Origin of the sequence: Limosilactobacillus pontis (assembly GCF_002940945.1) — a bacterium.
Taxonomy (GTDB): domain Bacteria; phylum Bacillota; class Bacilli; order Lactobacillales; family Lactobacillaceae; genus Limosilactobacillus; species Limosilactobacillus pontis_A.
This window is the reverse complement of the sequence record NZ_PNFV01000001.1, coordinates 115344-230686: the sequence shown is the minus strand read 5'-3', so window position 1 is coordinate 230686 and position 115343 is coordinate 115344. Positions and strand designations below refer to the sequence as shown.

Below are 115343 nucleotides of genomic sequence, written 5' to 3'. Positions count from 1 at the left end.
CCTGATGATTACTGCCGCTTATGGCCAATTCTTACCGACTAAGCTGCTGCAGGCGGCTAAGATTGCCGCCATCAACGTCCATGGTTCCCTCCTGCCTAAGTACCGGGGTGGGGCCCCAATCCAGTACGCAGTCATCAACGGTGACCGGGAAACCGGAATTTCGATCATGTACATGGTTAAAAAAATGGATGCCGGGGATGTGATCGCTCAAGAAGCCATCCCAATTGAAAAGGATGACGATGCCGGGACGATGTTTGACAAGCTCAGTATCCTTGGTCGCGATCTCCTGCTCAAGACCCTGCCCAAGCTGATTGCTGGTGATGTTCGCCCGGTTGCCCAGGATCCAGCCAAGGTGGTCTTTTCACCGAACATTTCCAGTGATCAGGAGCGGATTGACTACCGGATGACTGCTACCCAGATTGATAATAAGGTCCGGGGGTTGCGGCCGGCACCACTAGGCAACATGATTATCGACGGCCTACGGACCAAAATTTATGACGTGACCCCGTTGGATGAGAAGACCGACCGGCAAGCAGGCCAGGTCGTTCGGGCCACCAAGCACCAGTTGGTCCTGGCAGCTGGGCAGGGAACCACCTACCAGATTAACCGCCTCAAACCAGCTGGTAAGCAGGCTATGGACATCACGGCCTATCTAAACGGTCACCAGCAGCTCAAGGAAGGAGTTCAAGCAGTTACCGATGACTAATAAAATCCAATCGACAGCTCGGGCAGTTGCCCTGACGGCCCTGGAGCGGATCCGGCAGGGGGCCTACTCCAATATCGAACTTGACCAGCTCTTTCAGCGAGCAAGCTTGAAAGATAGTGACCGTCGCCTGGCTACTAACATTGTCTATGGGGTTCTTCAGCACCGATTGACCCTTGAGTACTGGTTGCACCCCTTTGTTCATCGTCAGTTGGATTCCTGGGTTGAGACCCTTCTGTGGATGTCAATCTATCAGTATCACTACCTCGACCGGATTCCAGACTGGGCAGTCACCAATGAAAGCATTGAACTGGCTAAGCAGTGGGGGAACCCCGGCACGCGCAAGTTTGTTACTGGGGTCCTTCACGCCATCCTCCGCCAGGGTTTGGCTGACCTGGATAAAATTGCTGACCCGAACCAGCGGCTAGCAACCCAGGCGAGTGTACCGGAATGGCTGGTCAAGATTTTCATCGCTCAATATGGAATGCAGGCAACTGAAGATCTCTTGACGGCGATTAACCAGCCGGCCCATGTGGCTATCCGGATCAACCAGGCTGTTACCACCTTGGAGAAGGTCAAGGCGGCCTTGGACGAGGAGGGGATCGAGTACCGGCCGAGTGTCATCGCCCCAGACGCCTTGGTGATCACCAGGGGAACGATTCTTTCCAGTAACCTCTTTGTCCAGGGGGCGATCACGATCCAGGATGAGAGTGCGATGCTGGCAGTAGACAGCATGCAGGTCCAACCCGGCGACCGGGTCCTGGACGCTTGTGCGGCCCCGGGTGGCAAGACGGTTCAAATCGCAGCCCAGCTTCGGGGTGGTCAAGTGGATGCCCTCGATATTCACCAACATAAGACCCGCCTGATTGAAAAGAATGCCCACCGGCTCCACGTCGCCGACCGGGTAGTGGCCCATACGCTGGATGCCCGCCAGGTCGACACAAAGTTTGCTGATGAGAGCTTCGACAAGATCCTGGTCGATGCCCCCTGCAGCGGGATCGGCCTTCTGCGTCGCAAACCGGAGATCCGTTATAGCAAGCGGCTAAAAGATAGCGAACAACTGCACCAAATTCAGCTGGCAATTTTGGCAGCCGTCGCGCCAAAAGTAAAAAAAGGCGGTATAATTACGTATAGCACGTGTACAATTTTGCGCCAGGAAAACGAGGGGACGATCCAAGCCTTCCTGGCTGACCACCCCGACTTTGAGCTGGTCAAGACGCTAACGACACGTCACGTTAAAGATGATCGAACTACCGCCACACTGACGATTTTGCCATCTGACTTTGGCTCCGACGGCTTCTTCATCAGTACGCTAAAGCGGATTAAGTAGAAGGGAATACAGATAATGCAAGTTGCCTATCAAACGGATATCGGTCGACAGCGGTCGCAGAACCAGGATCGGGTTGCCCAATACATTGACAAGCGTGGTAATCACCTCGTTGTGATTGCCGATGGTATTGGGGGTAATCAGAGTGGTGATGTGGCCGCTGAAATGACCATCAAACGGCTCGGTCATCGTTTTAAGGTGGACAGTCCCGCTGATCCTCTGGAGGCGATCCGGTGGTTTGCCCGGGAAGTCCAGATAATTAATGACCAGATTCTTAAAAAATCAAAAGAGAAGATTATGTACCATGGAATGGGAACGACGATGGTGGCTGCCATTATCTTCAAAAAGACGCTCGTGGTCGCTAACATCGGTGACAGCCGGGGTTATCTGCTGCACCGCAGTACAATGACCCAGGTCACGATCGACCATTCTCTGGTGAATGAGTTAGTAATTAGTGGTGATATTACCGAAGAGGAGGCTCGCAAGCTTCCGCAGAGCAACATTATTACCCGGGCAATCGGGATTTCCAAGGATGCCCAGATTGAGGTCAATCGTTTTGACTTCAACCCGGGTGACCAGCTTTTGATGTGCTCGGATGGTCTCTTTAAGACTGTCGAGAAGCGGGACATGGTGGCGGTTCTCCGTCAGCCGATTTCGCTGAAAGCCAAGTGCGTCCAGTTGGTGGATATGGCAAACGAAGCGGGTGGGCCCGATAACATCACCGTTCTAATTGGAATAAATGATGACCAGGAGGGTTGATTATGAATCCTGGAGACATAATTGGCCATCGGTATAAGATTATTCGCTCTCTAGGTGAGGGGGGCATGGCAAATGTTTATCTCGCCTACGATACAGTTTTGGACCGACAGGTATCGGTCAAGGTCCTGCGTCTTGACCTGCGTGACGATCCCAACACCAAACGGCGCTTCCGACGCGAGGCAATGTCGGCGACTAGGCTCAACGATCCCCATATTGTTGGGATCTTTGATACTGGAGAGGAGAATGGCCTCCAGTACATGGTAATGCAGTACGTTCAGGGGACTGATCTCAAGGCCTATATCAAGGACCATTACCCGATCGCTCTGCCCCAGGTGATTGACATCATGGAGCAGGTTTTATCGGCGGTTGAGGCCGCTCACGCTCATGGCATCATTCATCGGGACCTTAAGCCACAGAATATCTTAATCGATGCAAATAAAAACATTAAAATTACGGACTTTGGGATTGCTGTTGCGGTTTCCCAAAATTCTTTAACCCAGACCAATACCCTGATGGGTTCGGTCCACTACCTCTCACCTGAACAGGCGCGGGGTAGTATTGCGACGAAGAAGTCGGATATCTATTCATTGGGGATCATCCTCTATGAATTGCTGACTGGCAAGGTGCCATTCGAGGGGGAAAACGCTGTCTCGATCGCTATCAAGCACTTTCGTGAGGACATCCCCTCAGTCCGCTCAGTCAACCCTCACATTCCCCAGCCACTGGAGAATGTGGTGATCCGGGCAACCGCCAAGGACCCGATCGACCGTTATGAGAACGTTAAGCAGATGGCCGACGACTTGAAGACATCCTTGGACCCGAGTCGGGCTAACGAGCCGCGATTGGTGATTGATCATGATGATAATGACGAGACCAAGGTTTTGCCATTGGACAAACTGCCATATAATCAGAAGAATCATCAGACTAGTCAGCCAACCGGCCCCGAGCAGCCGGCAGCTAAGAAGCAGCCTGGCTTCTGGTCCCGCTACCGGCGCCACATTATGGGGGCAATTGCCCTAATTGTGGTGGCCGTAGCAGCCGGTTGCAGCTGGTGGTTCCTTCTCCGGCAGGTCATTATCCCGGACGTTGAAGGGCAGACGCCGCTTCAGGCCGAGCAGCGGTTGAAGAAGCAGTCGCTGCGGGTTGGCAATATCACCCGGGTTCACGACCAGGATGTTGCCAAAAATCATATTATTAGTATGCGGCCGGGACCGAGTGCCAAAACCCGGATTAACAGCAGTGTTGATTTAAAGGTTAGTACAGGGGTCAGCCAGATGAAGATGGGCCGGTACGTCGGTCATGATTATGCTGAGACGGCCAAGATGCTCCGACAGAAGGGGTTCCGGGTTCAAAAACGGATGGTGTATTCCGACACGGTTGATGCTGGAACAATCACCAAGCAAAACTACCGCCGGGGGACGATTATCAAGCCACGTAGCAACATCATCGATTTTGAGGTGAGTGCCGGCAAGCAGAATATCAAGATTCCGGATTTCACTAACCAAGATGTCAGCGTGGTTCAGCAGTTTGCCAACAAACACAACCTTCAGCTGACGACCCAGCAGAAGAAGTCTAAGACGGTTGCCACCAACCACGTAATCAGTCAGACGCCAAAGGCTGGGATGACGCTCAATCATGGGGACACCCTGACGGTCACGATTGCTAACTCCGGTAACCAGACTAAGACGACCAACATTCAGATCAACATTCCGTTTGACAGTAACGGTGGTCAGCGGGAGAACCGGGTCCAGGTCTATATTCGGGATGCCAACCATAATCTGACGATGGAGTATCAGGACATCACGATCAATCAGGAAACTACCATCAACGTGCCGTTTACCTTGAAAAATGGCCAGATGGGGGCCTACCGGGTGGTTCGCAACGGACGAACTATCATGAGTGCTACCAATATTACCGGATGAGAAAGCGAGGCATGTCGTGAAGACAGGAACAATTCAACAATCATTGAGCGGCTTTTATGACGTTATTGCCGATGATGGCGAAATCTATCGGACCCGGGGACGGGGAAATTTTCGCAAGCGGAAGATCAAGCCGATCGTCGGCGACCACGTGGAGTTTGAAGACGGCTACCTGCTGAAGGTCCTGCCACGCCGTAACGCGTTGGTCCGGCCGCCGGTGGCGAATATTGACGCCGCAGTGGTGGCCACTGCCGCTACCCAGCCGGATTTCTCAGCCAACCTCCTTGATCGTCAGTTAATCGCCTTGGAGCGGCAAGGGATTACGCCTTTGATCTACTTCTCCAAGACGGACCTGCTGACGAGTGATGAATATCAGAAAATTGATCAAGTGGCTACGGGATATCGGACGATCGGCTATCACGTTTTCTGCTGCCCCCAGCCGTTTGCCAAGGCACAATTGGTTCAATTGCAGGACCTGTTAACAGGTAAGATTGTGACCATGATGGGGCAGACCGGGGCCGGCAAGTCGACCCTGCTCAACCACCTGGCACCATCATTAAACCTGGCAACGGGGGAGATTTCCCAGGCCTTAAAGCGGGGCCGGCACACCACCCGGAAAGTGAGCCTGCTTGACGTTAATGGGGCCTTGATTGCTGATACACCAGGTTTCTCTTCCTATGAGGACTTTGCCGTGACGGTTACAGAATTGCCGGGCCTCTTCCCGGAGATGCGCCGTCTTTCTCCTCAGTGCAAGTTCCGTGGCTGCCTCCACATCAAAGAACCGCATTGTGCTGTGAAAGACGCCGTTGAGAATGGTATAATCATGAAGAGTCGGTATGACGATTATCTGCAGTTTCACGAGTTGATCGCCAACCAGAAACCAAACTATAAGAAATGAGGGAGTTTTAGAATGATTAAAGTAGCACCATCAATTTTGAGTGCCGACTACGTAAACTTACAGAAGGACATCGAGAAGGTTGACAAGGCCGGGGCCGAATACCTGCACATCGATGTCATGGACGGCACCTTCGTACCAAGCATTTCTTACGGACCAGGCTTCGTGAAGGCCATTCGGCCAATCACCAAGATGACCTTGGATGTTCACTTGATGGTTGAACACCCAGAACACATCCTGCCGATGTTCATTGATGCCGGGGCCGACATCATTGGGGTTCAAGCTGAAGCCACCCAGCACATTCATCGGGCCCTGCAGATCATTAAGAACGGCGGCGTTAAGGCCGAAGTAGTTATCAACCCGGGGACGCCAGTGGCAATGATTGAACCAGTCCTGCACATGGTTGACCAGGTTCTGGTCATGACGGTTAACCCTGGTTTCGGTGGCCAAAAGTTCCTGCCAGAAACGGTTGACAAGATTGCTCAACTGAATGCCATCAAGCAGGAAAAAGGCTACAACTTTGATATTGAGGTCGACGGTGGGGTCAACGACAAGACGGTTGTTGACTGCTACAAGGCTGGGGCCACGGTTGCCGTAGCCGGCTCCTACGTGTTCAATGCCGCTGATCCGGCTGAACGGGTCGAAGCGCTGCGGGACGCAACGAAGTAAATAATCAGTGACCGGTATTGGACTGGTCATAATAAATGGGGCACAACGCGGATTGCAAGTTGCGCCCCATTTGTGTACTTTCTTGAGGAAAGCGAGGAAATTGTGATGCGTGTAAATGTAATGGTTGGTGGACCACGGGAGCCGATCCCAGTCGAAACAGTTCAAGGATACCGGGATGAAACCTGGATCGGCGTTGACCACGGGGCCACTCTCCTGCTCGAATGGGGGATTACCCCGGTGGCCGCCATTGGGGACTTTGATTCCACCAATCCGACAGAGCTTGCCCGGCTTAAGACCAGTCTGGATAACATCACCGTTTATCCGCCGGCCAAGGACTTCACCGACACCCAGCTGGGGATCATGACCGCCATCAAGAATTATCAGCCAGACGAGATTGTCATCTGGGGAGCGACGGGCGGCCGGCTGGACCAGGAACTGGCCAACCTCTACCTGCCGATGCAAGATACCTTTCGTGACTACCTGCATTGCATCACGTTGGTCGACCGCTGTAACGTTGTGCGCTACTTTCGGCCTGGCACCTACGCGATCCATCGGCGGCCAGGATTTGACTACTTGGCCTTCGTCAACCTAACCCCGGTGACTGGGTTGACCCTGCCGGACGAGAAGTACCCGCTGGTCAACTGGGACAGCCCCATCCCCTTTGCCTGGTCGAGCAACCGCTTCACTAGTGCAGTCAACCACTTCTCCTTTGATACGGGCGTTGTGGCGGTGATCTGGTCCCGCGATTAGGCCGCCTTAAAGGGGATTGATCGTGACTGGGCTAGTGTCAAGGGAAAATACTTGAAAGAAAAACCTTGCACTGGCCGGGCGGCTATGGTAAATTAATTAGGTGAGTTACATCGCAACTTATTGCGTAAACGAAATAAAGATGAGAAGAGGAGGGTACCACCAATGGCTAAAGATTTTATCAACGGTAAACGGACACGCTTCGGTAACAAGCGTTCCCACGCCCTTAACTCAAGTCGTCGCAGCTGGAAGCCAAACTTGCAAAAGGTAACCATTCTGGTTAACGGCAAGCCAAAGAAGGTTTACGTTTCAGCACGTACACTGAAGTCCGGTAAAGTGACTCGGGTTTAATCAAGCAAAAATGATGTCGTCCATTATGGGCGGCTTATTTTTTATCTAATTGATCAACCCCATTAACTATTTCTCGATGGGGGTTACTTTTCTCACTTGACGTGCTATGGTAAGATGGTGTTAGCTTTATTTAGTGAGTAAGAGTAGCGCTAGACAGTGCTGACGATTTCAAAAGGAGGCCATAATAATGGCAGTAAAGATTAAAACCAAGGCGGGGACGATTGACATTGACAACGATGTAATCTCATCGGTTGTCGGTGGTGCCGCCACTGATAACTATGGGGTTGTTGGGATGGCAAGTCGAAAGCCATTACGCGATGGCGTTAACCAGATCTTGCGACGCGAGAACTTCAGCAAGGGCGTTGTCATCCGGCAACAGGATAATGGAATCACCGTCGAGGTCAACATTATCGTGAGCTACGGGACAAAGATCTCTGAAGTTTCTAAGAGTGTCCAGTCCAAGGTAAAGTATAATCTAGAATCAATGCTCGGCATCACGGCAGACGCCGTTAACGTCTGTGTCCAGGGTGTTCGTTCAATGGAAGACTAGTTGGATACGGGAGGAAAGTTAATTGGCTGTCACAGAAATTACAAATCTTGAATTTGGCAAGATGGTCCAAGCGGCCGCCGACAAGCTAAATAAGAATGCCGAATTCATTAATTCTTTGAATGTTTTTCCGGTGCCTGATGGTGATACCGGGACGAACATGGCCTCATCCATGGCCAGTGGTGCAAAGTACGAGCGGGCAGAGAACAGCACCGCGGTTGGGAAACTTAGTGCTGCCCTGGCCAAAGGGCTGCTGATGGGGGCCCGGGGTAACTCTGGGGTTATCCTGTCCCAGATTTTTCGCGGCTTTGCCAAGGCGACGACAGGCAAGGAAAAGCTGAGTGCCCAGGACTTTGTTGATGCCTACGCTAACGGGGCCAAGACGGCTTACAAGGCGGTTATGAAGCCAACGGAGGGAACTATTCTGACGGTGGTTCGTGAATCCGCTCAGGAGGGCCTCAACAAGATCAAAGAAACTAACGACCTGACCGAGATCATGCACGCCATTTATGAGTCCAGCGAGGCGGCACTGAAGACCACCCCAGACCTGCTCCCGGTTTTAAAGGAAGTTGGCGTGGTTGACTCCGGTGGTCAGGGACTTGTCTTTGTCCTTCAGGCCTTTGATGAGGCTTTGAGTGGCCGAGTTGATAAGAGTGAGGGCTACAAGCCGGATAACGCTGAGGTCGATGAAATGGTCAACGCCATGGATCACCAGAGTGTTCAAGGCAAATTGGACCCTAAGGATATTAAGTATACCTACTGCACCCAGATGCTGGTTCGCCTCGGCAAGGGGAAGGAAGTTACTCAGCAATTTGACTACGATACCTTCTACAACCACCTGGCAGAGATGGGGGACAGTCTCCTGGTCTTAAATGATGACCAGGTTGTTCGAGTCCACGTTCATACCGAGCATCCCGGTGAAGTACTATCCTGGGGACAGCAGTTTGGGGACCTTCAGACCATCGAGATCCATAACATGGTTTGGCAACAGGAAGAGATCATGGAACATGATGATGAAGAAGTGGAAACACCTGTTGAGAAGGCTAAGGAGACAGCTCCGGCCCCGGAAACGGCCGTCATTGTGGTGGCCTCTGGTGACGGAATTGCCAAACTATTGAAGAGCCTTGGTGTTACCCACATCATCAGCGGTGGCCAGACCATGAACCCAAGCACCCAGGATATCACGGATGCCATCAACAAGAGCGGTGCCAAGCAAGCCCTGGTACTGCCAGACAACGGTAACATTTTCATGACGGCCGATCAGGCAGCGGAAGTGGCTGATATTCCGACTAAGGTTGTTCATACCAAGACGATTGCCCAGGCCATGTCCGCAATGCTGGAATATAACGCGGAAGCTTCCCTGGATGACAACCAAGCCAACATGGAAGAGAACATGACCACGGTGGCTAGCGGTGAGGTTACTCACGCTATCCGGGACACGAAGATTGACGGCCAGGAGATCCAAAAAGATGATTTCCTCGGCATCGTCGACGGTAAGATTGTCGAGGCGACCCCAGACCTGCAGGAAACGGCTATCAAGATGGTCAAGCAGATGCTGGATGAGGATAGTGAGGTGGTCACGATCCTTGTCGGGGCCGACGGTGATTCGGAGACAGCTGAAGCCATTAAGGCGGCCATCCTGGATGTTGATGATGAACTGGACGTTCAGATCTATGATGGTGGTCAACCAGTCTATCCATACCTGATCTCAGTTGAATAGACTGACCTAATAACATGAAGCATACGGGGGGCTGTGACGAAGACCAATTTGTCATGGCCCCCTTGCTGAATACGGAAAAGGAGGGAATAGAATGCAGAGCTTGCAGGACCCGGTCACTAATCTCAAAGGGATCGGGGCAAAACGGGCTGCTGATCTGGCGACGTTGGGGATCGACACGGTAGCCGATCTCCTGACCTACTATCCGACCCGCTACAATGATCTGACACCGGCAAACCTCCAGACGGCTAAGGATAAGCAGAAAGTTACCCTGGTTGGTCGGGTGGTGTCCGAACCCCTCCTGACCAGGTATGGCTATCGCCGGAGCCGGCTTAGCTTCCGGCTTCAGGTCGGTAACGACGTGGTGATGGTGACCTTCTTCAACCAGCCTTACCTGGAGAAGAAACTGGCCATTGACAAGACAGTGACCGTGATGGGAAAGTGGGATGCCCGCCGCCAGCAGGTGACTGCTAACCGCCTCCTCGCCTCGGCGCCCCAGGAGAGTAATGACTTCGGTGCCGTCTATTCCGTGAATAAGCACGTCAAGCAGGCATTGCTGCGGAGCCTGATCCGCCAGGCATATGAGGAATATCAGCGGGTAATTCCAACTCTCCTGCCAGCAACACTACGCCAGCGTTACCGACTGCTGGACCGGCGTCAGATGATCAAGGAACTCCACTTCCCAACCGACGCTGCTCAGGCCAAGGCCGCCCGGCGAACGGCTACCTATGAGGAGTTCTTCCTCTTCCAGCTGCGCCTGCAGGCAATTCGTCAGGCCCAGCGTCAGCAGGACGGCTTGCGAATCCTTTACCATAACGATGAGGTCAAGGCATTTATCTCTCAGATCGGCTTTGAGCTGACCACCGCCCAGAAGCGGGTGGTCAACGAGATCTGCGCCGACCTGCGCCGACCCTACCAGATGAACCGTCTCCTCCAGGGGGACGTTGGTTCTGGGAAGACAATCGTGGCGGCGATTGCCATCTACGCTGCAATTACGGCGGGTTACCAGGCAGCTCTAATGGCCCCAACCGAAATCCTGGCGGCCCAGCATGCTGAGAAGCTGGCTAAGACATTTGCCGGGACCCACGTTCGCATTGGCCTTTTGACCGGATCATTGTCCGCCAAGCAGCACCGCCAGCTGCGGGATGCCATCAAGCGCGGCGACATCAACCTGATCATTGGGACCCATGCCTTGATCCAAGATGACGTTGAATACGCTAATCTTGGCCTGGCAATTACCGACGAACAGCACCGTTTCGGGGTCAACCAGCGCCAACGCCTGCGGGAGAAGGGGGACCACCCTGATATTCTGGCGATGACGGCCACACCGATTCCGCGGACTCTGGCCATCACGGCTTATGGTGAGATGGACGTCTCAATCATTGATGAACTGCCAGCCGGGCGGAAGCCAATTCAGACCAAATGGTTCAAGGTTGACCAACAAAACGCGGCCCTTCATTTCTTACGTGATCAGCTGGCCGTTGGCGCCCAGGCCTACGTGGTCAGTCCCCTGATTGAGGAATCCGAAGCCCTAGACGTCCAAAACGCCACCGACCTCTATCAGCAGCTGGCCGCCTATTTTGCCCCCGACTATCAGGTTGGTCTCCTTCATGGGCGGATGACGGCTGATGAGAAGGACCAGGTCATGCACGAATTTCAGGACGGTAAAACTCAGGTTCTGGTTTCAACCACCGTTATCGAGGTTGGAGTCGATAACCCGAACGCAACGGTGATGATCATCTATAACGCTGACCGCTTCGGCCTGGCCCAGCTTCATCAATTGCGGGGGCGGGTTGGTCGTGGCGATCGGCAGAGTTACTGCCTCCTGCTGGCCGATCCTAAGACCGATGACGGCAAGGCCCGGATGAAGACGATGGTGGCAACCAATGATGGTTTCAAGGTGGCCCAGCGTGACCTGGAGCTGCGCGGGTCTGGGGACGTCTTGGGCCGTAAGCAGTCCGGATTGCCGGACTTTAAGGTCGGCGATCCGGTGGGGGACCTGAAGATCCTTCAGATTGCTCGCAACGATGCCGAGCAGTTGCTGAAGACTCCCCACTGGGACGCAATTGACGATAATCAACCGCTGGTGCTGTACTTGAAACGTCACCAGCTAGAAACACATTTCGATTAAGGAGCGATTCTACTATGAAAATTGCAGTTGATGCGATGGGTGGCGACAACGCACCCAAGGTAATTGTGGAAGGGGTAGAACAGGCCCGTGACCTGTATCCCGACCTGGAGTTTAACCTCTATGGCAATCCTGATGCCATTAAGCCGCTGATCCAAAACAACACGCGACTGACCATTATCCCAACCAGTGACGATATCACAATGGGTGAGGAACCGGTCCGGGCGATCCGGCACAAGAAGGACTCCTCGATCGTAAAAGCCGCTACTGCTGTTAAGAAAGGGGAAGCAGACGCCTTCTTCTCCGCTGGCAACACCGGGGCAGTGTTGGCTGCCGGGATCTTCATCGTTGGTCGAATCAAGGGGATCGATCGGCCGGGACTGACTAGTGTCCTGCCGATCGCCAAACCTGGTGCTAGCCGGCACAGCTTTGTCTACCTTGATACAGGGGCCAACGCCGAGAGCAAGGAGAAGAACCTCCTCCAGTATGCCTACCTGGGTAAGTTCTATGCTGAGAGCGTCCTTGGGGTGGCGAACGCGCGGATTGCCCTGCTTAACAATGGAGCTGAGGAGGACAAGGGGGACTCCCTCCATAAGGCAGTTTGGCAGCAGCTCAACGCCCGCGACGATCTGAACTTCATTGGCAATATTGAGTCGGGCGATCTCCTCTACGGCAAGGCCGACGTAGTAGTTAGCGACGGTTGGACCGCCAATGCTGCCCTAAAGGCCACTGAGGGAACGGCCAAGATGATGCTGACCCTGATCAAGCATGGAATCTTAAATGGCGGTTTGCGGGCCAAACTGGGTTACCTCCTGCTCAAACCGGTCTTCCACCAGATCGGCCAGACAATGAACACCTCGACCTATGGTGGTGCGGTCTTGCTCGGTCTGAAGGCACCAGTGGTTAAAACGCATGGAGCCGCCGACGCCCTGGCCGTCAAAAACACCATCGGCCAGATTCACACCATGCTGAAGGCTCAGCTGATTGAAAAGACTGTCGATTTCTTCACTGCCAATCCTGAAGTGGACAAGTCAGGAAAAAACGAATAGAATAAGGAAGTATTTTATAAAGTGAGGTTATAAGAATGGCTGATAATAGAAGAAAGGAAATCTTTGACAAGGTTTCCGAGATTGTAGCCGACCATTTTGATGTTGATCGGGCCAAGATTACCGATGAATTAAACCTAAAGACCGACTTAGACGCGGACTCCATTGACTTCGTTGAATTCGTTCTGGAACTTGAGGATACCTTTGGCTCAGAAATCGACGATGAAGACGCCGAGAAGCTGAGTACGATCGGTGAAGTGGTTGACTACATCGAACAGCACACAAACTAAAGCAAAAAAGCTCCAAAAATGGAGCTTTTTTATTTTCATTAACTGCGCAATGACGAGAACTCTAGTATAATAGGGAAGAATTAGCTAAGACACATAATTCAGAAAGGAAATAATTTTATATGATCAATGAACTACAAGACTACCTGGCCAAGGAATTTGATATTCATTTTGATGATCCGGAACTGTTGGCCGAGGCCTTTACCCAGGCTTCGTACGTCAACGAACACCCTAATCAGAATCTGAAGTTCTATGAGCGGATCGAATTTCTTGGCGATGCCGTGTTGGAACTGATCGTTTCAGAGTACATCTACAAACGTTACCCTGAGCTACCACAGGGGAAACTAACCCGGCTGCGGGCGGCAATGGTGTGTGAGGATAGCTTCTCTAAATTTGCCAAGGAATGCCACTTTGACCAGTATATCCGTTTAGGCAAGGGGGAGGAGAAGGCCGGCGCTCGCCAGCGTCCCGGTCTGCTCTGCGACATCTTTGAATCCTTCGTCGGTGCTCTCTACCTCGACCAGGGGCGGCCGACCGTTGAGAAGTTTGTCCGCCGGGTGATCTTTCCAAAGCTGGACATGGGCTGGTTCGACCATGCTGTTGATGCTAAGACCAGTCTTCAGGAATATCTCCAGCGCGACGGTGACGTCAAAATTGAGTACCACCTGCTTGATGAGACCGGGACGGAAAACGACCCTGAGTTCCACGTCAACGTGAAGGTGGACGGGCAGGTCATTGCTGACGGCCACGGTTCATCAAAGAAGCACGCCGAAATGCAGGCGGCCCAAAACGCCCTGAATAAGTTCCGCAAGCAAAACAATTAATAGGTGAGTGAAAGCGACAAATGCAGTTATTGTCTTTAACGTTAGACGGCTTTAAGTCGTTTGCCCAGAAGACCACGATCAAGTTTGAACCGGGGATGACCGGGATCATTGGTCCTAACGGTAGCGGCAAAAGCAACATTATCGAGGCGATTCGCTGGGTGATGGGTGAGCAGTCGGCTCGGCACCTGCGTGGTGACAAGATGGCCGATGTCATCTTTAACGGAGCTGCGGACCGACAGCCGCTGAACCGGGCCCTGGTTTCGATCACCCTGGACAACAGCGACCATTATCTGGCCAGCGACTTCCGCGAGCTGACAATCACCCGGAAACTCTACCGCAACGGGGACAGTGAGTACCTGATCAACGGTCAGAAGGTACGCTTGAAGGACATTACCGACCTCTTTATCGACTCTGGACTGGGACGGGAATCGTTTTCGATTATCTCCCAGGGCCGGGTGGCTGCGGTTTTCAACGGCAAACCAGTGGACCGGCGCGGGATTATCGAGACGGTGGCCGGAGTGGCCAAGTACAAGAAGAACAAGGAGACCGCCGAGAAACGGCTGACGGCGACGATGGACAATCTTAACCGGGTTAATGACATCATCAGTGAGCTGTCTCGGCAGTTGGAACCGCTGGCTGACGAGAGTGCCCTGGCCAAAGACTACCTGGAGCAGAAGAAGCAGTTTGACTTGCTCGACCGGACCCAGACCGTCCGTCGGTATGACCGGGAGCGTGACCACTTCGCCACGGTTCAGGCCAAGTACCGGCAGACTGCTAAACTGGTGGCCGATTACCAGGCCCAACAGACGAAGGTTGATGCCATGCTGACCAAACTGAAGCAGCGGCGCGCGGCCCTGCTCAAGCAGAAAGACGCTGCCCAGCAGGAAATTTTGGCCCAGACGGAGAAAATTGCCCAATTAAAAAATGAGCAGTCAATGTTTTCCATGAAGCGGGACCAGCAGCTGGCCGATCAGCGCCGCCTTAACGACCAGGCTGATCAACTAACCGCCCAGCTGAAGGACGCCGAACAAGCCCAGCAGGCTGCCGAAGAACAATTAGCGGCCCATCAACAGGAAATTGACCAGCACCAAGCCGACTACGACGCTGCCCAACGGATGAGCAGTGCCGAACGGATCCAGGCGTTGAACAAACAGCTGGGTGACCTGCGCAACCAGCAGATCAACCTGATGCAGGAGCTGACGACTGTGCACAACCAGCAGGCCTTCCTGAAGCGGAGCCATGAGCAGCGGGTCAGCCAGCAGAACCAGAACAGTAGCGAGCTTCAAGATAAGCAAGCCCAACTGACGAAACTGAAGGATGCCCAGCAGGGCCAGCGTCAGGAGAACGACCGTTTGAACCAGCAGGTGACCCAATTTCAGGATCAGGTGACCAGCCTGAATCGCCAACTGACGACGATCAGCCAGCAGTACCAGCAGGCCCAGCGTGATTGGTACGCGGCCCTGGGGGATGTCCATTCTACCAAGGCTCGGATCAAGAACTACCGGGCGATGAGTGAGGAGTATGCTGGTTACTACCAAGGGGTCCGAACCGTTCTACAAAACCGGCAGAATTTTCCGGGATTAGCAGGACCGGTCAGTGAGCTCTTTGATGTGCCTGCCAAGTTGACAACGGCCATTGAAACCGTCCTCGGCGGCCAGCTTCAGCAGCTGGTAGTTGACCAGCAGTCAACTGGGAAGCGGATAATCAGCTACCTGGTCCAGCACCGGGGCGGTCGGGCGACGATCCTGCCGCTTGACACCTTAATTCAGCGTCGACCTGCTGGTTCCTGGAACCACGTGGCGACGCTACCAGGTGTCGTCGGTCGGGCCGTTGATCTGATCCAATTCGATCCTCAGTTCCAAGTGGTAGCCGACTACCTGCTTGGAAACACGGTCGTGGCCGATAATCTCGATCACGCTACGGCAATTTCTCGGGCTGGGCACCACCAGCTTCGGGTTGTTACCCTGGATGGCCAGCTGATCAACGCCAGCGGGGCGATGACTGGTGGGGCCAACCGGCATCGCCAGCACGGTCTGCTGACTCAAAAGCAGCTTGGCAAGCAGCTGGCTGACCTCCTTGACCAACAGGAGGATCAGGTTAGCCAGACCGAGCAGCGCGTAGCTGAGCTAAAGGCCCAGCACGATAAGCTCGATCAGCAGTTAGCCACCCTGCAGGAACAACTTCATACGGCCCAGCTTGACCAGCATACCGCCCAGTCTCAGCTGACGATATTGGCTGACCGGCTCCAGGACCTTGATCGTCAGATCCAGGCCCTCCAATCTCAGGCGGCTCAACAAGGGAGTCAAGTCAAGAGTGACCAAGATCAGGTTGCCCAGCTGAAGGCAAAGGAGAATAAGGTGATCCAGCAGCAGCAGGTCACCAAGCAGGGGATCGACAAGCTGACTGCCCAGATCCACGACCTTGAAACTAACGCTTCAGCCCAAAACGAAGAGCTTCACCAGATGGAGCAGTGGTTAGCAGTAGCGGCCGAGCGCAAGCAGCAATTCCAACACCAGCTGGCGGCGGCCCGTCAGACGGTCACCGACACTCAGGCAGCTTTGACCCGGGTCAAGGATCAGCTGACGGTATTGGCAGCGGCGATGAACGATGATCATTCCGCAACGGCGGCCCAGCAGACCGCCCTGCAGGATGCCCAGAAGCAGCTGAGCAAGAGTAAGCACCAGGTCGAAGAAGCTGACCAGCAACTGACCAGTTTGGACGATGACCTGGCCATTCAGGAGGACCAACACCAGCGGACCGCCGCCCTTCAACAGGCGGCCAGTGATGATGCTGGTGACCTCAAGGCCCAGCAGGCACGCAGTGAAAGCCGGCTGGATCAGCTGCTCAACCATTTGAATGAGCAATACCAGCTGACGATTGATGCGGCCCGGCAGAATATTAGCGACCTGGACGATGACCAGCTTGCCCGTCAGTTGAAACTACTGCGGCGCGGATTGGCCGAACTGGGCGATGTCAACGTTGGCTCGATCGCTGAGTATGACCGGGTCAAGAAGCATTATGACTTTCTCAAGGGCCAGCAGGACGACCTACTGGCGGCCCGCAAGCAGCTCAACCAGACGATGGGTGAGATGGATAGTCAGGTCGAACAGCGCTTTACCCGGACCTTTAAACAGGTTTCGGCAGCCTTTGATGCAACCTTCAAACAAATTTTTGGTGGTGGGCAGGCCAAGCTGATCCTGACTGACCCGGACCACTTGTTAACGACGGGGATCGACATCATGGCGCAGCCACCTGGCAAGAAAAACCAGCACCTCAGCCTCCTCTCCGGGGGTGAGCGGGCCCTGACCGCTATCACCCTTCTGTTTGCGATCTTGAAGGTGCGGCCGGTACCATTTGCAATCCTGGACGAACCCGAGGCAGCCTTAGACGAGGTCAACGTGCAGCGCTTTGCTCAGTACCTGAACCGTTTCGGTAAGACGGGCCCTCAATTCATTGTCATTACCCACCGAAAGGGGACAATGATGGGGGCTGACGTTCTGTACGGGGTCACTATGCAGGAATCCGGGGTTTCGCGGATGGTTTCGGTCGATGTGATTGATACGATGAATGAAAAAGAAAATCAGAAGAAGGTGTAGAAATGGGATTATTTGATATTTTTCGCCGTCACAAGAAGAAGGAGAAAGAGCAGGAAAGCAGTGCAGCCGCCAGTCAGCAACCGAGTGCCCCCGCAGAATCGGCCGCCAGCCAGGCTGACCAGCCGACTGCTGCCTCGCAGCCAACGGCAAGCGTTGACCAAGCAACGAGTGCGGCTTCAACGACGCCAGCTGCTATTGCTGACCAGCAGTCAAGCACGCCTGAAAAGAAGGCAACTGAACCCGCAAGTACCCAGCCAACCGGTGCTACGTCGGCAATAAGAAGCGGCCAGCCAACTGCGGTCGCTCAGCCGACGGTCAGTGCCGAATCAACGGCAACTAATGAGCCAACAGCCAGTGTCGAATCAGCCGAGGCCCCTGAATCGGCGACCAGCCTCCAGTCCTCAGCTACGGTTCAGCCTACCACGGTTTCTGCCGCGGCCAGTGAAACGGCGGCGCGGGAGAAGGCAGTATCCGCGGCATCCGATCGTGCCGAGTCCGCTGCCCCAGAAGACGACAACACGACGCCAAGCAGTGAGGATGTAGCCACGTCAGCCGCAACGGTAGCAAGCAGCACGGCTGCCGCTGAAGAAGCTGCTTCCGCCGCCGATGAGACCAGTGAGGCGCCATCCAGTGAGCCTGAAGATGAGACCGACCAGGCCGCCCAGAAGTATGACCGTGGTCTGGCCAAGTCCCGGACCGGTTTTGGAGCCCGGCTCAACCGCTTCCTGGCTAACTTCCGCCACGTCGATGAGGACTTTTTCGATGACCTCGAGGACATGCTGATTGAATCAGATGTCGGCTATGACATGGCGATGAAGCTCAGCGATGAGCTCCGTGAAGAGGTCAAACTGGAAAACGCCAAGAGTAAGCAGGATGTTTCCAACGTCATCATCGAGAAGATGGTTGACCTCTACGATGAGGCCGGCAAAGATGAGAATCCGGACCTCAATATGGCTAAGGAGGGCCCGACGGTGATCATGTTCGTTGGGGTCAACGGTGCCGGAAAGACGACCACGATCGGCAAGATGGCGGCTCGTTTCAAGAAGCAGGGTAAGAAGGTCCTGCTGGCGGCCGCCGATACCTTCCGGGCTGGAGCCACCGAGCAGCTGGATGTCTGGGCCAAGCGAGACGGGGTTGACATCGTTACCGGACCGGAAAATGGTGATCCAGCTGCGGTTGTCTTTGATGCGGTCCAGAAGGCCAAGCAGGAAGACTACGACATTCTCTTTGTCGACACGGCTGGCCGGTTGCAGAACAAGGTCAACCTGATGAAGGAATTAGCCAAGATGAAACGGATTTTAACCCGGGAGATCCCGGACGCTCCCCATGAGGTCTTGCTGGTTCTGGATGCTACGACTGGACAGAATGCCTTGAACCAGGCTAAGCTCTTCAAGCAGAGTACCGATGTCACGGGAATTGTCTTGACCAAGCTCGACGGGACTGCCCGTGGGGGAATCGTCCTGGCGATCCGGAGCGAGCTGCACCTGCCTGTTAAATATGTCGGTCTTGGCGAAAAGGTGGACGACCTGCAGAAGTTTGACGCCAGCGACTTTGTCTACGGCCTTTTCAAGGGCCTGGTGGACGTCGATTAGGCAAGGTGAGATAGTATGGAAATCGAGAAGAATTACCGGATCAACTCCCTGTTTGAGTTCTACCAGCCCCTTTTGACCAAGAAGCAGAACGAGTACATGGACCTCTATTACGGGAATGACTACTCGCTCGGTGAGATTGCCGAGAACTTCAACATCAGTCGGCAGGCGGTCTACGACAACATCAAGCGGACAGAAAATATTCTCGAGAGTTACGAGGCCAAGCTGCACCTGTATGCGGAGTTTCAGGCCCGTAACCAGCAGGCTGACGAGATTCAACAGTATGTACGCACACACTACCCGGATGACGCCCGGCTCAACGAACTGGTGGGCCATCTGGAAAGCTTGGAGGAAGAATAGCAAATGGCATTTGAAGGATTAACAGAACGCCTGCAGAAGGCGATGGAAAAACTACGGCGCAAGCCCAAAGTTACGGAGGCCGACCTCCGGGAAACCATGCGGGAGATCCGCCTGGCCCTCTTGGAAGCCGATGTTAACTTCGCGGTTGTCAAGGACTTTGTAAAGAAGGTCCGCGAACAGGCCGCCGGGGCTGAGGTGCTGAAGGGCTTGAACCCAGCCCAGCAGATTGTCAAGATTGTCAACGACCAACTGACCGAACTGATGGGTGAGGAGGCTGTGCCGCTCAACAAGGCCGCTCACATTCCAACCGTAATCATGATGGTTGGGCTCCAAGGGGCCGGGAAGACGACCACGGCCGGCAAGTTGGCACTGCGTTTAAAAAACGAAAACCACGCCCGGCCGCTGTTCATTGCGGCCGACGTTTACCGGCCTGCCGCCATTACCCAGCTGCAGCAGGTGGCTGCGCAGATTGACGTTCCGGTCTTTGAGAAGGGGACCGATGTGGACCCTGTTGAGATCGTGCGTCAGGGGATGGAAGTCGCCAAACAGAACCATAATGACTATGTGATCATTGATACGGCCGGACGGCTTCAGATCGATGAGCAGCTAATGGACGAGCTGGCCAATATTAAGCAGCTGGTTCACCCGGATGAAATTCTCCTGGTAATCGATGCGATGACTGGACAGAACGCGGTTAACACTGCCCAGGGCTTCGATGATAAGCTTGACATCACCGGGGTGGTTTTGACCAAGCTTGATGGTGACACCCGTGGTGGGGCCGCCATGTCAATCCGGGCCGTTACTGGCAAGCCGATCAAGTTCGTCGGTGAAGGGGAAAAGATGGAAGATCTGGATGTCTTCCACCCCGACCGGATGGCCTCGCGAATTCTGGGCATGGGGGATATGATGACCCTGATCGAAAAGGCCCAGAAAAACTTCGATGAGGAACAGGCTCAGGAGACCATGGATAAGATGCGGGAGAACACGTTTGACTACAACGACTTCCTCGCTCAGATGGACCAGGTCACCAAGATGGGGCCGCTGGAGAACATCCTCAAGATGATGCCGGGAATGGCCAATAATCCGGCGTTAAAGAACGTTAACCTGGACCCGAAGCAGTTTGCCCATATCCGGGCGATCGTTCTCTCGATGACGCCAGCGGAACGGGAGAACCCCGACCTGATGAATCCGAGTCGGCGCCGGCGTCTGGCAGCGGGTTCCGGCCGGCCAATCGTTGAGGTTAACCGAATGATCAAGCAGTTCAACCAGATGCGTAAGATGATGAAGCAGGTTACCAACGGTAACATGAGTGGAATGGAAAACCTGTTCGGTGGTCAGATGCCCGGCGGCAAGATGGGACAGATGGCAATGAACCGGATGGCACGGAAGATGAAGAAGGATAAGCAAAAGCGGATCAAGAAACTCCGCAAGTTGCGTAAGAAGCGTTAATTTGAGAAAAATTTACGCCTGTCAAGAAAAACTACTTTACATTCCATTTGAAGGCTGGTATATTATTATCTGTTAAAAGAATTCAGGGAGGTGCAAAAGAATGTCCGTTAAAATTCGTTTAAAGCGCATGGGTTCAAAGAAGCGTCCTTTCTACCGGATTGTTGTCGCTGACTCACGTTCCCCACGTGATGGTCGTTTCATCACTTCATTAGGTACTTACAACCCATTGACTACTCCAAAGGAAGTTAAGTTCGACGAAGACGCCGTTATGGATTGGTTACAAAAGGGTGCACAACCTTCTGACACTGTTCGTAACATGCTGCAAAAGGCTGGCGTTATGAAGAAGTACCACGAAGCTAAGTACGCTGCAAAGAAGTAGTGATGAGTAATCATGACCGAGACTGATATCGAAGCGTTGATTCGTAGTTTGGTAACCCCACTTTTGCGGCATCCAGAATCATTATCGATTACGGTGACCGACAGTGATCGTTTTCGGCGCTACACCGTTAATGTTGATCGTGCAGACGTGGGCCGGCTGATTGGCCGACAGGGCCACGTCGCTGCAGCACTACGGACAGTAGTTGAGGGCGCACGTCCTCGACGCAACAACGCCAAGAAGATCCGGTTACTGATTAATGATCATCGACACTAAATAAAACCTCCCACACCAACCTGTGGGAGGTTTTACCATTTTAGGAGGGAAACATGGATTTTTATAATGTTGGTAAGATTGTGAACACCCACGGCATCCGTGGTGAGGTCCGGGTAATGCCGACCACCGACTTTGTGGACGAACGTTTTGCCCCGGGTCAGAACCTCTACCTTAAACAGGCAGGGGAGCCGTTGCAGCTGACGGTGGGGACGGCCCGCCAGCACAAGGGCTTTATCTTGGTGAAATTTGTTGGCTACGACAATATCAATGATGTCCAGGCCTTCCGTGACCATGAGCTAATGGTCAGCGGGGCCGACCAGCAGCCGCTGGCAGATGGCCAGTATTACTACCACCAGATCATTGGCTTGGCAGTTAAGACGGTTGATGGTGAAGCCGTTGGAACCATCAAGGAGATCCTCTCACCAGGGGCTAACGATGTCTGGGTTGTCCAACGTGCTGGCAAGCAAGACCTTCTCCTGCCGGTGATCGATGATGTGGTCAAGGACGTCGACCTCGACAACGGTGAAGTCACAGTTGAATTAATGGAAGGACTAGAATAGTGCGAATTGATATTTTAAGCTTATTTCCAGATATGTTTCAGGCAACCCTGGGTGAATCGATTGTCGGTCGGGCCCAGGAGGGTGGCTTCCTCGACATCAATGTTACTGACTTTCGCCAGTACACGACCGATAAGCACAATCACGTCGACGATGCCCCGTTCGGCGGGGGCGCAGGGATGCTTCTCCAGCCTCAGCCGATTTTTGACGCGATGGCAGCAATTCAGGAGGAGACAAAGGACACCTATCCGAAGGGCCGGGTAATCCTGATGGACCCGGCTGGACGGCGTTTTGACCAGGACTACGCCCAGGAGCTAGCGATGGAGGATCACCTGACCTTTATCTGTGGTCACTATGAAGGCTATGACGAGCGGATTCGCCACCTGGTCACGGATGAGGCCTCACTAGGTGATTACGTGCTGACCGGAGGCGAGCTGGCGGCGATGGTGATGATCGATGCTACCGTTCGCTTCGTGCCAGGTGTATTGGGCAACCAGGCCTCACCGATGGGTGACTCCTTCAGCAACGGCCTGCTGGAATTCCCCCAGTATACCCGCCCGGCAGACTTTCGTGGGATGAAGGTACCAGAGGTGTTGACCAGCGGTAACCACCAAAAGATTCGCGAGTGGCGGATGCGCGAGTCCCTGCGGCGGACTCTCCACCGGCGGCCTGACCTTCTCAAGACGGCTAAACTGACTCGTGAGCAGCAGCTGATGCTGGAGGACATCAAGCTCGAAGAAGACCCGGATGTTCCGGATTAATGGTGGGCTGGATGAAAAAACTAATTCAACGTTTGCTCTTAAAACAAGATCCAGCAGTCTATGAGGCAAAGGATTCAAAACTAACTCCCAGTCTGCGGACAATTGACCTGATCGGCCTCGGAACGGGGATGGTAGTCGGCACGGCGATCTTCACTCTGCCCGGGATCGTGGCGGCGGAGCACACCGGGCCAGCTGTCCCATTGGCTTTCATTGTGGCAGCGATTGGGGCGGGGCTGTCAGCCTTGGCCTATGCGGAAACGTCCTCGGTCCTGCCCTTTGCTGGGTCGGCCTTCTCCTGGATCAACGTCCTTTTTGGTGAATTCTTCGGCTGGATTGCCGGCTGGGCCCTGCTGGCCGAGTACTTCATCTCAGTAGCCTTTGTTGCCTCTGGCTGCTCGGCCTACATGCAGGGGTTTCTGGCCAGTCTCGGTGTCCGCTTGCCCCGGGCGCTTACCGGCGGCTTTGACCCCGGCCACGGTTCCTATGTCGATGTTCTGGCGGCCTTGGCAATCCTGGTCGTCGGCATTTTGATCTCGCGAGGATTGCACCAGGTGAGTCGGATTGAAAATATCATCGTGGCGGTTAAGCTCCTAGTGATATTAATGTTCATCGTCGTTGGGGCGACGGCCATCCAGACCAAAAACTATGTTCCCTTTATTCCGCCGCACCGGCCGGGCACCAGCTTTGGCGGCTGGCAGGGGATCCTGGCTGGGACCGCGCAGATATTCATTGCCTACGTCGGCTTTGATGCAATCGCGGCCAATACCGCCGAAACCCGGAATCCGCAGAAGACAATGCCCCGGGGTCTGATCGGGACCCTAGTATTGGGGACCGGCTTCTTTATCGCTGTTTCCCTAGTTTTGGTGGGGATGTTCAAATACAACCGCTACGCCAATAATGCCGAGCCGGCCGCCTGGGCCCTCCGCCACGCCGGCCACTACTTCACGGCTAACCTGCTATCGGTGGTAGCGATTGTTGGGATCTTCTCCGCTTTAATTGCCATCTTGCTGGCCTCATCGCGGCTGATCTATGCCTTCGGACGTGATGGGCTTCTCCCTAAGACCCTTGGCGTGATTGACGATCGTCACGTACCTAATCACGCTCTCTGGCTGATCACGGTGCTGGCAATGATTCTGGGTTCTGTCTTTCCGTTTACCTTCCTGGCAACACTGGTCTCGGCGGGGACCTTGGTGGCCTTTATCTTTGTCTCCCTGGGAATTTATGCCCTGCGTCCGCGTGAGGGGCGAGACTTGCCAGAGGCTCAGTTCAAGATGCCTTGGTACCCAGTATTGCCGGCGGTCTCGGCCTTGTTTTCGGCTGTGATCTTCTGGGGGCTGAACATCGATGCTAAAATCTTGATGATTGGCTGGTTTGCGATTGGTCTGGTGATCTATTTTGTCTACGGATTGCGTCATTCGATTATCAATCAGGAACACCGAAAATAGGCCTTGCAAGTTAGACCAAAAACTTGTATAGTAGTTATTGGCTGTTTAGCCATGAATAACGGTATTCCGCTGCCCCAAGCTGGGACATGAATGTCGGCGAAAGGAAAGAAATTATAATGCGTCAAAACAAGTTGATCGAAAAGATTACTGCTAGTCAATTACGTGATGATATTCCTGACTTCCGTGCCGGGGATACTGTTCGGGTTCACGCCAAGATCGTTGAAGGTTCACGTGAACGTATCCAAATGTTCGAAGGTGTTGTTATCAAGCGCCATGGTGCTGGTATCAGCGCTACCTACACTGTTCGGAAGATCAGTAACGGTGTCGGTGTTGAACGTACTTTCCCACTTCACTCACCACGTGTTGAAAAGATCGATGTTCTCCGTCATGGTCGGGTACGTCGTGCTAAGCTGTACTACCTGCGGGCACGGACTGGTAAGGCTACTCGTATTGCTGAACGTCGTCGCGACAATGAAAAGTAATCATATCATAGGGACTCCTGCCTGGCAGGGGTTCTTTTTTTACTTTAAAAAATTTTACCAGTGCTTAGCAACCATCATGGGGCGGATTAGAACGATTTACTACGTCGCCGGTCGGTTTGCATTTCCAAAGTCCCCGTGCCATAATACGAGCAACGCAAAATAAATGATGTCAGCGAGCATCAATTTTGGAGGTCAATTGAATATGCAACAAACAAGTACGCAATTTAGGCACACCATGACGAAGAACCAGAAGTGGGTGATGGCATCCACCGCGGCGGGGTTCTCGTTGGAAAACATGGACATTATGTTTCTCTCCTTTGCCTTGGCACCGATCATCGCTGAGCTGCACATCTCAAGTACGGCAGCCGGTTGGATCGGTTCGATCACGAATCTCGGTATGTTAGCCGGCGGCGCCATCTTCGGACTTGTCGGCGATCGTATCGGCCGGGTCAAGACCTTCACCTATACGATCTTTATTTTTGCCTTCGCTACTGCGGCAATGTTCTTTGCCCACAGCCTGTCGATGATCTACACGATGCGGTTCCTAGCGGGAATCGGTGCCGGTGGCGAGTATGGGGTCGGTATTGCCTTGATCGCCGAGAACTTTCGGCCAAGTCAGCTTGGCCGGTTAACTTCGGTCGCGGCGATCGGCGGTCAAGTTGGGGCGATCTTTGCGGCTGTGATGGCGGCCTACATTATTCCGGCATTTGGCTGGAACGCGCTCTTCCTGCTGGGGATTATTCCGGTAGTCCTGACCTTCTTCATTCGGCGTCACGTTCATGAAAGCAGTGAGTTCATCACCGCTCACGCTCATGCGGTTGAGACCCATGAGAAGATCGCGGTTAGTCGGCTCTTTGCCACGCCAGCGCTGGCCCTGCAGACTTTGGGGCTGATGGTAATGACGATTGTCCAGATTGCTGGTTACTTCGGTTTGATGAACTGGTTACCGTCGATTGTTCAGAAGCAGCAGGGCCTGTCGGTGTCCGGATCCTCACTCTGGATGGTGGCCACGATCATCGGTATGAGTATTGGAATGATGGTTTTTGGTACGATCATGGATAATCTCGGTCCCCGCTGGGCATTCGGGATCTTCCTGCTGGGGTCCGCTTCGGTCATGTTTGCAATTCTGATGGTTAAGAGTGCCGTCGCCCTGATCCTAGCCGGAGCCTTGATCGGATTCTTCTCCAACGGGATGTTTGGTGGATATGGGGCGGTCATCAGCCGTCTCTACCCAACTGAGATCCGGTCGACGGCCAACAGTATCATCATGAACGTCGGTCGGGCGATCGGCGGCTTCTCCTCGGTGGTTATCGGTCTGCTGATGGATCACTACACCTTGGCGGTCACGATGGGGTGCCTATCCGCACTCTACATCATCTCCTTCCTGGTCATGGAGGCCCTGCCGGGGATGCGGAAACTAGCGCACTAGCTTGAACGATGGCGAAAACTCTGCTACGGGTTTTCGCCATTTGTCATTTGGTGGTAGGATAGGGGCACAGTAGACGAGGTGATAATTATGCAAATTATAAGAGAACAGACAGCCGCCGCGGCTAGTGCCAAGGCCTTTGAGATTGTTGCCGACATGGCCCGTCACAACCAGCTTCAGGTGATGGGACTCGCAACGGGGAGCACGCCGCTGGACCTGTATAAGCTGATCTGTGCGAGTGATCTGGACTTTAGCCGGACCAGCTCGGTCAATCTGGATGAGTATGTGGGCCTTAAGCCGACCGACCCGCAGAGCTACCATCATTTTATGCAGAAACATCTCTTTAGCGTTAAGCCCTTTAAGGAATCCTTCTTCCCGGACGGGACCAATCCCGATGCTGGGGCAGTGGCCAAGGCGTATGATCGGATCCTGGCCGACCACCCGATTGACTTGCAGGTGCTGGGTATCGGCCGTAACGGCCACATTGGTTTCAATGAACCGGGGACGGCCTTCGATAGTCATACTCACCGGGTAGCGCTGACGCCGTCGACGATTGCTGCCAACGCCCGTTTTTTCGCTAAACCCGAATTGGTACCGCACTACGCTTACACGATGGGAATTGCCTCGATTATGGCAGCCAAGCAGATTATTCTATTGGCCTTTGGTAAAGAGAAGGCCGCGGCGATTCGGGCTACCATCAAGGGCCCGGTTACCACGGCTGTACCGGCTTCAATCCTTCAGCGTCATCCGAACGTGACGGTGGTCCTGGATGCGGCTGCTGCCAGTCAGATATAAAGAAAACGTCATCGACCTGGATTTGGCCGATGGCGTTTTTCTTTACTTATCCCAGTTGATCTGCCGGTAGTTGTGGGCAGTACTGCGCCCGATCACTTGACCGTTCAGGTAGACGGTGGTCTTACAGCCCCTTTGGACGGCGGCTTGGTTGAAGTTAGCCAGGCCGTTGTCCATCAGGGTGCCGATCACGCCGTTTTGCATGGTATCGATCAAGAGACTGCGGCGCGCCTTGCTGAGCTGGAAGATGTCGTCATTGACGTCAACCTTGAGCGTGTGCTTGCCAGTAAAGGTGATCTGCTTGATGCTGGTGAACCCGCGGAATTGCTTATCGCTGGATTCATACTGCTGGCAGTTGGCGAGATAGCTGGCGATGTCGCGATTGGCTAGGGTGTGGTCCTCGTTGCTGGCCGCTTGGACGACTGGCTGGAGCGGGGCCTGGTTGATGACTACCGTGCTGGCGCTAGCTATACCGAAACCGGCAACCAGGGCCAGCGTTGATGTAGTGAATTTATTCATGATAATTTCCTCCCATCTGGATATCCACCGCTATATTATGACCGTTTCCGGTGGCAAGGGCAAGTGCTAATAGTCACAAGGGAAAAGACTGTTAATAATAGTCGATAAGGTATAAACTGTAACCGTATTCAATTTTAATTAGAAGGTGGATAACAATGTTCTTTATCGATACCAGCCGCAATGGCCAGCCCGTCCATGATGCCCTAGTCAATCAGTCCCTGGATAACTACCTGATCAACGACCTGCGCCTGCCGGGTCACGGTTTGATCTGCTACATCAACCAGCCATCTGTTATCATCGGTGTTAACCAGAATGCTTATGCCGAGATTGACCTCCCCTATCTCAAAAAGCACAACATTGAGCTGGTACGGCGGTCCAGTGGTGGCGGGGCCGTTTACCACGACTTTGGCAACCTGGTCTTTGAAAATATCGTAGTTGGCGATACCAGTAAGTTCGGCGATTTCCATGCTATCGGGGATCCGGTAGTCGACGCCCTTCACGATCTCGGCGTTAAGTCGGCTGAGGTTAGTGGGCGTAACGACATGACGATCGACGGCAAGAAGTTCTCCGGGATGGCAATCGTCAAGGGCGATAACGCCTATGCCGCCGGTGGTACGGTTATGTTCGACCTGAATATGACGGCGGCCAGCGAGGTCCTGACGCCGGAGAAGGATAAGCTGGCTTCCAAGGGGGTCAAGTCCGTCGATGCCCGGGTTACCAACATTAAGCCTTACTTGCCGGCTAAGTATCAGGAATGGACGACGGCGGACTTTAAGAACTACCTGCTCTGTCACATGTTCGGGGTTGACTCGATGGATCAGGTTGAAACCTACCACCTGACTGATCACGATTGGTCAATTATTGATCAGCGTCTTGATAAGCAGTACCGAACTGACGAGTGGAATTACGGGAAGAACCCAGGCTTTAAGCACTACGTTTCCAAACACTTCCCAATCGGTACTGTCTCCTTCAACTTTAACGAGAAAAACGGTCAGATCACTGAAGCCAAGGTTTACGGGGACTTCTTCACGGCCGGCAACCCGCACACTGTTGAGGATCACCTGGTCGGGACCAAGCTGGACAAGTACAGCCTAGTTGCCGCCTTAAACGCCAGTGACCTGAATGCCAATCTTGGCCGGGTTAGCGCCGACGACCTTGCTGATCTGATATTGGCCGACTAAGGGGGTGTGACCATGTGGCAGAAGATTGTTAATTGGATCAAACACCTATTCAAACATCAGGCTCCGGTGCATCGAGAGAAGAATGGCCTATGGTGGCGGGAGGACAACGGTTTGGTCAAAGTCGGTCTTGCCAGCCAGGTAATTGATGAGCTTGGCGACATTACCTTCCTGTCAACACCCCAGGTCGACGAGCTGGTAGATAAGAATGACCAGCTGATTGACATCGAGGGTGGCAAGGCGGTTGAAACCTTCAAGTCGCCGGCTAAGGGCAAGATCAGCCGGGTCTATGAAGACTACCAGAACGATCCGTCCAGCTTGAGCAAGGTCACAGACCCGCTCCTGGTGGAGATCAAACCGGCCTAACTAAAAAATCCGTCCAGCATGTGTTGGACGGATTTTTTGTCTATGTCTTAAAGATTATTTCTTCTCGTTGCGCAGGGCTGCGAGGAAGCTCTCGTGGCGCCGTTCCGCCTCCTCGTCCTTATCGATGAAGAAGTAGGCGACCGCGGCGAGTACCGCAACCACGGTGCCGACTAACAAGGTCTTAGCCGTGAAGTTGGTGACCATGTAGCAGGAGACCACCAGAGCCAGTGCCGGGATAATGTACTTACCCGGTAGCTTGAAGCCGTGGTTTGGGAACTCATTGGTATGCTTGAACTTGATCACCGCCAGGATTGATGGCACGTACTGAACGAAAGAGGCCAGCACGGTGCAGGAAACCAGGAAGAGGTAGCTCTGGGTGGCGAAGGCGGCTGTAAGGATAGCCGTCAGGATGATACCAACCCAGGGAGCGTCATGCTTATTCTTCTTGCCGATTACCTTCGGCAGCATCCCGTGTTCATTGGCTAAAGAAGCCACTAGGGACGGGGCGTTGAATGACGCCGAAAAGGCGACCCCGAAGATACTGATCAGCATCCCTACAATAATTACCGTGTAGCCCCACTTGCCGATGGCATCGCCAAACACGCTTGCCAACGGGGTGGAATAGCCGCCAAGCCGGGATCCAGCGACCCCAATGGCGACAATCATCATCAAGGCGTCGAGGATCGTGACACTGATCATGACCGCAATTAGGACCCGGGGGATGTTCTTCTCCGGGTTGTTCATCTGTTTAGCGGCAATCGGCAAAAACGAAAAGCCGGTGAACAGGTAGAAGATCGGTGTGAAGGCCGCCCCAAAATGTTTGAAAAACGGGCCAGCCCCAGTCAGTGCGGCCGCTGGGATTACCGGTGAGAAATTAGCCTTATGGATGAAGAAGATGCCGACAACAATGAAAACAATCAGGGTCAGAATCTTGGCCGCCGCGGAGATGTTATTGACCGCCTTGACCAGGTCCCGGCCAAAGAAGTTGATGATAGCAAATAGGATGATCAGCGCCATTGCCGTTCCGTAGTAGGCGACGTGGTTATCAAAGACCGGCATAAAGCTCTTTAACGTGGTCAGCAGGGCCACGATTTCAGCGGCCAGGGTGCAGCATCCCAAAAACCAGGTAAATATTCCAAGCTCATAGCCGGTAAAGCGGCCAAAGGCGTTGTAGGAATATAGCCAGGCCGCCCCTGACCCCTTGAAGCGACTTGACAGGTCAGCGTAGCAAAGCGCAATCATCGAAACCGTCAGCGCCGTGCAGAGCAGGACAAGGACGGCCGACAGGTTCATGTAACGATAAATAACGGACGGGAGCAGGAATGTTCCGGACCCGATCACACCATTGATTCCTAAAAAGTAGATCGATATGAACGAGAGCTTTTTAGGGACGGAATTGTTATGATTCATTATAATCACCCCTAAAGATTTACTTTTACAAGTTCTATTGTAGTAGCAATTATTAAAATGTTAATAGCGCATCGTAAGCACAAATCAAAAATGGTCTAATTAGTAAAAATCGCTTGACATTGGCTTACGGATAGCTAATGATAGGGATGTATAAAAAATGGTCTAGTTAAAAGGAGCGGTTAATTTGCAAGCAACATTTCAAGGCGGATTCTTCATCAGTAGTGCGGACCCGGCGATTCTCATGGCTGCTGCGGCGATTGACGATAGTTGCAGTCTGGTCCTCAGTCAAGCCAGTTTGCAGGTCGATGTCCGACAACTGGCGAACATTCTGGCCAGTCATCGGCTCCTTCTGCCGCTGACTATTACTACCCCTCAGCAGATGCGGATCCAGGCCGAGGAGATGAGCTTGCTCGGCGACAATGTCTACGTTCAGGTACCGGCCATGACGAAGGGGCAGCTCAACACAGCCTTGATTCACGACCTCTTGACTGAGGGAGTTCCGCTGGCAGTTACTGGGTTAGTGACTCGTCAGGCCGTTAAGCGGGTTCTTGACCAGGCTATTGCAACGACGACTCCGCTGTTGATCATGATGGAGCCGGCGACCGCTTACTATGACCTGATCGTCAGCACCGCCCTGGCGCACCTCTTTCCGGCGGTCCAGCTTGTGGCGGGGGCACGTGACCAGCTGGCGATTTGCCGAGTCCAGCGGCTGGACGTCGATGGGGTAGCCATTACCACCGACCAGACAGCCATCGGCGCCAGTTGTCAGCTCAGTAGTTGCCAGGTCCAGTACTGAGAGGCAGTCGAAGTCAGTAGAGAAATTAGGTAAATAAATAAGCACCAAACGTCTGAAAATTGAACTGAAGTGCCTTGTAACTGTTAGAACTTTGTCTAACAATTATGAGGCACTTCATTGAACGTTTGGTGCTTGTTTTGGTTATTGTTAGTCGATATCGTCGCAGTAAACTACTGGCTTAATTAGGTCAGCAGGCTTGTTGTGCATCAGCTCCAGTGCGTCGGGGATCTTCTCGAAGCCATGGAACTTGTGGGTAATCATCAGTGAAGGATCTAAACGACCATTGGTGATTAAGCTTGCCAGCTTCTCCATCCGCAGACGGCCACCTGGCATAAGGCCGCCATCGATTGAAATGTTGGACATCCCAACACCCCAGTCACCAGCATTAATCTTAATTGTGTCATTACCGTTCAGGTAGGCAACGTTACCGATCGCGCCACCCGGCTTAGTCATCCGGCAAGCCTGGTCGAAGGTATGATCGGTGTCACCACCGGCGATCAGGACCTTATCGACACCCTTGTTGTCAGTTGCCTTCAGGATCTGGTCGGCGATGTCACCGTTATGGTAGTCAATGATGTCGGTTGCGCCGTACTTCTTAGCAACTTCCACGGTCTTTGGCCGGGAACCAATAGCGAAGATTCGACCAGCACCATGGAGAACAGCCCCGCGCAGTGCCATCAGGCCAACTGGGCCAATCCCGATTACGGCCACAGTATCACCGAATTCGACGTGTGCTAATTCGTCAGCGTGAAAACCAGTTGGAATCATATCGGACAGCATGCAGGCGACACCTGGATCCATTCCGGCCGGCATGTGGGCAAGGTTGCCGTCAGCGTCGTTAACGTGGAAGCGGGTGGCAAAGACTCCATCCTTGAAGTTGGAGAACTTCCAGCCAGCCAGCATCCCGCCGGAGTGAGAAGCATAACCCGCCTGGGAGTTCAACGCTGACCAATCGGGTGTTACTGCCGGAACTAAGACCTTGTCACCGACCTTGAAGTCCTTAACCTCATCACCGACGGCCATAATCTCACCGCAGACTTCATGACCGAGAATCATGTTGTGCCGGGGACCAATCGCATTTTCGTAAACAGTATGAATATCTGAGGTACATGGTGCGACTGCCAATGGCTTGACCAGGGCATCACGGTGTCCTAACTTAGGATCATCCTTTTCGATAAAGCCGGTTTCATTTGGACCGAGCATTGCAAAACCACGCATACAAATTCCACCTTTCAATAAATTCAATGCTACTACATTCACAATATAGCACTATCCCCAGGTTAGATGCAAACGGTAGCAGATTGATTTCGGCGATCATTAAAAAGCCGCCACTGAGCGATTCACAGCGGCGGCAATTCTTAATTTCTTTAAGCTTGCTCTATTTTTTTCGGTGTCCGGACAAGAAGAACCAGGATCAGGTTGATCAGCAGGGTCAGGCCGGTGACGGCAAAGACCATCGGGTAGGAGGACAGACCAGAGATGGCCGACCCCAGCAGGGAGCCGAGCACGGCCCCACCAGCTTGGAAGGACTGATTGTAAGAGAAGATCCGTCCGAAGGCCTCGGTCGGCACGTCCAGGGTCAATACCGTCTGAGTAGCTGGCATCAGGGCAGCGTTGGCCAGCCCCAGCAGGAAGCGCCAGAAGGCCAGTGACCATGGCGAGTGGGTAAAGGTCATTGGGATGAAGAGGACAAAGGCAACGGTTAGACCAACCCGCAAGACGCGTTCGGGCCCAATCCGGTCCATGGTATGGCCAATCTTGGAGGCGGCGATCAGGGTCCCCAGGCCCGGGGTGGCCGCGACGATTCCGGCAACAAAGGCAACGTTTCCGTGGTTGTGCATCAGTGATTTGACGTAGAGACTGATGATTGGGTCGATCGACATCGTGGATGCGGTGACGATCATGGTAGTCAGAAACATTACGAAGATTAGCTTGGGGTTGTCTAGTTCCGCCACGATCTGTTTCATCGGCTTCATGGCGGCCTTCTTGATCGGCCGGAAGTGTTCAGTTGTCAGCAGCCAGGTTGAAAGGAAGACTAAAAACATCAGACCCCCGGTGATAAAGAAGGGGATCCGGTAGCCAAAGAAGCCGGACAGGGCCCCACCGAGCAGGGGACCAACCAGGTTGCCACCCACCCCGGCGGTTGTCATGGCGGCCATGACCCAGCCGGAGCGTTGGTGCGGGGTCTCACCGGCCATCATCGCCGTGGCGTTGTTAATGTAACCGGAGAAGACCCCCTGAAGGAACCGCATCCCGATGATCATCCAGACGGTTTGTGAGAGGCCGGTGATGAAGATCGTGCAGGCCATTACCCCGGATGCCCGCATGCACATCAATTTCCGTCCTTTCCGATCGGCGAGATTTCCCCAAAGCGGGGAGACAATTGCCTGACTGATGAAGGTCATGGCGAAGGCCAGACCGGAATAGAAGTTTAGCTGGAAGCGGCTGAAGTGACCAAGTTCGTTGATGAAGAGCGAGATGAAGGGCATCGTCATTGAGTAGCCCATCCCGGTGGTGAAGGCGCCGAGCCAGAGGGTATAGAAGGTGCGGTGCCAGCCACGGGGGAATTTACCAGTTGCTGCTGGAGAATCCATAGAAAGCCTCCTTAGTTTGTAATAATACTTAATAGGATACGCGTAATTCGGCAAAAAGTTAATGCTTTTGTTTAACTAGGTAGCAGGTAAATGCCAGGAGCATCAGGAGAACCAGCAGGACAGTGACCCACATGGCGATCCGAATCCCAGTGATCAGGGAGGCCGGAATTCCGGCGATGACCACCAGCATAGTGACCGAGACGGCACCAAAGACCTGGCGTAGGGTGTTGTTGAGGGCAGTCCCGTGGCTATTTTCAGCCCGGGATAGGTCCGCGAAGGCTTCCGACAGGGCCGGGCTGAAGACGCAGGCGTTGCCGATCATCCGGATGGCATAGGCAATTGTCAAGATCAAAAGTGATGATCCACGGGAGATGGTAACCAGCGGGACCGAGGCGATCAACATGATTGCTCCGCCGGTGATGATCAGCCACTTTGGCCCGTATTGGTCATAGATCCGGCCAACGATTGAGGCGGCAATGGCGTTACAGATCGCTCCAGGCAGGAGAATCAGCCCGGAAACAAAACTCCCGGCGTGGGTGACGTTCTCAGTAAAGATCGGCAGGAGCTGCTCGGTGCCCAACAGGACCATGAAGGCAAAGATTCCGACGATTGTCATCAGTCGAAACGAGGAATACTTGAAGATCTGGACCTTGAGCATCGGGTTGCTAAGGTGGAGCTGGCGCTTGACGAAGACGGCGATCACCGCTAGTCCAACAACCAGCATGGCCAGCCCCAACCAGCCGTTCACCTGGAAGGCGGTCAGGCTACCGAGGGTGAGTCCGGACCCAATCAGGGAGATCAGGACGGAGAAGTAGTCAATTTTGATGTCGCGTGGCTGGGAGAAGTTCGCCAGCTTGAGGTAGGCACCAATCCAGGCAAGGATCATAAATGGCAGGACCAGGATGAATAGCCACCGCCAGGAGAGGACCTGAAGGATGAACCCGGCCAGGGTCGGCCCGATGGCGGGACCAGCCGAGATCACCAGGCTGGAGAGGCCGAGGATCGACCCCCGCTTCTCAATCGGGTAGATGGAGATCATGGTGGTCATCTGAAATGACATCAGCATCCCACTGGCGCTGGCCTGGATCAGTCGGGCCAGGAGCAGGGTGAAGAAGTTGGTGGCGAAACAGCCCAACAGGGTGCCGACGATGAAGGTACCGATGATGCTCAGAAAAACATGGCGATTGGTAAACTTATCGTACATATTGGAAGAAAGTGGGGTGACGATCCCGATGATCAAGGTATAGCCGGTCGTCAGCCACTGGGCAGCATTGAGCGAGACGTGAAGGTCGTGCTGGATAACCGGCAGGGCCGTAACCATCATCGTCTGGCTGGCCAGGCTGACGAAGGTTGAGAGCAGGAGAATGGTGGTGATCAGGCGTCGGGTGTGAGTACTGATCTGAACGGTTTGCGATTTTGACATGTTAATTTCCTTTCGCAATAGTATCTTATTCAGTCTAGCACTATCGCCGGCCCCAGCGTCAAGGGCAAATTGATTGGTAATTTAGCTGGGCTTCCGCTATATTAATATAGTAGAAAGGAAGGATGGAAAGCGTGAAAAAGAAGATTGTGGTATTTTCAGATGTTCATGGCAATCTGACGGCCCTGCAGGCGATGTATCGAGACAGCCGGGCCCAGGATGTAGACGAATATTGGTTTGTGGGGGACCTCCTGATGCCAGGCCCGAGCGTCAACGCTATCTGGGACCTGGTTCAGCAGATGGCCCCGACCGTCCTTGTTCGGGGCAACTGGGATGATCTGGTAGTGGTTGGTGCCCGGGGGGCGATGGACATGACCAAGCCATCCCATGTTTATTTCGGCCGCTTAGCCCAGTACGTGGCTGAGCACGCGGCCCCGGGGATTGTCGATGAAATTGCCCACTGGCCAATGCGGGTGACCCGCCAGGTGGGACCGTTAAATTTTGGTATCTCCCACAACCTGCCGGACCTGAATATGGGGCAGGACCTCTTCCCAACTAATGACTCGGCTAACTTTGACCAGCTTTTTGCTGTCAAACCGGGGCAGCCAGCAATTGACGTGGCGATTTATGCCCATGTCCACCACGATCTTCTGCGTTATGGAACCGATGAGCGGGTCGTCCTTAATCCAGGAGCAGTGGGGGAGCCTTTCAACCACTGGCCGACTCTCCAGCGCGATTTGCGCGCCCACTACCTGATTTTAGAAGTTGATGACCAGGGGATGGCGGTTACCAGCTTCCGCCACGTTGCCTATGATCGGGGACGGGAGAAGACCCTGGCTGCTGAGGGTGATTTGCCATACCAAAGCCTCTATCAGAAGATGATGGACACCGGCTTTGCCTACACTCACGACGACGAATTGCTCCAGGGTTATAACGATCGTTATCATTACATTGCTGAGTACGAGCACTTTAAGGAAAAATTAAACAAATAGGCGGCCGTTTTACTTGTAAAAAGTTAGGGAACCTGTCATAATATAAAATGAATGATTATCGCAGATGTTTTGATATTGTTGTTGTAATGGAATGTTGATCAATATTAAAAGGAGAAACATCTTATATATGGCAAAAAAGTCAAAGATTGCTAAATTACACCATCAAGAAGCATTAGTTAAAAAGTACGCTGCCAAGCGTAAGGAATTGAAGGCAAAGGGCGACTACATCGGTTTATCCAAGCTGCCCCGCAATTCCAGTCCGGTCCGGCTACACAACCGGGACCGTTACGATGGCCGTCCTCACGCTTACATGCGCAAGTTTGGAATGTCACGGATTAACTTCCGCAACTTGGCGCACAAGGGTGAGATCCCGGGTGTCCGGAAGGCCAGCTGGTAATAGATCTTTGAAGAAGGGTTACGGTGACTGCCGTAACCTTTTTTTGTTGTTGGTGCGATGCAAAAAACTGCTATACTAGACGTATAAGTATGTTGAGAAATGGAGGGAGTCAGATGAGTACGCAGGTTGATTATCGAGAACTGGAACAGCTGGTCGGTGATCAGACCCGGGTTCACGGGACAGACTATTACCAAAACGCCCGTACCCGGACACAGGCGGTCTATGATCAGACAATTCAGATGGGGAAGGATATTCTCAATGAGCGGAATGGCGCTTCATTATCGCCCCAGACGATGGTTGACATGGCGGTTCAGTCGATCAAGAATGCAATCAAGGCCTTGAAGAGTAATGTTGGATCCAGCACTCCAACCACGAGTGCTGCTCAACCAGCTCCGCGACAGTCATCGGAAAGGGTGAGGCAGGGCCAGGCCACAACCCCAGTCGGATCGTCGACCGGGGATCGGTCCACGGCCAGTACCCCGTCGCAGCCGGCGGATACCCCGCAGTCGGCGGTGGCCCCGACAAAGCCGACCGAGCCACCAGCAGATCCACAACCGCAAGCGGACCAGCCGACTGAGCACGTTGTCCAATCAGCGGCAACGCCAGTATCGGTTGCGGTAACACCATCGTCGATAGCAACAGAGGCGACGAAGACCCCAACAACAGTGACCTCTGAAAGCTCATCAACAGTAGCATCCCATTCCGCCACCATGGTGCCCCAGCCAGCACCGGTCGTCGAGGGCAACCCCCAGCCAACTGTTCAGTCAACGCCACTGACTACCACTGCTTCCCAGCAAACGACCGTGGAGCAGATTACATCAGCTATTCAGTCTGGTTCCACCGTGACTCCAAAGCAATCAGCCGCATCCCAGGTGACGACACCAATCCAATCAACTTCGTCAGCGACAGCCAACATTCAGCTGACGGAACCACCGGTATCGAATTCATCCCAAGAACGGGACGCTAAAAAGGCGGCTGTTCGCCGTTCTATTTCCCAGGCTATCTGGCAGGGTCTCCGTTGGACCCTTGGTTTAAAAAGAGATAAATGAAGATTTCAAAATGGAGTGAGACAGCACTGGTTTGTTTTCAAACTTCCGCAAGTACGAAGCGGCCTCGAGCGTCCGGATTTACCGAACACTTGAGGCCCTTTTTGTACTGTGCTGTTGTATTTTTTATCTATGTTAGGGAGTTGTGTCACGACTTTGTTTAGAATAAATCAAAATTAATCCTTGAATTAGTCAGTTAAACAGTTATAATAAGGGTGTAGTTAAGAATCATTCTAATTTAAGGAGAGGATATTCATGAATTTTGTCGGACACGAGATTGAAGACTTTAAGGTTAACGCATATCAGGATGGCAAGACGGTTGAAGTTACCAAGAAGGACGTTTTGGGCAAGTGGAGTATCTTCTTCTTCTACCCAGCTGACTTCTCATTCGTCTGCCCAACAGAGCTAGAAGCTCTCCAAGATAAGTACGAGGACTTCAAGCAGGCCAACGCCGAGATCTACTCCGTCTCCGAAGATACCGAGTTTGTCCACAAGGCATGGGCCGAAGCATCCGAGAAGATTGGTAAGATCAAGTACCACATGCTGGCGGATCCAGCCGGTAAGCTGGCCCGGATGTTTGATGTCTTGGATGAGGATGCTGGTCAGGCCTACCGTGGTGTCTTCATCGTTGACCCAGATGGTAAGATCCAATCCTACACCATCAACAACATGGGGATCGGACGGAGTGCTGCTGAAATTCTGCGGACTCTGCAGGCTGCACAATTCGTTCGTGAACACGGTGACCGAGTATGCCCAGCTAACTGGAAGCCTGGCCAGGACTCCATCAAGCCAAGCCTTGACCTTGTCGGCAAGCTTTAATCCGGTGCGTGCCTATGAGTGAGCAGCACTTATACGACTTGATCATTGTTGGTGCCGGGCCCGCGGGCCTGTCCGCAGGTCTCTATGCCGGGCGGGCGACCCTGGACACTCTGATTGTCGAAGGTGACACGGTCGGCGGCCAGGTCACCACGACCTCGGTAGTCTATAACTACCCAGCGGTCGAGAAGGTGGACGGTACCCAGCTGATGAACCAGATGCAGCGGCAGGTAGCGGACTTTGGTGTCACGATCAAGCACGATCAGATCATTAAGTACGATGTTGACGACGAGGTCAAGACCCTGACCGGGAAGAGTGGTCAGACTTACCAGGCGCGCAGTGTAATCATCGCTACCGGTGCCAACCCGCGCAAGGTTGGATTCCCGGGCGAGGATAAGTTCCGGGGCCGGGGAATCGCCTACTGCTCAACTTGCGATGGCGAACTCTTCACTGGTCTGCAGATCTTCGTGGTCGGTGGCGGTTATGCGGCCGCCGAGGAAGCTGATTACCTGAGCCGGTTCGGCAAGCACGTTACGGTCCTGGTTCGTGGGGACCACTTTACCTGTCCACCGCTGACTGCCGCCCGGGCCCTCACCAACCCGAAGATCAGCGTTGAATACAACACTGAGGTCAAACGAGTCGATGGGGATGACTACCTGACCAGTGCGACCCTGGTCAACAACAAGACCGGTAAGGAAACCGTCTACCACGTCGATGAGGGTGATAATACCTTTGGGATGTTCATCTACATCGGTACTCAGCCGGCTACCCAGCACCTGGATGGCATTATTGATTTGGACGAGACAGGCTACATCAAGGCCGATGAGAATGGCGCCACCAACGTGCCTGGGGTTTACGCGGCCGGGGATGTGATCGTCAAACCACTGCGGCAGATCATCACGGCGGCTGCCGATGGGGCCACGGCAGCTACTACCGCAGAGGCCTACGTCACTGCCCAGAAGCAAAAGCAGGGGATCCCAATCCACGCTGCTGCGGCCAAGAAGCCTGCCCAGACGGTGGGACAGACTTCTCAACTGGATAAGCAGGAGACGGTTGCACCGCACCAGGGCAACTGGATGACGGCGGATATCGACCAGCAGCTGCGCCCGATCTTTGACCGTCTGACCAAGGACGTCACCTTCCAGGTCAACACCAACGATAGCGACCTTAGCCAGCAGCTGGTCAGCTTCGTTACCGAATTTGTCGGTCTGGACGATCACTTCTCCCTGACCACGGTCAAGGGGGACGGTCAGTACCTGCCAATGCTGAAGCTGTTGGATAGTGACGGTCATGATACTGGCCTCCATTATGCCGGGATTCCGACCGGTCACGAGCTGAATTCGCTGGTTCTTGGTGTCTACAACGTCGCCGGGCCGGGGCAGACAATTGCTCCTGAGATGGCCGACCGGATTAAGCAGCTCGGTCCGGTTGACATTCGGATCGGGGTATCATTGACCTGTCACTTCTGTCCAGATGTAGTTGCGGCTTGTCAGCGGATGGCCTCCCTGAATCCGGGGATCACGGCCACGATGATCGACCTCCAGCATTTCCCGACGCTGCGCAAGGAAAAGAAGATCATGTCCGTGCCAGCAACGATGATTGGGGACGATCCGGTTATCTTTGGTAGCCAATCCCTCGATGAATTGGTTACCGCCGTCGAGAAGCATGAGCAACAGTAGTAGATGAATTAATGATATAGGGGACTCTCAGCGTATGAAAACGCTGGGGGTCTTTTTTATGTTTTTGGGATCGTAGTGCGCTAAATGATTTAGCGAGTTCTTGACAAGAAAAAATTTGGTCAATATATAGCAAAAATATTATGTTAATAACACTATAAAAGAAGTTAGATATTGCAAGATTATTCAATAATCATAAAATTAATTAACATTGTTTATAAATACCGTTAATTAAGCGCTAGAAATAAAGGGATTGTATTGATCGCCTAATAGTTGTAATCTTGAATTCGGTTCTAATATTTATGTTATGAATAAATAATAATAACGGTATTAGAACAAATACTTAGTGAAGGGAGGTGAAATGCAATGAATTTTCGATTACAACGTAAACGTATGGTAATGGTATTGGTGGCACTGCTGACGGTATTCATGACCTTTTTCTTCATGACGCCGGTCAACGCCGACGATGCCGTGGTAACGTCAACCACCACGATGGTGACTAACCAGGCTAATGCCCCGAATAAGGACAGTCAGCCTGCTGCCGTGGCTACGCCAAAGCCCGTTGCAACCACAAACACTGCTCAGAATAATCAGTCCACTACCGAATTAGAGGCTAGTGATGCAGCTAATGATACTAAGTCCGCAGCCACGGCAAATCAAACCCTGAACAGTAATTTATCGATTGCTAGGGATGGTGATCAGGAGAGCCCCGCACAAGCTCCAACGTCGAGTGATCCGAACCAGGTTTCGCCGAAGATCACGGTTGATTTACTAAACGGGGTTACCGATAAGCCATTGCAGAACGGTGAGTCGCTGGATCAGTACACGCCGATTCGTTTCGAGCTGAACTACGACCTTTCTGGGACGAACGTTTATCCAGGCAACTACTTTACCTTCAGTCTTCCTGATACGTTGAAATTTACGGGGAAACTGAACTTCAAGACCAACCTGGGGGAGGTTGCGATCCTGGGAAACACCGGACACTTCACCTTCACGCAGTCGGGCAGCGACGCGCATGGTCAACTCGACCTTACTGCCCAGCTTAATTCTTCAAAGATTAATCAAGGCAGTGAGGTTCCGATCACTATTAAGGTTAATGGTCAGGATAAAATGACAGTGAATGTTAAGTATGTTCCAAACCAGGTTAATAAGGACGAGCTGTTCAGCAAGTACGCGATGAACTCTGACCTAGATAAAGGTAATCTTCGCTATGCTATTCGGGTTAACCCGAGTGGTCGAGTGAGCTATCAGAACATGGTAATCAGGGACCAGTTACAGACGCCGGGCTTTACCTATGACAAGGACAGCTTTACGGTTCAACAAGTCCAATGGATCTGGGATGGTAATGACTGGCAGAATCAACTGGTGAAGGATTTGAGTACCGAGGTGCCAGTTAGTTTTAATGCTGATGACACCAGCTTTGCAATTGATCTTGGTGATGCCGGTAACAATGGCTACCTGATTCTGTATTCAATCCTGTATGGTGGTAAACAAGCTACCGATCTTGCGGGAAACGAACGGCCAGAGAAGGGGACGGTTGTTCACAACTCTGCCACGCTGGAGTCCAGCAACCACGCGCCAATCAACTACCGACAAACCTTAGTAGTTACATCTGCCGGTGGTCAAGACGTGGCCCGGAAGTTCGACCTGCAGGTAAAGAAGCAGGATCCGAACGGTACCGCACTCGCTGGGGCGCAGTTTGAATTGATCCAGCAGACCACCAATGATGTTTTCAAGGCAACGACCGGTAGTGACGGTATCGGAGTGTTCAAAGGCTTATTACGGGGAACATATACCCTCCGTGAGGTAGCGGCTCCTGCTGGCTACCAGCTTGCTAGCGATCAAGACGTTGTTGTTAACCAAGACCAGCTGATTACGGTAACTGATCAAAAACTGATCAGCATCCCGGTTCACAAGGTTTGGAGCGACCAGGGCAAGCATGCCCCAGTCCAAGTTGAGTTGTTGCTCAATAATAACCCAACTGGTCAGCGTATCACCCTGAGTGACGATAACGATTGGCAGGGTTCCTTTGAAAACCTGGTTTCTGGAAACTACAGTGTTAAGGAAATCGCTGTTCCAACTGGCTATCAATCGAAAGTTACAAATGACCCTGATGATAATGGATTCACGATTACCAACGACTTGATCACGACTTCGGTTAAGGTCAAGAAGGTTTGGGATGATGCCGATAACCAGGATGGCAAACGTCCAGAATCAATTACGGTTCAGTTGCTTGCTAATGGTGAGCCGGTTGAGGGTAAGACCCTTACCTTGAGTAAATCTGGTAACGGTGACGTTTGGACCGGTACTTTTACTGACTTGCCAGAATACCAAGATGGTACGCTGGTCAACTACACGGTCAAGGAACTTAATACTCCTGATGGTTACACATCTAAGATCGAAAACGTCAATAATGATTTTACGATCACCAACAGTCACACACCGGCCATGACCGCTGTAACGGTTAAGAAGGTCTGGGATGACACCGATAACCAAGATGGTATTCGGCCAACGAGTGTGAAGGTTAATCTACTGGCCAACGAGACAGTTACTAAGACAGCTACCTTAAGTGCTGACAATAACTGGAGCGTCACCTGGGATAACTTACCGGTTTACCAGAACGGTAAGCAAGTAACTTATTCAGTAGAAGAAATTAATCCTTTGAATGGTTACACGGTTGCTTACACAAAGGATGGCTCTGGCAACTGGGTAATTACCAATACTCACGTTCCTGCTACGACTTCAGCTACGGTTAAGAAGGTTTGGAACGATGACAACAACCAGGATGGCAAACGTCCTGGAAAAGTCACAGTCAACCTGATGAACGGGCAAACTGTTGTAAGGACGGTTGAGCTATCTGCTGATACCAATTGGCAATACACTTGGAAGAGCTTGCCGAAGTACCAGAATGGGAAGCTTATCGCCTACACGGTCGAAGAGGTTGTACCAACTGGTTACACGGCCAGCTACGATCAATCGAACCTGACAATTATCAACACGCACACGCCAGCGACGGTCGAAAAGACAGTCAAGAAGGTTTGGGCTGATGGTAATGACCAGGATGGATTACGGCCCGATATTATTCAGGTTAAGCTACTAGCTGATGGGCAAGTGGTTGATACGGTCACATTGACCGCTAGTGATCATGACTGGACTCATACTTGGACGAAACTGAATAAGTACGCCAAAGGCAAGACCATTGCTTACACGGTTGAAGAGGTTGTGCCAACTGGTTACGCGGCCAGCTACGACCAATCGAACCTGACGATTACCAACGCGCACATGCCAGCGACTATTGATAAAACAGTTACTAAGCAGTGGAGCGACGATGATGATCAAGATGGTTTGCGACCAGCTAATATCACGGTCAACTTGTTTGCTAATGGTAAACAGGTGCGGACTCTGGCGCTGAGTGCTGCTCATGATTGGACAGCGACAGTTTACGATCTGCCAAAGAAGGCTAATGGTCAAGACATTGTTTACACTTGGCGAGAGGCTAACGTTCCAGCAGGTTACCAGAGTGTGGTTGCTGGTGACACGATCACCAACAGTCATACACCAGCAACGACGGCCGTTACGGCCAAAAAGATCTGGCAAGACAATGATAATCAGGATGGCATACGGCCTGTCGACATTACGGTCAACCTATTGGCTAATGGCAAACAAGTGCAGAAGCTGGTATTGAATGCGGCCAACGGTTGGACGGCGACGGTTGCCGACTTGCCAAAGAAGGCTAATGGTCAAGACATTGTTTATTCTTGGCAAGAAGCCGATGTTCCAGCTGGCTACACGAGTACAGTTGCTGGTGACACGATCACCAACAGCCACACGCCAGCCACGACTTCGATTACAGTTAAGAAGGTTTGGAATGATGCCAACAACCAGGACGGTATTCGTCCAACAAGTGTCACGGCTAACTTGTTAGCTAATGGTCAGGTTGTCAAGACAGCAATCTTGAACGCCGCCAACGATTGGACCAGGACTTGGACCGATCTGCCGGTTTACCAGAATGGTAAGCGGGTAACGTACGCGATCGCTGAGGCCAACGTTCCGGCCGGTTACCAAAGTACAGTTGCTGGTGACACGATTACTAACAGCCACACGCCAACCACTACCGCTGTAACGGTTAAGAAGATCTGGAAAGACGCCAATGATCAGGACGGTATTCGTCCGGCAAGTGTCACGGCTAACCTGTTGGCTAACGGCAAGGTTACCAAGACGGCTGTTTTGGATGCTGCTGATAACTGGATGATGACTTGGACCAATTTGCCAGTTTACCAAAACGGTAAGCGGGTGGTATACACGGTCGCTGAGGTTAACATTCCAGCAGGCTACACGAGCACGGTTGCTGGTGACACGATCACCAACAGCCACACACCGGCCACAACTTCGGTTATAGTTAAAAAGGCCTGGGATGATGCCAATAACCAAGATGGTATTCGCCCTTCAAACGTTACGGCTAATTTACTGGCCGATGGTGAGGTTATTCAGACGGCTACCTTGAATGCTGCTAATAAGTGGATGACGACTTGGAACGACTTACCGGTTTACCAAAGTGGTAAGCAGGTAGTTTACACGGTCGCTGAAGCCAACGTTCCAACTGGCTACACGAGTATGGTAGACGGTGACACAATCACCAATCGCCATGTTCCAGTCACGACTGCTGTTACAGTAAAAAAGGTCTGGGATGATGCCAGCAACCAAGATGGTATCCGTCCGTCAAGTGTCACGGCTAACTTGTTAGCTAATGGCAAGGTTGCTCAAACCGCTACCTTGACTGCAGCCAATAATTGGGTCGCTACCTGGGCTAACCTGCCAGTTTACCAGAACGGTAAGCAGGTAACGTACACGGTTGCTGAGGCCAAGGTTCCAGCAGGTTATCAGAGTGTAGTTGACGGTGATACAATCACCAACAGCCACACGCCGGCCACGACTTTGGTTACAGTTAAGAAGGTTTGGAATGACGCTAACAACCAGGACGGTATCCGTCCGTCAAGTGTCACGGCTAACTTGTTAGCTAATGGCAAGGTTGCTCAAACCGCTACCTTGACTGCAGCCAACAATTGGACCGCCACCTGGGCTAACCTGCCAGTTTACCAGAACGGTAAGCAGGTAACGTACACGGTTGCTGAGGTTAACATTCCAGCAGGCTACACGAGCACGGTTGATGGTGATACGATTACTAATAGTCATACACCGGCGACGACTTCGGTCATGGTCAAGAAAGTCTGGGAAGACACAAATGACCAGGATGGTATCCGTCCATCAAGCATCACGGCTAATTTACTGACTAATGGTAAAATTATTCAAACAGCTACCTTAACTGCGGCTAACGATTGGACCGCCACCTGGACGAACCTGCCAGTTTATCAAAACGGTAAGCGGGTAACGTATACGGTTGCTGAGGCCAAGGTTCCAGCTGGCTACCAAAGCATGGTTGCTGGTGACACGATCACTAATAGTCATACACCGGCCACGACTTCGGTTACAGTTAAGAAGGTTTGGAATGATGCCAATAACCAAGATGGTATTCGTCCAACTAGTGTCACGGCTAACTTGTTAGCTGATGGTCAGGTTGTCAAAACGGCTACCTTGAACGCCACCAACGATTGGACCATGACTTGGACTGACTTACCAGTTTACCAAAATGGTAAGCAGGTAATGTACACAGTTGCCGAGGCCAACGTTCCGGCTGGTTACCAAAGTACAGTTGATGGTGATGTGATCACCAACAACCACACGCCAGCTACGACCACTGTAACGGTTAAGAAGGCTTGGAATGACGCTAATAACCAGGACGGCATTCGTCCATCAAGTGTTACGGCTAACTTGTTGGCTAATGGCAAGGTTATGCAAACAGCTACTTTGACTGCGGCTAACGATTGGACCGCCACCTGGAAGAACCTGCCAGTTTACCAGAACGGTAAGCAGGTAACGTACACAGTTGCTGAGGCCAGTGTTCCAGCTGGCTACACGAGCACGGTTGTTGGTGACACGATCACCAACAGCCACATGCCGGTCACGACCGCTGTAACGGTTAAGAAGATCTGGAAAGACGCCAATGATCAGGACGGTATTCGTCCGGCAAGTGTCACGACTAACCTGTTGGCTAACGGCAAGGTTACCAAGACGGCTGTTTTGGATGCTGCTGATAACTGGATGATGACTTGGACCGACTTGCCAGTTTACCAAAATGGCAAGCAGGTAACGTACACAGTTGCTGAGGCCACCGTTCCGGCTGGTTACCAAAGTACAGTTGCTGGTGACGTGATCACTAACAGCCACACACCAGCTACGACCACTGTAACAGTTAAGAAGGCCTGGAATGATGCTAATAACCAGGACGGTATCCGTCCGGCAAGTGTCACAGTTAACTTGTTGGCTAACGGCAAGGTAGTTCAAACTGCTACCTTGACTGCTAATGATAATTGGACCGCCACCTGGGCTAACCTGCCAGTTTACCAGAACGGTAAGCAGGTAACGTACACGATTGTTGAGGCTAAAGTTCCAGCAGGTTACCAGAGTATGGTCAGCCAAAACGGTACGACCTTCACGGTAACCAACACGCATCAGCCGAAAACACCAGGTGACACACCAAAACGTACACCGAATGTGCCAACGCCAGACAATACGCCTGATAACACGCCAGACACACCAACGCCTGATAACACACCGGATACGCCGACACCAGGCAACACACCTGATAACACGCCAGACACACTAACGCCGGTCGACACGCCTGATAATACACCTGTCACACCGACACCTGAGCCGGTTCAACCAGTTCAGCAGCCGATGCCTGTACAGCCAGTTAAGACGAGTCAGCCAGCGGTTCAGGGTCAGCCGCAGTTGCCACAAACCGGTAACCACAACGGCCTTGCCCTCATGGTTCTTGGCCTTGTTCTACTGAGTCTGACGTTCGATGTTGTAAAACTGCATTAATACGAATAGAAGGTATCAGTCAATTTGACTGGTGCCTTTTTTGTATTAAAAAATTCCCGGCCAGCTGGACGCTCGTCGGGAATTCGTTATCTTAATTATAGGTTTTCGTCAGTCTTAAAGTTTAGTTCGCAATATTCAGTCATCTTGGTGATTAGCTCCAGCGCCAGCTTCTTGTAGGCGTTGAGGGTATCGATGGCGTAACCATTACTCTGCATCGTCAGGAAGGATTCCCGGCTGTCACCCGTCATCGTCTTGATCTCCTTGTCGGTCTTGGCGATCATCTCGATGGCCGCGCTGTTACGCTCTTTCTGCACCTCCCGTAACAGGGGCAGAAAGTCATGCAAGTGGCTGTCGACCAGGACGCTGGCGTGCTTGAATACCCAGTAGGCAGAATTCAGCTGAGCAGGAAGTTTGCCGCGCTTGTAAGGTGCCGGTACATCGCTGATCCCGTTGAAGAATGGAACATAGGTACTCTCGGCGGCAACCCCCATGGCCAGCCAGTGGATGTTGGCACCCGGCCGGTTTGTCTGCAGAATGTGAGATTCCTGGGTCTTGGCCAGGCTGATTGGCCGGTACTTATGGCCAAACTTGCCGGTGCCGATCGGGTCGAATTCGGTGCCTTCGTAGTGGTTGCTCAAGTAGTGCTGGGCATCGAAGATCGAAAGCTTATGGTCCGGCTTCATCAAGAATGGCAGTTCGGTTGATTCCGGTGTCTCGTTCGTGGCCTGTTTAGGGCTGAACATCTGGTGACCAATCCAAACCCGGGGCTCACTGTAAACAGCGTCTGACCGGTCAGCGGTACCGAAGATCTTGCGGAAGTTGAAGGTCGTCGGGTCCGGGTTGAGGTGGTGTTGGTCGACGAATTCTTGAATGCCGGGATGGAACATGAAGTTATCGCTGTCAGTGAAGTCGATCTCCTGGATGGCCAGCTGGTTGGCAACCACGGCGTAGGAGTCATCAGGAATCCGCTGGGCAACCCAATAGTGGCCGGCCCCGGATTCAAAGTACCAGGCCTCGTCGTTATCGGCGAAGAGGACCCCGTTGGTCTCACCGGTCCCGTACTTAGCGATCAGGTTACCGAGCCGTTGCACCCCTTCGCGCGCGGTCTTGACATAGGGGAGGACGACCGTGATCATGGCTTCTTCGTTTAAACCATGCTTGACCAGTGGATCATAACCGAGGACCAGGCTGTTGGAGTAGGCACTCTCGGTGGCACTCATCGCCACGTCATACTCGTTGATCCCGTCTTCCTCAAAGACCCCGTCCTTGTCGGTCCATTCCGGCGTAGCGGTGTAACGGGCACTGTCGCCGGGCAGGTCGAGCTCCAGTTTGGTCTCCTTGGAGACAAAGTGAGTTGGCATCTCACCGTGCTGGTGAACGATCATGTGCTTTGGCCAGGCCGCCTTGGCATCTTCGTTGCGGCCGATCATGATTGTTCCATCAATGCTGGCACCTTTACCGATCAAAATACTGGTACAAGCTGATAATTTATTAGCCATAATAAAGGACTCCTCTAAAAAATATATTTGGTAACGTTTACATAATTAAATTATAACGCTTTCGTTTAAGGATTACGATGCTACCACAGTTTAGCCGAAAACTAACCAATTTTCAAGGTGAAACGCATGGTATATAATAGGAAAGATAATTTCTGATGATAGGAAGCGAACGTGATGGAACAACTCTCAATTCTGATTGTGATGGTTGCGGCCCTGCTGATTCCGCTGGTGATGGCCCGTTTCAACATTTCCAGCGTCCCAACGGCCGTAGCCGAGATCGTGACTGGGATCATTCTCGGCAAGAGCCTTTTCGGCGTTGTGACGACCACCGAAGCGCTTAGCCTGATGTCAACGCTAGGGGTCATGATGCTGATGTTCTTGTCGGGGATGGAAATCAACTTTGACCTCTTCAAGAAGCAGCCGGGTGCGGCCCCCAACCCGAAGTCGCCGGTTAACCTGGCAATGCGGGCGTTCGGCCTGGTTGTTGTCAGTGCGGCCATCCTGGGGATTATCCTCAACCAGGTGGGCCTCTTTCACGACGTCTTTCTGGCGACGATCCTCTTCTCGACCGTTGCTCTGGGCGTCGTGATTGCGACCCTCAAGGAGAAGGAAATCCTCGGCCGGCCGGCGGGACAGACGATCCTGCTGACGGCGGTCCTCGGGGAGGTCGTCCCGATGCTGGCCCTGACGATCTACGCCTCGCTCAATGGGGGGAACGCTAGTCAGCTCTGGTTGATCGTCCTCCTTTTCCTGGCGGCGATCCTCCTCTTGCGGCGGTTTAAGCAGCCATACGCTTGGTTTAACAAGATCTCCAAGGCGACGACCCAGCTGGATATCCGGCTGGCCTTCTTCCTGATCTTTATCCTGGTGACCATTGCCGAGCAGGTCGGAGCCGAGAATATTCTCGGGGCCTTTCTGGCGGGGATGGTTATGAAACTGCTCGAGCCCAGCGAGGCCACCCAGGAGAAGTTAACTTCGATCGGTTATGGCTTTTTGATTCCGTTCTTCTTCATCATGACCGGGGTTAAGCTCAACATCCGCCAGCTCTTCGCCAACCCGCGGGCCCTGGCGCTGATTCCAATTCTGGTGGCTTGTTTCATCCTGGCCAAGCTACCAACGATGCTGATCTTTTCGCGGCGCTTTGCCAAACGGAACGCGTTTGCCGGCAGCTTCCTGACTGTGACGACAATCACCCTGGTCCTGCCGTCCCTTCAGGTGGCCCGCAACCTCCACGCCATTACCAGCACCCAATCCGACGCCTTCGTGCTGGCGGCGGTGATTGTCTGCATCATCGGCCCGATCGTCTTTAATTCGACCTACAAGCTGGAAAAGGCCGACCTGATCAAGCAGCGGGTCGTGATCCTGGGGACGAACACGGTCACAGTGCCGATCACTCAACAGCTCTCTAAGAACTGGTACGTGATCCGGATGGTGACTGACAGCGAGGAAAACTACAAGACCTATAACTCCGAGGTCCGTGATCTGTCCTACCTGGATAAGGTCGATGAGACAACCCTGGATCAGGGCGACTACTTCGATACTGATATCCTGGTGGCGGCCTTCCTGAATGACCGGAAGAACGCCAGCCTGGCCCTGTTGGCGAAGAAACACGGGGTTGGCCGGGTGATTGCTAGCCAGGAGAGCCCGAATGCCGACCAGCGGCGGATCTCCAGTTTAAAGCAGGCTGGGGTTGAGATCTTCAACTCCTTCAACGTCGAGACCAGTGTCCTGCGGTCAATGATCGAGAGCCCGTCGATCATCGACCTGTTGACCGATACCGAAGCTGGCCTGTTTGAAGCCACCATTCGTAACCAGCGCTATGCCGGCCAGGAACTTCATACGTTGCCGTTTATCGATAAGATCACGGTCAGCCGGATCTACCGCAAGCATAAACCGATCGCGCCACACGGGGACACAATCCTTGAACTGGGTGACCACATTCTCTTTACTGGCGCCCATGCCGATGCGGAGGCGGCCCGCGATGAACTGCGGCGGAAGAATTAAGTTGATGGTAAAATGAATATTGCCCTAAAAGCCCCTCGTGCATCTCAGACCTAACTGTCAGCTTTTTCTAGTATCGCCGTTTGTAAAATTAAGTTAGAAAAATAAAAAAGCCATTTGTGATAGACTTTTGAGTATCCCTAAACAAAAGAAAGGCAATCACAAATGACCTATAAACATCTTACCACACGTGAACTAACCCTCATAGCTGATTTTTGGCATCAAGGTACCAAGGCTTATCAAGCTGCTAAACTGCTTAAACGAAGCCAAGAAACTATTTACCGGATTTATCGTTTCCTTGATAGCGGGAGAACGATTGAACAGTATCTTAGTCAGTATCAACGCAATAAACGGCGGTGTGGCCGTAAACAAACTAAATTACCGCTAGCCGAGGTTGAATATATTCATTCTCAAATCAGACGCGGCTGGACCCCCGATACGATCATCGGTCGAGCAGAGCACACCATTAGTTGTAGTATGCGCACGCTTTACCGGATGTTTGCCCGAGGACAATATCAATTTAATTAGAAATTTAACGTGTTTATTAGGCACGACTAAGATAAACAGGAACCAGTGTCCCATGGGAGACACCTCCCATCTTGCGCGGTTTAAATGGGAGCTACCCATCCGATGCGCACATATATTGTATCATATCATCCTTGTGGTATAATGTAGTTACTAAGATAAATAGGCCGGTGCGCAAATTGGTACTAAGGTAGCCCTTAGGCCGAGCCGGCGGGGTACCTGAAAAGGCACCCTTTTTTATTATCGGTGCAATTTCAGACGATTTTGCCCCGATTTTTTGTTTACCGTATCGATATACGATAGTGCAGATAAGTGTTCCATTACAAAAAGGCGGTACCTTCATTTTGAGGGTGTCATTTTGTGATACTTGTCATATTTTTGGCACAAAAATTATAAATCAATCAAATTAAGACCGATTCTACACAATATTTTTTACATAAATGGAAAGCGCCCAACCCGAAGGAAGGGCGCCAAGATTATTAGCCATTACTTGAACAGCTTCTTAATTAGGTGTTTAACGTGCTTGCTAGGCACAATCAATATGATAAGCCAAAAATAGCTCATGGGGTTCACACCCAATTGCACTTACAATCTGAGGTTGGTGGCCTCAAAGTGCTTAACTATTGTATCATATCAAGAACATGTTATGATAATTATATCAATATGATAAGCCGGAGTGCAAAATGGAACCAGTTGGTTACTTGTTCCGTACCGGTAAACAGGGTGCCTTAATTGGCATCCTTTTTTATCTCGCGTAAATAGAAAGCGCCCAATCAATAGGAAGGGCGCCAAGATTATTAGCCATTACTTGAACAGCTTCTTAATTAGGTGTTTAATGTGCTTGCTAGGCACAATCAAAACTATTAGCCAAAAATGGCTCATGGGGTTCAACCCCCAATTGCACTTACAATTTGAGGTTGGTGGCCTCGAAGTGCTTAAGTATCATATTAAGAACATGTTATAATATACGTATCAAAACTATTGGCCGGAGTGCAAAATGGAACCAGTTGGTTACTTGTTCCGTACCGGTAAACTGGGTGCCTTAATCGGCATCCTTTTTTATTGTTGGTTAATTTTAGATGATTTTGTATCGATATACAGTAATGCAGACGGGTATTCTATTGCAAAAAGGCGGCACCTTCATTTTGAGGGTGTCGTCTTGTGATACTTGTCATATTTTTGGCACAAAAATTACAAAGGCATTCGCCTAATTTGTGCCAAAGCAAAATGAACAGGTTGTTTTTCTATATATAACTATGAATTACAAATCAATCAAATTAAAACTGATTCTACACAATGTTTTGTCAACGAGTAAAGGTCCCTCATGCTAGCTCAGTAGCGTGAGGGGCTTTTGGTTCACCAGTGCTAATTAGTGGTTGCCTGTCGGTAATACTCTTCAGCCTGATCTTGGGGGATGTTCATGATGGTGGTCAGAAAGGAGAGGATCTGCTCCTTGGATTGTCCCTGGCGGATTAGGCCAGCGACAAATTGAATTCGCTCCTCATTTTGTCCCTGTAGTTTAGCTTGCTTTAAATCGTATTCATGGTCCATTTCGTATAATGATAGTCGCATAAAGTCCGCCCTCCATTTCTTGTTGTGCTTGACCAGCGCAATCTTCTTCCTTAATTTTACCTCAAATTCGTCCGTCTGCCCACTGTCCCGGTGCGCTATCAGGTCCAGCAGTGTCTGTAATTTAGCAGGGACCTCGTGGCGGGAACTAGTGGCATTTAGGTAGATATCCGTTGCCCCGTCCAGAACCCGATGACCGGGAAACTCGTTGAGGTGCTTATTGACGCTGTAGAATTGGGCACCCAGCTGAAAGGGATCGAAGCAGCAGATGAAGATCACATACGACTTGTTGGCGTCGTGGTAGTTAGCACCCTTGTCATAGGCGTCCAGCGCGTTCATCGTTTGGTAGTAGTGAACGCGCTGCACCAGGTTGTGGTGGTCGGTGACCTGCATCTCAATGTCGTAGCGATTGTCATGTTCGTCATTCGTATGAACTACACACCGACTAAAGTCGGTGGTTTCTGGGAACACGAAGTAGTATTTAGGATGTTACGTCTGTATTCAAACTACCCAACTTACAGAACTTCGTTCTTTTACCATGGCTAGTCCCTAGCCAATCGCTTTTAATCCTTTATGCAAGATATTAACTGCGGCATTAATATCCCGATCATGATGAGCGCCGCACTGTGGGCACGTCCATTCACGAATTTCTAGTGGCTTTGAACTACTATGATAGCCGCATTGGCTACAAATCTGGCTTGTATAGTTGGGTTTAACGGTAATAAGCCGCTTGCCATACCAGGCACATTTGTATTCCAACATAGTTCTGAATTGGTACCAACTAGCGTTAGCAATTGACTTAGCTAAATGATGATTCTTTTGTAGATTCTTGATTTTCAAATCTTCAATTACAATCACATCATAGTTATTAACTAAACTAGTTGTCAGTTTATGCAAATAATCTTTTCGTTGGTTTGCTATCTTTTGCTGATAGCGGGCTTTTTGCTGTTGCGCCCGTTGCCAATTCTGATAATCATTCAACCCCATTTTGGTATCTTTGTGATTATGGTTCCATTGGCGAATAGCAATAGTTGCTTGGTGCTTACGTTTACTATATTTGGACTGCCACTTAGTGGCTTGTTTCTCTAACCATTTAGTGTAGAAAGTGCCGTACTTGACGCCATCGGAACTAATTGCTAAGTCGGCAATACCTACATCTAGGCCCACCGCCCTGCCTGTTTTGGGCAAAGAAACTGATTCTGGTACTTCAACTTGTAATGATAGATAATAGCGCCCCGTTGGGTCGTAACTAACTGTATATCGTTTAATTTTGGTGCTAGTAAGTACACCAGTCTTGCTAGACTTAACATAACCTAGCTTTGGCACTTTTAAATAACGCTTTGCTACTACTTTAATTGTAGACTTCCCCGTATAAGATTGTTTGATCGCATGACGACTTTTAAACCGGGGATAACCGCCACGGTGGCTGAATAACATCTTAAACGCTTGAGCTAAGTTATGATTGGACACTTGTAGGCTTGTTGAATCACTAAGCTTTAAGAATGGATACTCTTCTTTTAGAGGCTTCAACAGGGCATCCATCTGATAACCATCTACAAATCTACTACTTGGATTATTTCGATAACGTTGCTGAGCCATTGCTAACATCTGATTCCAAACGAAGCGATTATTGCCAAACATCTGCCACAACTGTATTTTTTGCTTTTTGCTTGGATATAAGCGAAGCTTGATCCCTTTAAGCATCCTATTCCACCACCTTTCAATAGTTTAATTATATCAAGAAGAGGCATTCATTCCATGACTAAAGTCATGGTCTTTCTGCCAAACATCATCAGTAAATATCAAAGCGGATCCCTTTAGCGTCATTAGCCAGGACTACCTGCTGCTGGGCCTTCGGTGGGGCAATTTTCGTGATTGTCAGGTCGGGCAGGATGCTGCGAATAACCGTCAGGCAGATCGCCGGGTCAGCCAGTACCTTACTGAAGATGAAGTCGTTTTCCAGCCCGGCCTTTATCCACGTGCGGGCAGCTTTTGCGTATCGGTTCATAGTGGGCCTCCTTAATTTTCCTTCTATATATAAATACGGAGGAACTATCGTCATAGCGCTTTCTATGGTAGAATTAGTAAAAACAACTAAGGAGGGGCACTAATATGCCATTAGTACACATCGACTTAATTGAAGGCCGGAGCGAGGAACAACTGAAGGGACTCGTTAAGGACGTGACCGCGGCCATTTCTAAGAACGCCAATGTTCCAGCTGAACGGGTGCACATTGTTCTCAACGAAATGAAGAAGGACCGCTACAGCGTTGGCGGCAAGATGGTTAGCGATAACTAAACTTCCTGATGGTCACCCGGATTCTTCCAGGTGGCCGTTTTTTCTTGTGCAGCGAAAGGATGAACGAGATTGAACGAGCAACAATATATCATGGCAATTGACGAGGGGACGACCAGCTCCCGGGCCATCATCTTCGATCACAACGGTAATAAGGTGGGGATGAGCCAGCAGGAGTTCCCCCAGTACTTCCCGCAGCCGGGCTGGGTGGAGCATGACGCCACCGAGATCTGGGATAGCGTCCAGACGGTCATGTCGGACGTGATGATCAAGACTCAGATCAAGCCTTACAAGATCGCCGCCATTGGGATCACCAACCAGCGGGAGACGACGGTTATCTGGGACCGTCACACCGGCAAGCCAATCTACCACGCGATCGTCTGGCAGTCCAAGCAGACCAGTGCGATCGCCGAGCAGCTGATTGCCGACGGTTACAAGAAGATGATCCACGACAAGACCGGGCTGGTGATCGACTCCTACTTCGCCGCCACCAAGATCAAGTGGATCCTCGACCGGGTTCCGGGTGCCCGGGAGAAGGCGGCCAAGGGCGACCTGCTCTTCGGGACGATTGACACCTGGCTGCTCTGGAACCTGACCGGGGGCCGGGTCCACGCCACCGACGTCACCAACGCCAGCCGGACGATGCTCTTTAACATCCACACCCTCGACTGGGACCAGGACATCCTCGACCTGCTCGATATCCCGCGGGCAATCCTGCCGACGGTCAAGGAGAGTTCGGCCATCTATGGCTACACCGGCGACTTCACCTTCTACGGGGTCCAGATCCCGATCGCCGGTATTGCCGGGGACCAGCAGGCGGCCCTCTTCGGCCAGGCCGCCTATGAGGAGGGATCGATCAAGAACACCTATGGGACCGGGGCCTTTATCGTCATGAACACTGGCCTTAAACCAACCCTGTCCGACAACGGTCTCCTGACGACGATCGCCTATGGTCTTGACGGCCAGACCCACTACGCCCTGGAAGGAAGCATCTTCGTGGCTGGGTCGGCGGTTCAGTGGCTCCGTGACGGTCTGAAATTCTTCCAGCACGCCAGTGAGTCCGAAAAGCTGGCGGTGGCAGCCAAGACGACTGGCGGGGTCTACGTCGTGCCGGCCTTCACCGGGCTGGGCGCGCCCTACTGGGATCAAGAGGTCCGCGGGGCGATGTTTGGCCTGACCCGGGGGACGAACCGCGACCAGGTGATCCGGGCGACCCTGGAGGCAATTGCTTACCAGACCCGGGACGTTGTCGACACGATGGTCAAGGATACCCAGTTGCCCCTGTCGGCCCTGACGGTGAACGGGGGTGCCTCGCGTAATGATTTCTTGATGCAGTTTCAGGCTGACATCCTGCAGACACCGATCAAACGGGCGGCAATGGAGGAGACGACGGCGCTGGGGGCGGCCTTCCTTGCCGGACTAGCCGTCGACTTCTGGGAGGACCAGGACGAGCTGCGTAAGCTCTCCAAGATTGGCGACGAGTTTGCGCCCCTGATGAGCAGGGATGAGGCCGACCGGATCTATGGCGGCTGGCAGCAGGCCATCAAGGCGGCCCAATTCTTTAGCCACGGAAAATAATAAAAATCTAACGAAAGATAATAGGTATTCAAATTATGAACAGACAAGAACAGACGAACATCATCAATGACCTTGCCGCATTTGTCAAAGACCACCGGGAGGACCAGTTTGGTGAGCACGAATCCCTCTACTATGAGATCCTGAAGCAATGGCGCCAGCTGAGCCGTTTCGATATGGATAACGCTGACCCAGCTAGCCGGGATCTCGCCGACCACTACTGGACGGCGATGGGGGAGTGGCACCAACGCTTCACCGAGGCGCGGGGACGGATAAGCGACCCGGCGCCGATGCCATCGATCGACCTCCAGGAACACTATGAGGCCCTGATTGCCGAACTGGCGGACGACGTGATTGCCAATCTGCCCCCGCTGCGGTCCGGTTCAGTCATCCGGATCAACGACTTTGCTCGGCGGCTGAACCTCCAGCTCGGGGCGATGGAAGACCTCTACACGGACGTGATGCTGCCGATCGACTTCCTCCTGCTGGTGGAATACTGGAAATTAATTAATCGTGTGGTTCATTCACAGGAAGGGGAAGAGTAGATGCAAGGAGCAATCTTAAACGTAAACGGAATCATTACCGACCTGGACCGGCTCCAGTTTGCGGCCTGGCAGAAGGTCGCCATGTACGAGTACGGGATGGGCCTGCCGGGCAAGCTGGCTGCTGAATTTAAGGGCCTGGACCGCGACGCTGCCCTGAACCGGGTGCTGGCTCACTTCAATGCCACGGCCGACGCGAATGCCCGGGGCGACCTGCTGGCGGAGCAGGACCGTTTCTACGGTCAGGTGTTGGCGGACCTCAGCGAGGACGACCTGGTGCCGGGGATCAAGCGGCTGATCATCGCCCTCTACGACCACTACGTCAAGCTGGCGATCAATGCCCCCGCGGGTCACGGGGATGAAGTCAGCAGGCAACTGAAGCTGGATGAATTCATCGACGCGGTGGGAAGCGAAGATGATGCGGCACAGCCATACCAGTCCCTGAGCACTCAGTTAGACGTACCGGCTACCGGCTGCATCGCCCTGGTTACCAATAAGGCGGACATGCAGGCAGCGGCGGCGGCCCGGCTGACGACGATTGGGGTCGGGGATGCCAGCTCGCTGGCGGACGCCGATTACCGAGTCAGCCAGGTAGGCGACCTGCGCTACCAGATGCTGGAAAAGGTGTGGGAAGATACCCACGAGGATAAGTAAATAAATAGCGGGTGAAAATCAACCGTCAGTAGTTGATTTTCACCCGCTTTTAATGTTGTAGCCACTCCTGAAGAAAGTCGCGGAGCTGGGCCGCATCCTCCCTGGTCAGGGAGTAGGTATTATCGTGGCCGACCCCGGCGAAGTCGACGTTAGTCAAGAGAACGTCCAGCCGCGGTTCGGCCGGATCCCGGTAGACGCTGAGTTCGTTGGTGCAGCCGTCGTCGCGGTCTTCACCCCGGTAGCGGGAGTGAAACCAGGCCGACGTCGATGTGGTTTGATGTTGATTCACGCTATCACCTCAGGGGCGATTATACCATGTCTGGCCAGTCCTTTCCCAAGCGGCGGGCGGTAGCGATCAACTGTTTCTTCCATTGAAAGACCGCTTGGCGGGAGACCCCGCAGTGCTTGGCGATCGCCGTGTCGCTTTGGTAACGATCCTGAAGAGCGAGGAGGAGGTAGCGGCGGGCCGGTGCACTCGAATGCCGCCAGAGCTCGTCAAAGAAGGCGGCGTTGGTCAGCCGGCTGAAGGGGAGCTGGGCCCGGCCATCAACCAGTTCGGCGTCCGTAGGGGTCACCGCCTGGTCGAGGGAGTATTGGCGACAATCGACGGCCAGTTGCTGGTGGCGGAGGATGTCGAGAAGGCGCCAGCGGATCTTCCGGTAAGCATAGGACATCATTCGGCGCTTCTCCAGCGGGGTCGTCAGTGGGCCTGAGTAATCGGCGTAGACCTCAGCGAAGATCATACAGCCCTCCTGGAAGAGATCGGGGTAGTCGTCGCGGTGGACCGGGATGCTGAGCCCCTTGAGGACGCCGTGAACGAGCCGGACGTGGTCGTCCTGATAGAGGAAGTCGAAGCCATCTTGAATTGTCTGTTTAGTCATTGGAAATCACCTGTATTCGATAGATTCCCAAGCGCGCTTGAGTGTCCCTAGCTTACTAGACAGACCTTGATGATGCGAATTTGAAAATAGTCGTAATTAAACGAAAAAAATGATTGACAGGGGTCAAATTTACCGATATTTTATTATTTGCGGTAAGCGCTTACTATTTTGCTTATAATTGCAATTATTTCAAAAATTACGCATAGGGAGTAGAGTAAATGAAGAAAACCAAGTTCATTGATTTAACTAAGCTGGCCAAACTTCGGATTGACGAAGAGACGAATGCCTTTCGCCCAAACTGGGACAATACGATTCTGATGACCGCCTATGACGCTGAACGAACATTTATCCTGACGAGGGATGGCTCCTCACTCAGCCACTTCGCGATGTTTTGCATCGCTTTGCCAGCGACAATGATATCGATGAGTACGAGCGTCAGGCAATCTATAAAATGGTCGGTGCGCATATGGGGCGCGGATATATTGCCGGCCACCATCGACTGGTACCAACCCACGGGACGACCAACGCAAACGTAGTGTATTACATGGCCCACTGGCTCGATGATAATGGTACCTTAACCGACGACCACCTGCTGATTGCCTCCTTCCACGGACGCAAGCGGATCTACCGTGTCTGCATTGACACCAGCCTCAAGACCTTCGATCGCCTGCTCAAGGCCGCTAATCAGGTGGCAGCGTGCCAATTAGACGGCCTGGACTGGTTAATGCACAACTACGGGGTTAAAACGGTTAACAAGAAGAAAAGTGTTCGCTATCACCATAATATCCGTGATAAGTGCCGGTGTACCCACCACCGGATCCGCTGTGCCTGGATGATTGCGCTGATTCGCCATATCCTGCGCGACTATCTCAGCGAGGAAGAGATCAGGGAAATCATCAAGAAAATTAAAAGAAATATCTAAAAGGCAAAGTTTTCCGGACAAAACGTGTTCAATAGTCTAGCAAGCGGTTATAATAGGAGGTGTGAAGAGGGATAAATAGTTACAGATTGGAGTGTTACCCATGACAGAAAATAAGTTTCATAGTGGAATTGATTACTCGTTAAGGATTCTTCAGGATAATTGGCAACCAACCCTGGTCTTCTGGCTGGGTTTTCGGCCGCTGACCCTGGATGAGCTGCATCAGTTGGTTCCCAAGCTGTCTGGCGACGATCTCAAGGCTGAGCTGGCTAAGCTGCAAAATCTGCGGATCGCTAATCCGGTAAAGGACACCGATAACTGCTACTCTCTGACTGAGGACGGGGATGATTTTCGTCAGTTAATGATCTCGCTGAGGATCTGGGGCAAGCAGCAGATGAACGACGACGAAAACAAGGTTAGTCCGCTGATCGTGGAACCCGAGGCTGACGCCAAGCTGAGTGAACTGATCAAGTACAATAAATTCCTGCGTGAGTACATCAATTACGATGAATAAATTAAAAATGAGGCACCGCTGATTGGATTAATTTCAGTCAGCGTTTTTTTTTCGTCAGTAAACGGTAAAATTTGAAATTAGGTTGTCAAAAATCTAATCGAGGGAGTAAAATAAGCTCCTAGAAATTTGCCACTCTGTTAACTTTTTAAAGTTAAAATATGAAGTTTTTATGAAAGTTACCCTTGACGCCATGAAAGATTGTTGCCATACTATTTTAGTGTGAAACTAAAAGATTTTTTAAAGTTTTGATAACTTAAAATTATTAACTCAATAGGAGACGTTATCTTATGTCTGATGAAAATAATCAATATCCAAGTGATGAACGTCGGGAAGCAATGGACGCTGAAGCCCAGCAGCCTCACCGTCACCACCATCATCGGCACCACCGCCGTCACCGCGGTTGGAAGATCTTCTGGTGGGTCGTTGGCGTCTTGGTCCTAGTGGCCCTCTTCTTTGCGGGAGTGGCATGGCATAACCTCAAGACGACCACGAATGACATGTACAACAGCGCGGGGATCACTAAATCCCGGAACGCTGCTAAGGTCTTGGATGAGAAGCGGCCAGTATCGATCCTCCTGCTGGGAACCGATACTGGGGCCCTCGGTCGGGATTACAAGGGCCGGACGGATACGATGATGATCATGACCCTGAACCCGCAAAAGAAGACAACGACAATCGTCAGTCTGCCGCGGGATATGAAGGTTAACCTGCCAGACTATCCAGAGGATTCACCAGCCAAGATTAATGCGGCCTACGCCTTTGGCGGAGTCAAGGAGAGCGTCAAGACCGTTCAGGAACACTTCGATGTGCCGATTGATTACTATGTTTTGGTTAACATGGGTGGCCTTGAGAAGGCTATCAACCAAGTTGGCGGGGTCGATGTTACGTCTCCATTAACTTTCGACTACGAAGGAGTGTCCTTTGTTAAGGGTAAGACTTATCACCTGAATGGTGCTAATGCATTGAAGTTTAGTCGGATGCGGCATGAGGATCCGCAGGGTGATTACGGTCGTCAGCAACGGCAACGTCTAATTATTACAGCCTTGCTAAAGAAGTCCGTTTCATACAAGACAGTATTGAATCGGTCCTTCCTTAAGTCCGTTTCTAACAGTTCACAAACCGATCTGACCTTTAATGATATGGTTAAGTTAGCGCAGAGCTATCGAGGTGCTAACACAAAGGTAGTTCAAGATCACGTCCAAGGTCGTAGTCAAGAAATTGATGGTCAGTCATTTGAAGTTGTTCCAACGAGTGAACAACAACGGATTACGAACCTATTACAGAATAGTCTTAAGAATTAAGGAGTAGAGCTTTGAATAATTCGTCAGAAACATTAAACAACACGATTGATTTGAGCCGCCTGATGGCGATCCTGCGCAAGCACTTCAAGATGCTGATCGTCTGGACCCTGCTTGCTGGGGTGCTGGGCTTCGTAGTTGCCCAGTTTGTGGTGGTGCCAAAGTATACGGCAACAACCGAGATTTTGGTTAACCAGAAGCACAGTAATGATGCTAATGGGGCTGCTTATACTAACCAGCAGGCTGATATTCAGATGATTAACACATACAAGGACTTGATCACTAATCAGGTGGTATTGAACAAGGTTAGTCACCAGCTTAACAGTGCGGAAGTTGCGCGTGAATACGGCCGTTCATACAATATGCCGGTCAGTGAGTTAAAGGATGCCGTCAAGATTAGTACTCAACAGAATTCTCAGGTTTTCTCTGTTGCCGTCAAAACGGATGACCCGAACCTGTCAGCGGCAACGGCTAATACGATCGCCCAGGTATTTAAGAAGCAGATTAAGAAGATTATGTCGGTTAACAACGTAACGATCGTTTCTCGAGCGGCGGCACCGGATAGCCCGTCATTCCCTAACGTTAAGCTATTTACTCTGGCTGGAGCAGTGCTTGGCCTATTGCTGAGTGCCATTTACCTGATCGTTAAGGAATTGATGGACACGACTATCAAGGATGATGATTTCATGACTAAGGAACTTGGTCTGACCAACCTTGGCCACATTAATCATTTCCACTTGAGTCATGCCTTTAGGGCAAATCAGGTACGGCGTGAAGATAACACGCATGCCGAACGACGGGTCTAGAAGGAGGAGAGCGGAATGTCACTTTTTCATCGTGGAAATAAGAATCAATCAAACGCGACAATCAATAACGGTGCCCAGCTGATTGCGGCTGTCCACCCGAAGAGCCCAATCTCCGAACAGTTTCGGACCTTGCGGACGAACATCAATTTCATGGCGATCGATAACCCAATTAAGACGCTGGCGCTGACCTCAGCTAACGTATCAGAGGGGAAGTCAACGGTTACCGATAACCTGGCGGTGGTCTGGGCACAAACCGGCCAAAAGGTGCTGCTGGTTGATGCTGATTTGCGGCGTTCGATCTTGCACCGGACTTTTGATCTTGACAACCGTGAAGGCTTGACCACCATTTTAACCAGTCACGCCCGGACGATCGACTTGAATAAGATTATCCAACCGAGTGGAATCGAAAACCTATCTGTTTTACCGAGTGGCCCGACGCCGCCAAACCCGGCTGAGTTGTTAGGTTCTCAGCGAATGAAGGACTTTCTAAAGGCGGCTAAGGAACGGTACGACATGGTGATTGTCGACGTACCGCCAATGCTGGAAGTTACCGACACCCAGGTCATTTCGCATTATCTAGATGCAGTAGTGCTTGTGGTTAAGCAGGGACAAACTCAGAAGCTTGGTGCCAAGCGGGCCGTTGAACTCCTAAAGCTGGCCCACGCTAACCTGCTTGGCTATGTAATGAATGATGTGCCGAGTGATGGTTCTGCCGGTTATGGTTACGGCTACGGTTATGGCTACGGTTATGGTAATGATGGAGACGATAAGTAATGGTAATGGTTGATCTCCACTGTCATCTTTTACCGGGGATTGACGATGGTTCTAAAAGTATGGATATCTCATTGCGACTGGCCCGGGAAGCAACGGAGAATGGGGTTACTCACGCCCTCTTGACACCGCACCACATGAACGGTCGGTATGTGAACCATAAACAGGATGTAATTCGACGGACAAAGGAGTTCCAAGAGCAGCTTAAGGCCCATAATATTCCGCTGACAGTATTTCCTGGTCAGGAAGTTCGGATCAATGGGCAATTACTAGATGCTTTAGATAAGGATGATATCCTTTTTGCGGATACAGCCGGCAAGTATATGATGCTAGAATTTCCTGACGATGATGTACCAAACTACACTAGTCGGATGATCTTTGATATTCAGCAATGCGGTATCACACCAGTCATTGTGCACCCAGAACGGAATACCAAGATCATGGCTGAACCTGATCAAATCTACCAATTACTAGAAAAGGGGTGCTTGTCACAAATTACGGCAAGTTCTTATGTTGGTACTTTTGGGAAAAAGGTTGAGAACTTTAGCCGTCAGTTGATCGAGGCTGGTCAAGGATACGTTTTTGCATCCGATGCGCATGATCTGCCAGGACGAAAATATGAAATGCGCCAGGCTTTTCACAAGTTACGACATGAATTCGGTCAGGAACTGGCGGATCAGTATCAACAGAATGCTCGTTCAATTATCAATGGGGAGAATGTACCTCTTAACGATTTACAACCGCTAAAGAAAAAGAAAAGACATTTTTGGCTATTTTAATAGACTAGGGAGTAGGAGTCGCAATGCAAATGATTAATTCAGATGAAAAGACAACAAAATTCTTATGGTATCGTGATTTCTTTAAGCGAATACTTGATATCATGGTTAGTTCGGTTGCATTAATCATTTTTGCTATTCCAATGTTGATTATAGCCATATGCATTAAAGCAGATTCTAAAGAGGATCCGATACTATTTAAGCAGGTTCGTATAGGAAAAAACGATGTACCGTTTAAAATATATAAATTTAGAACCATGCGTACTGACGCACCTCATCAAATGGCTACTGAGAAGTTTGAAAATCCAGAGGTTTATATTACCAAAATAGGTGAAAAGCTTCGCAAATCGAGCTTGGATGAGTTGCCACAGCTTCTGAATGTACTTAGAGGCGATATGAGTATAGTAGGGCCACGGCCCGCTAATTCCAAAGGAGAAAGAGGTATTATCATGGCGTGACGAGTACGGTGCTGAGAAAGTACTGCCTGGGATTACGGGATTGGCACAGGTTAATGGTCGTGATGAACTGATTGGCGAAGAGAAAGCAAAGTACGATGCAGAATATGCTAATAGTATATCTTTCTTACTGGATTTGAAAATTTTAGCTAAAACTGTTAGCGATGTTGTTCGTAGTCGTGGAATACATGAAGGGAAGAAGTAGGGTTGATAGGTCATGAATAAAGAAGAGTTAACATCAGGTCTGGTTTCAATAGTTATGCCTTGTTATAATGGTGAACAGTTCATAGATGAGACAATTAAATCCGTGTTGAACCAGACTTATCAAAAATGGGAATTATTGGTTATTGATGATGGTTCTCGTGATAGCTCTGCCTCTATCGTTCAAAACTATGCAAAGGATGACCAAAGGATTCACCTAATTCAGCAACGAAACGCAGGGTCAGCTGCAGCAAGAAATAATGGAATAAGGCAATCTAAAGGACAGTATTTGGCTTTACTTGATTCAGACGATATCTGGTTACCCGGCTTTTTAGATAGTCAGGTTAGGTTTATTAGGCAGAAAGGGTCTGTTTGCGTTTGTTCTTCGTATCTGAGGATTGATGAGCAATCAAACGAGATAATGAGACCTGTTATGGCTAAGGCAATTATTACATCGAAAGATATGCAATCAGTTGATAATGTTGGTTGTTTGACAGGTTTATATGATCAATCAAAGTATGGGAAAGTTTTCCTTAAGGTAGAGTTGAATAGTTTGTTGGATGACTACGCTTTTTGGTTTGATGTTATAGCATTAGAGGGTGTCGCATACGGGAATCCGAAGGTCTTAGCAAAATACCGTGTCAGAAAAGGCTCATTAACCAGTAATAAGATTAAACTAATCAAGAAACACTACAAATTCTATAGAACCCAATTACATCAATCGGAATTTACAAGTTTATTGAGTGTTGCTAAGTGGGCGTATGCCGGGGTTAAGAAATACTATTAATCATGTATAAAGAGAATAAACAAACTGAAAAATTTAGGCTTATAAGAGTACTTTGGTTAATGTATGTACTCTTTCCCTTTTATTTAAGAGGCATAGTGGTATACCAAAATATTATTTTTTACGGTGTATCCATATTATTTACCGTTTATTTTTTCTATAAATTATTTAGTGCAAGAATCGAAAGAGGATATATTTCTCGTTACTTTTTATATTTGCTATTGTTTCTTGCTTTGACAATTTTTTCCGCTTTAATTCCTTTTTTTAAGGGTACTGGGGATTACAGTTATACTATTCTTCTTCTTACGTGTTGGGGTAGAATTTTTGTCTTGACCGGAACTGTTATTTTAAGCAACTCGGTCATTAGATATATAAACTTATTAATTGATGCAATTAACTCTTATGTCATCTGTTCAATTGTACTGCTTATACCAAGGCTCCATTCTTTCTATATGAGTATATTAGATAGTAGTACATTAGTATCCAGTCGAGCAGAAGAATTTTACAGTCAAGATTATTACACAAGATTTGGGCTGCTAGGTTTTTCAGGATTTGGTTGTACATTAATGTGTGCAGCAGCTGTCTTGTTATGTTGCTTTATGATAGTTAATAAAATTGGAAAAGAAGAGTCCATTAGTAAGTATGTGTGGAGGATGACTATCTCTCTAGTAGGTACTGCAATGTATGGACGTGTGGGGTTATTTGCCTCAGTTCTACTTATTGTTATTACATTGGTTTATTTAGCAATTAAATATAAAAAATTTGCTATTTTGTCTGGTTCGATTTTTTCAGCCGTTTTAATAGTTATTTTGTTTGTAGCCAATGCAAGTTATTTGCAACAGATAAGTAGTATTAGATGGATGTTTGAAGGCTTCTTTAATTATCTTGATTATGGAACATTTACAACGAAGTCTACGGAAGCCCTGGGCAATATGTATTTTTGGCCAGGAGCAAAAACATTCTTTTGGGGAGATGGATATTATAACGTAGCAGGTCGATACTACATGGGAACGGACGTTGGCTTTTTACGACCGTTACTATTTGGGGGTATATACTTTGAGCTGTTGTATTATGCAACAATTTTGCCATTACTAAGCGTAATAAATAAAAACTTTACAAAGAGGAATGGAAGTTTTCTCCTCTTCATTATTATTATTTTCTTAGTGTTCTTTGAATTTAAAGGTGAAGTATTGATATCATTTAGCTACATAGTGTATACGATTGTGTGTGCTATCCTGCTTTCTAAACGTATTAACATAAAATAAAGTTAATTTATGCCTGCTAATTTTAATTTATACAGGCATTTTTGTTTATCTGATTAAGGTGGAGTATTAATAATGAAAAAATATGTCTTTATAACAAATCAATTTAAGACTGGTGGGGTTGAAAGTGTATTCTTAAATATAGCAAGAAACACAGATAAGGAGATATTACTATTTCCCGTACACAACTCTAAAGATAACTATTTGATAGATTCTTTACCTAAAAATGTATCTATTTTACAGAATAAATATTTAATAAAGCGCAATATAGTTGGCCTTTTTAAGACTATATTTATCGCTTATAAATATCGAAAGAAGTTTCAAAGTAATGATTATAGAGTCATAAATTTTAGTGATACACTTACTACGCTTCTGTTTTCGTATATAACAAGTCCTAAAACTTTTTTTTCTTGGGTCCATTGTAATCCTTATGCGTTAACGAATGCTAAAACATATCGACTGTATTGGTATTTGCTAAAGAAATGTTCTAAAATAATTTTTATTTCAGAATCTCAAAGAGATCTTTTTTACAAAATGTCTCTTAGCAAAAATTTGTGTAAAGAAAATTCTTTGGTTTGCACGAATTTTGTAGATATTAGTCATATAATAAAGCTTTCGGAAGAAGATATTAGGTTAAAAAATTACTTTTTTATGGCCGCTCGAATTGACTTTCGTTCCAAAGATTACATAACTTTATTAAAAGGATATTCATTATTACCGACTAAAATCAGGGATAAATATAAAATGGTAATCGCTGGTAATGGCCCAGATATTGGCAGATTGAAGAAAATGGTTGAGAATATGAACTTGACTGATAATGTTATGTTAATAGGCAATCAGGTGAATCCTTATAAGTATATGAAACACGCTAAATTATACATACATTCTTCGATTTCTGAAGGATTCTCAATGGCAATACTGGAAGCATTGATGTGTGGTTGCACAGTAATCGCCTCTGATTGTCAGGTTGGCCCCTCTGAGATTTTACTGCAAGGAAAGTACGGTTATTTGTATAGACCGCGAGATTCAAAAATGCTTGCTAGTAAAATTAAAGAGGCCTTGCATAATCCTATTTACGAAGATGAAGCAATTAAGCGAGCAGAGTTTATAACAGAGAAGGGTAAGAAACAATTGAGGAGTTTTTTTGATGACTGATAAAACAGTAACAGCTATAGTAGTGACCTATAATCGAAAAAAAGAACTAATGAATTGTATAGATCATCTCTTGAAGCAGATTTCTAAACCGGACAATATTTTGATTATGGATAACTGTTCAGATGATGGTACATTGAATTTACTGAAAGAAAGATTTCATCTTAATATTTTAGAAACAAAAACTAACAAAATGGAAAGGGTCGGCAACATCCATAATGTTCATATATACGTTTATTCAAGTGATCATAACGGTGGGGGTTCCTATGGGTTTTCTACGGCAATGCAGGAGGCATTTGAAAATTTAAAGACGGATTTATACTGGATGATGGACGATGATGGTTACCCGTCTAAAGATTGTTTAAAGGAACTATTACCATATTCGATTAGTTATGATTACATAATGCCTGCTTCAATTGATATTGATGATCATAGCAAACTTTCATGGCCTGTTCGCAAAAAAGATGGTGTAAAAACTACTGAATACTCAGAACTTTGTAAGTCTTGGGGAGACATTATGGATTTTGTTACTCCTTTCAATGGAGTGCTTTTATCTAGTAAGTGCTTGCAAAAAGTAGGGTATGTCAATAAGGACTTCTTCATTTGGGGTGATGAGTATGACCATTATTGGAGATGTAAAAAGCAAGGAATAAATCCTGTAACCTTATTGAAAGCTAAGTTTTATCATCCATCGCAGAAATTACCATTGGTTAAAATTTGCTTTGGACTTTTTACGGCTCCATACGTTGATTCAAAACTACGAATGGTTTGTTTGGCCAGAAACTATACATACATTTATAAAAATTACGGCCAAGCTTATAAGATTCCTTTGAAATTTTTACAATATACCTGGCTCTTTTTGATAACTCGTCATCTTGACTTTCAAGGATGGAAATTATATATTGTTTCAGTTCGAGATGGACTAAAGGGAGATTTCTCTAGGCATAAAAAATATCTTAAATAAGAAGGGCTATTATGATTAGCGTTATTATGTCGACATATAACGAGCCACTGTCACTGATAATTGAATCTCTTAATTCAATTATGAATCAGACATATACTAACTTAGAGATTTTGGTTTGCTTGGATAATCCAGCATCAAAAAATAACAATAAAATTATAGAGTTTACTAAAAAAGATTCTCGCATTAAAATTATGCGAAATCTTGTGAACTTAGGTTTGCCTAAAACGCTGAATCGGTTGATCGAGGCTTCTCATGGTGATTATATTGCGAGAATGGATGCGGATGATATAGCTATCAATACGCGTTTAGAGGATGAACTTAAGTTTCTCCAAAGAAACCATCTGGATTTAGTCGCGTCAAATGTGTCTGATATGGATATGGATGGCAACAACAGTGGGATAATCACAGGATATCCTCAAAGGGATAAGAGAATAAAGGAATATCTAAAATATGGTGATTGCATGCCTCATCCTACCTGGTTAGGTACTAGAGAAATTTTCCTTAGGCTAAAGGGATATAGAGATATAAATGCATGTGAGGATTATGATTTTATTTTAAGGGGAGCAGTAGATGGATTTAGGTATGGTGTATACACCAAACCATTATTAAGATACAGAATCAATGATTTAAGTATTTCACATACGAATAATATTGACCAAATAGTAACGAGCATCTATTTACAAGCAATGTACTCCCAGAAGGAAATACCATCTATTAACGACATTGAATCGTTTAAGAGAAAACCTGAAGGGAAAAAGTTGAGATCTGATATTGTTGATTACTTTAATATTATAAAGTATAGTAATAAGTCAGTAATTTTACGATCTACGGATAGGGTAAAATTATTATGCACTAACTCTTTTGCACGTAGAGAACTAAAAAATAAATTTCTAAGGAACATAATAAGAAAAGAAAAATGAAATATAGTTATATTACTTTTTTGGGTTCAGATAATTATTTAATAGGTACATTAGCGCTCATTGAATCACTAAAAGCGGTTAGAAGTAAAAAACCAATTGTAGTATTGGTATCAAATGCTGTTAGTAATAAAACACTCGAAGTTTTAGAAAAAATGGATATTAAGTATATTAAGGTTAAAGATATCAAGTTGCCTAAAGAAGTATCGGAAAATAATAAAACGGTGAATCAATCGCAGTGGGATAAAACCTTTGGAAAATTGTACATCTTTGGTATGACTGATTTTGATAAGTTAGTATTCCTAGATTCAGATATTTTTGTGAAGGAAAATATTGATGAATTATTTGATAAGCCTAATATGTCAGCGGTGTTTGCAGGAAAGTCTTATTCCGGGAATGAAGAGTGGGAAAAGTCGTTAAATTCGGGTGTTATGGTTATTACTCCTCAGAAGGGGGAAGATGAAAGATTATTTACCATAATGAAAGAGAATATCGATCGATATGGCGAAAGCGGAATTGGTGACCAAGATATAATTCATATGGGATATCCAAAGTGGTCTAAAAACCCTAAACTTGAGATGAATGAAAAATATAATGTTTTTGCTTTATATGAACCTTATTATGTAAGTACAGTCTTGGGGAATAGTTCAATTAAAGCACTTCATTTTATTGGCAGTAAGAAGCCATGGAATATGTCTTTTGGAGAACGAAAGTTATATTTGATTAAGCGACTTGTTAAGCAACTTATTTTAACCAAGAGTTTCAAGGGAGATTTAACAACAATTAGAGATTTTAATAGCTATTGTTCTCTTTGCGATCAAGTAAGAAAGGAGCTCTCTGATAATGTTTAAGTCCTTGACAGATTTCTTGATGCCAATGATTATTTCATTGAAGTGCAACTATTTTAAGATTAAACAACCTCTAAAGAGTCGTTTATCTAATTTAGGAGATTCAAAAAAAATTTTTTATATGATGTTGCCTACTCATGGAAATATAGGTGATCAAGCAATTGCAGTTGCAACATTAAAAATGTTAGAAGATCAATTTAGTGATTATAAGATTGTTACTATAAATGACGATGAAATATATAGTGGTATTCATGCCATTAAAGAAGTTATATCTCCGCATGACCTGATTTTTATACATGGAGGCGGAAATATGGGAGATTTATACTTAACTGCTGAAAGACAACGGTTATGTATTGTGAAAAATTTCCCTAATAATAAAATAATTTCCATGACGCAGACGGCATTCTTCAGTGATTCAAACCAGGGGAGGAGACAACTAGCACGTTCTAGAAAAATATATAATTCCCATGAAGATCTTATCTTATTTGCTAGGGAAAAGAAGACATTCGATTTTATGAAATCAAATTTTGGTAATGCCCATGTTAAATTGATTCCAGATATAGTCTTTTACTTGTATAATCCAAATAATAAGATTAAGGGGAGAAGAAATTTTATAACTACCTGTCTTCGCAGTGACGAGGAGAGTATTTTGTTATCACCTCATGAAGTAATAGACTGTATAAGTAAAATAGATAAGGAAATGTTTATATATGATACTTATGTAGCTAGACAAATTAGTAATAATATCGACCGAGTGTTAGAAGTGCGTTCACTTATGAATCAGTTTCGTCGAAGCAAAATTGTCGTTACGGATAGGATGCATGGGATGGTTCTATCCGCGATTACAGGGACGCCGTGTATAGTAACAAAATCAATGGATGATAAGATTGTAGGGACATATCAGTGGATTAAAGACTTAAACTATGTTGATTTTGTGGATTCTTTTGATAATAAAATTTTAAAAGAAAAAATAGAAAGCCTTTGTAATTTAGAAAAAATAAGCACGTTGGATATTAAATCAAAATATTTAATGGATATTAGAGAACAGGTCTTTAGTAATTGAGCATGAATAAATACAAAAAATTATTTAATAACTCTATTATTTTTGCAATTGGTAATTTAGGCAGTAAGTTAATGCAGTTTATAATGGTTCCATTATATTCATTTACATTAACAACATCCGAGTTTGGGAAAACTGATATAATTACAACAATTATTTCTCTTCTGTCACCATTAGTGAGTTTAGAGATATATGATGCAGTTTTCCGATTTGCAATGGACAAGAGCGAAAATAAGAAGGTTGTTCTTAACTCGGGATTAGTAATAACACTATTATCGTCAATTGTCATATTGTTATTAGGTTTTGTTTTAAATTTATTTAGTTTTTTTAAGGGATACTGTTTAGTCCTTGATTGTTTTTTGTTAGTATGTACTATTTTTTACTCCCTTATTTCTAACTATGTCAGAGCTATAGGGTATTCAAAGCCATTTGCAATAGCTGGTGTAATTAACACATTTATTATGGCTGGCATGAATGTAGTGCTATTATACTTTTGGAAAATGGGTGTAGCTGGTTATGTTATTTCCATGATTGTTGGCCTTCTTATTGGGAGTTTGTATCTTTTAACTACTGGAATAAGGAAAGATATTAACCTTCGTTATTTTAATCGATCTGTTACTGTACGAATGTTTATATATAGCCTTCCACTGATACCCAATTCCTTATCGTGGTGGATAAACTCTACCTCTGATCGATTATTTATCTTGGCAATGGTAGGGGTTAGTGCTAATGGGTTATATGCCATGGCAAATAAGATACCTAATGCAGTAACGATTTTAACTAATATTTTTTATCAGTCTTGGCAAATTTCTGCAGTTGAAGAATATGACAACAAGAATGCCAGAGAATTTATAACCAATGTATTTAACGTATTTACGTATATTCTACTTATAGGCTCTATATTAATACTTATGTTTATAAGACCTTTTTTCAAAATATTGATAGACCCTTCGTACTATTCAGCTTGGAGAATAACACCACTTGTTTTATGGTCTTTAATTTATTCAAGTATATCTGGCTTCTTGGGAACAATATATACTGCAACTAAAAAAACCGGAGAAATATTCATAACTACTGTCTATGGTGCTATTGTTAACATTGTTGCAAGTCTTGTGTTTATTAAATTATTTGGAATATATGGAGCTGCTTTGGCAAATGCTATTTCTTTCTTAGTCGTTTTAGCGGTTCGATATTATCATCTATATGTTAATGGAAGAATTAGTTTTAACATAAAAAATATTATTTTTCTTCATCTTGTATTCTTTGGATATTCAGCAATAGTATTGGTGACTTCATCCAATATTTTAACAATAATTTTCGGTATTGTTGTTATTGCATTGATAGCGATGTCAGAGTGGAATAAAATAAAGAGTATTTTTCATATAGATATAAAAATAAAGTAATTACTATGAGGAGGAAATTATGAAATTTGATTATTTAGTAGTCGGTGCCGGTCTTTTCGGTGCCACCTTTGCCTATGAAGCCGCTAAGCGTGGCAAGCGGGTCAAGGTGATCGAGAAACGTGACCACATCGCCGGTAACATCTACACCAAGGAAGTTGATGGCATCCAGGTTCACCAGTATGGGGCTCACATCTTTCATACCTCTAACAAGGAGATCTGGGACTACATCAACCAGTTTGCGGAATTCAACCGTTACACCAACAGTCCGGTGGCTAATTATAAGGGGCAGATGTACAACCTGCCCTTCAACATGAACACCTTCAGCGAAATGTGGGGTGTTCGGACACCACAGGAAGCGCTAGATAAGATCAACGAACAACGTCAGGAGATGGCCGGTAAGGAACCCCGGAACCTGGAGGAACAGGCGATCTCACTGATTGGTCGTGATATTTACGAGAAGCTGATCAAGGGCTATACCGAGAAGCAGTGGGGGAGAAAGGCTACGGAGCTGCCCGCCTTCATCATTCGTCGACTCCCGGTTCGCCTGACCTATGATAATAATTACTTTAATGACTCTTATCAGGGGATTCCAATCGGTGGCTATACCCAGATTGTGGAGAAGATGCTGGCTAGTGATCTGATCGATGTGGAAACAGGTGTGGACTTCTTTAATAAGAAGGACGAATACCTGCGAGAATATCCACGGGTCGTCTTTACCGGAATGATCGACCAATTCTTTGGCTACCAGCTCGGTGAACTTCAGTATCGGAGTTTGAAGTTTGAGACCGAGGAGAAGAATATTGGTAACTACCAGGGAAACGCGGTTATCAACTACACGGATGCGGAGACGCCGTTCACCCGGATCATTGAGCATAAGCACTTCGAGTTTGGCAAGGGTGACAAGGACAAGACGATCATTACTCATGAGTATCCAGCTGACTGGCACCGGGGCGATGAGCCTTATTACCCGGTTAACAATCAACAAAATAATGAACTGTATAAGAAATATGCTAAACTAGCTAACGAACAGACGCCAAATGTACTGTTTGGTGGTCGTCTGGGTCAGTATCGTTACTACAACATGGACCAGGTATTACACGCTGCCTTGACGGCAGTTGATAAGGAGTTTAAATGAGCCCCAGGCAGCTGATGGTTGCCTGGTAAGTACCGAATAACAACACGTATTGAAAAAAGTGCTCTGCATAACATATCAGTTTTGATGTTACGCAGGGCGCTTGCTCATTTTAAATATGACATTGGGTTTGGACTTCTTTTGCCCATGGCAAAAAGCCCTTGACAACCAATTTTAAATATTGGTGTTTTCCAACATTTTATAACCGGTGTGGACAATACGTATCGTTATTGACTGCTTACGGTTCAGAGTGATTTGATATTGCTTTGAACTTTTTGCTAAAATTGAGAATCTAACTTGAACATATTAGGGCGAGTAGAGAACGATAGTTATACGATTTAAGAGCGTCAAAAAGCTCCAGTTTGGCAAGAAAACCAAGCTAGAGCTTTTTAATTTACTGGGTAATAGCAATATACGAAATACAATGATCGATAGCTGCAGAAGACAAGCTAGAATAATTACTAGTTAGGAACAAAAAATAAACGTAATTTGAATAATTAGCAAACAGTAGTATAATTAAGAAAAGAAAGGAAGTGAGACTATGAGCCTGGAGGGATTTAAAGTTATTACTCTTGTCGGAGGTGACATTGCACTTACGATATCAAAAACGGGAATATCATTTTCTCAAGCAGCAATTATACAGCTTGGAAAGCCGAGATACGTAAGACTGCTGATTAACGAAAAGGATAAAGAACTAGCCGTGCAAGCAACTGACAAAAACGATAATGAAAAAACATCGTTTTTCAACCCAAGTCGAAAAACAATTGCAGTTCGATGGGGAAACAAGTTGCTACGGCAGAAAATCGTTGAGCTAATGCACTGGAACCCGAATTACATGTACAAGATTCGGGGCGATTATCTCCATAAGGATCAAGCATTATTATTTAAGCTTAACGAAGCCGATAGTTTTAATAAGGTAAACAAAAAGCGTAACTAGGAAGGCAGTCCTAGCTACGCCTAAAGATAGTATGTAGAGTATGCGACACTACACAGTTTTTATTTTAACAAATACTCTGACTTCTTTCAATTACACTCTATGTATTATCTCTTGTTTATTGTCAAATGACAAAGAAAGGGATAAACATGTCTATTGTACAAAAACAGTTTATTTATGATAATAATACCGAACCTGCAACCACAGAGGATGTTAAAAAACTTCTCTCAAGCAATAATGGATTGGAAATCGGAGTAGATGATATTACTAAGGCAAATATAGAAAGTCAATTTCCGGTTGATACAAATGTCTCAAAAATTAAAGGATTGAAATCTGCAATCGAGACCTTTGGCAAAGTAAGTGTCAGGAAATATGATTTTCCTATTAAGCTATCGTCCTTACGTGACATTAACTTTATACGGAATGGCAAGGATGTCATTATGAAGTTTGACGTAGTTGATAATAATGGCGTAAAACAAATAGCAGATGTTAATACGCTATACGATTCACGTGAGGTTTTCTTAGACGCATATTTTTCCTTAAACAAGTTTGCAGTGCATGCCGTTGAACTTGGAAAAGAAGATATGATTTTAGATAACATTGCTAAGTTAAGAGATGGCATAGCTGATGATACTAAAATATATCGCTTCTTCGATTCTGATAAGGGGAACCAGCAAAAAACGTATCTAAGAGCTATAGTGTCACGCAGGTATAAGTTGATATATAGTAATGCAGTTGTCTTTTACATAGCTGTTGCTATGGTTAACAATCTTATAACCAAGACGGGGGAAGCGTATACACTCAAATATCTGCGCGTAACTGACTCCAAATTATATATATCATTTGAGGAGGATGCTCCTACGAAAATTGGTAGCAATGCTAGTTTCACGTTAGGGATAGTGGTATGCAACAGTGAGCTGGGTGATGGAGCAGCAACATTTAAGGCTTCTTATAAGATTAGAAATACTAAGGGTAAAAAGTTCACCGTTCTTGGTGAGGAAATTGCAACAATAAAGCATAACTATAATCCTGCACGGGTACGCGAAAGCCTGAATAGGATTGCAGATATAAATAGTAATCGAAATGATATTATTGATGCAATAAAGGAGACTCTTTGGACCAAGAAGGTAGGCAAAAATGAGATTAATATAATTTCGGCCCATATTAGTCATCTGAAGTTAGATAGCTCTCTTAAGGATAAGCTATTAAATGCAATTGATCCGAAATATATTATTAATAAGTCATATGATTTGGTTGATCTTTTCTCAACACTTGAAGAGAAGGTTAAAGATCCCAACACTAAGTTAATGCTAGAGGGAAAATTTGCAAGGTGGATTATGAATCTGAAACGCTCTAACAAGTGAGGAGTAAAGTAAGTAGTCGATAACACCACGTCTAGGCACGGCCGACCGATCCTCCTATACTGAAAAGCATCAGATTCAGTATAGGAGGATTTTCTTATGGAAGAAAATCAGGTTCTTCGTCAAAAAGTACTGATGAAAAAATAGAGTAAGTTTTTAAGCAGCTCGTGTCTGGAATTTGGCATGAGCTGTTTTTTTGATAGGAACTGCTTTATTAATGCTATCCCAATCATCAATAATCCTATAAGTGTATAACTAATTGGTGTAGAATAAAAGAAGAATATAAAGATAATTATTTATCTCGTATTATTTTTAATTTCTATCGGCATTAATTAGTGTACATTTCGGGGGAGATGGCAATTATGAAGGGAATAATTTTAGCTGGTGGCTCTGGGACGCGACTGTACCCGATTACCCGGGGGACCTCAAAGCAGCTGATCCCGGTCTATGACAAGCCGATGGTCTACTACCCATTATCGACACTGATGCTCGCGGGTATCCGTGATGTCCTGGTGATCTCGACGCCCGAGTACCTTCACCAATTCGAGGAACTCCTCGGTGACGGTTCCGACATTGGCATGCACTTTTCCTACAAAATCCAAAAACACCCGAACGGCCTGGCCGAGGCCTTTATCCTGGGTGAGGACTTCATTGGGGATGACTCAGTAGCCCTGATTCTCGGTGATAATATCTATTACGGTGCTGGTCTGTCGCAGCTGGTCCAAGACGCTGCCAAGAAGATCGAGGGCGCGACCGTCTTCGGTTACCACGTCAACGATCCCGAGCGTTTCGGGGTCGTCGATTTCGATGACCAGATGCACGCTTTGTCGATCGAAGAAAAACCGGCCCACCCGAAGAGCAATTAACGGTAAAGAATACGAAACTTCAGGATGTTAAGATTATTACCCCAAAGGTCTTTGGTGATAACCGAGGTTTCTTCGAGGAAACCTACTCTGACCGGGACTTTAAGGAAGCTGGGATCGACTTCAACTTCGTTCAGGACAATCAATCCCTGTCTAGTCGGGCCGGGGTTCTGCGGGGACTCCACTTTCAACGCGGCAAGGCGGCCCAGGCGAAGCTGATCCGAGTTGTAACTGGGGCCGTTCTTGACGTGATTGTTGATGTTCGTAAGGGATCACCTACATACAAACAGTGGGAAGGTTACATCCTTTCCGCCAGCAACCACCGTCAGCTCCTGGTTCCTCGTGGCTTTGCTCATGGTTTCCTGACTCTGACTGACAATGTCAACTTCCTCTACAAGGTTGACAATTACTACAATGCTGAAGCCGATGGTGGCTTCTCCTTTAAGACACCAGAATTGGGCATTGACTGGCCAATTGAATTCGATAAGGCCATCACTTCCGAAAAGGACGCCGCACAGCCAACCTTTACGGAATTTGAGAAGAACAATCCATTTGTCTATGGTGAAATCTAAAGGAGTAGCATCAGCATGAAGAAAGCATTCAAAAACATTATTGTAACCGGCGGCTGCGGCTTCATTGGTTCTAACTTCGTTCATTACCTGGTTAACAACCACCCCGAGGTTGAACACATCACCGTCCTCGACAAGCTGACCTATGCCGGCAACCCAGCGAACATTGCTGGCCTGCCGAAGGACAAGGTGGAATTGGTTGTCGGTGACATCTGCGACAAGGACCTGGTCGATAAGCTGGTCAGCCAGGCCGATGCGGTCGTCCACTACGCCGCCGAGAGTCACAACGATAACTCTCTGATCGACCCAACGCCGTTCATCAAGACTAACATCGAAGGGACCTTCACCCTGATTCAGGCCTGCCGGAAGTATGACGTCCGTTACCACCACATCTCCACCGATGAGGTCTATGGCGACCTGCCATTACGCGAAGACCTGCCGGGTCACGGTGAAGGTAAGGGCGAGAAGTTCACGCCGGACTCACCATACCGTCCATCCAGCCCGTACTCCTCATCCAAGGCCAGCTCCGACCTCCTTGTCCGGGCCTGGGTCCGTTCCTTTGGCCTGCGGGCGACGATTTCCAACTGCTCAAACAACTATGGGCCTTATCAGCACATCGAGAAGTTTATTCCGCGGCAGATTACCAATATTCTGAGCGGTATCCGGCCAAAGCTCTACGGCTCTGGGAAGAACGTCCGCGACTGGATCCACACCAACGACCACTCCCGCGCCGTCTGGGACATCCTGACTAAGGGGAAGATCGGCGAGACCTACCTGATTGGAGCCAACGGCGAGAAGAACAACAAGGAAGTTCTGGAACTGATCTTGGAGCTGATGGGTCAGCCTAAGGATGCTTACGACCACGTCAAGGATCGTCCTGGACACGATTTACGTTACGCTATCGACGCCACTAAGCTGCGGACCGAACTCGGTTGGGAGCCAGAATATACCGACTTCAAGACCGGCCTCCAGCACACTATTGATTGGTACACCACGCATAAAGATTGGTGGAAGGACGAGAAGGCCGCGGTCGAAGCGAAGTATGCTAAGAATGGTCAATAATTAGGTAGAGTTGATTTAACCAGGCAGCTGATGGTTGCCTGGCTTTTTTGGAGGGAATAATAATGACGAAGATTTTAATCACTGGCGCTAATGGTCAGCTGGGCACGGAATTGAGGAACCTGCTGGATGAACGTGGCGCTGCCTATGATGCCTTTGACTCTAAAGATATGGATATTACTGATAAGCAAGCCGTTGACGCAAAGTTCGATGCCTTAAAGCCTGCGGTAGTTTATCACTGTGCAGCCTACACGGCGGTCGACAAGGCCGAAGATGAAGGCAAACAGGTCAATTGGCAGGTTAACGAGGATGGCACGCGCAACGTTGCCACGGCAGCTAAGCGGGTCGGGGCCAAGCTGGTTTACATCAGTACCGACTATGTGTTTGACGGTACCAACCCAGGCGAGTATCAGGTTGATGACCCGACGAACCCGAAGAACGAGTATGGTAAGGCTAAACTGGCGGTGGGGCCGTCAAGGAGAAGACGGATGACTACTACATCATCCGGACGTCCTGGGTCTTTGGCAAGTACGGCAAGAACTTTGTTTACACCATGCTGCGGTTGGCAAAGGATCATGACAAGCTGACGGTGGTTGACGATCAATTTGGCCGGCCAACCTGGACGCGGACCTTAGCGGAGTTCATGACCTACCTGGTCGACCATGAGGAACCATTTGGGACCTATCAGCTCTCTAACGAGAATAGCTGTTCCTGGTATGAGTTTGCCAAGGAGATCTTGAAGGATCAGGATGTTGAGGTGGCACCGGTGCCATCTGAGGCATATCCGCAGAAGGCTTACCGGCCACGGCATTCGATTATGAGTTTGAGTAAGGCTGAGGAAACCGGCTTTGAGATTATTAGCTGGCAGGAAGCGTTGCAGCGGTTTCTAACGGTGATCGGAGAATAATTTTAAGAATCGGTAAGGAAACACGTTCCATTAGGGATGTGATGAATTACCGTTTTCTTTTTAGATTATCTCGAACACACGTTCCGTAAATGATATAATGTTATTAGCCGAAAGATTTGTATTGAAAAGTTGGTTAAGCTTAATAAGTTATCAAACGAAGCAGGTGTTACAGTAGATAAAGGAGGATAAACAGCTATGAAGCAGCAATTATTAAAATACAAAGGTTATCATGGGACAGTGGAGTTTTCACTGGAAGATAATGTTTTATATGGGAATGTGATTGATGTTAATAGCTTAATTTCGTATGAGGGTAAAGACCTAGCAGAACTTAGATCTGACTTTGAAGGGGCCGTGGATGATTACCTAGCTATGTGTGAAGCCCATCATGAAAGTCCAGAAAAGGCTTATACAGGGTCTTTTAATGTTCGTTTAGAACCTGAAATGCACAAGAGGTTAGCCTTATATGCTCGTAATCACAACGAATCTCTGAACACGAGTGTTAAGCAAGCAGTAGCACAGTTGTTGGCTGAATAAGCAGGAATCTAGTAATACGCATGTTTAACCTAGGGAAGATTAGTGTGGGGCGTGATTGGATCTCTGCTGTTCAGAGAGGACATACAAACCGTAGTGCTTTCGTTTGAGACGCTTGTAGTTGCGTTTGAATTCAGGGGTTCGATTAATAATCAAAACTTAATCGTCCTCCTCATTATCTAGATCCTTGAACAGATCATCAACGGAATTGAAGGATTTGTAATTACCGTTATGTAACTCTGCAAGTGACCGCTCAAGACCAGAAGTTTGGTTAGTTAACTCAAACGGAATGCCGTTCGTTTTGATTACTTGCTTGAGGTAGACTTTGATACCAGTTGAAAAGTCCATTCCGAGTCCATCAAATACTTTCTGAGCGTCTGAACGGGTCTTTTCATCAAGGCGTAAGCTGTATGTTTTAGTCATAAAATCACCCTTTCTGTATTTGCATTGTAACACGTTGTAAGTACAGAAGGAAAAATAAAAAGATGCACCGATTAGCACATAGGAATTTATAGCTTTCGGCTCTTTGTTAAGCGGTAAGGATAAGAAGAGAATTTTAAGAACTAGACTAAGCCACTTTGGTTATTAGTCTAGTTTTCTTTTAGTAGTGTCATGGTTCATATTAGAAAGCGCTTGCATAAAACTGAACATAGTTGTATTATGTACTTGAGTACTCAAGTAGTAAGGATGGAATTTCAATGGATTTACAAAGAACTAGCAATAGTTTACGTGCACAAATTGTTTTAGCGATTCAGAACGATATTTTTAATAATCGAGAGGTGGGTGATAAATTACCATCTGAAGCAGATTATGCAAAGGAGTTTAACGTCACACGCTCGACTGTCCAGAAGGCATTAAAGGATTTACAACGGATGAACTTAATTAAAAAGGTTCAAGGGAAAGGATCCTTTGTCCACCAGACCCAACCGAAAGTTAAGCTTTTTAACTTCAAAGGATTTTCTGACTATGCTCACCAGATCGGTGCAACGCCAGTCAATAAAATTCTTGATCAACAGGTAATTACTGATGGTGTTAATAGAATCCTTTACTTAAAACGTTTGCGAATGTTCAATAGCGACAATGCTTTAATTCCAATGACGGTTGATGAGTCGCGTATTAATCTAAACCAATTCCATGGCTTGGAAAAGTATGATTTTAGCAAGCAATCATTATATTCCGTTATTCGTCAAGATTATAAGATAATTCCTTCGACAACCTTGCTAAGGATGTCCGCTGTTGCTGCGGATGAAGAACTAGCGAAGAATCTGCAGTGCAACGTTCATGACCCTCTTTTGCAGGCACAGGGGATCGTTCATGACGAAGAGGGAAGAGTCGTTGAAAAGGCTAAAGTAACATACAGTAATTTTGCTGAATTTGATTTAACACTTGGCATTTAGGGGGAATGATTATGCGTGAAAAAGATAAGATTTTAGGTGCATTATATGGACAAGCAATTGGTGATTCGATGGGGATGCCGACTGAATTATGGCCCATTCAAAAGATCAGGGAAAAGTTTGGCCGCAACATCACAACTTTTCTAGATGGCACTGATGATAATGATATTGCCATTAATTTCAAGGCTGGTGAATACACCGATGATACTAACCAGGCCTTTGCAATTTTAGATGCCCTCATCGAGACAAACTGGGAACCAGATACACGGGTACTGGTCAAACACATTATGAAGTGGGCCGATGCGGTTGGCGCATGGACTAATAATATTCTGGGCCCAAGCAGCAAGGCAGCGCTTAAGCTTGTAAAAGAGGGTAAGGACCCGGCTGAAGTTACCAAGACCGCTTTGACCAATGGGTGTGGTATGCGAATTTCGCCAATCGGAACTCTTTACGAACCCGAAGATTTCGATAAGCTGATTAAAATGGTATATGAGGTTACTAAGATTACCCACTCCAGTGACGTTGCTATTTCAGGAGCAGCAATGATTGCTGGTGCGGTAACTGCCGCAATGGCCGATTACACGTGGGATGACATTGTTGACTTTGCTGAAAAGGCAAATGATGCCGGATTTAAGTTAGGTGCCCCCACATGGGCTGCACATAATAAGGAACGCCTTGAGGTCGGAATTGACATTGCCCATAAGTTCAAAGACGACAATGAGGCCTTTAGTCGGGCAATTTACAACACTGTTGGTACTGGAACCACCATTTCGGAAAGTATTCCAGCAGCCCTGGCAATTGCTTACTATGCTAAAGACGTCAAAAAGAGTGCATTTATCTGCACTAACTTAGGTGGAGATACGGATACGATTGGTGCGATGGCAACCGCAATCTGTGGTGCAAAAGTAGGGGCAAAGAAGATTCCTGAAGACTGGAAAAAGTTAATTGACGAAAAGAATCCTCAACATAATATTCATGAATTTGCAGATAAGATTTCTGAGTTCAAGGCATAGTAAAAATGAGGTGAATTACTATGGATAACGATTTTGTAAAAGTCCCGGAAGAAGATAAAACGCTAAGTCCTGGGAAGCTTTTCTATAACTGGTTTGCCGCTAACATTGGTATTATGGGTTTCGTTTACGGGGCCATCATTGTTAGTTACCACTTGTCGTTCTGGCAATCAGTTACGGCAGCACTGATTGGTGCGCTAACTTTTGCAATTCCAGGATGGGTCGCAATGATTGGTCAGCGTGAAGGGGTTACTACCTTTAAAATGAGTCGTGCGGCCTTTGGTACACATGGTAATAAAATTCCTAATTTCATGGCCTGGTTAAACATGGTTGGTTGGCTTGCTGTTAATGTAATCACTGGTACTTTACTATTCTCTGCAATGCTAAAGACCATTCATGTTCCGCAAACCGGGTTTACAAAGTTTATCTGTTTAGTTGTTTTTGCCGGGTTGGTCTTTCTATCGGGTGTTTTTAAGGAAGACACTTTGGCTAAAATTCAAACATGGCTAAGCTGGATCTTCGGTGCGCTAACTTTGGTCATGTTGATTATGTTCCTTGTGAATGCAAACTGGGGTGAAGCATTTGCCATGAAGCCGGGCAGTTGGCTAACCGGTTGGCTGCCAGCAGTTGCATTTATCGCGGCTGGTTCAAGTATCTCATGGTCAATGGCTGCGGCTGACTGGGGTGCCTATGTTCGTCCTAACACGAGACCATCTGCTACTTTCTGGAATACTACTTTAGGTGCGGCAACACCACTCTTCATTTTGATGGCCGGTGGGGTTCTTCTAAGCACGATTTCACCAAGTTTAGCCAGCGCCAGTGATCCATATCAGGTAATGTATGGTGCTATCCCTGGATGGTTTGGCTTTCTTTACTTCCTAGTTGCTGCCGGTGGTATTATTCCGCAATGTCTTGTTTCATTCCGTTCGGCACGAATTAACCTTTCAACGATTGGGATTGAGGTTTCACAAAAGACTTCACTGATTTTACATGCGGTAATTATCATCCTAATCTCTGTCTATGTTCTGTTTATCTCTGGTAACTTTTTAAGCAACTTTGAATTATTCTTGAACTTCTTGGGCATCTGCCTTGCTTCATGGGTTGCCATTTTCTTAGTGGATAGCGTTATTTACCGTAAGAATGGTTATGACGTTAAATTGATGGAGCCTAATTCTCCTGTTCACTACAACTGGCCGGGGATCATTTCTTGGATCATCGCAACTATCTTTGGGTTCCTATTCACCTCAAATGGAGCATACCGAGGTCCATTTGCTCGTGGCATTTTTGAAAATAACAGCAGTTTAGCAGTCTTCATTTCAGGTATTGCCGCAATTGTTGTTATGTTTATCTTCTCCTTATTTGTTAAGAACCGCAATAAGCAGGAGGCTTGAATATTATGGTGAAAAAGAGTCTAATTATCGGCGCTGCTTTTGTAGACGTAATAATGGATGTTGCCCAGATTCCCACTTCTGGGGGCGATGTTACCGCAAAGTTAAAATCCTACAACATTGGTGGTTGTGCTTTTAATGTCTATGGTGCAATTCGGCATTACATCGGTGCCGAATATGCTGATCTTTTTATCCCCGTGGGCAAAGGGCAGTATAGTGAAATAGTTCGGAAAGCCATGAATGATAGTAACATTCCGATTTTGCTTGAGGACGACCATAAGGATAATGGCTGGGACTTATGCCTGGTTGAACCAAGCGGGGAGCGGTCTTTTATCACGGTTCCAGGTATTGAGCAAGATTGGAAGGATAAATGGTTTACTAAGATTGATTTGTCTGACTATAAGTACTTCTATGTAAGTGGATACGAAATGGAAGACCTAGAATCGGCTAATTTGCTATTGGATCACCTAGAGCAGCGTGATGAAGATTCATATATACTGTTCGATGCATCACCGAGAATTAGCCATATTGCTCCTGAAATTATCAGCCGGCTGATGTCAAAGGGTGTCATTATCAATGCCAATGAAGATGAAATTGGATTTCTTAGCGATAAGGATAGCCTGGAAGAACAAGCTAGTGATATCTTCAATCAAACTACTGAGCCAGTGCTGGTCACTCTTGGTGCGAAGGGTACGTATCTATATGACGATCATGGCGGAAGAATTATTGGAAGCAACAAGGTCGAAAATATTGTCAACACAATCGGCGCTGGTGATACCCACTGTGGTGGAGTAATTGCTGGGCTGTTAAAGGGTGATTCGTTCGATGAAGCATGTAAGGTTGGAAACGAGCTCTCCGCAAAGGTAATCCAACAAGAGGCCGGAAGTTTGAAGTAAGTTGATTCTGCTACTTATTGATGAGGGATATCGTTAGGGGAACTTTCTATGCTGAAACTGTTGTTCAGTAGTAGTATTTTCATCAGTTTTCATCTTGACTATTAAAGGAGGCGGTTTATATGGTTTACCAAAAGAATTTTACAACTACCTATACCATCAACGGACATGAGTACACAGTAACGGCGCCAGCACTTTTCGATAGTAATACCAATGAACTAATTCCGGATAAAGAACTGGATGATCAAGCTGCTGAAATAGCTCGTCAACAGTATCGCAATGACATGGGGTTGTTGTCGCCACAAGACTTAAAGCAATACCGGGCTAAAGTAGGTTTATCTCAACGTAACTTGGCTGAATTAACTGGCCTAAGCCCAAATACGATTGCGCTTTACGAAGCGGGAGCATTTCCAACAAAGGCTAATAATAGGTTGCTAAAATCGCTCATTGCAAGTGATGATGTACTTCAACACTACATTGCTGATGAGAAGGGTAATTATTCTGATGAATTAGTCGCTAAGGTGAATTCTTATCTAAGTAATAGCGATGGTGTCATTGAATCGCAAAATGAGCAGCCCCAATTTACGGCTGTGCAATTAGCTAATTGGCTGCGCGTGGAAAACTACTTTGCACGGGATAGTGACTTAAATATTGACCCATTGACTCAGATGAAGGTTATAAAGCTTCTCTACCTTGCATACGGAAGGTATTTAGCCGCAACCAGAAATAAACTTTTTTCTTCACCAATTATTCACTTTCAATATGGCCCACTGATAACAGAGGTGCATGATAAGTTTAATGGACAGCGGGTGTTGGATATTGGCAAACCAGATAAAGAGGCAATGAATGACTATAACCTGGTTTCTCAAGATGGTGAAATTGTTGGGTTGCTGAGTAAGGTTAATGAAGATTACATTAATTACAATGCATCTCGACTAAGCAAGCAAACTCATCGACCAGGTTCTCCGTGGTATTTAACACCAGATCGAGAGGTAATTAAAGATCAGCTAATTTTCGACACTTTTAAACGTGGTGTAGAAGAATAATTAGTTGAAAGGCGCATTTCCTGTAACTTCTTTACAATATATGCAACTCATCCCTAAAATTGGCGGGTGAGTTGCTTTTTTAATATCACTTTAATTGCTGATGGGGGTATGATTGATATAGAATATAAAAAATACAATAGCCACTCGGGCTTTTTTGCGTAAATAGAAAGCGCCCAACCAATAGGAAGGGCGCCAAGATTATTAGCCATTACTTGAACAGCTTCTTAATTAGGTGTTTAACGTGCTTACTAGGCACAATAAGCAATATGATGCACCAATGCAATTGGGACACCTCCCTCTTGCACATACTTGTGGAGTGATTAAGTCCAACAGTGCGCTTTTGCATTGTACCACGATTTAATTATGTTATAATACTTACATAAGCAATATGGTGCCGGTGTGCAAAGTGGTTCCAGTTGATTACTTGAACCGTACCGGTAGAAGGGGTGTCTTAATCGGCGCCCTTTTTTATTATCGGTGCGATTCCAGACGATTTTACACCGATATGTTAAAATACAGACAGGTATTCTATTACAAAAAGGCGGCACCTTCAATTCGAGGGTGTCGTCTTGTGATACCTGGCATATTTTTGGCACAAAATATCAAAGGCATTCTGCTTAATTTTCCTATATATGATAGGAATATAAATCAATTAAAATAAATGGACAGATATGCTACAATGGCCTTAATAAAATTAAGGATACATAGCAACATGCTTATAATTGGTTGTTTAAGTCTCCGGTGCTGAGAATATCAGTCAGGAGGCCTTTCATTTGCTTAAAAATGAAATCGTTTCCAGTAAGCCTTTAGTGAGTAGTTAAGGATGATGGAAATTGAAACATATTAATGAAAAGGGAGCGGAAAATAGTGCTCAAATGTGTGGATGTTTATTCCGGTAGTGCAGATAGTATCATTACCGGGCAGGATACTGATGCGGTAATTATCAAGGCGACCCAGGGGACGGGCTATGTCAACCCCAAGTGCAATCACCAGACTGACCTGGCCAGAAACCTGGGCCGGCAGCTTGGCTGGTATCACTACGCTGGTGGTGGCAATCCTGAAGCTGAAGCGGATTACTTCATTAATAACATCAGCAACTACGTGAAGCACGGTGTCTTGGCCCTTGATTGGGAATCATACCAAAACAGTGCCTGGGGTGACCGGAATTGGTGTCGGCGTTTTGTCAACCGGGTTCATGAACGGACCGGGGTCTGGTGCCTAATCTATGTTCAACAATCGGCCCTGGCACAGGTGGCCAACATTGCCAATGACTGCGGCCTCTGGTGTGCCTGGTACGCCTCGATGAACTGGAATTCCTGGACATTACCGAATGCTAATTTCAGTGTCGCGCCGTGGCCAGTGATGACGGGTTGGCAATTCACTGGCGGTGATATGGACTGGTCGGTGTTCTACCTGACTAGGGAAGGCTGGAATCGGCTTGCTCGTGGTGATAATGCTCCGGCCGACCCGCAGCCAGTTAATCCACAGCCTGTCCGTCCAACTGCACCCCAGCCTGCACCTACCAAAAGCTGGGTTGATGCCCAGGGGGTTACCTGGTATCGGGAAGACGGCACATTTACCATCACAGTACCAGAGGGGATCATCTTGCGGTGGGGTGCGTCCGTTGAGTCCACGGAGATTGCCGTCTTGCCTGAGGGCAGCGTGGTTAAGTACGACGCCTTCTGCCACTCCGGCGGGTATGTCTGGATCAGGCAGCCGCGTGGAGATGGCCAGTACGGGTACCTGCCAACCGGTGAAAGTAGGGACGGCAGGCGAATTAGTTACTGGGGAAGATTCAGCAAATAAACGGCGCAGGTTTAACCCATCAATAGAATGGACGATAGCGAATTGAATCAGGATCTTGTGTATCTGCCAAGTACTGCTGGAACAATGGCAGCTTGAACCTAACCCGGCCCTGGCCAGCCGGGCTAATCAAGCCTTGCTGAATCATCCGACGACGGTATTGGTTAACATAGTTTTGCTGTTGCTTAGCTGATTTTTGATAACCCATTAGGGCGGCAATCCGGGTGGTCGTCATCCCCTGAGCCGTGCCAACCAGGTATTCACGATCGTGGTTGGAAAGGTTGTCAAAGATAATATCGTAGCTTTGCGCAAACAGGTCCTGAATATATAACGGCTTGACCGCGTCAAAGGTTTGCTGATTGGCGGCTTGCCGACTAATCTTGGTAGCGTTCCAAAGCTTATAACCGAGTAATTGAAAGCCAAACGAGTAACCGCCAGTCAACTGGGCAATTTGATGGGTAATATGTGGGCCAAAATCCAGGTGCTTTTGGTATTCCATTTCAATTTCGTTGATATTTAACATGGTTGTTTGGATATGCCGGGCGCGCTTTAGGAAGGTCAGCGTCTGGTCATGCTCGATATCGTAAATCATTTTTGGCAATCCATCAGCGACTAAATAGAAATTGAGGTTGTGGCGTTTCAGATTTTGCAGTAGTTGGATAAATTCACGGGTATTTTCCTTATGATTAAATTCGTCGATAAAGATCACGACCCGCTTGTGGAGCCTGGTTAGCATTGCCATGAAATTTTCAATATCTTGGGTAGTGTAGTCTTCATTGCTCTTGTTAAAGCTCAAGCCAAACCCCATCACCGAGACAGCGGCGACCTTGTCAATTAATGAATGGATCTTGAAAATGTTTTTCAGATTATGGCCAAATGCTTGGACCATTCGTTGATTATTATCGATTTCGATGATGTATGTATCAGTCAACTTCATTACTTCTTGCTCAATCTGGGTTAATAGGGCGGTTTTCCCGGAGCCCCGTAGACCAGTAATGAAAATTACCCGGTTAGGATCGTCATACGCGATGGCCTGAGCAACTGATTTGGGGCTTCCAAAGTCACTCTGATAGTTGGGTAGACTTATTTTAGGCGGCGTTCCGAAACTTGGATCAAATGGATTTTTTAACTGTTTATTAAACATAGGGTTCACCTACTTTTACATTTTTTTACATTTTAAATTTATTTTACATTTTTTTACATTTTAAAGCTAGCATAATGCTGTTTGCTGGTATGCTAGATTTACGGTAGTGACATAAATGGATTGGAATGCTTCGGTTCCGATCCTTTTTGTGTTGACTCTACGGCTGGTACTAAATTGTTGCCAAAGAGCTGAAAATCTAATCTTGGCGCGTCATTTAGGCCAAATACGCGCTAAAATGAATGTGAACAATATCAAGGAAGTGACAAAAATGCAGTTAACGACCGGACAGCAGATAGCGCTTGATAAGATTGATAGATTTTTGGACAGCGACCGGAAGATCTTTATCCTAACCGGTCAGACTGGGACTGGCAAGGTAGGCATGGTTGACTCCATCTTACGGTTAGCTGGTCGTCGCCAACTGACAACGAAGCTGATGGCAGCGACGGGTCCTGCCGCCAAGGCAGTTAGTGCCGTCGGGCAGGCCCAGACGATTCACCGGTCGATCTACCAGCGGGCCCACGACGAGGTGGAGGTTAACGACCAGGACACCCAGATTGCGGCGGTCCGTCTGAAGTTTCCCCTTGAAAATGATACCAACACGCGGCTTTTTGTCGTTTACGGGGCCGCAATGATCAGTAATCAGGAGAACGCCATGTCGCGCCTGCAGTTCGGCTCTGGCCGGCTTCTCGACGATTTGATTGCGGCAACTGGGATTAAGAATCGGCCAGCACAAATTATCATGATTGGGGACGAATTCCAGCTACCCGCCGCCAGTGTCAGTACCCCGCCAGCCCTTAGTATGGCCTACTACCGGGATCACCAGCTGGCGGCTGAAAAGTATGAGTTGACTGACCTGACAACACCAACTGGGAGTCTGGCCGTTACCCGTCACCAGCTGTCCACAATGATTGCTGACCCGGTCAAACGGCTACCATTTGAGTTTGAAGATGATGGTCAGACGCTTTTTAATCTTGACTTTCGCTGCCATAGCGATCAAGAGCGCGAACAGGCAATTGTCAACGAGTTCGTCAAGGAATTCCGCAAGCGGGGGCAGGGTCAAGGTTGCGTAATCACCAATAATAATGCCCTCGCCCATGCCTATAACCAGCAGATTCGCAAACGGATGGGCCTGGCTGATCGACTGGCGGTGGGGGATGTTCTCTACTTTACCCGTAATCAGTATGACCTACCCCTGGGCACTGACAAGTTGAACGATGTCTTTGCCGGAACCACGATCTGCATCACGGCGCTGGGCGCCAACCGGGACTACCGTAACCAGCAGTGCCAGCTCCACTTCCAGGAGGCACGGTTCTTCTTCTTGAATGACCCTGCCCGGCACCAATATACGGCGGAATTAATTACCAATCTCCTGACGACTGGGGAAACCCAGCTGAGCGACCAGGAGGTGGTGGCCCTATATCAGGACCTGTATGAACGCTTCAAGGCGTCGCACCCGGACGTCATGACCCAGCTTAAGGAGCACAATCAGCAGGTGGAAAGTGATGACGTCCACCGCCAGCACGATGCTCGGACAACTGAGTTTCTCCAGGCGGCGGCTGAGCATCTCCGTCAGCTAGGAATTACCCTTCCTGATCCAGAACAGTTGACGACGCGGCAATACAATCAGGCTATCCGTCAACTCGTGCAGGCCCACCCAGATGCGGATCCCCGTCGTGATTGTAAGCGGCAGAAACTGCCCAACATGTTAATGAAGCTGCTACAAACGGATCCTTATTACAAGGGGGTCTTAGTTCAGTATGCTTATGCCCGCAACTGTTACCGGGCCGCGGAGGAAAAGTGGCCGAATGTCTACCTGGACTTTGGTTGTCCTACCAATGTAACTGAACACCGTTTGCGGTTCGCCTATACGGCCTTATCTTGTGCCAAACGATGGGCCGAAGTCCGTAATGCCGGGAGTATTTTTCGAAAGTTTAAGCTGAACACCCAGGTTATCGACGGGCAGCGCCTTGCCAGGGATGTTCAGATGGCAACATCGTTTGATCAAGTGGGACCAGTGACCGCCTTGGAACGGTCCTTGTTTGCACATCTGCAATCACTGTGTGGCCCACTTGACTTTACCATCAGCGGGGTTGATCGGGAGCTGGCCAAGTACTACCTGCTGGTCTACTTGGCCGGCGCGGACAGTTGCCGGATCCAATTTTACTACTCGCCAAAGGTAGGCTGGACGACTGCCAACCTGGCCGCCGATCGGGAGGCACTTGACCACAATGAGGCAATTCAAAAACTGATTGCTGGGTTGCGTCAGTTATCAGCACAGGAGGACTAGCAATGGATGAAGAGCAAGTGAAAGAACAGATTAAGGAGTTACGTAAGCAGGCTAAGGAAGCACCGCAGAAGGATCATCGTCAGATCCTCGGGCGGGCTTATAATTGTGCACAAGCGGCACGCCGCGAAGGCCTGAATGTTGATTGGGAATTGTCCTGGGTGATGTACGACCTGCTGGTTGATGAACTCGATCGTGAGCAAGACGGAAATGGGCGGCTGGTTAGCCTGGCGAAGATCTTGACCCAGTGTCAACGATTGGGCCTATTTGACCCCCAGATGGGTAACTACCTATTTTGGAAAAACCTGCAGTCTAGGTTGGCTAACAAGGCCTGGGAATTGGCCAAGCAAGACCAAGCTGCGGACCTTGTCAAGTTCATGATTACCATCAGCCCATCGCTGGATGACTTATTTACGGTAAACTATGCGCTTGAGCCGCAGGACCATGTCTACCTCAACGTGAAAAGCAATGAACGGGGGATGACGGCCGTGGCCTCGACAATGACGTCTGCGATGACAGTAGCGATGCGCAGGTCAGAAGACTGGTCGGCACTGCTCGCCAATATGTTGGTAGCGCAAGGGGCCCTGGCTCGGTCTATTCGCCATAATATTGGCAACCAGGCATTGGCATCGCGAGCCTGGGAGTTAGAGAAGGCGGATGATCAGGCGGGGCTGCGGGCTTTCTGGTCGGTAATCCAGCCGTTTGTCAGCAAACAGGATATTGCGTTTGAAGTATTGTTTACACCTTTCTATGTGGGACTCTATAAGCACCACCCAGACCAGTTGGCTCAAAACGGCCGCTGCCTGATGGAGCTGATTGCCACCCTGGGGATTAAAAACCTTAGCCATGACGACTATCAGGCTACGACGAATGGTGACCAGTCCTATCCAAGCCTGGCTGATAATGTTGCCGACCTATACCTGGCCCTGAACAAGCCGCAGCTGCCGCTTACCGACCAATTTAAGCAGCTGCTCGATCAGCGGGTTATTAAACAGGTACTTAGTCGTGAATGGGATGCTGCCAAGAGCCATGATCCCCAGCAACTGGTCACCACCTTTGCGGATACTAAGCCACTTCTTAGTCAGGCTGACTACCATTCCCAGACGGGGAGCCTGCTTTTGCCATACTATCTCGGCTTGTACCAGCAACAGAAGGACCAGTTGGACCGGTACGCTGCTACCTTGGAGCAGGTAATAGAATTCTTTGGCTTTGACCACTTCAGTGAGAGCGATCGTCAGGAGAAAGAAAGCGACAGTGGGCACATTTTGCCTAGTCTCGCCGAAAAAATCGTTTCCGCATACGTCAAAGCCCTATTGATAACGGGAGCCCGCGATGAACAGGTTACCTTGGCGCAGCATGGGCTAACCATTCTCAAAGACCAAACCACTAATCGGGATTGGATTGTCTATCAACTAGGGAAGCTGCTGGACCAGCGAGGCCAGCTTGCCCAGCTTAATGACGAGTTGCTGGCAGCGGTTAAACATAACCAGCGCAACACCTACTTCTGGAGTATGTTGGCGGCTCGTTACCGGGACGATGATCGACAGAACTATCAGGCCGCTCTGATGATGGCGGTTTCCTTACCAAATGCTCGGCTAGCGGACATCGCGACCTTAATAACCCTCCTGGCTGATCAGGAAGCGCAACGTCCCCTGGTTAAGGGCCTGGTCCAATTGGCCAAGGCAACGGTCAGGGCGGGTCAGCAGCTGCCGGCGAAAATTAACCAGGTGGTAGCTCAGGACTGGTACCAATCGACTTCTGCCTGCGATGACGTGACAACTACCCTGCAGGATCAAGCCAAGCCGGCACTGGGCGAGATCCTCTACGTTGATGTGACCCCGGCACCGTTCTTTGTTTGCTGGAATAATCAGGAAAAGAATTCCACGGGGATCATTCCCGTTACGACCGGCAGCGTCATGAACCCGCCGATCCACCTTCATGACCAGGCCTTGACGCAACAGGTAATGCCCGGTAAATTCTATCAGGCGCGAATCGTAATCAATGGCAAGCATCATGACTACTATGGTCAGCTGCAATCGTATCAGCCGACTGATGAGGTCAAGATGAACTATATCCTGCCGTTCAATGGTGAGCGACTTGACCGTAACGAGCGTCATGGCTTTGGCTTTCTGCACTTTCTGCATTCTGACTGTTTTGTTCCTGATAATGTAGTCAGTCAGCATCAGTTGCATAACGGCGACTTGCTCAGTGGGGTAGCCCAGATTAACTGGAACTCTAAGAAAGAGACGTGGGGCTGGCAGTTAGCAGAGCTGAATAAGGTCGAACCGGCCACGGAAAAACAGGTGACGGGGACGTTTGAGTACCAGACCATTGCTTCTGGCCGGATCTTGGGGTTTGTAGTGCTTCCAGATGGTCAAAAGGCGCTGGTTCCAGAGGAATTTCTTGAGGCCAGTGAATATGACGATAATCAAGATGTAGTGGCGAAGGTTGCCTACCACTGGAACCGTAAACGGGCAAAGTGGGACCTTCGGGTGACCAAGATAGCACCCGCTGACGTTGGTCTATGATTTCACAATGGATGATAATACAAAGGATGTCGACAATATCGATGTCCTTTTTTTAATTTGTTCGGCAATTTTACAGTACGAGGGGGTACAATAAAAGACGGATTATTTTATCGGTAACATTGAGGAGTGATTTTATGACTCAGGCAAGCACGGTCAACGTTTATCGACTGATGCTGAACAATAAGTACGGCTGGATTGCCAGTGCCTATCCGGATGATCAATTCGATAAGGCAATCAATCGCCAGATTTCAAAGGCTGAACGGCAAACGCAGCCGCTGACGGAAATTCAACAAGCACTATTGACTCATGGTGACGAACCGGGAGTTACCCACCAGTTAATCGGGACCGTTGAGCGGCTGGACCAGACTAACCGGGCCCGTCTGATTGTCAAGGACCTCCAGCAGTTTGCGCCCGGCCAGGTACTAGGTCAGTATATTTCATCCCTTTATTTTTACGGGGTGGCTGTCTCAGGGACCAACGACGCTGGCAACGTTTCGCTGGATCAGTTGTGCAAGTTGATGCAGAAGTATCCTCAGGTTAAGTTTGGCTGGCCAGCTGACGCGAAAAGCTATCGTCAGCAGATGACGGGCAATTCGTCCGCATTCGCAATTCGGCGCGCCCAATGCCTCAAGTATTGGTTTGACCAGGGGGATCAAGACCTGAACTGGCTGTATGCCCCATCACCTGCGCAGGACAACTATCGGCAGACCTTCGCCTGGCTGAAGCAGAACGCACCCGACATCGCTAACTGGTATTATGATCAGCCGAGTGCGACAACGGGGATGATCTGGCACTTTACGGATATTAACAACATGGCCAATATTTTGTCATTTCAGGAGATTGCTTCGAAGAACTGGGGAACCGAGCAGCAGATCATTAGGAATGACAATGCCGCAAGCAGCGTTAATAATGACGCCACCAAACCCTGGGTGCATGACTATGCCCGCTTCTACCTGCGGCCTAAGACCCCAACCCAATATCGAAACGAGGGGATCTACCAGTACTATGGCGACCATCCGGACTTCAAGGCGATGCCCAAGTCCCTGACCAACTGGAACCAGACCGCCTTTTGGACGGACGGGCGGCCGGCACACCTGCCGGTTCCAGTCTTCATTGGCTTTAGCCTCAGCAAGTTCCTGCAACAGGGCGGACACCTGGTCAAGGGTTCCCTGGCGGGCAAGCGGGTTGCCGATCAGCCCGAGGCGATGTTTGACGATGACTGCTCCTTCCTTAAGGAGCATGTTCGCCAGATTTACAAGGACTGGAGCGCTCCCAACTGGTTGAAACACACCGAGTTTGTGTTTCCGCAACGGCTGAAGTTCAAGGCGAGTGATATCTTACGGATCGTCGTACGAAGCGAGGCCGAGAAGCTGGTCCTGCTGACCCTATTGACGGAGCACGACAGCGCCCTTTTCAGCAATAAGCAGTCTCACCAGGAGATTGACCCACAACGCTATATTGACCGGATTGTCGTTGACCCGCAGTTTTTCTATTCCCACGGGAGCATGGTCCAGACCAGTCCCGCCTCAGCCCAGCGCGATGTGATGCACAACCAGTACCACCTCGGTCTGCAGCCAGCCGTAGCCCCGGCTAACCTGACGCGGACGGTGCAGCCATTCGGCTTTAGCAAGGTGGTCAATGGCAATGAGCTCCGGGTCGATGTTCCCGAGCTTAAGCAGGTAACGCTAACGGTTCGTGATGTTAATGGCGAGATCAAACCCGTAGCCCGTTTTCATGAGCCGGATTGGATCCTGGGGACAAATGAGTGGATTCCGACTAAGGTGCAGCGTGAGATCAGTGCTGCTCGGGGTTATCGCTTGAAGTGCCGCTATTATTCCTCGCTATATTATCGCGGCCATTACTATAAGCTATGGCGCGCAGCGGGAAGTGACGAATGGCACTTTGTGGATACGAATGAAGTGGCCGATATTATCTCGCCCGCCGATCGGCCAATCCTGAAGAGGGTTGAGGAGAGCTTTCGAGCGGTCTTTAGGAACACTGACATTACGGAGGATCAAGCCAGTGTACCCGCTGACGTGACTTTGGCACCCACAGCTAGCCAGGCGCCTGCACGGCCAGCCCCCGAAACACCACCGCATGTGGATTCGGCCACGCCGGCTCCCTCGGCGGCCCCGGCAGACAATGACGACAATGATAACTTCTTGTTATTGTTTTAGGAGGTCGAGTGAACGTGATTATCTATACTGATACCAACCTATTCCTTTCACCAGCGCAGACCCTGGTGAACACGGTTAATACCGTTGGCGTGATGGGACGGGGGATTGCCAAGGACTTTAAACATTACTACCCCCGGATGTTTGAACATTACCGGACCATCTGCCGAGCCCACCAGCTAGACGTGGGGCAACTGATCCTGAGCAAGGAGGAGCCGGTATTATGGCGGCGCAAGCCCACGGGGCAGCAACGGGAGCGCTGGGTCCTGAATTTCCCGACGAAACGCCACTGGCGGGCTAAGTCAAAGCTCGACTATGTAGAAAACGGTCTGGAAAAATTTGTCAAGACCTATGCGCAGCGCGGCATTAAGTCGGTGTCCTTTCCCCAGCTTGGGGTTGGCAATGGGGGCCTCAAGTGGCCGGTGGTCCAAGAGATGATGGAAGACTACCTTGGCTCGCTTGATATCCCGGTCTATATCCATATCTACCATCCCCATACTGACCATTATGATCAGGATGATAAGAAGGCCATCGAGGCGAACCTCAATGTTGCCCATGATGCCTGGCGTCAGTGTGAAGCGGTCCTGGCTGCTGGTTTTGACCAGGACCCGAATGTGAACGTCGATGGGGTAGTGCTGCCGGGAAATGAGACCTATGATCGGGCCCAGGCACTGGCAGGAACCAAGGAACTGCGCCTGATTGACCAGGAACGTCCGGCTATTTGGCTGCAAAGGGATAGTCATTCCGCCGAGCCGCAGGTTGAGCAGCTGGAACTTGATATATAATGTTCTCGCCTTTAGAAACGGAAGGATCCAGATGAGTTTTAACCATCATAATGAACCACAGATCATTATCGACGGCCGGGTGGTAGACGTCACGGAACTGGTCAAGCGGTATCACCAGCTGGATCGGCGGCTAACCCAGACTGAGCAGCGGGTCGCTCAACTGCAGGAGCAGCTTGAAGCCTTGCAGGGGCGGAGTGGTGCGACGGGCGCCCCGGCTTCTCGAGAGAAACTGATTGATCGCTATTATCGGGTGGTCGAGGCGGTCCTTGGCGACTACCAGACCCAGGTTGCTACATTGCAGCGGCAGCTGACCGCCTGCCTGTCCGGCAACGGTCAGACCGAGTTTCTCCAGCTAGCGGCCCATACCATGTCACCGAGCAGCTACCAGAAGATGTTTTTGGAGCGCAATCAGCAGTTAGTTCGCTACCAGCACCAAACGGAGGCGGACAGCCACGATGAATTGGACGGTGTCCGCTACTGGGGCAACCTTGTCGACCAGTATCGGGATGTCCTGACCTGTCTTCTGGAAAAGAATCACAACGTTCACCGTGATTTCAGGCATGCCTACCACTATGCTAAGTCAACTGTCCAGCGGATTAGGGAGCGTAAGCCGGCCTACCTGTCTGACCAGAACGTTATGGACCTGCGTACGATCTACGGTGGGATCAAAGATGCAGCGGCCTATCATGATGAGCTGAAGCGGTTTTACAATCAGGCGGGGCTCACGCTCAAGGGAGTCGCTGGCGAGCGCCTGGTTAAAAGCGTCGTCAAGGCCGATGCCAACAGCCGGGTGCTGACCAGCCTCAACCTGCCTTACGCATACCACAATGGCACGGAGAACAGCAACCAGATCGACTGCATCGTGGTCAACCAGAAGGGGATCTTTGTCCTGGAGATCAAGAACTACACGGCTGACACGATTGGCATCGATCAAGATGGCAGGATTGTGACCGAACGAGGCGGCCGAACCTTTCGGGGTAGCAGGATTGCTCGCCAGGGGCAGTTCCACTATAATGCGGTTCTGGAGGCCCTGGCGGCTGATGAGGAGGTCAAGCCAGCCCTTAAATATCTCAGGCGCCAACTTCACGTTCTTTATATCTCAGCCAACCCGCAGACTAAGATCATGTCGGTCTTACCAGGTGCCAACCATCACTACCGCTTCTTGAGTCTAGCAGGGTTGCGCCAGTACATCGATGGCACCAATGGCCAGCTGCGGCCCGCCCTTGTTCAGGCCGTGGTTGAGGCCATTGATAGCCGCCAGCAGGCCGAGAAGACCTATGGATATCTTTGCTTCCCTGCGGATCCGGCCAAGCGGGCTCGGCTGGCTTGGCAGCAGTATAGGGTCATGTCCAAACTGCTTAAGCTCCGGCTCGATGACTTTGTGGACCGTCGTGACCCGGATGTTCGGCAAAAATTAGCCAAGGCTGGTTTGCGGACGTGTGACGGTTATGTGACCAGCAAGCCGCATTAAGATATAATAAACTTAGGAAACTAGGATAGGGAGTGGCTTTTATGGACAAGAAGAAGATTCTTCACCAGCTGTGGAACCTGTTGCAACTGTGCATTGCAGTCCTGTTGTTGTACTATATCGTTAACTATCTGGATATGCTGATTAAGTAAGTAGAAGGCAACCGCGGTTGATGGACTGCGGTTGCCTTTTTATGATGGCTTTTATTTTTACGAACAAAATCACCAATAAGATGATATAATGTTCATATTAATCTAAGGAGGGAATCGGCCCGATGAACAAGACTGACTACATCAACTATCTTCACCTTCAGCCGCATCCAGAAGGGGGCTGGTACCGGCAGGTTTATCATAGTGCTGATACCTTTATGCCCGCCACAGTGGGCAGGGAGCGTTACTACTACACGTCGATCTATTTCCTACTAGATACCAGCTCGCCATCGCACTTTCACCGTCTGAAACATGATGAGCTATGGTATTACCATGCTGGTGACCCGATCACGATCTACACCCTCTATCCGAATGGTTCGGCTAATCAGGTAATCCTTGGCCCCAATTTGGCTCAGGGCGAACAGCTTCAGTACCGGGTATCAGCCGGCGTGATCTTCGGTTCCGCAGTCAACGCGTCAGGGTTTAGCCTGGTCAGTTGTGCTGTAGCCCCGGGCTTTGACTACCACGACTTTGAAATCTTCGACCAGCAGACCCTTTTGGCCAAGTACCCTCAGAACTGTGATGTGATCGAAAGGCTCGCCTACAAGACGATTCCCGACAACCAGCAGTAGAAAGAACAGGCTATCCTCGTTTGGGGATAGCTTGTTTTAGTATAAGCATACTGTATTGTATCCCGGACCTGCTCTGACATTGGGCTAGTAAATCAATAGATGGCAAGGCAGATGAATAAAAATACCCAATTGTAATATTACAGTTTTGCTTAAGATCACAAAAATATGTGATCTTAAGCTTTATATGTTAAAATATAACCCGTAAAGGATGATTATTATGTTGATTGATTTTACTATTAAAAATTTCCGATCATTTAAGGACGAAGCAGATCTTTCGGCTGAAACCGGAGCAAGGCTAACTAAATATAAGCAGACTAATACCTTTAGTAGCCTTAAGGTTCCCGTTTTAAAAAGTCTATTGATATTTGGACCCAATGGTGCCGGTAAGTCACAGCTTTTTAACGCACTTTTTTTGATGCGCCAAATGGTATTAAATGGTGGTGCCCAGACGATAACGCAGCAATTGCCCTATAATCCTTTTAAATTTGATCATGAAAGCAGCCAGCAGCCGACTACTTTTACCGTTAAGTTTGAAAGAGGGAAAACAGTATACGAATATTCTTTTTCATATGATAGCGAAGCAATTACAGCGGAGAAGTTAGTAGTATTCAACACTCGAAAAGCGCGGGTATATTTTAATATTGTAAATAATGAGGTTGTAGAAATCGATCCACAGCTTGAAAACCCTGGGAAAAGGTTACGGAGAAATGCCCTTTTCCTATACGTTGCTCAGCAGGAGAACGATTTGGTGGCAGCTGAAGTCTACAAGTGGTTCGCCCAGGATCTTGTTTTCATTAAACCTGATGAAGGGGTGCCTGCTCAATTCTTAACCCTGATGGATAACGCGGAGCTTAAGCGTGAGATGGTCAGTTTCCTAAACTTCGCTGACTTTAATATTTCTGATATTACTATTAGAAAGGTTCCACTGAATATTCCGCCGGAGTTAGTAAAGATGATGGGGCAGTTGGGTTCACCCAAAGCACCGCAATCAACCCTTCAACTTTATACTATTCATAAATCATATGATGAATATGGTAATGTTATTGGTTCTGAGGAGCTGCCTTTGTACGATGAATCGGTTGGGACACAGAAACTTTTTGTCATTGTGTTGGCAATGATTTTTTCTCAAATCCACCACAATGGGAAAACAATCTTGATAGATGAATTTGATGATTCACTTCACTACGAATTATCGAGTGCTTTGGTAAAGATTTTTAACTCGGTTGAGAATAATAACCAATATATTATCACTACCCACAATTTTAACCTGTTAGATGCAGGAATTCGTGTTGATCAGATTTACTTTGTAGAGAAGAACTTCATGGGACAAAGTGACCTGAAGTCGGCCTTTGATTTCACCGATTCACGGGGCAATGCCCGTCGTGACGCACACTTTGCCAAGAAGTATATTCAGGGGCAGTATGGTGCGATCCCTGTGATTGACACGGACAGTTTGCTTGGAGTATTAGCCGAAGTGAAGAAAGCAATTGGGGCTACGGAAAATGACCAGGAAACGCAAGAAAAACGTTCATATTAAACCAACGATTGGGATCTATTGTGAAGGGCAATCGGAAGAGCAGTATTTTAAGATGCTCTGTCAAAAATACAATGCCGGGAATGTTCACGCTCAACGAATAAAAGTTGATGCTTTGGGGGAATCAGGTAAAAAATTGATTGTTGAGGCGGCTAAAAAGGACGATATTTTCATCAAAACCATATTTACGTAGTTTTTGACTGCGATGAAAAGACAGATGAGGAATTACGGGCTTGTCAAAAATTGGCAAAGAAGCAAAATGTGACGATCCTTTTTAGCAGTATCTGCTTTGAAATTTGGATTCTCATGCACTTTGAGTCAGTAATGAGGGCATACACAAGAAAGCAATTATTTACCAAGTTATCGGGGCCTAATTATTTTGATCAGGATTATATAGCCTTTAAGGGCTCGTCATATCGCCGGTTCATTTATGACCGGGTTGGTTTTGCAATCAAAAATGCTAAAAGATTGTATGCTAGAAATCATGAAATGGCGACTAACAATCCCTATACGGACATTCACCTGGCACTGGGCCGGATCTTTAACCGTAAAATTTTTTAATTAAATTGGTCCTGAACGCTACCTAAAATACCCTAAAAAAGTGTTGACATACTGAAAAGATGACGGTATGATAATCGCAACAAAATTAATATTTGATTAGAGAAGATGAGTAATTACTTATTTTTTGCCCAGAGAGTTACCGTTTTGCTGTAAGGTAATCTAAAAATAGGTTATGAAGATGGTCTTTGAATTCAATGGATGGTGAGCGTGTCGCAAACTATTCACGGGTCAGCCCCCGTTATCACCGCTTCAGTTTGTCAGAACTGGTTGAGGGTACCTTGGTACCGAATTAGGGTGGTAACACGTTCAAAGCAACGTCCCTAGAAGAGTGTAAATGCTCTTCTGGGGGCGTTTTTCTTTTCTAGTCATTAGAGGAGGAGACTCATTATGAAAAGAAAGCGTCGTTCAGGTTTAATCTGGTGGATCATCATTGCAGTCGTTGTTGTTGGCGGCATTGTGGGCTTTATCCACCAACGTTTTGCCCAAACCAAAACAACGACGGTTCGGCTGGGCCTGGTCGGTACCGACTCACAGCCAGTCTGGGACAATGTCAAAAAGCGGCTTGCCAAGGAAGGCATTAACATCAAGTACGTGACCTTCAATGACTATGTCCAACCGGATGTTGCCCTTAAGGATGGTAAGATTGACATGCATTCCTGCCTGACCCGTTACTACTTTGATTCATATAACAAAAAGGAGCATGCTCACCTAACTTCGATTGGTAACACAGTCATTTCACCACTGGGGATTTACTCTAAGAATTACAAGAACATCAAGGACTTGCCGGATGGGGCCACCATCGCGATCCCAAACGAGCCGACAACCCTAGGACGGGGATTGAATGTCCTGCAATCTGCGGGATTGATCAAGGTTAAGAAGGGCTCTGGCATCAAGCCTTCCCTTCAGGACATCACGGCTAACCCGAAGAACCTTAAGTTCAAGGAGGTTGATCCGGCAACGGCAGCCCGGGCCCTTGATTCAGTCGATGCCTCAATCATCAATGGTAATTACGCCCAAGCTGCTAACCTTAACCCGAAGAAGGATTCAATCTACCTTGAACCGGTTAACAAGGCAGCTAAACCATACGTCAACATCATCGCGGTTCAGGAAAAGGATAAGGATAACAAGGTTTATCAGAAGGTCGTTAAGGCTTACCAAACTGAGGAAACGAAGCGCGCGATTGATAAGACTTACAAGGGTTCCCAACAAGCGGCATGGCCAATCTATGGTCGAAACTAAGGAGGAGTTAAAATGAGTTTTGATACTGCAATTTTTGCTGGTGGATGTTTCTGGTGCATGGTTCAACCGTTCGACACCTATCCCGGAATTGAAAAGGTAGAGTCCGGATATACCGGTGGTCATGTTCCTAACCCCACTTATGAGCAGGTTAAGTCTGGCAAGACTGGTCATACCGAGGCCGTTAGGATCACTTTTGACCCAGATAAGATTTCTTACAAAGAACTTGTGGAGATCTACTGGCACCAGACTGATCCCACGGATGCCAGCGGCCAGTTTCAGGACCGCGGTGATAACTACCGGACGGTCATCTTCGTTGCAAATGAAAAGCAACGCCAGATTGCTGAGGAATCCAAGCGGCACTTACAGGAGAGCAGCTTGTTCGGCGATGCCAAGATTGTGACCAAGATTGAGGACGTCCAACCGTTCTACCTTGCCGAGGATTACCACCAGGATTTTTACAAGAAAAATCCAGAACGATATGCCGCTCAGGAAGCTGGTGGTCGTGAACAATTTAAAAAGGAACATTGGGATAACTAAAAGGCGGCTACTAGTCCGTGTGATTGGTATTTGAAAACATCCCCGCTCCTGGTTAAAAACCAGGGGCGGGGATGTTTTTGCCTATTTGCGTTGGCGTTGTCGAATAATTACGGTGACCATCACGGCTCCGGCAGTCCAGACCAAGCCGACCAGGGAGATCACGGCCCCGGCACGCAGGCCTGGCGTCTGGTAACTAAAGACGACACGGTGGGTCCCCCGCGGCAGGTAGACGCCGAGGAAGGCCTGGTTGGTTCGAACAGTCTTGGCAGGGTGGCCATTGACCGTGACCCGCCAGCCGCTGGAGTACGGAATCGAGGAGGTCAGGACCCCGGCGCGCGGTGTTGTGATCCGTCCTTGGACCTGGTTGCGGTCGAACTTGAGGCCGGTCAGGGCATGACGCTGGATGGCCCGGACCTCACGGGTGTAATTGCCGTCGAGTTTCTCGGCAACCACCCGGTACTTCAATTCATAGTTTCCCAGCTTTGACGGCTTGAAGGTCAGCTTTCGGGGCAGGTTGCCATCGTAATAGCCGATGTTCAGGGTACCGTTGGTGACGTGCTTGAAGAGCGAGAGGACATTCTGCTTGGCCTGGGTAACGCTGGCGGTTCCAAAGCGGCTGAAGTAGTCCAAACGGAAGGAGATATCTGGCGATCCGTTCAGGACGTGGTAGCGCCAGTAGCGGTACTTGTTGAAGCGCTGGTTGAAGACACTGCCCGGGTTATCGTTGGCCATCGTTGCCCGGTGGGCCATGTCGTATTGGATCTGCTCCTTCATGGTGAAGGGAGTGTACTTGATTTTACTGAATTCGATATGGAGCTCGCTGCTCCGGACCCGCTGGCGAAAGGCCTTGGACTGCATCTGGGGGAACTGGAGCTGGTATTTCTCACCACTGTCGACGTACTTGAGCTTGGCTGGATCGACCCTATTGAAGCGGTTGGAAACCAGGATGCTCTTGGTCGGGATGACGGTCGAATGGAGCTTGGCCGGTCGCATCCCGGCCGTGGACCCATCGACGACGACCCCGCTGGCCAGAGCCCGTTCTCGCTCCGTCGGTGACAGCTTCCGGTATTGGGCCTGGCTGATGTAGCGATCCTGCCAGTAGAGCAGGGGGAAGGCGTTCTTAGTCTTGTAGCGCTCGGTCTGGATCGGGATCAGCTGGTCTTTGCTGGTGGCAGAGCTGGGCTGGCCGACGTCATAGTTGATAATCGGCTGGCTGGTCTTGTCGAGAAAATAGCCAGCTGGCAATTTGTCAGCATTTTTCCCGTTGCTCTGAACGAAGAGGTAGCGGACACCGAAGAAGTTATTCATCACCGTCCGGTCGTCGGCCTGGCGGATCGGGATGTTGGCCTGGTACTGGTTGTTCTGCAGGTCGGTGTTGAACTGGCCGAGGTACTTGTTCTGCAGGGAGTAGTAAGAGTCGATGTTGTGCAGGCCCGAGGTCAGGTCATTGTCGAGGTTGGGTCCGGCGATGATCTGGTTTTGGCTGATCGTTGAAACCCGGTAGGCCGGGGTTCGACTCAATCCCTGATCCAAGCCGCCGTAACGGTTGGCAGTGATGGCTTGGTACTCGCCCCGCGACAGCATCTTATCGGTAAAGTCTCCCTTGTAAGGGAAGGCGGCGTAGATGGCGTTGAAACCAGCGTTGAGCAGAACAATCGCCAGCAGCCAGCGGTCTGGAAAACGAGTTTTATGGAAGTTGGTCAGCCAGAGGGCCATCAGAGAGACGATCAAGAAGAGGACCGGCATGAAGATGTCGTCGTTGTTGGCAAAGTAGAAGGTAGCGACCAGGACCGCCAGGTAGACGATCGTTGCCACGTTGAGGATCCAGAGGGTGTGACGGGAAAATTGCGGGGCATCCTGGGCGAGGATACAGACTGCCATTGCCAGTGGCAGGTAGATCAACAGCGTCCAGCGGTTAGAGGCCGACATCATCCCGTTGAAGAAGGCGCCGACCGCCGGAATCAGGAGCATCACCAGGGACAGGCCAAGACTGATGGTCAGTAGGGGGTACCTGCGGGGACGGGAGTAGATGTAGACCAGGGCCAAGAAGCCGATTGAGACCACCCCAAGGGCCGTCCAGTACATGAAGTACCACTGGCCCCCATTGATCAGCTGCTTGGGCAGGAAGAGGTAGTAGTAGAGCGGGTAGACCTTCAGCCCGTTGGCAAAGAGGGCTCCGGTCCGGGTCGAGTTGGCGACAGCGAGGAGCTCAGGAACCAGGAGCACGGCCGATACCATGAGGCTGGTGATGGTGGCAAAGGCTAATTTGCCCAGTGTCCGCAGGTAGTCCAAACGGGTCCGGTAGCGGGTTGCTACCCGCAGAACCAGGTAGGCTAGGGCACCGATGCCGAGGACAAAGGCTAGGTAGTAGTTGCTGACCAGCATCCAGGTGAAGGCCCCGGTCAGCGGCCAGGCTGAACCACCCTGCAGGACCCGTTCAATCTGGACAACAATCAGCGGGAAGAGGATGAAGGGGGTCGTGAAGAAGGGCTGGGCAACCGCGGCGTAGAGGAGAAAGGCGTTGACCGTGTAGGCAACCGTCCCGATCAGGATGACCTGGTTACGAAGGTTGAAATGTTGGGCAAAGTAGACGAAGGCCAGCCCAACGCAGTACATTCGGATCATTCCGATCACCTGGTAGGCCAGGGTCATCTTAGCGGCCGGGAAGAGGAGAGCCAGGTAGGCGAAGACGTCGCCGATGGTGTAGTAGGAGTAGACCTGGAAGGTATCAGTTCCCAGCCCCATCTGCCAGGACCAGAACGTCAGCCGGCCGGGATGGTGGAGAAAATCGATCAGGGCTGCCCGGTACTTGACCAACAAGGGGAGGTGCTGGTTGAGGGCGTCTTTGCTGAGGATGAAAGTGTGCCCGGTTACCAGGTAGGTCCCGAAGATGCAGGCCGCCAGGAAGACGAACATGACGGTGTATTCCAGATAGAGTTTGGGCAGGCCATGACGGCGGGTGAATGAAAAGTCCATGATTGCTCCTTGAAAACGTGATTATCAAATACTAGTATTTTAGCATCTTAGCGGTGCGAACGCCGAAAAAATCCGCCGGGCGGTTCGGCCTGACGGTACTGACTATTTATCCTCGTGCCGGTCGTCCTGCTGGGTGTGGGCGATTAGGAGACGTTTGATCTCCGTGAGCTCGGCGTGGAGCTGGTGGTTCTCGGCTTCCAGACGATCCAGCTGTTTGCTCATCTCGGCCTCGTCCTCTTTGGCGAAGAACTCGGTGATCGTTCCCGTCAGCATCCCGATGAAGCCGATCCCCAGCAGCATCAGGATGACAGCGGCGCCCCGGCCAATTCCGGTCTTGGGGATAACGTCGCCGTAGCCGATGGTCGTAGCAGTGGTGATAGCCCACCAGAGGGCGGTTTGGTAGGAAACCTTTTCAGAGATACAGAACATCGCAGCGGTCACCAGGATCACGGCGATACTAATGTAGAGGTAATAGACCAGCTCGTTACGCTTGAAAAAGGAGGCCAGCCGCCCGGTGAAGCCGATCAGGCGGAGAATCCGAAAGAGCTTGAGCATGCGAAGGGTTTCACCGATCTGGGCGATCCGAAAGAAGAAAAACAAGGAGCTGGCCGGGATGATCGAGAGCAGGTCGAAGATATGATGCTTGAAGAAGGTCTTCTTGTCGTCGGCCAGGTACAACCTGGTGAAGTAATCGACGGTGAAGATCAGCCAGATCCCGTTGTCGATCAGGTTGTAGGGGTAGGTATCGATGTTGATGTCCTTGGCATAGTATCCCAGCAGCATGATAATTGAGATGATTGCGAGGATCGCAATGATGACTTGATAGATAATATAAGTAAGTTTGTGTTGCACGATTTGCACCACTTTTCCGCAGTTAAATTTAGTTTCTGTATCAATGATAGTATAATTAGGGTGAATACTGTAGTAAATTTTAATCCTTTGGCCCAGAAAACTTTGGCCGTTCGCTTTTCAAATATTATAATGTAGTGACAGGCTAGCTTCTAGTGCATATAAACGAAAGCTGGCGTTGCTGCCATCTTAGGCGCGCCGGACAGGACGCCGAGCGGCTCAATTGCCAACCTAAAGAGATGAGGAACAAGATGCTTAACAAGAGTGACTTACAATTGATTGAATCCGAACTGATCGCCATGGAGGAGCCCTACCTGGCGACGCTGGCCAACGATATTCACGCCAATCCGAACGAACTGTTGGCGGTCCATGCCGGGCAGAGTTTCGTAACCAGTCTCAGCCTGAGTGTTCTCCAGCGGATCAACGCCTACTTCCAGGATTTTCCGCCCTTCAACAGTGCCACTGGGGAGGTCATTGACGACCTCAACGAGCTGCGGCTGAGTTGTGACTACCGTCATGTCCGTGACCTCCTCCAGCAGGAGATCATGAAATATAACTTCTATCACGATGCCGACCTGGATGCCTATAGCCCAATTTGGATCGAGCGGGACAGCCAGACTGCCCCGGGTGAAGGCTATCGGGCGATTGTCAACTTCTACCTGCCGGCACTCGGTGGGGTACCACAGTCGGAGACCACCCTGTACGAGAGCCTGGTTGGTGACGTGATGACCGAGATGGCAATCATGGGCTGGCAGTTTGACTAGGACTTATAATGGAAACGGGGGATGATGAATATGAATAAGACGTTCATGAGCGGTTATTACCAAGGAGTCATTGAGGTGGCGCCGGCATCGCTGTCCGCCGCCAAGGTTGAGGAGCTGGCGGTAACGATGACCATCCAGCACCTCCGTCACGCCGGGGTGTCCATCACCACGATCCATGATTTCCTGATCGATGACCTCCACGCCGATACCCGCCTGGTCAATCGCTACATTAATTGCGATGCCGACCAGCTGGAGACTGCTCAAGCCCGCATCCTGGCGGGGGCCTTTGCTGGCTGAGTTGTGCTGTGGGGTTATTTTACTTTGAAAAGGGAAACGAAAGATGGTCTATGCCCTTCCGTCTAAGGCATGACCATCTTTCGTGGGTTATTTTGCTGGAGTGATGTTTAAAGTAAAAAATCTATACTCAGCATCAGCTACCCTTATTTTAATAATTTAATGGTGCTATTTAGTTACCCAAAGTGAAGTGAGATTCTACCTGTGAAACTCGTGATCGTGTAATGAACCATTACGGCCAAATTCATCACGAGTGTTTCCCCCGTACTTATCCGTTGTAATGGTGTGATAGTTACCATCATCCCCTAAAGCCCGATGATTATAGCGTGGCTCATCATTTTGACTTAAATAGCCGGTATTGTTAGAATATCGCTTCTTAATATCTTCACCAGATTCATGAGGGAAAATCTTACTGAAGAACGATAAGCCACGGCTGTGATTACCAATCCAAACGGCGCAAACGGCAAAAACAATTGTATAAAAAAGATCTTCAATGTCATACCATAAGTTAGCAAAAAAGTTTTTAATGTTAATGTAAGTACCAATAATTAATGCTTTACACCATAAGTAGGTATCGACAATAAGATGTAATAGCCACTTACCAATAAAGAAGGCAGCCAGTATAACTAACACCCAAAAGATAATTACTTTAATGGTATCAGCAAATGAAGAACTATGCTCATCGTCTCTCATATAAATCCTCCCTAACTTCATAAACAAATTAATTGTAGTACAGAGACGCTGAAATGGCTAGTTGTTAAAATAGCGATAATTTTGAAAGAGCAAGTCCCTGTTAATTCAATGTTGCTAAGAAGGCTCAGGCACGGCTCGTGATAGGGAGTGAGGTTAGGGCGTGGTTTAATCTTTTAAGGGATTGGGGTACCTTTTCTATCCTAATCCTTTTTTAATCTTCTCTTAATTAAAGAGATCTGTTACAATAGAAAAATAACATATTAAGAAAAGGATGTGATTAGGATGGAGAAACCACAAAACACGACTGAGGAGCTCAACCGTTCCTTGGGCCTGTGGTCAGCATTATCAATCGTTATTGGAACGATTATCGGTTCCGGAATCTTCTTCAAGCAAGCTTCAGTATTGGATAGTGCGGGTTCCTCCAGCCTAGCACTGCTTGCTTGGATCGTCGGTGGGGTCATTACCTTGACTTCGGGGCTGACCGTCGCCGAGATCGGGTCCCAGATGCCATACACCGGGGGCCTCTACGTTTACATTGAAAATATCTATGGCCGTCTGCTGGGTTTTCTGTCTGGTTGGATGCAGGCAATTGTCTACGGGCCGGCGATTATCGCCGCCGTGGCCGGGTTCATGAGTATTCTGATGACCGAGCTTTTCGGTCTGTCAGCAGCCTGGCGGGTACCGCTGGCGGTGGTGACGATTCTGGCAATCGGGGCGATGAACCTCCTCGACAACCGGGTTGGGGCCGGCTTTTCGATCCTGACGACGGCTGGGAAGCTGATCCCAATTGCGGCCATCATCATCTTCGGTCTCTTCTTCGGGCATGAGGATGCGATCGGGCAGACAGTCAGCCAGGTTCAGCAGTCCAGTGGAAACTTCGGGGTGGCCGTCTTGGCAACCCTGTTCGGCTATGACGGCTGGATCTTAATCGCCAACCTCGGTGGGGAGATGAAGAACCCCCAGAAGCTCCTGCCTAAAGCGATCATCATCGGTATTACGACGGTCCTGGTAATCTACACCTTGATTACCTTCGGGGTCTTCCGCTTCCTGCCGGCCGATAAAATCCACCAGCTGGGCGAAGGGGCGACCGGCTACCTGGCTACTGCAGCCTTCGGTAAGGTTGGTGGCCGCCTGCTGTCAATTGGGATCATCATCTCAATGATGGGGACGATCAACGGGAAGATCATGACCTTCCCCCGAATCGTCTATGCGATGGCTAAGCGCCGCGACCTGCCATTTTCCCGCTACCTGGCCTACGTTACCCCGAAGGCCAAGGAGCCGGTAGTGGCGATCGGTTTCATCATCGCCCTGGCGACGGTCATGATGTGCTTTTTTGATCCTGACCACCTGTCAGACCTCTGCGTCTTCACAGTTTACTGCTTCTATACGCTGGCCTTCTTCGGGATCTTCATCCTGCGCCGGCGGAACCAGGGGCAGGAGCGACCATTCTCGACTCCCCTCTACCCGCTGATTCCTTTGATCTCAATTGCCGGGGGACTTTTCGTGCTGATCAGTGAGATCTTCAATGACCCTTGGGGCGTGGTCCTCTTCATCGGTATTACTGTCCTCGGCCTGCCGGTTCTTTGGGTGGTCAAGGAGATGGATAAGCGCCGTCAAATGTAGAATTTAATTTAGCCTTGCTTGACAGAGCAGGGCTTTTTATTATGGAAACGTTATTTTAATTTACGGCCGGGCCAACTATAATAGGGACATAGCCTGGCGGGGGATGATGGCAACTAAAAAGGCTGGCGAGAAAACAGAGTTTCTCCCAGCCCTTAAATGATAAGTTGTGATAAATAAGGAAGGAGCCATCGATGATTTAATCACCTGGTTCCTCCCGGTAGAAGTATGTTGGCGAAAGCAATTGCAGAATTGCCTTCGGGTCTATTATAACAAAATTTTTATAATAAGTTAGTGCTATATGATAATTCTTTTTTTATATTGAAGAGAGGGTAAAATAATGCGACAAAAAGTTTCAATTGGTCTGGCCATCCTGGGCCTGGCAATCATTGTTTATGCGCTGACCCTGAATGGGCAGAACCGGCTGGCAACGGTCACCCTGGGGGTTATCGTTGCCTGTGGCGGGGGCGTGATGATCCTTGCCAGTGGCCGCTGGTTTCAGGGCCACCGGGCAATCAGCTGGCTGATTACGGTTTTGTTCATTCTGGTCATCATCGGCTACCTGCTGAAGATGACGGTACTGGGCTAGACAGATAATTTAAAGTAGTCCTGGAGGTACTTGGCCAGGCCATCGTGATCGTTGTCGACGGAGGTAACATCGTCGGCAACTTTTTTTATGGCTGGGATAGCGTTTTGCATCGCCACCCCGCGTCCAGCCGCGTCGAGCATCTCCAGGTCGTTGTGCTCATCTCCGAAGGCAATAATGTTGGACTTGCTGATGTTGTACTGTTTGGCGATGTAGTACATTCCCGACTCCTTGTGAGTACCGCGGTGGATCAGCTCCAGAATATGGTACTGACCACCCCAGACCCGGGGCTCCACGAAGTCGCCGTATTTCTCGTTGACGGCCTTGATGATCTCCTGCTCGTGGTCGGGCTGGTACTCGATCGTCAGGGCAATCGGGTTGCCATCGAGGTTGCCAGCAGTTAGCAGCTGGTTCTTAGCCAGCCGGTTGGGCAGAAATTCGGGCAGGTGGTTGCTGGCGTGGTTGGCCCAGACGTGGAACTTATTCTCTACCGTGATCGTGTCAATACCGAGCTGCTGGTGGTGAGCCAGCAGGTCGAGGGCCAGTTCGCGGGTTAATTCGACGTCGTATTCCTTGTCCCAGTGTTCGTGTGGAATGTGGGCCAGGGCCCCGTTGAAATTGACCATCGGTGTCTTGATGCCGATCTGGTCGTAGATCCGCCGGGCAATTCGGTAGGGCCGACCGGTAATGATGCTGACGATATGGCCAGCTTTAGCAGCGGCGCGTAAGGTTTTAATCGTCGCCGCCGTCAATTGGGACTGGTTGTTTAGGGTGGTTCCATCGAGGTCGATGGCAATTAAATGTTGGTTCACAGTTAAGTTCACTTCCTAAGAAACAATTTTAATTTATCATTATACGCGAATAGAACCGGAAAGTTAATTAATTTGTCACAATCAGTGGGCAGTACGGTTCAGCTTGTTTGCAAAATACGGTACAATAAAAGCAACTAAAGGAGGAGAAATTTTGCAATTACCTGAGGAATTTATTGAGAAGTATCGGCGACTGCTGGGGGAAGAGGCCCCGGCCTTCCTGGCATCCTTTGACCAGCCCAGCCAGAGCGGTTTCCGGGTCAACCCGCTAAAGGCAGCACCGCAGGATACCATTGACCGGGCTACCGGGCGGGTACCGTATGTGCCGACCGGTTACTACGGGACAGTCGACGGCAAGTCCCTCGACCACGTTGCCGGGGCTATTTACAGTCAAGAGCCGTCTGCCATGTATGTCGGCGAGGTGGTTGATCCCCAGCCTGGCGAGCGGGTCCTCGATCTCTGTGCGGCCCCCGGCGGTAAAACAACCCACCTGGTTGCCAAGATGGGAGATACCGGTCTCCTGGTGGCCAACGAGATCTTTCGCAAGCGGGCCAAGGTCCTGGCCGAGAATCTGGAACGGTGGGGAACCAGAAGTACGGTCGTCATGAACGAGAGCCCGGCCGAATTGGAGGACCAGTTTCCCCGCTTCTTTGATCGGATCCTGGTCGATGCCCCCTGCTCAGGGGAGGGGATGTTTCGCAAGGAGCCAGCCGGAATCGAGTATTGGAATCCCGACTACCCGGCCGAGTGTGCCAACCGCCAGCGTAAGATCCTGGCCTCAGCCCTGAAGATGCTCAAGCCGGGCGGGATCCTGGTCTACTCAACATGCACTTTCGCCCCCGAGGAGGACGAACAGAACCTGGCCTGGCTGCTGGCGACCTACCCCGAGTTGAAGACGGTCCCAATCAAGAAGTACCCGGGGATGGACGATGGTCGGCCGGAATGGGGGGACAATAACCCGGCCCTGCGCGATGCTGTCCGTCTCTTCCCTCACCACATCCAAGGGGAGGGGCACTTCATTGCCAAACTGCAGAACGGCACTCCAGCCCCAGATCCGGCGGTCACGCCAGCTCGTCATCGACGTAATAAGAAGAAGCGCCATCAGCGTTCCGGTCTGGACAAGGCGGCCCAGGCTGAATTTGCGGCTGTTCGTGACCGCCTATGGCCGGACTATCAGCCTAAGCGGCTTCTGACCTTTGGTGACCAGCTCTATGCCTTGCCAGCGGGGATGCCGGCTGACCTGGCCGGGATGACCATCCTGCGTCCTGGCCTGCACCTCGGGACCCTCAAGAAGAATCGTTTTGAGCCGGCCCTTGCTTGGGCTCTGGCCTGCGACCCGCGGACCTGTTCGCGGACCCTGGCCCTCAGCCATGACCAGTGGCGCCAGTACGTTCACGGCGACGTGGTCACCATCGACGCGGCCCGGGAAAACGGCTGGTACCTGTTAACCTGTGATGGGTTCGCCACTGGGTTTGGCAAGCTGGTCGGGAACACGGTCAAGAACTTTTACCCCAAAGGATTACGTTTTTAGGAGGAAATGACAATGAAAGAGAAAAATGCGTTTCACGTTAACGGCTACCTGGGTCTGCTAATTGTTATTATTGGCGCCCTAATCGGTTGCTGGCTAGTCTTTCACGGCTACCAGACCGATCGGTTGGGACTCATTATCACCGGGGGAATCATCTTGGCGATCGTGATTATCTTCAGCACCTCGCTGACGATCATCCAGCCCAATGAGGCTAAGGTGCTGACCTTCTTTGGTAACTACATCGGCACGATCCGCGACGCTGGCTTGTTCATGACGGTGCCCTTTACCGACAAGCAGCGGGTCTCACTCCGGGTCTGCAACTTCAACAGTCAGATCCTAAAGGTCAACGACTCCAAGGGGAACCCGGTCGAGATCGCCGCGGTGATCGTCTACAAGGTTGTTGACACCGCCAAGGCCCTTTTCTCAGTCGATGACTACGAACAGTTTGTCCAGATTCAGAGCGAGTCGGCGGTCCGGCACGTGGCCAGCGAATACCCATACGATACCTTTGAGGACGATTCGGCCCTAACCCTACGGAGCAACCCAACCGAGGTTTCGAACCGGCTGACTGCTGAGCTCCAGGACCGGCTGAACGTCGCCGGGGTCAAGATTATTGAGACCCGGCTGACCCACCTGGCCTACGCCACCGAGATTGCCAGCGCTATGCTGCAGAAGCAACAGTCTGCGGCCATCCTCTCGGCTCGCAAGATCATCGTTGAAGGGGCGGTTTCAATCACCGAAGACGCCATCGACCGGTTAGCCAAGGAAACCAACCTCGACTTGACCGATGCACAACGCCTTCAGATCATCAATAACATCATGGTGGCCATTGTTTCCGAACGGGGAACCCAACCGGTCATCAATACCGGCACCCAGCAATAACAGGCGGGGCTGGTCATGTTTTACCTAACCATCCTAATGAGCGAGCGGGTCGGCTTTGTAATCATCCTGGCCTTCCTGCTGGTCAATGTTCCAGCCTTTCGGCGCCTGCTGTCCTCCGACCGCTGGATCGATAAGTGTCAGTTAGCTATTATCTTTGCTATTTTCGCAATCCTGGCCAACAGTACCGGGATCGAGATTGACCCGGCCAACCAACTCCACGATAAAGTCTTTCTGACGACCATCTCCAAGAACTACTCGATTGTCAACGCCCGGATCCTGGCTGTCTCGGTGGCCGGGATCATCGGTGGCCCCTGGGTTGGTGGAGCGGTTGGCCTGATCGCCGGCCTTCACCGGATCATGCTCGGGGGGATGGCAGCCCAGGCTTGGTTCTACGTTCCTAGTTCAATTCTGATCGGGCTGCTCTCTGGTCACCTCTATAATGACCGGCGAAACCCCTTTGCGGTGATGAGCCCCTGGCATGGTTTTCTGGTCGGCCTGCTGATGGAAACCATCCAGATGGCCTTTATCTTCCTATTTAGTCCGACCGGCTGGACCCTGGTCCGCTACATTGCTTTGCCAATGATTCTGGTCAACTCGATTGGGACCTCGATCTTTCTTTCAATTATTGGGATGTTCCGCCGCCAGGAAGAGGAAACCCGGGCGATGCAGACCCATTCAGTGCTCTCATTGACTAAGGAGACCCTGCCACACCTGCGTAATGGGCTGAATATGCAATCTGCCCGCCAGGTAGCCAAGGCGATTCAACGTCATACTAATTTCGACGCCGTCAGTCTTACCGACCGGCAGACCATCTTAGCCCACGTCGGGGCGGGGAGTGACCACCACATCCCCGGCAAGATGATGCTGACCCACCTCTCGGAAACCGTCATTGCTAGCGGCCGGGTTCACATCGCCCATAACCGCGATGAGATCGGCTGTTCCCACCATGACTGCCCGCTGGAGGCGGCAATCGTGGTCCCGTTGCGGATTCGTGACCGGGTTATCGGGACTTTGAAGATGTATTATACGGCTGCCTGGCGCTTGACCCCGGTGGAGGTCCAGCTGGCGGAAGGACTCGGTGAGATTTTTGCTAACCAGATTGCCCTCGGCCAAGCCGAAATGCAGGCAAAACTGGTCCGTGATGCCGAGATTAAGTCCCTTCAGGCCCAGGTCAACCCGCACTTCTTCTTCAATGCGATCAACACGATCAGTGCGATGATGCGACGGGATAGCAAAAAAGCACGACAGCTTCTTCTCCAGTTGGGTACTTACTTCCGGGCCAACCTGGTCGGGGCGCGGTCGACCCAGGTTACCCTAGCCCAGGAGCGTGAACACGTGCATGCTTACCTAATGTTGGAGCAGACCCGTTTTCCGGGCCGGTTTGAAGTCCACCTTAACAACACGGTGGGCGATGATGTTCTCTTGCCGCCGTTTACGATCCAGGTGTTGGTTGAAAACGCCCTAAAGCACGCCTTCAGCCACCGGATGCACGGTAATATTGTCAATATTGACCTGAATGCGGTAGATGGCCGTCTTCAGATTAAGGTGGCTGACAACGGGGAGGGG

The 115343-nt window shown here is 49.3% G+C and carries 102 protein-coding genes, 5 pseudogenes and 1 other annotated feature (2 of these 108 cut by a window edge); of the genes and pseudogenes, 90 read left to right on the top strand and 17 right to left on the bottom strand.

Annotation, left to right across the window (positions count from 1 at the left end):
• From fmt to CK797_RS00950, 26 genes are all read left to right on the top strand, one after another.
• Positions 1–706, top strand: partial view of a methionyl-tRNA formyltransferase gene (gene fmt, locus CK797_RS01075; RefSeq protein ID WP_104687973.1) — the 3' portion only. The gene continues 248 nt to the left of window position 1, outside the view; the window shows 706 of its 954 coding nt (coding positions 249–954); its start codon lies off the left edge, out of view; the stop codon is at positions 704–706.
• Positions 699–2033, top strand: coding sequence for a 16S rRNA (cytosine(967)-C(5))-methyltransferase RsmB (rsmB, locus tag CK797_RS01070; RefSeq protein ID WP_104687972.1), 1335 nt, complete (start codon positions 699–701; stop codon positions 2031–2033). Before fmt ends, rsmB begins: the two co-directional genes overlap by 8 nt.
• Positions 2034–2048: 15 nt before the next feature.
• A complete protein-coding gene (locus tag CK797_RS01065) occupies positions 2049–2789 on the top strand; it encodes a Stp1/IreP family PP2C-type Ser/Thr phosphatase (RefSeq protein ID WP_104687971.1) in 741 nt (246 codons plus the stop codon).
• Positions 2790–2791: 2 nt separating this feature from the next.
• Entirely contained in the window at positions 2792–4711 is a 1920-nt protein-coding gene (gene pknB / locus CK797_RS01060; protein WP_104687970.1) for a Stk1 family PASTA domain-containing Ser/Thr kinase, read from the top strand.
• Between the two features lie 16 nt (positions 4712–4727).
• Entirely contained in the window at positions 4728–5606 is an 879-nt protein-coding gene (gene rsgA / locus CK797_RS01055) for a ribosome small subunit-dependent GTPase A (protein WP_104687969.1), read from the top strand.
• Positions 5607–5618: 12 nt separating this feature from the next.
• Positions 5619–6272 carry a ribulose-phosphate 3-epimerase gene (gene rpe, locus CK797_RS01050; RefSeq protein ID WP_104687968.1) on the top strand — a complete coding sequence of 218 codons (654 nt, stop codon included), beginning with the start codon at positions 5619–5621 and terminating at the stop codon, positions 6270–6272.
• Positions 6273–6377: 105 nt separating this feature from the next.
• Positions 6378–7022, top strand: a complete 645-nt coding sequence (locus tag CK797_RS01045; protein WP_104687967.1) for a thiamine diphosphokinase — start codon at positions 6378–6380, stop codon at positions 7020–7022.
• Between the two features lie 162 nt (positions 7023–7184).
• Entirely contained in the window at positions 7185–7370 is a 186-nt protein-coding gene (gene rpmB, locus CK797_RS01040) for a 50S ribosomal protein L28 (RefSeq protein WP_003713527.1), read from the top strand.
• 187 nt (positions 7371–7557) lie between these two features.
• Positions 7558–7920 (top strand): Asp23/Gls24 family envelope stress response protein, encoded by a 363-nt coding sequence (locus CK797_RS01035; protein ID WP_057806156.1) that lies wholly within the window; start codon positions 7558–7560, stop codon positions 7918–7920.
• A gap of 22 nt (positions 7921–7942) precedes the next feature.
• Entirely contained in the window at positions 7943–9637 is a 1695-nt protein-coding gene (locus CK797_RS01030; protein ID WP_104687966.1) for a DAK2 domain-containing protein, read from the top strand.
• A gap of 91 nt (positions 9638–9728) precedes the next feature.
• Complete coding sequence (gene recG, locus CK797_RS01025) at positions 9729–11765, top strand: ATP-dependent DNA helicase RecG (protein ID WP_104687965.1); 2037 nt, start codon at positions 9729–9731, stop codon at positions 11763–11765.
• Positions 11766–11779: 14 nt separating this feature from the next.
• Positions 11780–12811, top strand: coding sequence for a phosphate acyltransferase PlsX (plsX, locus tag CK797_RS01020; protein WP_104687964.1), 1032 nt, complete (start codon positions 11780–11782; stop codon positions 12809–12811).
• 35 nt (positions 12812–12846) lie between these two features.
• The gene (gene acpP, locus CK797_RS01015; protein ID WP_057806164.1) at positions 12847–13098 is read left to right on the top strand and encodes an acyl carrier protein; all 252 of its coding nucleotides are present in this window, start codon (positions 12847–12849) and stop codon (positions 13096–13098) included.
• A gap of 119 nt (positions 13099–13217) precedes the next feature.
• Positions 13218–13919 carry a ribonuclease III gene (gene rnc / locus CK797_RS01010; protein WP_104687963.1) on the top strand — a complete coding sequence of 234 codons (702 nt, stop codon included), beginning with the start codon at positions 13218–13220 and terminating at the stop codon, positions 13917–13919.
• A 20-nt stretch (positions 13920–13939) separates the two neighbouring features.
• Positions 13940–17515, top strand: a complete 3576-nt coding sequence (gene smc / locus CK797_RS01005) for a chromosome segregation protein SMC (RefSeq protein WP_104687962.1) — start codon at positions 13940–13942, stop codon at positions 17513–17515.
• Between the two features lie 2 nt (positions 17516–17517).
• On the top strand, positions 17518–19107 hold the full coding sequence (gene ftsY, locus CK797_RS01000) for a signal recognition particle-docking protein FtsY (protein ID WP_104687961.1): 1590 nt from the start codon (positions 17518–17520) through the stop codon (positions 19105–19107).
• Between the two features lie 15 nt (positions 19108–19122).
• Positions 19123–19464: a putative DNA-binding protein gene (locus tag CK797_RS00995; protein ID WP_104687960.1), complete on the top strand. Its 342-nt coding sequence runs from the start codon at positions 19123–19125 to the stop codon at positions 19462–19464.
• A gap of 3 nt (positions 19465–19467) precedes the next feature.
• A complete protein-coding gene (ffh, locus tag CK797_RS00990) occupies positions 19468–20913 on the top strand; it encodes a signal recognition particle protein (protein ID WP_104687959.1) in 1446 nt (481 codons plus the stop codon).
• Between the two features lie 100 nt (positions 20914–21013).
• Entirely contained in the window at positions 21014–21292 is a 279-nt protein-coding gene (gene rpsP, locus CK797_RS00985) for a 30S ribosomal protein S16 (protein ID WP_104687958.1), read from the top strand.
• A 12-nt stretch (positions 21293–21304) separates the two neighbouring features.
• Entirely contained in the window at positions 21305–21565 is a 261-nt protein-coding gene (locus tag CK797_RS00980; RefSeq protein WP_104687957.1) for a KH domain-containing protein, read from the top strand.
• A gap of 53 nt (positions 21566–21618) precedes the next feature.
• Positions 21619–22125 (top strand): ribosome maturation factor RimM, encoded by a 507-nt coding sequence (gene rimM / locus CK797_RS00975; protein WP_104687956.1) that lies wholly within the window; start codon positions 21619–21621, stop codon positions 22123–22125.
• The gene (gene trmD / locus CK797_RS00970; protein ID WP_104687955.1) at positions 22125–22883 is read left to right on the top strand and encodes a tRNA (guanosine(37)-N1)-methyltransferase TrmD; all 759 of its coding nucleotides are present in this window, start codon (positions 22125–22127) and stop codon (positions 22881–22883) included. Before rimM ends, trmD begins: the two co-directional genes overlap by 1 nt.
• Positions 22884–22894: 11 nt before the next feature.
• On the top strand, positions 22895–24328 hold the full coding sequence (locus CK797_RS00965) for an APC family permease (protein WP_104688092.1): 1434 nt from the start codon (positions 22895–22897) through the stop codon (positions 24326–24328).
• 116 nt (positions 24329–24444) lie between these two features.
• Positions 24445–24810 carry a 50S ribosomal protein L19 gene (gene rplS / locus CK797_RS00960; protein WP_104687954.1) on the top strand — a complete coding sequence of 122 codons (366 nt, stop codon included), beginning with the start codon at positions 24445–24447 and terminating at the stop codon, positions 24808–24810.
• A gap of 202 nt (positions 24811–25012) precedes the next feature.
• Positions 25013–26239, top strand: coding sequence for an MFS transporter (locus CK797_RS00955; protein WP_104687953.1), 1227 nt, complete (start codon positions 25013–25015; stop codon positions 26237–26239).
• Positions 26240–26326: 87 nt separating this feature from the next.
• Complete coding sequence (locus tag CK797_RS00950) at positions 26327–27031, top strand: glucosamine-6-phosphate deaminase (RefSeq protein ID WP_104687952.1); 705 nt, start codon at positions 26327–26329, stop codon at positions 27029–27031.
• A gap of 42 nt (positions 27032–27073) precedes the next feature.
• Here CK797_RS00950 and CK797_RS00945 read toward each other — a convergent pair whose 3' ends face one another.
• Positions 27074–27547: a hypothetical protein gene (locus CK797_RS00945; RefSeq protein ID WP_104687951.1), complete on the bottom strand. Its 474-nt coding sequence runs from the start codon at positions 27545–27547 to the stop codon at positions 27074–27076.
• Between the two features lie 155 nt (positions 27548–27702).
• Between CK797_RS00945 and CK797_RS00940 the strand changes: the two genes are divergently transcribed.
• Together CK797_RS00940 and CK797_RS00935 are read left to right on the top strand one after the other, a co-directional pair.
• Complete coding sequence (locus CK797_RS00940) at positions 27703–28728, top strand: lipoate--protein ligase (protein WP_104687950.1); 1026 nt, start codon at positions 27703–27705, stop codon at positions 28726–28728.
• A 12-nt stretch (positions 28729–28740) separates the two neighbouring features.
• Positions 28741–29091 carry a hypothetical protein gene (locus tag CK797_RS00935; protein ID WP_104687949.1) on the top strand — a complete coding sequence of 117 codons (351 nt, stop codon included), beginning with the start codon at positions 28741–28743 and terminating at the stop codon, positions 29089–29091.
• Positions 29092–29145: 54 nt separating this feature from the next.
• Here CK797_RS00935 and CK797_RS00930 read toward each other — a convergent pair whose 3' ends face one another.
• Entirely contained in the window at positions 29146–30501 is a 1356-nt protein-coding gene (locus tag CK797_RS00930; RefSeq protein ID WP_104687948.1) for an APC family permease, read from the bottom strand.
• Positions 30502–30685: 184 nt separating this feature from the next.
• Here CK797_RS00930 and CK797_RS00925 point away from each other — a divergent pair, with 184 nt between their 5' ends.
• Positions 30686–31297 carry a hypothetical protein gene (locus CK797_RS00925; RefSeq protein ID WP_104687947.1) on the top strand — a complete coding sequence of 204 codons (612 nt, stop codon included), beginning with the start codon at positions 30686–30688 and terminating at the stop codon, positions 31295–31297.
• A 147-nt stretch (positions 31298–31444) separates the two neighbouring features.
• On the opposite strand, the gene CK797_RS00920 is transcribed toward CK797_RS00925, so the two are convergent.
• The 3 genes from CK797_RS00920 to CK797_RS00910 form a co-directional block, all read right to left on the bottom strand.
• Positions 31445–32515 carry an NAD(P)-dependent alcohol dehydrogenase gene (locus CK797_RS00920; protein ID WP_104687946.1) on the bottom strand — a complete coding sequence of 357 codons (1071 nt, stop codon included), beginning with the start codon at positions 32513–32515 and terminating at the stop codon, positions 31445–31447.
• 149 nt (positions 32516–32664) lie between these two features.
• The gene (locus CK797_RS00915) at positions 32665–33891 is read right to left on the bottom strand and encodes an MFS transporter (protein ID WP_104687945.1); all 1227 of its coding nucleotides are present in this window, start codon (positions 33889–33891) and stop codon (positions 32665–32667) included.
• Positions 33892–33949: 58 nt separating this feature from the next.
• Positions 33950–35314, bottom strand: coding sequence for an MFS transporter (locus CK797_RS00910; RefSeq protein WP_104687944.1), 1365 nt, complete (start codon positions 35312–35314; stop codon positions 33950–33952).
• A gap of 122 nt (positions 35315–35436) precedes the next feature.
• Between CK797_RS00910 and CK797_RS00905 the strand changes: the two genes are divergently transcribed.
• The 6 genes from CK797_RS00905 to CK797_RS00880 all read left to right on the top strand — a co-directional run bounded on the left by CK797_RS00905 (position 35437) and on the right by CK797_RS00880 (position 47180).
• On the top strand, positions 35437–36303 hold the full coding sequence (locus CK797_RS00905; protein ID WP_181049497.1) for a metallophosphoesterase family protein: 867 nt from the start codon (positions 35437–35439) through the stop codon (positions 36301–36303).
• Between the two features lie 127 nt (positions 36304–36430).
• Complete coding sequence (gene rpsN / locus CK797_RS00900) at positions 36431–36700, top strand: 30S ribosomal protein S14 (protein WP_104687942.1); 270 nt, start codon at positions 36431–36433, stop codon at positions 36698–36700.
• Positions 36701–36813: 113 nt separating this feature from the next.
• Positions 36814–37749 carry an FIVAR domain-containing protein gene (locus CK797_RS00895; protein ID WP_104687941.1) on the top strand — a complete coding sequence of 312 codons (936 nt, stop codon included), beginning with the start codon at positions 36814–36816 and terminating at the stop codon, positions 37747–37749.
• Positions 37750–38001: 252 nt separating this feature from the next.
• On the top strand, positions 38002–38565 hold the full coding sequence (ahpC, locus tag CK797_RS00890; RefSeq protein WP_104687940.1) for an alkyl hydroperoxide reductase subunit C: 564 nt from the start codon (positions 38002–38004) through the stop codon (positions 38563–38565).
• Positions 38566–38579: 14 nt separating this feature from the next.
• Complete coding sequence (locus tag CK797_RS00885) at positions 38580–40241, top strand: FAD-dependent oxidoreductase (RefSeq protein WP_104687939.1); 1662 nt, start codon at positions 38580–38582, stop codon at positions 40239–40241.
• 363 nt (positions 40242–40604) lie between these two features.
• A complete protein-coding gene (locus CK797_RS00880; RefSeq protein ID WP_104687938.1) occupies positions 40605–47180 on the top strand; it encodes a Cna B-type domain-containing protein in 6576 nt (2191 codons plus the stop codon).
• Between the two features lie 95 nt (positions 47181–47275).
• Here CK797_RS00880 and CK797_RS00875 read toward each other — a convergent pair whose 3' ends face one another.
• The gene (locus CK797_RS00875; protein ID WP_104687937.1) at positions 47276–48679 is read right to left on the bottom strand and encodes a C69 family dipeptidase; all 1404 of its coding nucleotides are present in this window, start codon (positions 48677–48679) and stop codon (positions 47276–47278) included.
• Positions 48680–48853: 174 nt separating this feature from the next.
• Between CK797_RS00875 and CK797_RS00870 the strand changes: the two genes are divergently transcribed.
• Complete coding sequence (locus tag CK797_RS00870; RefSeq protein ID WP_104687936.1) at positions 48854–50683, top strand: monovalent cation:proton antiporter family protein; 1830 nt, start codon at positions 48854–48856, stop codon at positions 50681–50683.
• A gap of 162 nt (positions 50684–50845) precedes the next feature.
• A pseudogene (locus CK797_RS00865) lies at positions 50846–51205 on the top strand (IS30 family transposase); the annotation flags it as partial.
• Between the two features lie 1365 nt (positions 51206–52570).
• On the opposite strand, the gene CK797_RS00860 reads toward CK797_RS00865, so the two are convergent.
• The 3 genes from CK797_RS00860 to CK797_RS00850 form a co-directional block, all read right to left on the bottom strand.
• Positions 52571–53245: an Rpn family recombination-promoting nuclease/putative transposase gene (locus tag CK797_RS00860; RefSeq protein WP_104687935.1), complete on the bottom strand. Its 675-nt coding sequence runs from the start codon at positions 53243–53245 to the stop codon at positions 52571–52573.
• 78 nt (positions 53246–53323) lie between these two features.
• Entirely contained in the window at positions 53324–54478 is a 1155-nt protein-coding gene (locus tag CK797_RS00855) for an RNA-guided endonuclease TnpB family protein (protein ID WP_104687934.1), read from the bottom strand.
• 88 nt (positions 54479–54566) lie between these two features.
• On the bottom strand, positions 54567–54782 hold the full coding sequence (locus tag CK797_RS00850; RefSeq protein WP_104687933.1) for a hypothetical protein: 216 nt from the start codon (positions 54780–54782) through the stop codon (positions 54567–54569).
• A gap of 98 nt (positions 54783–54880) precedes the next feature.
• On the opposite strand from CK797_RS00850, the pseudogene CK797_RS00845 reads away from it, so the two are divergent.
• From CK797_RS00845 to CK797_RS00830, 4 genes and pseudogenes are all read left to right on the top strand, one after another.
• Positions 54881–55072: pseudogene (locus CK797_RS00845) on the top strand (2-hydroxymuconate tautomerase); the annotation flags it as partial.
• 69 nt (positions 55073–55141) lie between these two features.
• A complete protein-coding gene (gene glpK, locus CK797_RS00840; protein WP_104687932.1) occupies positions 55142–56647 on the top strand; it encodes a glycerol kinase GlpK in 1506 nt (501 codons plus the stop codon).
• A 35-nt stretch (positions 56648–56682) separates the two neighbouring features.
• Positions 56683–57189 carry a hypothetical protein gene (locus tag CK797_RS00835; protein ID WP_104687931.1) on the top strand — a complete coding sequence of 169 codons (507 nt, stop codon included), beginning with the start codon at positions 56683–56685 and terminating at the stop codon, positions 57187–57189.
• Positions 57190–57840, top strand: a complete 651-nt coding sequence (locus CK797_RS00830; protein ID WP_104687930.1) for an HAD hydrolase-like protein — start codon at positions 57190–57192, stop codon at positions 57838–57840.
• Positions 57841–57889: 49 nt separating this feature from the next.
• Here CK797_RS00830 and CK797_RS00825 read toward each other — a convergent pair whose 3' ends face one another.
• Together CK797_RS00825 and CK797_RS00820 are read right to left on the bottom strand one after the other, a co-directional pair.
• On the bottom strand, positions 57890–58129 hold the full coding sequence (locus CK797_RS00825) for a hypothetical protein (RefSeq protein WP_104687929.1): 240 nt from the start codon (positions 58127–58129) through the stop codon (positions 57890–57892).
• Between the two features lie 19 nt (positions 58130–58148).
• Positions 58149–58721, bottom strand: a complete 573-nt coding sequence (locus CK797_RS00820) for a sigma-70 family RNA polymerase sigma factor (protein ID WP_104687928.1) — start codon at positions 58719–58721, stop codon at positions 58149–58151.
• A 218-nt stretch (positions 58722–58939) separates the two neighbouring features.
• Between CK797_RS00820 and CK797_RS09060 the strand changes: the two genes are divergently transcribed.
• From CK797_RS09060 to CK797_RS00705, 25 genes and pseudogenes are all read left to right on the top strand, one after another.
• Positions 58940–59257 (top strand): hypothetical protein, encoded by a 318-nt coding sequence (locus tag CK797_RS09060; protein ID WP_181049496.1) that lies wholly within the window; start codon positions 58940–58942, stop codon positions 59255–59257.
• Entirely contained in the window at positions 59188–59643 is a 456-nt protein-coding gene (locus CK797_RS09055) for a hypothetical protein (RefSeq protein ID WP_181049495.1), read from the top strand. Before CK797_RS09060 ends, CK797_RS09055 begins: the two co-directional genes overlap by 70 nt.
• 100 nt (positions 59644–59743) lie before the next feature.
• The gene (locus CK797_RS00810; protein ID WP_104687927.1) at positions 59744–60154 is read left to right on the top strand and encodes a winged helix-turn-helix transcriptional regulator; all 411 of its coding nucleotides are present in this window, start codon (positions 59744–59746) and stop codon (positions 60152–60154) included.
• A 287-nt stretch (positions 60155–60441) separates the two neighbouring features.
• Positions 60442–61455 (top strand): LCP family protein, encoded by a 1014-nt coding sequence (locus tag CK797_RS00805; RefSeq protein WP_104687926.1) that lies wholly within the window; start codon positions 60442–60444, stop codon positions 61453–61455.
• A gap of 11 nt (positions 61456–61466) precedes the next feature.
• Complete coding sequence (locus CK797_RS00800; protein WP_104687925.1) at positions 61467–62258, top strand: YveK family protein; 792 nt, start codon at positions 61467–61469, stop codon at positions 62256–62258.
• A 15-nt stretch (positions 62259–62273) separates the two neighbouring features.
• On the top strand, positions 62274–63032 hold the full coding sequence (locus CK797_RS00795; protein WP_104687924.1) for a CpsD/CapB family tyrosine-protein kinase: 759 nt from the start codon (positions 62274–62276) through the stop codon (positions 63030–63032).
• Positions 63032–63808 carry a tyrosine-protein phosphatase gene (locus tag CK797_RS00790; protein WP_104687923.1) on the top strand — a complete coding sequence of 259 codons (777 nt, stop codon included), beginning with the start codon at positions 63032–63034 and terminating at the stop codon, positions 63806–63808. The genes CK797_RS00795 and CK797_RS00790 overlap by 1 nt, the downstream gene beginning before the upstream one ends.
• Positions 63809–63837: 29 nt before the next feature.
• Complete coding sequence (locus CK797_RS00785; protein WP_263851274.1) at positions 63838–64263, top strand: sugar transferase; 426 nt, start codon at positions 63838–63840, stop codon at positions 64261–64263.
• Positions 64229–64465 carry a sugar transferase gene (locus tag CK797_RS09195; RefSeq protein ID WP_318531292.1) on the top strand — a complete coding sequence of 79 codons (237 nt, stop codon included), beginning with the start codon at positions 64229–64231 and terminating at the stop codon, positions 64463–64465. The genes CK797_RS00785 and CK797_RS09195 overlap by 35 nt, the downstream gene beginning before the upstream one ends.
• Before the next feature lie 12 nt (positions 64466–64477).
• Entirely contained in the window at positions 64478–65248 is a 771-nt protein-coding gene (locus CK797_RS00780; RefSeq protein WP_104687922.1) for a glycosyltransferase family 2 protein, read from the top strand.
• A gap of 2 nt (positions 65249–65250) precedes the next feature.
• Entirely contained in the window at positions 65251–66510 is a 1260-nt protein-coding gene (locus tag CK797_RS00775; RefSeq protein ID WP_104687921.1) for a hypothetical protein, read from the top strand.
• A gap of 72 nt (positions 66511–66582) precedes the next feature.
• Positions 66583–67662, top strand: a complete 1080-nt coding sequence (locus CK797_RS00770) for a glycosyltransferase (RefSeq protein WP_104687920.1) — start codon at positions 66583–66585, stop codon at positions 67660–67662.
• A complete protein-coding gene (locus tag CK797_RS00765) occupies positions 67655–68623 on the top strand; it encodes a glycosyltransferase (RefSeq protein ID WP_104687919.1) in 969 nt (322 codons plus the stop codon). The genes CK797_RS00770 and CK797_RS00765 overlap by 8 nt, the downstream gene beginning before the upstream one ends.
• Before the next feature lie 11 nt (positions 68624–68634).
• Positions 68635–69543 (top strand): glycosyltransferase, encoded by a 909-nt coding sequence (locus CK797_RS00760; RefSeq protein WP_104687918.1) that lies wholly within the window; start codon positions 68635–68637, stop codon positions 69541–69543.
• Entirely contained in the window at positions 69540–70391 is an 852-nt protein-coding gene (locus CK797_RS00755) for a glycosyltransferase (protein WP_104687917.1), read from the top strand. The genes CK797_RS00760 and CK797_RS00755 overlap by 4 nt, the downstream gene beginning before the upstream one ends.
• The gene (locus CK797_RS00750; RefSeq protein WP_104687916.1) at positions 70384–71451 is read left to right on the top strand and encodes a polysaccharide pyruvyl transferase family protein; all 1068 of its coding nucleotides are present in this window, start codon (positions 70384–70386) and stop codon (positions 71449–71451) included. Before CK797_RS00755 ends, CK797_RS00750 begins: the two co-directional genes overlap by 8 nt.
• A gap of 2 nt (positions 71452–71453) precedes the next feature.
• Positions 71454–72851, top strand: coding sequence for a lipopolysaccharide biosynthesis protein (locus CK797_RS00745; protein WP_104687915.1), 1398 nt, complete (start codon positions 71454–71456; stop codon positions 72849–72851).
• A 16-nt stretch (positions 72852–72867) separates the two neighbouring features.
• Positions 72868–73986 (top strand): UDP-galactopyranose mutase, encoded by a 1119-nt coding sequence (gene glf, locus CK797_RS00740; protein WP_104687914.1) that lies wholly within the window; start codon positions 72868–72870, stop codon positions 73984–73986.
• Between the two features lie 538 nt (positions 73987–74524).
• Entirely contained in the window at positions 74525–74920 is a 396-nt protein-coding gene (locus CK797_RS00735) for a hypothetical protein (protein WP_104687913.1), read from the top strand.
• A gap of 146 nt (positions 74921–75066) precedes the next feature.
• Positions 75067–76281 carry a hypothetical protein gene (locus CK797_RS00730; protein ID WP_104687912.1) on the top strand — a complete coding sequence of 405 codons (1215 nt, stop codon included), beginning with the start codon at positions 75067–75069 and terminating at the stop codon, positions 76279–76281.
• Between the two features lie 359 nt (positions 76282–76640).
• Positions 76641–77141: pseudogene (locus CK797_RS00725) on the top strand (sugar nucleotidyltransferase); the annotation flags it as partial.
• Positions 77141–77713: pseudogene (gene rfbC, locus CK797_RS00720) on the top strand (dTDP-4-dehydrorhamnose 3,5-epimerase); the annotation flags it as partial. The pseudogenes CK797_RS00725 and rfbC, both read left to right, overlap by 1 nt.
• Positions 77714–77728: 15 nt before the next feature.
• Positions 77729–78772 carry a dTDP-glucose 4,6-dehydratase gene (rfbB, locus tag CK797_RS00715; protein WP_104687910.1) on the top strand — a complete coding sequence of 348 codons (1044 nt, stop codon included), beginning with the start codon at positions 77729–77731 and terminating at the stop codon, positions 78770–78772.
• Between the two features lie 62 nt (positions 78773–78834).
• Positions 78835–79676 (top strand): annotated as a pseudogene (rfbD, locus tag CK797_RS00710) (dTDP-4-dehydrorhamnose reductase).
• A gap of 195 nt (positions 79677–79871) precedes the next feature.
• On the top strand, positions 79872–80210 hold the full coding sequence (locus tag CK797_RS00705) for a type II toxin-antitoxin system HicB family antitoxin (protein ID WP_104687909.1): 339 nt from the start codon (positions 79872–79874) through the stop codon (positions 80208–80210).
• A gap of 156 nt (positions 80211–80366) precedes the next feature.
• On the opposite strand, the gene CK797_RS00700 is transcribed toward CK797_RS00705, so the two are convergent.
• Positions 80367–80630 (bottom strand): type II toxin-antitoxin system RelB/DinJ family antitoxin, encoded by a 264-nt coding sequence (locus CK797_RS00700; RefSeq protein ID WP_104687908.1) that lies wholly within the window; start codon positions 80628–80630, stop codon positions 80367–80369.
• Positions 80631–80905: 275 nt separating this feature from the next.
• Between CK797_RS00700 and CK797_RS00695 the strand changes: the two genes are divergently transcribed.
• The 6 genes from CK797_RS00695 (at position 80906) to CK797_RS00670 (ending at position 87744) form a co-directional block, all read left to right on the top strand.
• Entirely contained in the window at positions 80906–81604 is a 699-nt protein-coding gene (locus CK797_RS00695) for a GntR family transcriptional regulator (protein ID WP_104687907.1), read from the top strand.
• Positions 81605–81615: 11 nt separating this feature from the next.
• Positions 81616–82614, top strand: a complete 999-nt coding sequence (locus tag CK797_RS00690; RefSeq protein WP_104687906.1) for an ADP-ribosylglycohydrolase family protein — start codon at positions 81616–81618, stop codon at positions 82612–82614.
• 20 nt (positions 82615–82634) lie between these two features.
• Entirely contained in the window at positions 82635–84002 is a 1368-nt protein-coding gene (locus CK797_RS00685; protein ID WP_104687905.1) for a purine-cytosine permease family protein, read from the top strand.
• A gap of 5 nt (positions 84003–84007) precedes the next feature.
• Entirely contained in the window at positions 84008–84895 is an 888-nt protein-coding gene (locus CK797_RS00680; RefSeq protein ID WP_104687904.1) for a PfkB family carbohydrate kinase, read from the top strand.
• A 119-nt stretch (positions 84896–85014) separates the two neighbouring features.
• Complete coding sequence (locus CK797_RS00675) at positions 85015–85938, top strand: type II toxin-antitoxin system antitoxin SocA domain-containing protein (protein ID WP_104687903.1); 924 nt, start codon at positions 85015–85017, stop codon at positions 85936–85938.
• Positions 85939–86802: 864 nt separating this feature from the next.
• Positions 86803–87744: a GH25 family lysozyme gene (locus CK797_RS00670; protein ID WP_104688091.1), complete on the top strand. Its 942-nt coding sequence runs from the start codon at positions 86803–86805 to the stop codon at positions 87742–87744.
• Positions 87745–87763: 19 nt separating this feature from the next.
• On the opposite strand, the gene CK797_RS00665 is transcribed toward CK797_RS00670, so the two are convergent.
• A complete protein-coding gene (locus CK797_RS00665; RefSeq protein ID WP_104687902.1) occupies positions 87764–88885 on the bottom strand; it encodes an ATP-binding protein in 1122 nt (373 codons plus the stop codon).
• 268 nt (positions 88886–89153) lie between these two features.
• Between CK797_RS00665 and CK797_RS00660 the strand changes: the two genes are divergently transcribed.
• The 11 genes from CK797_RS00660 (at position 89154) to msrA (ending at position 102776) form a co-directional block, all read left to right on the top strand.
• The gene (locus tag CK797_RS00660) at positions 89154–91172 is read left to right on the top strand and encodes an AAA family ATPase (RefSeq protein WP_181049493.1); all 2019 of its coding nucleotides are present in this window, start codon (positions 89154–89156) and stop codon (positions 91170–91172) included.
• A gap of 2 nt (positions 91173–91174) precedes the next feature.
• On the top strand, positions 91175–93697 hold the full coding sequence (locus tag CK797_RS00655; protein WP_104687900.1) for a DUF7017 domain-containing protein: 2523 nt from the start codon (positions 91175–91177) through the stop codon (positions 93695–93697).
• Between the two features lie 134 nt (positions 93698–93831).
• Complete coding sequence (locus CK797_RS00650) at positions 93832–95874, top strand: DarT ssDNA thymidine ADP-ribosyltransferase family protein (protein WP_104687899.1); 2043 nt, start codon at positions 93832–93834, stop codon at positions 95872–95874.
• Positions 95875–95888: 14 nt separating this feature from the next.
• Positions 95889–96656 carry a macro domain-containing protein gene (locus CK797_RS00645; RefSeq protein ID WP_104687898.1) on the top strand — a complete coding sequence of 256 codons (768 nt, stop codon included), beginning with the start codon at positions 95889–95891 and terminating at the stop codon, positions 96654–96656.
• A gap of 31 nt (positions 96657–96687) precedes the next feature.
• Positions 96688–98127, top strand: a complete 1440-nt coding sequence (locus tag CK797_RS00640; protein WP_104687897.1) for a nuclease-related domain-containing protein — start codon at positions 96688–96690, stop codon at positions 98125–98127.
• Positions 98128–98398: 271 nt separating this feature from the next.
• Complete coding sequence (locus CK797_RS00635) at positions 98399–98905, top strand: cupin domain-containing protein (protein WP_104687896.1); 507 nt, start codon at positions 98399–98401, stop codon at positions 98903–98905.
• Positions 98906–99122: 217 nt separating this feature from the next.
• Entirely contained in the window at positions 99123–100442 is a 1320-nt protein-coding gene (locus CK797_RS00630; RefSeq protein ID WP_104687895.1) for an AAA family ATPase, read from the top strand.
• The gene (locus CK797_RS09135) at positions 100408–100632 is read left to right on the top strand and encodes a hypothetical protein (RefSeq protein WP_225364998.1); all 225 of its coding nucleotides are present in this window, start codon (positions 100408–100410) and stop codon (positions 100630–100632) included. Before CK797_RS00630 ends, CK797_RS09135 begins: the two co-directional genes overlap by 35 nt.
• Complete coding sequence (locus tag CK797_RS09130; RefSeq protein ID WP_225365004.1) at positions 100623–101000, top strand: RloB family protein; 378 nt, start codon at positions 100623–100625, stop codon at positions 100998–101000. The genes CK797_RS09135 and CK797_RS09130 overlap by 10 nt, the downstream gene beginning before the upstream one ends.
• 84 nt (positions 101001–101084) lie before the next feature.
• Positions 101085–101325: a binding site (T-box leader), on the top strand.
• A 62-nt stretch (positions 101326–101387) separates the two neighbouring features.
• The gene (locus CK797_RS00620) at positions 101388–102239 is read left to right on the top strand and encodes a MetQ/NlpA family ABC transporter substrate-binding protein (protein WP_104687894.1); all 852 of its coding nucleotides are present in this window, start codon (positions 101388–101390) and stop codon (positions 102237–102239) included.
• Positions 102240–102251: 12 nt separating this feature from the next.
• On the top strand, positions 102252–102776 hold the full coding sequence (gene msrA, locus CK797_RS00615) for a peptide-methionine (S)-S-oxide reductase MsrA (RefSeq protein WP_104687893.1): 525 nt from the start codon (positions 102252–102254) through the stop codon (positions 102774–102776).
• An 81-nt stretch (positions 102777–102857) separates the two neighbouring features.
• On the opposite strand, the gene CK797_RS00610 is transcribed toward msrA, so the two are convergent.
• Both CK797_RS00610 and CK797_RS00605 read right to left on the bottom strand, forming a co-directional pair.
• Positions 102858–105752, bottom strand: coding sequence for a YfhO family protein (locus tag CK797_RS00610; protein ID WP_104687892.1), 2895 nt, complete (start codon positions 105750–105752; stop codon positions 102858–102860).
• Positions 105753–105854: 102 nt separating this feature from the next.
• Positions 105855–106604: a potassium channel family protein gene (locus CK797_RS00605; RefSeq protein ID WP_104687891.1), complete on the bottom strand. Its 750-nt coding sequence runs from the start codon at positions 106602–106604 to the stop codon at positions 105855–105857.
• Between the two features lie 248 nt (positions 106605–106852).
• Between CK797_RS00605 and CK797_RS00600 the strand changes: the two genes are divergently transcribed.
• Together CK797_RS00600 and CK797_RS00595 are read left to right on the top strand one after the other, a co-directional pair.
• Positions 106853–107365: a hypothetical protein gene (locus CK797_RS00600; protein WP_104687890.1), complete on the top strand. Its 513-nt coding sequence runs from the start codon at positions 106853–106855 to the stop codon at positions 107363–107365.
• 30 nt (positions 107366–107395) lie between these two features.
• On the top strand, positions 107396–107662 hold the full coding sequence (locus CK797_RS00595; RefSeq protein ID WP_104687889.1) for a hypothetical protein: 267 nt from the start codon (positions 107396–107398) through the stop codon (positions 107660–107662).
• A gap of 195 nt (positions 107663–107857) precedes the next feature.
• Here the strand turns inward: CK797_RS00595 and CK797_RS00590 are convergent, their stop codons facing one another.
• On the bottom strand, positions 107858–108352 hold the full coding sequence (locus CK797_RS00590; protein WP_104687888.1) for a hypothetical protein: 495 nt from the start codon (positions 108350–108352) through the stop codon (positions 107858–107860).
• A 282-nt stretch (positions 108353–108634) separates the two neighbouring features.
• Here CK797_RS00590 and CK797_RS00585 point away from each other — a divergent pair, with 282 nt between their 5' ends.
• Both CK797_RS00585 and CK797_RS00580 read left to right on the top strand, forming a co-directional pair.
• Complete coding sequence (locus tag CK797_RS00585; protein ID WP_104687887.1) at positions 108635–109975, top strand: APC family permease; 1341 nt, start codon at positions 108635–108637, stop codon at positions 109973–109975.
• Between the two features lie 337 nt (positions 109976–110312).
• Positions 110313–110561 carry a hypothetical protein gene (locus tag CK797_RS00580; protein WP_104687886.1) on the top strand — a complete coding sequence of 83 codons (249 nt, stop codon included), beginning with the start codon at positions 110313–110315 and terminating at the stop codon, positions 110559–110561.
• Here the strand turns inward: CK797_RS00580 and CK797_RS00575 are convergent.
• Positions 110558–111370, bottom strand: coding sequence for a Cof-type HAD-IIB family hydrolase (locus tag CK797_RS00575; protein ID WP_104687885.1), 813 nt, complete (start codon positions 111368–111370; stop codon positions 110558–110560). The genes CK797_RS00580 and CK797_RS00575 overlap by 4 nt on opposite strands.
• A 151-nt stretch (positions 111371–111521) precedes the next feature.
• On the opposite strand from CK797_RS00575, the gene CK797_RS00570 reads away from it, so the two are divergent.
• The 3 genes in view from CK797_RS00570 to CK797_RS00560 are tightly spaced (at most 15 nt apart) and all read left to right on the top strand, a layout consistent with a single transcriptional unit that may run on beyond the window.
• A complete protein-coding gene (locus CK797_RS00570) occupies positions 111522–112898 on the top strand; it encodes an RsmB/NOP family class I SAM-dependent RNA methyltransferase (RefSeq protein ID WP_104687884.1) in 1377 nt (458 codons plus the stop codon).
• A 12-nt stretch (positions 112899–112910) separates the two neighbouring features.
• Positions 112911–113777 carry an SPFH domain-containing protein gene (locus CK797_RS00565; RefSeq protein WP_104687883.1) on the top strand — a complete coding sequence of 289 codons (867 nt, stop codon included), beginning with the start codon at positions 112911–112913 and terminating at the stop codon, positions 113775–113777.
• 15 nt (positions 113778–113792) lie between these two features.
• Positions 113793–115343, top strand: the 5' portion of a protein-coding gene (locus CK797_RS00560) for a sensor histidine kinase (RefSeq protein ID WP_104687882.1). 195 nt of this gene lie beyond the right edge of the window; only the first 1551 of its 1746 coding nucleotides appear in the window; it begins with the start codon at positions 113793–113795; the stop codon falls past the right edge of the window.

Bases quoted from the DNA above. Each gene is read 5' to 3' on its own strand.
- CK797_RS01035 (WP_057806156.1), top strand. From the start codon at position 7,558: ATGGCAGTAAAGATTAAAACCAAGGCGGGGACGATTGACATTGACAAC.
- rnc (WP_104687963.1), top strand. From the start codon at position 13,218: ATGATCAATGAACTACAAGACTACCTGGCCAAGGAATTTGATATTCAT.
- CK797_RS00775 (WP_104687921.1), top strand. From the start codon at position 65,251: ATGTATAAAGAGAATAAACAAACTGAAAAATTTAGGCTTATAAGAGTA.
- CK797_RS00980 (WP_104687957.1), top strand. From the start codon at position 21,305: ATGACCGAGACTGATATCGAAGCGTTGATTCGTAGTTTGGTAACCCCA.
- CK797_RS00595 (WP_104687889.1), top strand. From the start codon at position 107,396: ATGAATAAGACGTTCATGAGCGGTTATTACCAAGGAGTCATTGAGGTG.
- CK797_RS00835 (WP_104687931.1), top strand. From the start codon at position 56,683: ATGAACAGACAAGAACAGACGAACATCATCAATGACCTTGCCGCATTT.
- CK797_RS00870 (WP_104687936.1), top strand. From the start codon at position 48,854: ATGGAACAACTCTCAATTCTGATTGTGATGGTTGCGGCCCTGCTGATT.
- CK797_RS00640 (WP_104687897.1), top strand. From the start codon at position 96,688: ATGAGTTTTAACCATCATAATGAACCACAGATCATTATCGACGGCCGG.
- CK797_RS00920 (WP_104687946.1), bottom strand. From the start codon at position 32,515: ATGCGTGGTTTTGCAATGCTCGGTCCAAATGAAACCGGCTTTATCGAA.
- CK797_RS00785 (WP_263851274.1), top strand. From the start codon at position 63,838: ATGATTAATTCAGATGAAAAGACAACAAAATTCTTATGGTATCGTGAT.
- rpsP (WP_104687958.1), top strand. From the start codon at position 21,014: ATGTCCGTTAAAATTCGTTTAAAGCGCATGGGTTCAAAGAAGCGTCCT.
- CK797_RS00690 (WP_104687906.1), top strand. From the start codon at position 81,616: ATGCGTGAAAAAGATAAGATTTTAGGTGCATTATATGGACAAGCAATT.
- CK797_RS00790 (WP_104687923.1), top strand. From the start codon at position 63,032: ATGGTAATGGTTGATCTCCACTGTCATCTTTTACCGGGGATTGACGAT.
- plsX (WP_104687964.1), top strand. From the start codon at position 11,780: ATGAAAATTGCAGTTGATGCGATGGGTGGCGACAACGCACCCAAGGTA.
- CK797_RS00795 (WP_104687924.1), top strand. From the start codon at position 62,274: ATGTCACTTTTTCATCGTGGAAATAAGAATCAATCAAACGCGACAATC.
- msrA (WP_104687893.1), top strand. From the start codon at position 102,252: ATGAGTTTTGATACTGCAATTTTTGCTGGTGGATGTTTCTGGTGCATG.
- CK797_RS00750 (WP_104687916.1), top strand. From the start codon at position 70,384: ATGTTTAAGTCCTTGACAGATTTCTTGATGCCAATGATTATTTCATTG.
- CK797_RS00855 (WP_104687934.1), bottom strand. From the start codon at position 54,478: ATGCTTAAAGGGATCAAGCTTCGCTTATATCCAAGCAAAAAGCAAAAA.
- CK797_RS00915 (WP_104687945.1), bottom strand. From the start codon at position 33,891: ATGGATTCTCCAGCAGCAACTGGTAAATTCCCCCGTGGCTGGCACCGC.
- CK797_RS00995 (WP_104687960.1), top strand. From the start codon at position 19,123: ATGGAAATCGAGAAGAATTACCGGATCAACTCCCTGTTTGAGTTCTAC.
- CK797_RS00600 (WP_104687890.1), top strand. From the start codon at position 106,853: ATGCTTAACAAGAGTGACTTACAATTGATTGAATCCGAACTGATCGCC.
- CK797_RS00830 (WP_104687930.1), top strand. From the start codon at position 57,190: ATGCAAGGAGCAATCTTAAACGTAAACGGAATCATTACCGACCTGGAC.
- CK797_RS00760 (WP_104687918.1), top strand. From the start codon at position 68,635: ATGATTAGCGTTATTATGTCGACATATAACGAGCCACTGTCACTGATA.
- CK797_RS00935 (WP_104687949.1), top strand. From the start codon at position 28,741: ATGTGGCAGAAGATTGTTAATTGGATCAAACACCTATTCAAACATCAG.
- CK797_RS00885 (WP_104687939.1), top strand. From the start codon at position 38,580: ATGAGTGAGCAGCACTTATACGACTTGATCATTGTTGGTGCCGGGCCC.
- CK797_RS00950 (WP_104687952.1), top strand. From the start codon at position 26,327: ATGCAAATTATAAGAGAACAGACAGCCGCCGCGGCTAGTGCCAAGGCC.
- CK797_RS01065 (WP_104687971.1), top strand. From the start codon at position 2,049: ATGCAAGTTGCCTATCAAACGGATATCGGTCGACAGCGGTCGCAGAAC.
- CK797_RS00620 (WP_104687894.1), top strand. From the start codon at position 101,388: ATGAAAAGAAAGCGTCGTTCAGGTTTAATCTGGTGGATCATCATTGCA.
- CK797_RS00565 (WP_104687883.1), top strand. From the start codon at position 112,911: ATGAAAGAGAAAAATGCGTTTCACGTTAACGGCTACCTGGGTCTGCTA.
- CK797_RS00820 (WP_104687928.1), bottom strand. From the start codon at position 58,721: ATGACTAAACAGACAATTCAAGATGGCTTCGACTTCCTCTATCAGGAC.
- CK797_RS00910 (WP_104687944.1), bottom strand. From the start codon at position 35,314: ATGTCAAAATCGCAAACCGTTCAGATCAGTACTCACACCCGACGCCTG.
- ahpC (WP_104687940.1), top strand. From the start codon at position 38,002: ATGAATTTTGTCGGACACGAGATTGAAGACTTTAAGGTTAACGCATAT.
- CK797_RS00680 (WP_104687904.1), top strand. From the start codon at position 84,008: ATGGTGAAAAAGAGTCTAATTATCGGCGCTGCTTTTGTAGACGTAATA.
- CK797_RS09055 (WP_181049495.1), top strand. From the start codon at position 59,188: ATGGGGCGCGGATATATTGCCGGCCACCATCGACTGGTACCAACCCAC.
- CK797_RS00695 (WP_104687907.1), top strand. From the start codon at position 80,906: ATGGATTTACAAAGAACTAGCAATAGTTTACGTGCACAAATTGTTTTA.
- CK797_RS09135 (WP_225364998.1), top strand. From the start codon at position 100,408: ATGACCAGGAAACGCAAGAAAAACGTTCATATTAAACCAACGATTGGG.
- rimM (WP_104687956.1), top strand. From the start codon at position 21,619: ATGGATTTTTATAATGTTGGTAAGATTGTGAACACCCACGGCATCCGT.
- rpe (WP_104687968.1), top strand. From the start codon at position 5,619: ATGATTAAAGTAGCACCATCAATTTTGAGTGCCGACTACGTAAACTTA.
- CK797_RS09060 (WP_181049496.1), top strand. From the start codon at position 58,940: ATGAAGAAAACCAAGTTCATTGATTTAACTAAGCTGGCCAAACTTCGG.
- CK797_RS00675 (WP_104687903.1), top strand. From the start codon at position 85,015: ATGGTTTACCAAAAGAATTTTACAACTACCTATACCATCAACGGACAT.
- CK797_RS00635 (WP_104687896.1), top strand. From the start codon at position 98,399: ATGAACAAGACTGACTACATCAACTATCTTCACCTTCAGCCGCATCCA.
- CK797_RS00765 (WP_104687919.1), top strand. From the start codon at position 67,655: ATGACTGATAAAACAGTAACAGCTATAGTAGTGACCTATAATCGAAAA.
- CK797_RS01045 (WP_104687967.1), top strand. From the start codon at position 6,378: ATGCGTGTAAATGTAATGGTTGGTGGACCACGGGAGCCGATCCCAGTC.
- CK797_RS00755 (WP_104687917.1), top strand. From the start codon at position 69,540: ATGAAATATAGTTATATTACTTTTTTGGGTTCAGATAATTATTTAATA.
- rpmB (WP_003713527.1), top strand. From the start codon at position 7,185: ATGGCTAAAGATTTTATCAACGGTAAACGGACACGCTTCGGTAACAAG.
- CK797_RS00585 (WP_104687887.1), top strand. From the start codon at position 108,635: ATGGAGAAACCACAAAACACGACTGAGGAGCTCAACCGTTCCTTGGGC.
- CK797_RS00700 (WP_104687908.1), bottom strand. From the start codon at position 80,630: ATGACTAAAACATACAGCTTACGCCTTGATGAAAAGACCCGTTCAGAC.
- CK797_RS00810 (WP_104687927.1), top strand. From the start codon at position 59,744: ATGACAGAAAATAAGTTTCATAGTGGAATTGATTACTCGTTAAGGATT.
- CK797_RS00780 (WP_104687922.1), top strand. From the start codon at position 64,478: ATGAATAAAGAAGAGTTAACATCAGGTCTGGTTTCAATAGTTATGCCT.
- CK797_RS00630 (WP_104687895.1), top strand. From the start codon at position 99,123: ATGTTGATTGATTTTACTATTAAAAATTTCCGATCATTTAAGGACGAA.
- CK797_RS00965 (WP_104688092.1), top strand. From the start codon at position 22,895: ATGAAAAAACTAATTCAACGTTTGCTCTTAAAACAAGATCCAGCAGTC.
- CK797_RS00705 (WP_104687909.1), top strand. From the start codon at position 79,872: ATGAAGCAGCAATTATTAAAATACAAAGGTTATCATGGGACAGTGGAG.
- CK797_RS00805 (WP_104687926.1), top strand. From the start codon at position 60,442: ATGTCTGATGAAAATAATCAATATCCAAGTGATGAACGTCGGGAAGCA.
- CK797_RS00945 (WP_104687951.1), bottom strand. From the start codon at position 27,547: ATGAATAAATTCACTACATCAACGCTGGCCCTGGTTGCCGGTTTCGGT.
- CK797_RS00745 (WP_104687915.1), top strand. From the start codon at position 71,454: ATGAATAAATACAAAAAATTATTTAATAACTCTATTATTTTTGCAATT.
- CK797_RS00850 (WP_104687933.1), bottom strand. From the start codon at position 54,782: ATGAACCGATACGCAAAAGCTGCCCGCACGTGGATAAAGGCCGGGCTG.
- CK797_RS00905 (WP_181049497.1), top strand. From the start codon at position 35,437: ATGGAAAGCGTGAAAAAGAAGATTGTGGTATTTTCAGATGTTCATGGC.
- recG (WP_104687965.1), top strand. From the start codon at position 9,729: ATGCAGAGCTTGCAGGACCCGGTCACTAATCTCAAAGGGATCGGGGCA.
- ffh (WP_104687959.1), top strand. From the start codon at position 19,468: ATGGCATTTGAAGGATTAACAGAACGCCTGCAGAAGGCGATGGAAAAA.
- rplS (WP_104687954.1), top strand. From the start codon at position 24,445: ATGCGTCAAAACAAGTTGATCGAAAAGATTACTGCTAGTCAATTACGT.
- CK797_RS00930 (WP_104687948.1), bottom strand. From the start codon at position 30,501: ATGAATCATAACAATTCCGTCCCTAAAAAGCTCTCGTTCATATCGATC.
- CK797_RS00895 (WP_104687941.1), top strand. From the start codon at position 36,814: ATGAGTACGCAGGTTGATTATCGAGAACTGGAACAGCTGGTCGGTGAT.
- CK797_RS00880 (WP_104687938.1), top strand. From the start codon at position 40,605: ATGAATTTTCGATTACAACGTAAACGTATGGTAATGGTATTGGTGGCA.
- acpP (WP_057806164.1), top strand. From the start codon at position 12,847: ATGGCTGATAATAGAAGAAAGGAAATCTTTGACAAGGTTTCCGAGATT.
- CK797_RS00655 (WP_104687900.1), top strand. From the start codon at position 91,175: ATGGATGAAGAGCAAGTGAAAGAACAGATTAAGGAGTTACGTAAGCAG.
- smc (WP_104687962.1), top strand. From the start codon at position 13,940: ATGCAGTTATTGTCTTTAACGTTAGACGGCTTTAAGTCGTTTGCCCAG.
- CK797_RS00650 (WP_104687899.1), top strand. From the start codon at position 93,832: ATGACTCAGGCAAGCACGGTCAACGTTTATCGACTGATGCTGAACAAT.
- CK797_RS00580 (WP_104687886.1), top strand. From the start codon at position 110,313: ATGCGACAAAAAGTTTCAATTGGTCTGGCCATCCTGGGCCTGGCAATC.
- CK797_RS00875 (WP_104687937.1), bottom strand. From the start codon at position 48,679: ATGGCTAATAAATTATCAGCTTGTACCAGTATTTTGATCGGTAAAGGT.
- ftsY (WP_104687961.1), top strand. From the start codon at position 17,518: ATGGGATTATTTGATATTTTTCGCCGTCACAAGAAGAAGGAGAAAGAG.
- rfbB (WP_104687910.1), top strand. From the start codon at position 77,729: ATGAAGAAAGCATTCAAAAACATTATTGTAACCGGCGGCTGCGGCTTC.
- rsmB (WP_104687972.1), top strand. From the start codon at position 699: ATGACTAATAAAATCCAATCGACAGCTCGGGCAGTTGCCCTGACGGCC.
- CK797_RS00590 (WP_104687888.1), bottom strand. From the start codon at position 108,352: ATGAGAGACGATGAGCATAGTTCTTCATTTGCTGATACCATTAAAGTA.
- CK797_RS00610 (WP_104687892.1), bottom strand. From the start codon at position 105,752: ATGGACTTTTCATTCACCCGCCGTCATGGCCTGCCCAAACTCTATCTG.
- CK797_RS00660 (WP_181049493.1), top strand. From the start codon at position 89,154: ATGCAGTTAACGACCGGACAGCAGATAGCGCTTGATAAGATTGATAGA.
- pknB (WP_104687970.1), top strand. From the start codon at position 2,792: ATGAATCCTGGAGACATAATTGGCCATCGGTATAAGATTATTCGCTCT.
- CK797_RS00770 (WP_104687920.1), top strand. From the start codon at position 66,583: ATGAAAAAATATGTCTTTATAACAAATCAATTTAAGACTGGTGGGGTT.
- rpsN (WP_104687942.1), top strand. From the start codon at position 36,431: ATGGCAAAAAAGTCAAAGATTGCTAAATTACACCATCAAGAAGCATTA.
- CK797_RS00940 (WP_104687950.1), top strand. From the start codon at position 27,703: ATGTTCTTTATCGATACCAGCCGCAATGGCCAGCCCGTCCATGATGCC.
- CK797_RS00665 (WP_104687902.1), bottom strand. From the start codon at position 88,885: ATGTTTAATAAACAGTTAAAAAATCCATTTGATCCAAGTTTCGGAACG.
- CK797_RS00955 (WP_104687953.1), top strand. From the start codon at position 25,013: ATGCAACAAACAAGTACGCAATTTAGGCACACCATGACGAAGAACCAG.
- CK797_RS00730 (WP_104687912.1), top strand. From the start codon at position 75,067: ATGTCTATTGTACAAAAACAGTTTATTTATGATAATAATACCGAACCT.
- CK797_RS00735 (WP_104687913.1), top strand. From the start codon at position 74,525: ATGAGCCTGGAGGGATTTAAAGTTATTACTCTTGTCGGAGGTGACATT.
- CK797_RS00685 (WP_104687905.1), top strand. From the start codon at position 82,635: ATGGATAACGATTTTGTAAAAGTCCCGGAAGAAGATAAAACGCTAAGT.